General features: G+C 60.4%; 102 protein-coding genes, 1 tRNA gene and 1 pseudogene (1 of these 104 running past the window's edge). 60 read left to right on the top strand and 44 right to left on the bottom strand.

Annotated elements, in window-relative coordinates:
* From HNQ65_RS20465 to HNQ65_RS20365, 20 genes are all read left to right on the top strand, one after another.
* Positions 1-812: the 3' portion of an aspartyl protease family protein gene (locus tag HNQ65_RS20465; RefSeq protein WP_184342484.1), read on the top strand. Its footprint begins 106 nt before the window's first position; the window shows 812 of its 918 coding nt (coding positions 107-918); its start codon lies off the left edge, out of view; its stop codon occupies positions 810-812.
* 69 nt (positions 813-881) lie between these two features.
* Entirely contained in the window at positions 882-1,928 is a 1,047-nt protein-coding gene (locus HNQ65_RS20460) for a retropepsin-like aspartic protease (protein WP_221306232.1), read from the top strand.
* 326 nt (positions 1,929-2,254) lie between these two features.
* Entirely contained in the window at positions 2,255-3,061 is an 807-nt protein-coding gene (locus tag HNQ65_RS20455; protein WP_184342480.1) for a cytochrome c3 family protein, read from the top strand.
* 23 nt (positions 3,062-3,084) lie between these two features.
* A complete protein-coding gene (locus HNQ65_RS20450; RefSeq protein WP_184342479.1) occupies positions 3,085-6,360 on the top strand; it encodes a TAT-variant-translocated molybdopterin oxidoreductase in 3,276 nt (1,091 codons plus the stop codon).
* A gap of 9 nt (positions 6,361-6,369) precedes the next feature.
* The gene (gene nrfD / locus HNQ65_RS20445) at positions 6,370-7,833 is read left to right on the top strand and encodes an NrfD/PsrC family molybdoenzyme membrane anchor subunit (RefSeq protein ID WP_184342477.1); all 1,464 of its coding nucleotides are present in this window, start codon (positions 6,370-6,372) and stop codon (positions 7,831-7,833) included.
* Between the two features lie 21 nt (positions 7,834-7,854).
* Positions 7,855-8,454: a quinol:electron acceptor oxidoreductase subunit ActD gene (locus HNQ65_RS20440; RefSeq protein ID WP_184342475.1), complete on the top strand. Its 600-nt coding sequence runs from the start codon at positions 7,855-7,857 to the stop codon at positions 8,452-8,454.
* Between the two features lie 21 nt (positions 8,455-8,475).
* A complete protein-coding gene (locus HNQ65_RS20435; protein ID WP_184342473.1) occupies positions 8,476-9,159 on the top strand; it encodes a c-type cytochrome in 684 nt (227 codons plus the stop codon).
* 24 nt (positions 9,160-9,183) lie between these two features.
* Positions 9,184-10,497, top strand: coding sequence for a hypothetical protein (locus HNQ65_RS20430; RefSeq protein WP_184342471.1), 1,314 nt, complete (start codon positions 9,184-9,186; stop codon positions 10,495-10,497).
* 14 nt (positions 10,498-10,511) lie between these two features.
* Complete coding sequence (locus HNQ65_RS20425) at positions 10,512-10,886, top strand: hypothetical protein (RefSeq protein WP_184342469.1); 375 nt, start codon at positions 10,512-10,514, stop codon at positions 10,884-10,886.
* Between the two features lie 3 nt (positions 10,887-10,889).
* Positions 10,890-12,374: a cbb3-type cytochrome c oxidase subunit I gene (locus HNQ65_RS20420; RefSeq protein ID WP_184342467.1), complete on the top strand. Its 1,485-nt coding sequence runs from the start codon at positions 10,890-10,892 to the stop codon at positions 12,372-12,374.
* Complete coding sequence (locus tag HNQ65_RS20415) at positions 12,371-13,051, top strand: cbb3-type cytochrome c oxidase subunit II (protein WP_184342466.1); 681 nt, start codon at positions 12,371-12,373, stop codon at positions 13,049-13,051. Before HNQ65_RS20420 ends, HNQ65_RS20415 begins: the two co-directional genes overlap by 4 nt.
* A 24-nt stretch (positions 13,052-13,075) precedes the next feature.
* Positions 13,076-13,792 (top strand): c-type cytochrome, encoded by a 717-nt coding sequence (locus HNQ65_RS20410; protein ID WP_184342464.1) that lies wholly within the window; start codon positions 13,076-13,078, stop codon positions 13,790-13,792.
* 12 nt (positions 13,793-13,804) lie between these two features.
* Positions 13,805-14,608, top strand: coding sequence for a carboxypeptidase regulatory-like domain-containing protein (locus HNQ65_RS20405; protein ID WP_184342462.1), 804 nt, complete (start codon positions 13,805-13,807; stop codon positions 14,606-14,608).
* A 20-nt stretch (positions 14,609-14,628) separates the two neighbouring features.
* Entirely contained in the window at positions 14,629-16,581 is a 1,953-nt protein-coding gene (locus HNQ65_RS20400) for a cytochrome c oxidase subunit I (protein ID WP_184342460.1), read from the top strand.
* 36 nt (positions 16,582-16,617) lie between these two features.
* Positions 16,618-17,967, top strand: coding sequence for a cytochrome c oxidase subunit 3 (locus HNQ65_RS26730; RefSeq protein WP_246438488.1), 1,350 nt, complete (start codon positions 16,618-16,620; stop codon positions 17,965-17,967).
* 21 nt (positions 17,968-17,988) lie between these two features.
* Complete coding sequence (locus tag HNQ65_RS20385; protein ID WP_184342458.1) at positions 17,989-18,321, top strand: cytochrome C oxidase subunit IV family protein; 333 nt, start codon at positions 17,989-17,991, stop codon at positions 18,319-18,321.
* Between the two features lie 26 nt (positions 18,322-18,347).
* Complete coding sequence (locus tag HNQ65_RS20380; RefSeq protein ID WP_184342456.1) at positions 18,348-18,554, top strand: hypothetical protein; 207 nt, start codon at positions 18,348-18,350, stop codon at positions 18,552-18,554.
* A 3-nt stretch (positions 18,555-18,557) separates the two neighbouring features.
* The gene (locus tag HNQ65_RS20375) at positions 18,558-18,758 is read left to right on the top strand and encodes a hypothetical protein (RefSeq protein ID WP_184342454.1); all 201 of its coding nucleotides are present in this window, start codon (positions 18,558-18,560) and stop codon (positions 18,756-18,758) included.
* 27 nt (positions 18,759-18,785) lie between these two features.
* Entirely contained in the window at positions 18,786-19,598 is an 813-nt protein-coding gene (locus tag HNQ65_RS20370; protein WP_184342452.1) for a cytochrome c oxidase subunit II, read from the top strand.
* Between the two features lie 100 nt (positions 19,599-19,698).
* Complete coding sequence (locus tag HNQ65_RS20365; protein ID WP_184342450.1) at positions 19,699-20,772, top strand: COX15/CtaA family protein; 1,074 nt, start codon at positions 19,699-19,701, stop codon at positions 20,770-20,772.
* A gap of 12 nt (positions 20,773-20,784) precedes the next feature.
* Here the strand turns inward: HNQ65_RS20365 and HNQ65_RS20360 are convergent, their stop codons facing one another.
* Both HNQ65_RS20360 and HNQ65_RS20355 read right to left on the bottom strand, forming a co-directional pair.
* Positions 20,785-24,072, bottom strand: a complete 3,288-nt coding sequence (locus HNQ65_RS20360) for a serine/threonine-protein kinase (protein WP_184342448.1) — start codon at positions 24,070-24,072, stop codon at positions 20,785-20,787.
* Positions 24,073-24,169: 97 nt separating this feature from the next.
* A complete protein-coding gene (locus HNQ65_RS20355; RefSeq protein ID WP_184342446.1) occupies positions 24,170-25,456 on the bottom strand; it encodes an SGNH/GDSL hydrolase family protein in 1,287 nt (428 codons plus the stop codon).
* Between the two features lie 46 nt (positions 25,457-25,502).
* On the opposite strand from HNQ65_RS20355, the gene HNQ65_RS20350 reads away from it, so the two are divergent.
* The 7 genes from HNQ65_RS20350 to HNQ65_RS20320 all read left to right on the top strand — a co-directional run bounded on the left by HNQ65_RS20350 (position 25,503) and on the right by HNQ65_RS20320 (position 29,388).
* Positions 25,503-26,522 carry a dihydrodipicolinate synthase family protein gene (locus HNQ65_RS20350; protein WP_184342444.1) on the top strand — a complete coding sequence of 340 codons (1,020 nt, stop codon included), beginning with the start codon at positions 25,503-25,505 and terminating at the stop codon, positions 26,520-26,522.
* 73 nt (positions 26,523-26,595) lie between these two features.
* Positions 26,596-27,090 (top strand): hypothetical protein, encoded by a 495-nt coding sequence (locus HNQ65_RS20345; RefSeq protein ID WP_184342442.1) that lies wholly within the window; start codon positions 26,596-26,598, stop codon positions 27,088-27,090.
* Positions 27,091-27,093: 3 nt separating this feature from the next.
* Positions 27,094-27,777 carry a DUF6794 domain-containing protein gene (locus HNQ65_RS20340; RefSeq protein WP_184342440.1) on the top strand — a complete coding sequence of 228 codons (684 nt, stop codon included), beginning with the start codon at positions 27,094-27,096 and terminating at the stop codon, positions 27,775-27,777.
* Positions 27,778-27,863: 86 nt separating this feature from the next.
* Entirely contained in the window at positions 27,864-28,265 is a 402-nt protein-coding gene (locus tag HNQ65_RS20335; RefSeq protein ID WP_184342438.1) for a hypothetical protein, read from the top strand.
* 21 nt (positions 28,266-28,286) lie between these two features.
* Positions 28,287-28,544 (top strand): hypothetical protein, encoded by a 258-nt coding sequence (locus tag HNQ65_RS20330; RefSeq protein WP_184342436.1) that lies wholly within the window; start codon positions 28,287-28,289, stop codon positions 28,542-28,544.
* A 61-nt stretch (positions 28,545-28,605) separates the two neighbouring features.
* A complete protein-coding gene (locus HNQ65_RS20325; protein WP_184342434.1) occupies positions 28,606-28,947 on the top strand; it encodes a S24/S26 family peptidase in 342 nt (113 codons plus the stop codon).
* Between the two features lie 24 nt (positions 28,948-28,971).
* Positions 28,972-29,388 carry a hypothetical protein gene (locus HNQ65_RS20320; RefSeq protein WP_184342432.1) on the top strand — a complete coding sequence of 139 codons (417 nt, stop codon included), beginning with the start codon at positions 28,972-28,974 and terminating at the stop codon, positions 29,386-29,388.
* On the opposite strand, the gene HNQ65_RS20315 is transcribed toward HNQ65_RS20320, so the two are convergent.
* From HNQ65_RS20315 to HNQ65_RS20295, 5 genes are all read right to left on the bottom strand, one after another.
* Positions 29,379-30,665 (bottom strand): NlpC/P60 family protein, encoded by a 1,287-nt coding sequence (locus tag HNQ65_RS20315; RefSeq protein ID WP_184342430.1) that lies wholly within the window; start codon positions 30,663-30,665, stop codon positions 29,379-29,381. The genes HNQ65_RS20320 and HNQ65_RS20315 overlap by 10 nt on opposite strands.
* A 207-nt stretch (positions 30,666-30,872) precedes the next feature.
* Positions 30,873-31,775, bottom strand: a complete 903-nt coding sequence (locus HNQ65_RS20310) for an EamA family transporter (RefSeq protein ID WP_184342427.1) — start codon at positions 31,773-31,775, stop codon at positions 30,873-30,875.
* 8 nt (positions 31,776-31,783) lie between these two features.
* Entirely contained in the window at positions 31,784-32,731 is a 948-nt protein-coding gene (locus tag HNQ65_RS20305; RefSeq protein ID WP_184342425.1) for an AEC family transporter, read from the bottom strand.
* Between the two features lie 114 nt (positions 32,732-32,845).
* Complete coding sequence (locus tag HNQ65_RS20300; protein WP_184342423.1) at positions 32,846-33,523, bottom strand: tetratricopeptide repeat protein; 678 nt, start codon at positions 33,521-33,523, stop codon at positions 32,846-32,848.
* 71 nt (positions 33,524-33,594) lie between these two features.
* Positions 33,595-35,007: a sulfatase-like hydrolase/transferase gene (locus tag HNQ65_RS20295; protein WP_184342421.1), complete on the bottom strand. Its 1,413-nt coding sequence runs from the start codon at positions 35,005-35,007 to the stop codon at positions 33,595-33,597.
* A gap of 289 nt (positions 35,008-35,296) precedes the next feature.
* On the opposite strand from HNQ65_RS20295, the gene HNQ65_RS20290 reads away from it, so the two are divergent.
* Entirely contained in the window at positions 35,297-35,776 is a 480-nt protein-coding gene (locus HNQ65_RS20290) for a hypothetical protein (RefSeq protein WP_221306231.1), read from the top strand.
* 40 nt (positions 35,777-35,816) lie between these two features.
* Here HNQ65_RS20290 and HNQ65_RS20285 read toward each other — a convergent pair whose 3' ends face one another.
* The 7 genes from HNQ65_RS20285 to HNQ65_RS20255 form a co-directional block, all read right to left on the bottom strand.
* Complete coding sequence (locus HNQ65_RS20285) at positions 35,817-37,169, bottom strand: sulfatase-like hydrolase/transferase (RefSeq protein WP_184342417.1); 1,353 nt, start codon at positions 37,167-37,169, stop codon at positions 35,817-35,819.
* A 294-nt stretch (positions 37,170-37,463) separates the two neighbouring features.
* Complete coding sequence (locus HNQ65_RS20280; RefSeq protein ID WP_184342415.1) at positions 37,464-38,810, bottom strand: sulfatase family protein; 1,347 nt, start codon at positions 38,808-38,810, stop codon at positions 37,464-37,466.
* Positions 38,811-38,849: 39 nt separating this feature from the next.
* The gene (locus tag HNQ65_RS20275) at positions 38,850-39,452 is read right to left on the bottom strand and encodes a hypothetical protein (RefSeq protein WP_184342413.1); all 603 of its coding nucleotides are present in this window, start codon (positions 39,450-39,452) and stop codon (positions 38,850-38,852) included.
* Positions 39,453-39,455: 3 nt separating this feature from the next.
* Entirely contained in the window at positions 39,456-40,958 is a 1,503-nt protein-coding gene (locus HNQ65_RS20270; RefSeq protein WP_184342411.1) for a sulfatase-like hydrolase/transferase, read from the bottom strand.
* A gap of 11 nt (positions 40,959-40,969) precedes the next feature.
* Positions 40,970-42,442 (bottom strand): sulfatase family protein, encoded by a 1,473-nt coding sequence (locus tag HNQ65_RS20265; RefSeq protein ID WP_184342409.1) that lies wholly within the window; start codon positions 42,440-42,442, stop codon positions 40,970-40,972.
* A gap of 45 nt (positions 42,443-42,487) precedes the next feature.
* On the bottom strand, positions 42,488-43,957 hold the full coding sequence (locus HNQ65_RS20260; protein ID WP_184342408.1) for a sulfatase family protein: 1,470 nt from the start codon (positions 43,955-43,957) through the stop codon (positions 42,488-42,490).
* A gap of 48 nt (positions 43,958-44,005) precedes the next feature.
* On the bottom strand, positions 44,006-44,860 hold the full coding sequence (locus tag HNQ65_RS20255; protein WP_246438483.1) for an alpha/beta hydrolase: 855 nt from the start codon (positions 44,858-44,860) through the stop codon (positions 44,006-44,008).
* Between the two features lie 519 nt (positions 44,861-45,379).
* Between HNQ65_RS20255 and HNQ65_RS20250 the strand changes: the two genes are divergently transcribed.
* A complete protein-coding gene (locus tag HNQ65_RS20250; RefSeq protein WP_246438480.1) occupies positions 45,380-46,462 on the top strand; it encodes a DEAD/DEAH box helicase in 1,083 nt (360 codons plus the stop codon).
* Between the two features lie 2 nt (positions 46,463-46,464).
* Here the strand turns inward: HNQ65_RS20250 and HNQ65_RS20245 are convergent, their stop codons facing one another.
* From HNQ65_RS20245 to infA, 3 genes are read right to left on the bottom strand one after another with little or no spacing between them, the layout of a single operon-like run.
* Positions 46,465-46,869 carry a hypothetical protein gene (locus HNQ65_RS20245; protein WP_184342401.1) on the bottom strand — a complete coding sequence of 135 codons (405 nt, stop codon included), beginning with the start codon at positions 46,867-46,869 and terminating at the stop codon, positions 46,465-46,467.
* Positions 46,866-47,417, bottom strand: coding sequence for a ribonuclease H-like domain-containing protein (locus HNQ65_RS20240; protein ID WP_184342399.1), 552 nt, complete (start codon positions 47,415-47,417; stop codon positions 46,866-46,868). Before HNQ65_RS20240 ends, HNQ65_RS20245 begins: the two co-directional genes overlap by 4 nt.
* 26 nt (positions 47,418-47,443) lie before the next feature.
* A complete protein-coding gene (gene infA, locus HNQ65_RS27025) occupies positions 47,444-47,911 on the bottom strand; it encodes a translation initiation factor IF-1 (protein ID WP_343076576.1) in 468 nt (155 codons plus the stop codon).
* Between the two features lie 160 nt (positions 47,912-48,071).
* Here infA and HNQ65_RS20230 point away from each other — a divergent pair, with 160 nt between their 5' ends.
* The 4 genes from HNQ65_RS20230 (at position 48,072) to HNQ65_RS20215 (ending at position 52,407) form a co-directional block, all read left to right on the top strand.
* Positions 48,072-48,578, top strand: coding sequence for an RNA polymerase sigma factor (locus tag HNQ65_RS20230; protein ID WP_184342397.1), 507 nt, complete (start codon positions 48,072-48,074; stop codon positions 48,576-48,578).
* 9 nt (positions 48,579-48,587) lie between these two features.
* Positions 48,588-48,893 carry a hypothetical protein gene (locus HNQ65_RS20225; RefSeq protein ID WP_184342396.1) on the top strand — a complete coding sequence of 102 codons (306 nt, stop codon included), beginning with the start codon at positions 48,588-48,590 and terminating at the stop codon, positions 48,891-48,893.
* A gap of 30 nt (positions 48,894-48,923) precedes the next feature.
* On the top strand, positions 48,924-50,474 hold the full coding sequence (locus tag HNQ65_RS20220; protein WP_184342393.1) for a hypothetical protein: 1,551 nt from the start codon (positions 48,924-48,926) through the stop codon (positions 50,472-50,474).
* A 109-nt stretch (positions 50,475-50,583) separates the two neighbouring features.
* Entirely contained in the window at positions 50,584-52,407 is a 1,824-nt protein-coding gene (locus HNQ65_RS20215; RefSeq protein ID WP_184342391.1) for a sulfatase family protein, read from the top strand.
* A 166-nt stretch (positions 52,408-52,573) separates the two neighbouring features.
* Here HNQ65_RS20215 and HNQ65_RS20210 read toward each other — a convergent pair whose 3' ends face one another.
* On the bottom strand, positions 52,574-53,029 hold the full coding sequence (locus tag HNQ65_RS20210) for a transposase (protein ID WP_184342389.1): 456 nt from the start codon (positions 53,027-53,029) through the stop codon (positions 52,574-52,576).
* Positions 53,030-53,233: 204 nt separating this feature from the next.
* Here HNQ65_RS20210 and HNQ65_RS20205 point away from each other — a divergent pair, with 204 nt between their 5' ends.
* Positions 53,234-54,523 carry a right-handed parallel beta-helix repeat-containing protein gene (locus tag HNQ65_RS20205; protein WP_184342387.1) on the top strand — a complete coding sequence of 430 codons (1,290 nt, stop codon included), beginning with the start codon at positions 53,234-53,236 and terminating at the stop codon, positions 54,521-54,523.
* Between the two features lie 361 nt (positions 54,524-54,884).
* Here the strand turns inward: HNQ65_RS20205 and HNQ65_RS20200 are convergent, their stop codons facing one another.
* Positions 54,885-55,115, bottom strand: a complete 231-nt coding sequence (locus HNQ65_RS20200; RefSeq protein WP_184342385.1) for a hypothetical protein — start codon at positions 55,113-55,115, stop codon at positions 54,885-54,887.
* A 114-nt stretch (positions 55,116-55,229) separates the two neighbouring features.
* On the opposite strand from HNQ65_RS20200, the gene HNQ65_RS20195 reads away from it, so the two are divergent.
* From HNQ65_RS20195 to HNQ65_RS20175, 5 genes are all read left to right on the top strand, one after another.
* A complete protein-coding gene (locus HNQ65_RS20195) occupies positions 55,230-56,786 on the top strand; it encodes a sulfatase family protein (protein ID WP_184342384.1) in 1,557 nt (518 codons plus the stop codon).
* Between the two features lie 68 nt (positions 56,787-56,854).
* The gene (locus HNQ65_RS20190) at positions 56,855-57,238 is read left to right on the top strand and encodes a GxxExxY protein (protein WP_184342382.1); all 384 of its coding nucleotides are present in this window, start codon (positions 56,855-56,857) and stop codon (positions 57,236-57,238) included.
* Positions 57,239-57,301: 63 nt separating this feature from the next.
* Entirely contained in the window at positions 57,302-58,936 is a 1,635-nt protein-coding gene (locus HNQ65_RS20185; RefSeq protein ID WP_184342380.1) for a sulfatase-like hydrolase/transferase, read from the top strand.
* 4 nt (positions 58,937-58,940) lie between these two features.
* A complete protein-coding gene (locus HNQ65_RS20180; RefSeq protein WP_184342378.1) occupies positions 58,941-59,666 on the top strand; it encodes a family 16 glycoside hydrolase in 726 nt (241 codons plus the stop codon).
* Positions 59,667-59,682: 16 nt separating this feature from the next.
* A complete protein-coding gene (locus HNQ65_RS20175) occupies positions 59,683-60,648 on the top strand; it encodes a peptidyl-alpha-hydroxyglycine alpha-amidating lyase family protein (RefSeq protein ID WP_184342376.1) in 966 nt (321 codons plus the stop codon).
* A 312-nt stretch (positions 60,649-60,960) separates the two neighbouring features.
* Here the strand turns inward: HNQ65_RS20175 and HNQ65_RS20170 are convergent, their stop codons facing one another.
* Entirely contained in the window at positions 60,961-61,887 is a 927-nt protein-coding gene (locus HNQ65_RS20170; RefSeq protein ID WP_184342374.1) for a LysR family transcriptional regulator, read from the bottom strand.
* Positions 61,888-61,972: 85 nt separating this feature from the next.
* Here HNQ65_RS20170 and metE point away from each other — a divergent pair, with 85 nt between their 5' ends.
* Complete coding sequence (metE, locus tag HNQ65_RS20165) at positions 61,973-64,327, top strand: 5-methyltetrahydropteroyltriglutamate--homocysteine S-methyltransferase (protein ID WP_184342709.1); 2,355 nt, start codon at positions 61,973-61,975, stop codon at positions 64,325-64,327.
* A gap of 332 nt (positions 64,328-64,659) precedes the next feature.
* Positions 64,660-65,550: a methylenetetrahydrofolate reductase [NAD(P)H] gene (gene metF / locus HNQ65_RS20160; protein ID WP_184342371.1), complete on the top strand. Its 891-nt coding sequence runs from the start codon at positions 64,660-64,662 to the stop codon at positions 65,548-65,550.
* Between the two features lie 3 nt (positions 65,551-65,553).
* On the opposite strand, the gene zigA is transcribed toward metF, so the two are convergent.
* Positions 65,554-66,777, bottom strand: coding sequence for a zinc metallochaperone GTPase ZigA (gene zigA / locus HNQ65_RS20155; RefSeq protein WP_184342369.1), 1,224 nt, complete (start codon positions 66,775-66,777; stop codon positions 65,554-65,556).
* 236 nt (positions 66,778-67,013) lie between these two features.
* Here zigA and HNQ65_RS20150 point away from each other — a divergent pair, with 236 nt between their 5' ends.
* Complete coding sequence (locus HNQ65_RS20150; protein WP_184342367.1) at positions 67,014-67,163, top strand: helix-turn-helix transcriptional regulator; 150 nt, start codon at positions 67,014-67,016, stop codon at positions 67,161-67,163.
* Positions 67,164-67,752: 589 nt separating this feature from the next.
* Here the strand turns inward: HNQ65_RS20150 and HNQ65_RS20145 are convergent.
* From HNQ65_RS20145 to HNQ65_RS20125, 5 genes are all read right to left on the bottom strand, one after another.
* Positions 67,753-68,796 carry a fatty acid desaturase gene (locus tag HNQ65_RS20145; protein WP_184342365.1) on the bottom strand — a complete coding sequence of 348 codons (1,044 nt, stop codon included), beginning with the start codon at positions 68,794-68,796 and terminating at the stop codon, positions 67,753-67,755.
* A gap of 194 nt (positions 68,797-68,990) precedes the next feature.
* Positions 68,991-69,290, bottom strand: a complete 300-nt coding sequence (locus tag HNQ65_RS20140; protein ID WP_221306229.1) for a type II toxin-antitoxin system RelE/ParE family toxin — start codon at positions 69,288-69,290, stop codon at positions 68,991-68,993.
* Positions 69,287-69,520, bottom strand: a complete 234-nt coding sequence (locus tag HNQ65_RS20135; RefSeq protein ID WP_184342361.1) for an addiction module protein — start codon at positions 69,518-69,520, stop codon at positions 69,287-69,289. The genes HNQ65_RS20140 and HNQ65_RS20135 overlap by 4 nt, the downstream gene beginning before the upstream one ends.
* Positions 69,521-69,622: 102 nt before the next feature.
* Positions 69,623-71,041: a DUF1501 domain-containing protein gene (locus tag HNQ65_RS20130; RefSeq protein WP_184342359.1), complete on the bottom strand. Its 1,419-nt coding sequence runs from the start codon at positions 71,039-71,041 to the stop codon at positions 69,623-69,625.
* Between the two features lie 81 nt (positions 71,042-71,122).
* Positions 71,123-72,151, bottom strand: coding sequence for a hypothetical protein (locus tag HNQ65_RS20125; RefSeq protein ID WP_184342357.1), 1,029 nt, complete (start codon positions 72,149-72,151; stop codon positions 71,123-71,125).
* Between the two features lie 382 nt (positions 72,152-72,533).
* Between HNQ65_RS20125 and HNQ65_RS20120 the strand changes: the two genes are divergently transcribed.
* From HNQ65_RS20120 to HNQ65_RS20090, 7 genes are all read left to right on the top strand, one after another.
* On the top strand, positions 72,534-74,303 hold the full coding sequence (locus HNQ65_RS20120) for a dynamin family protein (RefSeq protein WP_184342355.1): 1,770 nt from the start codon (positions 72,534-72,536) through the stop codon (positions 74,301-74,303).
* Between the two features lie 671 nt (positions 74,304-74,974).
* A complete protein-coding gene (gene queG / locus HNQ65_RS20115) occupies positions 74,975-76,189 on the top strand; it encodes a tRNA epoxyqueuosine(34) reductase QueG (protein ID WP_246438471.1) in 1,215 nt (404 codons plus the stop codon).
* 278 nt (positions 76,190-76,467) lie between these two features.
* Positions 76,468-76,542 (top strand) — tRNA-Cys (locus HNQ65_RS20110).
* Between the two features lie 705 nt (positions 76,543-77,247).
* Positions 77,248-77,820, top strand: coding sequence for a hypothetical protein (locus tag HNQ65_RS20105; RefSeq protein ID WP_184342353.1), 573 nt, complete (start codon positions 77,248-77,250; stop codon positions 77,818-77,820).
* 256 nt (positions 77,821-78,076) lie between these two features.
* Positions 78,077-81,640, top strand: a complete 3,564-nt coding sequence (locus HNQ65_RS20100) for a hypothetical protein (RefSeq protein ID WP_184342351.1) — start codon at positions 78,077-78,079, stop codon at positions 81,638-81,640.
* The gene (locus tag HNQ65_RS20095; RefSeq protein ID WP_184342349.1) at positions 81,615-82,073 is read left to right on the top strand and encodes a response regulator; all 459 of its coding nucleotides are present in this window, start codon (positions 81,615-81,617) and stop codon (positions 82,071-82,073) included. The genes HNQ65_RS20100 and HNQ65_RS20095 overlap by 26 nt, the downstream gene beginning before the upstream one ends.
* Positions 82,070-83,290, top strand: coding sequence for a phosphorylase family protein (locus HNQ65_RS20090; RefSeq protein WP_184342348.1), 1,221 nt, complete (start codon positions 82,070-82,072; stop codon positions 83,288-83,290). Before HNQ65_RS20095 ends, HNQ65_RS20090 begins: the two co-directional genes overlap by 4 nt.
* A gap of 316 nt (positions 83,291-83,606) precedes the next feature.
* Here the strand turns inward: HNQ65_RS20090 and HNQ65_RS20085 are convergent, their stop codons facing one another.
* Together HNQ65_RS20085 and HNQ65_RS20080 are read right to left on the bottom strand one after the other, a co-directional pair.
* Positions 83,607-84,545, bottom strand: coding sequence for a cupin domain-containing protein (locus HNQ65_RS20085; RefSeq protein ID WP_184342346.1), 939 nt, complete (start codon positions 84,543-84,545; stop codon positions 83,607-83,609).
* A 560-nt stretch (positions 84,546-85,105) separates the two neighbouring features.
* On the bottom strand, positions 85,106-85,882 hold the full coding sequence (locus tag HNQ65_RS20080; protein WP_184342344.1) for a formylglycine-generating enzyme family protein: 777 nt from the start codon (positions 85,880-85,882) through the stop codon (positions 85,106-85,108).
* A 463-nt stretch (positions 85,883-86,345) separates the two neighbouring features.
* Here HNQ65_RS20080 and HNQ65_RS20075 point away from each other — a divergent pair, with 463 nt between their 5' ends.
* Genes HNQ65_RS20075 through HNQ65_RS20065 form a run of 3 tightly spaced genes read left to right on the top strand, consistent with a single transcriptional unit; the run spans position 86,346 to position 88,690 of the window.
* On the top strand, positions 86,346-87,635 hold the full coding sequence (locus HNQ65_RS20075; protein ID WP_184342342.1) for a putative DNA modification/repair radical SAM protein: 1,290 nt from the start codon (positions 86,346-86,348) through the stop codon (positions 87,633-87,635).
* Between the two features lie 9 nt (positions 87,636-87,644).
* Entirely contained in the window at positions 87,645-88,532 is an 888-nt protein-coding gene (locus tag HNQ65_RS20070; RefSeq protein WP_184342340.1) for a TIGR03915 family putative DNA repair protein, read from the top strand.
* Entirely contained in the window at positions 88,529-88,690 is a 162-nt protein-coding gene (locus tag HNQ65_RS20065) for a DUF2256 domain-containing protein (RefSeq protein ID WP_184342338.1), read from the top strand. Before HNQ65_RS20070 ends, HNQ65_RS20065 begins: the two co-directional genes overlap by 4 nt.
* A gap of 41 nt (positions 88,691-88,731) precedes the next feature.
* On the opposite strand, the gene HNQ65_RS20060 is transcribed toward HNQ65_RS20065, so the two are convergent.
* On the bottom strand, positions 88,732-88,929 hold the full coding sequence (locus tag HNQ65_RS20060) for a hypothetical protein (RefSeq protein ID WP_184342336.1): 198 nt from the start codon (positions 88,927-88,929) through the stop codon (positions 88,732-88,734).
* Between the two features lie 298 nt (positions 88,930-89,227).
* On the opposite strand from HNQ65_RS20060, the gene glmS reads away from it, so the two are divergent.
* The 3 genes from glmS to HNQ65_RS20045 are packed head-to-tail and all read left to right on the top strand — an operon-like array spanning position 89,228 to position 93,037.
* A complete protein-coding gene (glmS, locus tag HNQ65_RS20055; protein ID WP_184342334.1) occupies positions 89,228-91,081 on the top strand; it encodes a glutamine--fructose-6-phosphate transaminase (isomerizing) in 1,854 nt (617 codons plus the stop codon).
* 30 nt (positions 91,082-91,111) lie between these two features.
* Complete coding sequence (locus HNQ65_RS20050; protein WP_184342332.1) at positions 91,112-91,954, top strand: hypothetical protein; 843 nt, start codon at positions 91,112-91,114, stop codon at positions 91,952-91,954.
* 30 nt (positions 91,955-91,984) lie between these two features.
* Positions 91,985-93,037, top strand: a complete 1,053-nt coding sequence (locus HNQ65_RS20045) for an NAD(P)/FAD-dependent oxidoreductase (protein ID WP_184342330.1) — start codon at positions 91,985-91,987, stop codon at positions 93,035-93,037.
* 15 nt (positions 93,038-93,052) lie between these two features.
* On the opposite strand, the gene HNQ65_RS20040 is transcribed toward HNQ65_RS20045, so the two are convergent.
* Positions 93,053-94,591: a glycoside hydrolase family protein gene (locus tag HNQ65_RS20040; RefSeq protein ID WP_184342328.1), complete on the bottom strand. Its 1,539-nt coding sequence runs from the start codon at positions 94,589-94,591 to the stop codon at positions 93,053-93,055.
* A gap of 145 nt (positions 94,592-94,736) precedes the next feature.
* Between HNQ65_RS20040 and HNQ65_RS20035 the strand changes: the two genes are divergently transcribed.
* The 3 genes from HNQ65_RS20035 to HNQ65_RS20025 are packed head-to-tail and all read left to right on the top strand — an operon-like array spanning position 94,737 to position 98,600.
* Positions 94,737-96,164, top strand: a complete 1,428-nt coding sequence (locus HNQ65_RS20035) for a hypothetical protein (RefSeq protein WP_184342326.1) — start codon at positions 94,737-94,739, stop codon at positions 96,162-96,164.
* A complete protein-coding gene (locus HNQ65_RS20030) occupies positions 96,161-97,339 on the top strand; it encodes an enolase C-terminal domain-like protein (RefSeq protein WP_184342324.1) in 1,179 nt (392 codons plus the stop codon). Before HNQ65_RS20035 ends, HNQ65_RS20030 begins: the two co-directional genes overlap by 4 nt.
* A 10-nt stretch (positions 97,340-97,349) precedes the next feature.
* On the top strand, positions 97,350-98,600 hold the full coding sequence (locus tag HNQ65_RS20025; protein WP_184342322.1) for an MFS transporter: 1,251 nt from the start codon (positions 97,350-97,352) through the stop codon (positions 98,598-98,600).
* Here HNQ65_RS20025 and HNQ65_RS20020 read toward each other — a convergent pair.
* The 5 genes from HNQ65_RS20020 to nadC form a co-directional block, all read right to left on the bottom strand.
* On the bottom strand, positions 98,594-100,000 hold the full coding sequence (locus HNQ65_RS20020) for an outer membrane protein assembly factor BamB family protein (protein WP_184342320.1): 1,407 nt from the start codon (positions 99,998-100,000) through the stop codon (positions 98,594-98,596). The two genes, HNQ65_RS20025 and HNQ65_RS20020, sit on opposite strands and share 7 nt — an antisense overlap.
* 90 nt (positions 100,001-100,090) lie before the next feature.
* The gene (locus HNQ65_RS20015; protein WP_184342318.1) at positions 100,091-101,206 is read right to left on the bottom strand and encodes a sialate O-acetylesterase; all 1,116 of its coding nucleotides are present in this window, start codon (positions 101,204-101,206) and stop codon (positions 100,091-100,093) included.
* A 37-nt stretch (positions 101,207-101,243) separates the two neighbouring features.
* Entirely contained in the window at positions 101,244-102,413 is a 1,170-nt protein-coding gene (locus tag HNQ65_RS20010) for a sialidase family protein (protein WP_184342316.1), read from the bottom strand.
* A gap of 91 nt (positions 102,414-102,504) precedes the next feature.
* A complete protein-coding gene (locus tag HNQ65_RS20005; RefSeq protein WP_184342314.1) occupies positions 102,505-102,957 on the bottom strand; it encodes an EF-hand domain-containing protein in 453 nt (150 codons plus the stop codon).
* Positions 102,958-103,026: 69 nt separating this feature from the next.
* On the bottom strand, positions 103,027-103,869 hold the full coding sequence (gene nadC, locus HNQ65_RS20000) for a carboxylating nicotinate-nucleotide diphosphorylase (protein ID WP_184342312.1): 843 nt from the start codon (positions 103,867-103,869) through the stop codon (positions 103,027-103,029).
* 157 nt (positions 103,870-104,026) lie between these two features.
* Between nadC and rplS the strand changes: the two genes are divergently transcribed.
* Positions 104,027-104,386, top strand: a complete 360-nt coding sequence (rplS, locus tag HNQ65_RS19995) for a 50S ribosomal protein L19 (RefSeq protein ID WP_184342310.1) — start codon at positions 104,027-104,029, stop codon at positions 104,384-104,386.
* 422 nt (positions 104,387-104,808) lie between these two features.
* Here rplS and HNQ65_RS19990 read toward each other — a convergent pair whose 3' ends face one another.
* The 6 genes and pseudogenes from HNQ65_RS19990 to rpmH form a co-directional block, all read right to left on the bottom strand.
* A complete protein-coding gene (locus HNQ65_RS19990; RefSeq protein ID WP_184342308.1) occupies positions 104,809-106,347 on the bottom strand; it encodes a PTPDL family protein in 1,539 nt (512 codons plus the stop codon).
* Between the two features lie 151 nt (positions 106,348-106,498).
* Positions 106,499-106,954, bottom strand: a complete 456-nt coding sequence (locus HNQ65_RS19985) for a Jag family protein (RefSeq protein WP_184342306.1) — start codon at positions 106,952-106,954, stop codon at positions 106,499-106,501.
* A 202-nt stretch (positions 106,955-107,156) separates the two neighbouring features.
* Entirely contained in the window at positions 107,157-108,968 is a 1,812-nt protein-coding gene (locus tag HNQ65_RS19980) for a YidC/Oxa1 family insertase periplasmic-domain containing protein (RefSeq protein ID WP_184342304.1), read from the bottom strand.
* Between the two features lie 180 nt (positions 108,969-109,148).
* Entirely contained in the window at positions 109,149-109,385 is a 237-nt protein-coding gene (gene yidD, locus HNQ65_RS19975) for a membrane protein insertion efficiency factor YidD (RefSeq protein ID WP_184342302.1), read from the bottom strand.
* Positions 109,382-109,762, bottom strand: a complete 381-nt coding sequence (rnpA, locus tag HNQ65_RS19970) for a ribonuclease P protein component (protein WP_184342300.1) — start codon at positions 109,760-109,762, stop codon at positions 109,382-109,384. Before rnpA ends, yidD begins: the two co-directional genes overlap by 4 nt.
* A gap of 77 nt (positions 109,763-109,839) precedes the next feature.
* Positions 109,840-109,974, bottom strand: a pseudogene (gene rpmH / locus HNQ65_RS19965) (50S ribosomal protein L34); the annotation flags it as partial.
* 169 nt (positions 109,975-110,143) lie between these two features.
* On the opposite strand from rpmH, the gene HNQ65_RS19960 reads away from it, so the two are divergent.
* Positions 110,144-110,995, top strand: a complete 852-nt coding sequence (locus tag HNQ65_RS19960) for an alpha/beta hydrolase (protein ID WP_184342296.1) — start codon at positions 110,144-110,146, stop codon at positions 110,993-110,995.
* A 29-nt stretch (positions 110,996-111,024) separates the two neighbouring features.
* Here HNQ65_RS19960 and HNQ65_RS19955 read toward each other — a convergent pair whose 3' ends face one another.
* The 3 genes from HNQ65_RS19955 to HNQ65_RS19945 form a co-directional block, all read right to left on the bottom strand.
* Positions 111,025-114,522, bottom strand: coding sequence for a penicillin-binding transpeptidase domain-containing protein (locus HNQ65_RS19955; protein ID WP_184342294.1), 3,498 nt, complete (start codon positions 114,520-114,522; stop codon positions 111,025-111,027).
* Positions 114,523-114,528: 6 nt separating this feature from the next.
* Positions 114,529-114,915 (bottom strand): BlaI/MecI/CopY family transcriptional regulator, encoded by a 387-nt coding sequence (locus tag HNQ65_RS19950; RefSeq protein WP_184342292.1) that lies wholly within the window; start codon positions 114,913-114,915, stop codon positions 114,529-114,531.
* Between the two features lie 151 nt (positions 114,916-115,066).
* Positions 115,067-115,276, bottom strand: a complete 210-nt coding sequence (locus HNQ65_RS19945) for a hypothetical protein (protein WP_184342290.1) — start codon at positions 115,274-115,276, stop codon at positions 115,067-115,069.
* Between the last annotated feature and the right edge of the window lie 67 nt (positions 115,277-115,343).

Genomic DNA, 115,343 nt, shown 5'->3' with positions numbered 1-115,343 from the left:
TGGCGCAAGTGGTGGTGCCGATGCGGATGCTGGGAGATACGCCCCACGTCATGGCCAGCGTCAATGGCCGCAGGCCTCTGCCCCTGCTGCTGGATACCGGTGCCACGCTCAGCGTCGTGACACCAGACGTGGCCACTGGCCTGGACCTGCTGCCCACCGGCGGCAGGAGGGTCACCGTGCGCGGGGTGCATGGCAGCACAGCCGCCACTCAGGCAGTCATGAGCACCATGCAGGTGGGCGACTGGCGCGCCACCAATGTGGCATGCCTTGTTCGTGGCATGCCCGGCTCGCTCGCAGGCGGGCTGGGCAGTGCCATCCTCGGTATGAACCACATGCGCTACTACTGCAGCTTTTTGACGATCGACTACCGTCGTAACACGGTTGAGCTGGGTTTTTCGCGCTCCTACCGGCCTCTCGGTCCCATGGCCACCCGCACACCGCTGCGCTGGTCCAATGGGCTGCCCGTCATTAGGGTCAGCTCCGAAGGCGTCTCGTGGGACGCCATCGTGGACACCGGCTCCTGCTGGGGCATCGTCATTGATCAAAGCACCGCCGCACGTCTCGGCCACGCCTATGACGGCATGCGCATGGGGAGCAACCTCATTCTCAGCGGTGTGGGTGGCAGCGTGAGCGCAGCTCAGGTGGGAGCCCGCGAGATCCAACTCTCGTCCGCCTTCCTGTGCGGAGAGCCCCACAACGGCTCCGTTCCGGCCTTTGTCATGCCCGGGCCCAAGCGCGTGGGTTCACGTTTCTGGCAGGGGACGCGGCTGACGCTGGACTTCCGCAGCAATGTACTCTGGCTGGAACGTTGAGCACAACTATCGTCGGTCGAAGGGGTTGACAGAGGGGCGTATTGCTTACTCACTGACATCATATTCCTGATGAGGCTCCTGATCTCCACCATCGTTCCGCGAACTGCCTCGGCGCTCTTCGTGATAGCTGGACTCGTGGGGTGTGCGGAAAGTTTTGCCGTCAGAAAAGAGGCCGTGCCGCAGGAATTGCAGGAAAAGCTTAAAGCGCAGGCCATCCCGGCCACCGAGCTCAAAGTTTCAGCCAAGGGAGGTGTGGCCGTGCGCATCAACAGTGTTCCGCCGCCTGAGGGTGTGCTGAAAGTGCCCATGTACTACGAGCGTGGCCAGCCATGCCTCAAGGTCAGCATCAACGGCCAGAAACCGAGAAAAATCCTGCTCGATACCGGAGCCACCTACAGTGTTTTTGAGGCGGAGCAGGCGCTGGAGTTTGGACTGCGTACTGTGCCGCAGGTGCGTCCCAACATGGCTGGCGTCCTGGGCCGCGAGCCGGGCATGGCAGCCGTTATTCCCACGCTGCAGATCGGCACCTGGCGTGTGGAGAATCTGCCCAGCATTGTCCGCATGCAGCGCACCGCAGTGGGCAGCGGCATACTTAAGGAGCATCTGGGTATCGCGTTGCTGGGGGTGAACCTACTGTCCAAAACGTGCAAATACGCCACCCTCGATTTCCTCCGTGGAGAGTTCGAGTTTGGCTTCACCCGCAGCTTCCCAGGACCGGTGCGCAAGCATGTCCACAAGACCACGCTCAGCATGAAGCACGGCGTGCCCACCACGCTGCTCAAGTACGGCAAGATGTCCTGGGAGGCCGTGGTGGACTCCGGCTCTGTCTTCGGCGTGCAGCTGGACCGGCGCATTGCCGAAGTGCTCGGGTTCAAAAACGGAGGCTGGAGCGTGGGAGGAAACTACCTCATCACCGGCGTGGGTGGCGCGCAGACCCCGAGCGAGGCCAATGTGCGCATGCTGGAGTTCCAAGCACTCGGCCTGTTCGGCTCCTATTACCCTTTTGCGCAGGTGGATGTGATGCCCGGCCCCTCACGCCTTGGCACTTATCTGCTGGAGGACTACCGCGTGACGCTGGATTTCGAGCACGGCGCGCTCTGGGTGGAGTGGAAATGATCAGGAACGACTGCCTCGCAAGCCAATGAGGCCGATGCTCTGCGCACGTTGATAATAAATCAGGCCAAAACAAATCGCGCGGCCTGATTGACGCCTCTTCGCGGCTTGAAAAAATCAAGGTCGCGTTGTCGACCTCATGACTCGCATGCCAAAAAGGCACCAAAAAGCGCGCCAAAACGGGGATTTTTTGCGACAGATTCGCAATAGGACAAGTCTTGCGCATAAAAGTTCAAAAAAAACAAGATGACGGTTGCAAACGTGCTCACGCGTTCCATGCTGGGAAACCTTGTGAAATTTTTCACAAGCTCATCTGCCGACACATTTCTATGGGTAACTTTTTTCCGCGTTGGACCAACTGGCTGCCGCTCAAGCTCGCCATTGCCGTCGTGTTCATTGCCTTCGGCGTGAGTGTCGGCGTCGCCTACTACTTCACACCGAAATACACTCGCGTGGGTTATGAGCCGACACAGCCTGTGCCGTTCTCACACAAAATTCATGCGGGTCAGCTTGGCTTGGACTGCCGCTACTGCCACAGCTTCGGCGAGACCTCCAGCCACTCCAACGTCCCCACGAACCAGACCTGCTTCAACTGCCATGGTCCGGGCAAAGGCAACATCCGCAGCAATTCTCCGAAGCTCGAGATGGTCATCAAAGCCAACGAAACCGGCAAGTCCATCCCCTGGGTCAAGATCCACAAGGCTCCCGATTACGTTTACTTCAACCACAGCGCCCACCTGAACCGTGGTATCTCCTGCGTTTCCTGCCACGGCAAGATCAACGAAATGGAAGTGGTCCGCCACGACCAGCCGCAGTCCATGGGCTGGTGCCTTGACTGCCACCGCAATCCTGAGAACAACCTTCGCCCGCTCGAGTTCGTCACCAAGCTCGACTACAAGGCTTCCGATCTGAAGCGCGCTGACTTCTACAAAGGCCTGATCGACAAGAAGGTGCCTGTGGACGAGATCGCCACCGCTATCGGTGGAGAAGGCAGCAAGGCCGACAGCCTTGAGCAGATCGTCGCTCTCGCTGAGAAGACCTACGGAAAAGAAGTGACCCAGACCGAAGTGGGCACCCAGATCAAAAAGCACTGGCAGATCCAGCCGCCGGATTCTTGCACCGCCTGCCACCGCTAACCCCCGCGCCCCCTTTCTGACACATGAAACGTATTTGGAAGCATCCTGAGGAGCCGCAGAACGCCAAGCGCTACTGGCGCAGTGTCGCCGAACTGGATCGTCGCGAAGAATTTCTCAAAGATCTGGGCCGCGAGTTCCCTGCCGGGGACACCCTGACTGAAGACGAGCGTGAAAACAGCCGTCGTGAGTTCCTCAAGATCATGGGTGCCAGCGTGGGCATGATGGGTCTGGCCAGCTGCCGCCGTCCGCTCGTCAACATCCTCCCCTACACTCAGCATGTTGAGTGGATGATTCCTGGCAAGGCTCTGCTCTATGCCACCTCCATGCCTCAGGGCTGTAGCTCGGTGCCTCTCGTGGTCACCACGCATGAAGGCCGCCCGACCCACGTGTCCGGCAATCCCCTTCACCCCCTCGGTGGTGGCATCAGCTCCTTCGCACAGGCTTCCGTTCTGGACCTGTATGATCCTGAGCGCTCCCAGAAGCCGATGGGCAATGGCAAGGAACTCTCCTGGGCCAAGGCCAATGATCTCCTCGCAGCCGCTGCTGCTGAAGCCAAGAAATCCTCCGGTGCCGGCCTTGGCATTGTGGTGGGTTCCCTTTCCTCCCCCACTTACCAGCGTATCCTTGGCGAGGTAAAGACCGCCTTCCCGCAGGTCAAGTTTTTCGGTTATGAAGCCGTGGGTGGCGAAGGCCAGGCTGCTGCTTACAAAGCCATCTACGGAGCCGGCGTGAAGCCCTTCGTGAAGCTCGGCTCCGCCATGCGCATCCTTTCTCTGGACTGCGACTTCCTCGGCGTCGATCCCGTCTCTGGCGAACCCATCTCCGCCTTCACCAAGCACCGCGCCAAGGATGCCAAGACGGCGGACATGAACCGCCTCTATGTGCTGGAAAACCGCTACACGCTGACCGGCGGCATGGCCGATCACCGCAAGGCGCTCGCAGCCAGCCTCATCCCGGTGGCCGCAGCCCTCATCGCCGCTGAACTCGGAGACACCTCCGCCAAGGCTCTTGCCGACACCGCTCCCGAAGCGCTTAAGGCTTGGATTGCTCCTGCTGTCCGTGACCTGATCGACAACAAGGGCAAGGCCCTCGTGCTCGCAGGCTCCCGCTACGGCGCTGAAGTGCACGCTCTCGTGGCCTCCATCAACCAGGCTCTGGGCGCTTACGATTCTACCATCGAGCTTCTGCAGGCCCCTGCCGCTCCTGACACCGGCACCTTCGCCGATCTGCAGGCTGCTATCTCCGGCGGCCAGGTGAAGACCCTTCTCTCTCTGACTGGTTCCAACCTCTTCTACGACGCTCCAGACGCTGCTGGTCTGGCCAAGCTTGTCGGTGAGAAAGGCGTGAAGGTCATTCACGTGGGCAAGCTCAAGAATGCCACCGCTCGCGCTGCAGCCCTGCACATCCCGGGCGCTCACTACCTTGAGTCCTGGGGCGACGTCCGCTCCGCAGACGGTACCTATTCCATCGTTCAGCCGATGATCGCACCTCTGTATGATGGTGCCAGCCGCCTGGAAGTCCTGCTGGCCCTGCTTGGCCGCAAGAAGCTCGGCCCTGCTGCCGCAGCCGCTGCGCCAGCCGCCGCCGGTGCTGCTCCTGCAGCCCCTGCCGAAGACGCCGCCCACACCGCTGTGCGCGACACCTTCGCCGCCGTCGCTGGCAGCCTCGACGAAACGAAGTGGAATTTCACCCTGCGCGACGGTTTCCTCAAAGGCTCCGCCTTCACCAAGGCCTCCGCCGCTCCGAACATTGCTGCTGTCGCTGAATTTGTTTCCAAGGCCAAAGCCGCTGTTGCTCCGACCGATGATGCTCTCGAAGTGGTGCTCGTGGCCGACTCCAGCGTCTATGACGGTCGCTACATCAACAATGCCTGGCTGCAGGAAGCGCCGGATCCGGTGACCAAGCTGACCTGGGACAACGCCGCCCTGATCGGCTCCGTGACCTTCCGCCGTCTCGGCCTCAAGGAAGGACAGCACGTCAAGATCACCGTTGGAGATGCCTCCATCGAAATTCCGGCCATCGAAGCCCCCGGCCATGTGTCCAATTCCATCACCATCCCTCTCGGTTACGGCCAGAGCGGCGTGGGTGTGGTCGGCAGCGGCCGTGGCGTGAATGGTTACGCCCTGCGCAAGCAGCCCGGCAGCTTCGTCCTCAGCGGTGCCAAGGTCGAAGTGCTCGCCACAGTGGCGGAACTCGCCCTCACCCAGGACCAGAATACGATGGAAGGTCGTGCGGTGTATCGTGAAGGCACGCTTGAGACCTTCAACAAGGACGTGGCCTTCGCCCAGAAAACGGGCATGGACGGCCACATCCCGGAAAACATTTCCTTCTATAAAGGCCAGGTCGGCGTCAAGTCCGAGGAGAATCCTTCCGGATTCGACTACGAGAAGCAGCACCAGTGGGGCATGTCCATCGACCTCAGCAAGTGCATCGGTTGCACGGCTTGCATCGTCGCCTGCCAGAGCGAAAACAACATTCCTGTCGTCGGCAAGGATCAGGTCCGCAAAGGCCGTGTGATGCAGTGGATCCGTATGGACCGCTACTTTGCCGTCGCCAAATGGGGCAAAAACGAAGTCGCGCAGGAAAGCACCTGGGCCGAAGACAACGCTACTCCAGAGCAGCTGGAAAACGCCGAAATGGTGCACCAGCCCATGGCCTGCCAGCAGTGCGAAGCTGCTCCGTGCGAGACCGTCTGCCCCGTGAACGCCACCGTCCACACTCCGGACGGCCTCAACGCGATGGCCTACAACCGCTGCATCGGTACCCGCTATTGCGCCAACAACTGCCCCTACACCGCGCGCCGTTTCAACTGGTTCGACTATAACAAGCGCAACCCGCTCACCGAGACCACCGTGCTCGGCGTTGTGAAGGTGGGCAATCTCTACGCCGGCCCGCTCGGCGAGAAGAAAGAGGACGAAAGCCTCCGCCTGCAGCGCAATCCGAACGTCACCGTCCGTATGCGCGGTGTCATCGAGAAGTGCACCTACTGCGTGCAGCGCCTCGAATCCGCCAAGATCCTGCAGAAGCAGGTCCAGCGCGACTCCAAGAACTTCCGCGTGCCGACCGACACCGTCAAAACCGCCTGCCAGCAGTCCTGCCCAGCTGAGGCGATCGTCTTCGGCGACCTGGCTGATCCCAAATCCGCCATCGTCAAGGCCAAGGCCTCTCCGCGCGACTACCAGGTGCTCAAATACATCGGTACCCGCCCGCGCACGAGCTACCTCGCCCGCCTGCGCAATCCGAACAAGAACATGCCCGGCGCAGAAAACATCGCCGTCTGGAGCAACAACCAATTCTAAACCGGACACATGGACGCCTCCGCCCCCGCATCTAACACGCCGCGCATTCTCGACCGCGAGCCGCTGGTCCTGAACAACCGTTCCTATTCTTGGATCACAAACCGCATCTGCGGCATCGTGGAAAACAAGCAGCCCGCCCTCTGGTGGATCCTGTTCATTCCATCGATCCTCCTGACAGGTCTGATGGTCTTCTGCTTCACCTACCTCATCTCCACAGGTGTGGGTGTCTGGGGCCAGAAGCAGCCGGTCGCCTGGGCGTGGGACATCACCAACTTCGTGTTCTGGATCGGTATCGGCCACGCCGGCACCCTCATCTCCGCCATCTTGTTCCTGACCCGCCAGAAATGGCGTACGTCTGTGAACCGCGCTGCGGAAGCCATGACGATCTTCGCCGTGATGTGCGCCGGTCTCTTCCCGGCCTTCCACGTCGGTCGTGTGTGGATGGTCTGGTTCCTCGCCCCGATCCCGAACGCCAACGCCATCTGGCAGAACTTCAAGTCCCCCCTGCTCTGGGACGTGTTCGCGGTGTCCACCTACTTCAGCGTTTCCGCCGTGTTCTGGTTCCTGGGCCTCGTCCCTGACCTTGCCACCCTGCGCGACCGCTGCCGTCCGGGCCTCAAGAAGTTCCTCTACGGCCTGTTCGCCCTTGGCTGGCGCGGCGGCAACCGCCAGTGGAGCCACTATGAAACGGCCTACATGCTTCTGGCCGCTCTCTCCACGCCGCTGGTGCTTTCGGTGCACTCCGTCGTGTCCTTCGACTTCGCCACCTCCGTGGTTCCCGGCTGGCACACCACCATCTTCCCGCCCTACTTCGTGGCTGGCGCTATCTTCGGTGGCTTCGCCATGGTGCTGACTCTCATGCTTCCCGTGCGCCGCATCTACGGCCTAGACGATCTGATCACGCCGAAGCATGTGGACAACATGGCCAAGATCATCCTGCTGACAGGTACGATCGTCGGTTACGCCTACTGCATGGAGCTCTTCGTGGCCTACTACAGCGCCAACCCGTTTGAAGGCGCCGCTTTCACCCTGCGCGGCCTTACCGGCCCCTCCACCTGGGCTTACTACTGGATGTTCGGCTGCAACGTGTTTGCTCCCCAGCTCTTCTGGAGCCGCTGGTGCCGTCATAATGTCTGGGTCGTCATGACCGTCTGCATGTTTGTGAACGCCGGCATGTGGTTTGAGCGCTACGTCATCATCGCCACCACGCTGGAGCGCCTCATGATCCCGGGCTCCTGGCGCGTGTATGAAGCCAGCTGGGTGGATAAGTACACCTTCCTCGGAACTTTCGGCTTCTTCATGATGCTGTTCCTGCTGTTCCTGCGCTTCCTCCCCGTCATCGCCATCGGTGAAGTCAAAGGCGTCCTTCCGCAGTCCAATCCGCACCACGATGACCACGCTGAACAGGGCATCCAGGAGGAGGACCTCATGGACTATCCTGACCGCCACGTCGCCAAACCCGTTGCCGCCTAACTTTTTAACCGCACCCTGACTGTGAGCACCACCCTCAAACGAGTCCACGGCTACCTCGCTGAATTCGACAGCGTGAAGGACCTCTACCATGCCGCTGAGCACGTGCGTGACGCCGGCTATCAGCGCTGGGACGTTCATTCGCCGTTCCCGATTCACGGCATGGACGACGCCATGGGCAACCCCCGCTCCAAGCTGCCCTACCTTGTTTTCTGCGGCGGCATCACCGGCACCACGGTGGCCTTCACCCTCGAAACCATCACCCAGACCAATTTCTGGCAGAGCATCGGCCTCGGCTTCCTTCAGAAGATCGTCGAGACCTATCCGACCGTCGTTCAGGCCAAGCCTACCGACATCTGGACCCTCCCGGCCTTCTTCCCGGTGATGTTTGAGCTGACGATTCTCTTCAGCGCCTTCACCACCCTTTTCGGCCTGCTCGCCCTCATCGGCCTGCCGCGCTGGAACCACCCACTCTTCGTCTCCAAGAACTTCAGCAAGTTCTCCGACGACGGTTTCTTCGTCTGCATCGAAGCCCGCGATCCCAAATTCTCCCAGGAAGGCACCAAGAGCCTGCTCGAAAAACTCGGCGGCAAGAACATCGAACTCGTGGAGGACGAAATCTAAGCCTCGCTGACCGCACCCACCATGAAGTACTTCTTCCTCAGCTATATTTTCGTCGGCGCCATCATTGTGAGCGCATTCGGATTCCGTGGCAGCAAATCCGAGCTGCCTCCCATCGAAGTTTTCCCTGACATGGACCACCAGGCCAAGGTGAAATACCAGGCCTCCAGCGAATTCTTCGCTGACGGCCGCGGCGCCCGCCTCCCGGTCAAGGGCACCGTGCCCATGGGTTTCGAAATCCCCTCCAAGCCCGCCGTGGACGGTGCCAAGCCCGCTCGCGTGGCCTTCACCAGCGGTCTGGACTACTACAACACCGGCAAGATCGGCGACTTCTACGGCGACGGCCTGCCTTCCGAGATCACCGGTGACCCCACCGTTTTCAACGACGCCTTCCTCAAGCGCGGCGAGCAGCGCTTCAACATCCATTGCGCCATCTGCCATGGTGCTTCCGGCAACGGCAAGGGTGTCACATCCAAGTACGGTATCCTTACCGCCTTCAACTTCCAGCAGGCAGGCAACTTGGACCCTGCCAACGCCGCTGCCTACCGCGCCGATGGTGCCATCTTTGATGTCATCACCAATGGCAAAGGCCTCATGGGCAGCTACGGCGGCAACATCACCCTGCGCGACCGCTGGGCCATTGTGGCCTACATCCGCTCCCTGCAACTCGCCGCCAAAGAGTCAGGCGTCACCCTTCCCCTTCAGTAACGGCACGATCACGCGATACCCGGCATGAGTCACCACGTCACATTCAAAGATCTGCCCCAGGGCGGAGAGAAATTCGAAACAGCCAAGGGCGGCAAGCTCATCAATGCCTTCCTGGTGTTTGGCCTTCTCGGCCTCGCAGCATCGATTTACTACTTCGTTGCCAGCACAAACACCTTCGCCTACTCCTGGCTTTTTGCGGTGTTCTTCGCCTTCACCTTCGTGGTGGGTGGCTGCTTCTGGATCCTGCTCCACAGCGTGTCCAATTCCGGCTGGGGCGTCTCTGTGCGCCGCATTTGGGAAAACATGGCCAACATGATCATCCCGATGGCTCTTTTTGCCATCCCGCTGCTCTTCCCGGCTGTGCAGACCCACCTGTATGAGTGGATGAACCATCATCGCGAGGCTGCACACCACGCCTCAGAGCACGGCAGCACCGTCAAGGAAGCCCTTCATCACATGGCCGAAGCCAACCCGCACCTGCACGTGCTGGTCTCCAAGTTCGGCTACATGAACCTGAATCCTGCCGGATTCTCCTGGTACACTCGCTTCTTCGCCTACTTCCTCATCCTCTGGTTCATCGCCAGCACGCTGCGCGGTCGTTCTCTGAAGCAGGAGCAGGATGGTGATATCAAGCACACCATCTGGTCCCGCCAGTTCTCCTCCATCGTCCTTCTGCCTTTCGCCCTCACGGTCACCTTCGCAGCCTATGACTGGCTGGTGGGCCTCGACTACAACTGGTTCTCCACCATGTGGGGTGTTTACATCTTCGCTGGCTGCGCTTGGGCCTCCATGGCCGCCTCCATTCTGGTGATCACCTGGCTGCGCAGCCTTGGCTACCTGCAGAAGGTGGTGACCGAGGAACATTACCACCTGATGGGCAAGCTGCTCTTCGCCTTCACGGTGTTCTGGGCCTACATCGCCTTCAGCCAGTATTTCCTCATCTGGTACGCCAACGTGACCGAAGAAACCCGCTTCTACCTCACCCGTAACACGGAAGGCTGGCGCGCACTCTCGATCTTCATCGTCATCGGTCACTTCGTGGCTCCGTTCGTCTTCCTTCTCTCCCAGCCTCGCAAGAAGAACCCGGTCGTCATGAGCCTCGGTTGTATCTGGATTCTCTTCATGCACCTCGTGGACATGTACTGGAACGTCATCCCTGAGCGTGGCCCGTCCCTTGGTCAGGGTGTCTGGGTTGCCGGTGCCTGGGTGCAGGACCTCGCCGCCCTTTGCGCCGTCTTCGGTATCATGGGTTACCTTTACCTGCGTGGGCTGGCCAAATACAGCCTCTATCCGTGGCGTGACCCGCGCCTCATCGAGTCCGTGAACGTCATCAACTGATTCCCTGTCTTTCCATGTCGCAGCCCGAACCATCCAAAAAAGCCGGAGCCACTCTCGTGTGGGTGCTCGGAGCCTTTGCAGGCTTCGCCGTGCTCTTCACCGCCATCCAGGCCATCAATGATTCGAAGCAGGGCTTCGATCCGCGTGCTGATGAGCGTCTCAGCAACACCGCTGAGATCCTCAAAGGACAGAATGAGAACCTGGCCAAACTGGGCCTGAGCGACGCCGCCAAAAAGAAAGCCATCTTCGAAAAGACGCTGTCCACCCTCGGCTCCAAAAAACCCGGAGTGAGCACCCAGGTCGTCCCCGGATCTCCCACCCAGCTCAAGCAGGCTGCAGCTTCTGCCGCCCCAGCCCCCGCTCCTGCCGCACCCGCTTCGCCCAAGTAAGTCATGCAGACCACTCCCGCCACTCCTGACACAGACCTTCAGGCCGACAATCTTCGCCGTGCGGCGATCGACAAGTCGGTGAAAGGCCCTGTGCTCTTCCTTTTCACCAATGGTGCCTTCTGGCTCATGCTCTCCACGGTGCTCGGCGTTCTCGCCGCCATCAAGCTGGTGGAGCCCGGCTTCCTCGGAGACTGCCAGTTCATCAGCTACGGTCGCCTTCAGCCTGCGCACATCAACGCGCTCGTCTATGGCTGGGGCGTGCAGGCTGCTCTCGGCATCATGCTTTGGATCATGGCCCGCCGTTCCGGTCAGGAGCTCAAGGGCGGCAAGAGCCTGCTCATCACCGCAGGTGTCTTCTGGAACATCACGGTGACGCTCGGCATCCTTTCCATCCTTTGCGGCAAGAGCACCTCCATCGAGTGGCTTGAAATGCCCAAGTTTGTCTGGCCCGTCCTGCTGCTGGCCTTCCTCTGCTACGCCTGGCCTATCGCCCGCATGTTTGGCCGTGCCTTCCGCCCCGAGGGCTTCATGGTCAGCACCTGGTACATTCTCGGTGCCTGCTTCTGGTTCCCCTGGATCTTTGTTACTGCTAATGTGGCCCTTCACTGCCTGCCGAACCTCGGTGCCATCGGCGCTGGTATTGATGCCTGGTACATCCACGCGGTGATCCTTCTCTTCTTCGTCCCTGTGGGCGTTGGTGCTGCCTACTACTTCATTCCGAAGATCACCGGCCAGCCCATCGCTTCCGCTCAGCTTGCCTCCGCTGGTTTCTGGACTCTCGCCGTCCTCGGCGGTTGGACCGGCATGCAGAAATACATGGGTGGCCCCCTCCCGGCTTGGATGACCTCTGTCGGTGCCTGCGCTGGCGTGCTTCTTCTCATCCCTGTCGGTCTTGTCGGTCTGAACCACCACCTCACCACTCTTGGCAAGCACAGCGCCGTGGCCACCAGCCCGACTCTGCGTTTCATCTTCTTCGGAGCGCTGTTCTACCCGGTTTCCGGCCTCATCCTCGCCCTGAATTCTGCTTTCTGGACCGGCGCCAGCTTCCAGTTCACCCAGTCCTGGTATTCCTTCCAGGTCGTCAGCCTCTACGGTTTCTTCAGCATGTGCGCCTTCGGTGCCATCTACTACATCGTGCCGCGTCTCTCCGGCTGCGAGTGGCTGAGCGTTCGCCTGATTCGCAACCACTTCTGGTTCTCCGTCTATGGCGTCGGCACCATCGTCATCATGAGCCTCGTGGCTGGCTGGCAGCAGGGCAATGACCTGAACAATCCGGAGCACTGGGACCAGACCTTCATGAATCACGTGATCAATTCCCGCCCGTATGTGGTCTCCCGCGCCGTGGCCTGGGCCTTGATCAGCTTCTCGAACGTCATGTTCCTTCTTCACCTTCTGCTCATGGTTGCAGGCCTGGGCCGCCGCAGTTCGGCTCCCACCCTGCTTGAACACCACGACGATCACGCTCTTCCCAACGAAGCCCACGCATGATGAACTTCCGCACTTTCATTCTTGGTCTGGCCGCCTCTTTCGGCCTGCCTTGGCTCTGCCTCATCGTCCTCCCGGCGATGAAGTACGAAGCTCTCACCCCCGTCGCTTACGACAAGGACAAGGACGGCGTTGAAGGCTATTTCCCTCCTGCTCCAGTCAATGGTCAGGGCCAGCTTGTCTATGTCCGCGAGGGCTGCAACCAGTGCCACACCCAGATGATCCGCCCCATTCAGCTCGGTCTGGACGGCTGGTACAAAGGCTGGGGCCAGGATCAGGAAGGACGCCCTGCGGCTCCTGTCCGTTCCAATGTGCTTCGCGATTACCTCAGCGAAAAGTACGCCCTCCTCGGCATCCAGCGCGTTGGTCCGGACCTCGCCAACTACGGCTGGCGCGCTCCTGATGTGAATGCTCTTCACGTCCACCTGTATGCCCCTCGCTCGGTGCATGACTGGAGCACGATGCCGTCCTACAAGCAGCTCTACAAGCTGCAGAAGATCCAGGGTCCTGAGTCTGAACGCGCACTCAAGCTGCCAAAACACTTCGCCCCTCCTGCTGGCTACGAAGTCGTTCCGACTCCGGAAGCCGACCGCCTCGTCGAATACCTTCTCTCCTTGAAAAAGGATTACCCCGTCCCCGGACAGAGCGCAGCCGTCGCTGCCGCTCCCGCCAAAAAGTAGCCCCTCTCGCGAACCGCACGCCCCATGAGCGCACCCGCCCATCCCGACAGCACCGATCTCGACCGCCTTCACTCTGCCGTGAAGCGCGAGAAGGAAGATCTTGCTCCTCAAAACCAGCCCGCCCCTCTTTGGGCGATCTTCCTGCTCATGCTCGTCGCCATCATTGCCGGCGGCCAGCTTGGCCCCATCATGAACGGTGCAGGCGTGAGCTTTGAGTCCAGCAATCTCTTTGTCAGCTCTGGCAGCGGCGACCCCCGCCCCGGCGGTGCTGGTGCTGGTGCAGCTCTGGATCCTTTCGCTCTCGCCATGAAAAAAGGCGCCAGCGGCTACTCCGTCTGCGGCGGTTGCCATCAGGGCAACGGTGGCGGTATCCCCGGCCAGTTCCCTCCTCTGGCTGGCTCTGAGTACGTTCTGGGCGGCACTGAGCGCCTTGTCCGCATTGTGCAGCACGGTCTGACTGGCCCTGTGACTGTCAAAGGCCAGGCCTTCAACACCCCCGGCGGCATGCAGCCCTTCGGCGCTGCCATGTCCTCCCAAGACCTCGCCAACGTGCTGACCTACATCCGCAATACCTGGGGTAACGAAGCCACCATGATCACCAAGGAAATGGTGCAGAAAGTCCGTGACGAAGAGAAGCGCACCTCCCAGTGGACCGCTGCTGACCTGGAGCCCTTCGCCAAGAAGGACATCCCTGGCGACATTCCTGCCGGCCCAGGTGCAACTGCCGCCGCCGCCAAGTAACTTTAAACTGCGATGACCCGTGTGAAGCATACCGTCTCCCGCCAGGCAGCCAGCGCTGCCTTCGGAGTCGTCATGCTGATCGCGAATGTAAGCTGCGGCAAAGCGCCTGAGGCGGCTGCTCAGGCAGAGCTCTCCCCTGCTGTCGAGATCGCTGAAACCCCGAGCATCTCAGGGAAGGTGACCCTGAAGGGAGCCGATGCCGCCAAGCTTCAGAAGATCGTGGACGTCGGTGGCAATCCGTTTTGTACCGGCCATGGCGACATTGCCGATCCCACATGGAAGGTCTCTCCTGACGGAGCGCTTGCCGATGCCGTGATCACCGTGCGTGGCAGCCAGCGTGCCAGCAATGCCTCCGCAGCTCCGCTCATCGACCAGACCAAGTGCGAATTCGTCCCGCATACTGTGTCCATCCAGCCCGGCCAGACAGTACGCTTCCACAACAGCGATCTTACCTTCCACAACATCCGCGTGGCTCGCTATGAAGGGCGGGGAAAAACCGCCAATATCGACAATTTTGGCCAGCCTTCCCGTGGGGATGAAAACGTAAAAGCCTTCAACGCTCCTGGCATCTACCGCTTGGAGTGCGATGTGCACCGCTGGATGAACGCATGGGTGTTCGTTCACGAAGGTGCCCACAGCGCTGTCTCGTCCGCAGATGGCCGCTTCTCCATTTCCAGAGCCTTGGCCGACGGCGATTACGTTGTCGAAGCCTGGCACCCGCAGTTCCCGCAAACCATCACCCACACCGTCACAGTCCGTGATGGCAAAGCCACGGCTGATTTCGAATTCGACTTCGCCAAGGCCCACACCCTCTGATACCCTTTAGATTCTAAGCTATGAGCGCCGCCACTACACACGATCACGCCCACGGTCACTCGCATGACGATCACGGGCACCATGAACAAGGCTTCATCTCGAAGTACATTTTCTCCTGTGATCATAAGACCATCGGTCTTCAGTATGGCCTCTCGGGGTTGATCTTCCTGCTCTTCGGCTTCTTCCTCATGCTCCTCATGCGCTGGAGCATCGCCTATCCGGGCGTCCCGGTCCCCGGTGTGGACTTCATCCGCTCCCTGCCTGTCGCTAGCGGTATCTTTGAAGGCATGTTTGGCCGCTGGCTCAATGCAGACGGCTCCCTCAATGGCGAGCTCTACAACATGCTCGGCGCCATGCACGGCACCATCATGGTGTTCTTCGGCATTGTGCCCCTCGGCTTCGCCGCCTTCGGCAACTTTGTGATGCCGCTGCAGATCGGCACCATCGACATGGCCTTCCCCCGCCTGAACATGGCCAGCTACTGGCTGTTCTTCATCAGCGGCGTGCTCATGTTCTACAGCTTCTTCGTCGGCACCGGCCCGGTGCAGACCGGTTGGACAATGTATTCCCCCCTGGCCTCCACCGCCAACATCGGTGTGACCAGCATCTGGAATCACGGCCATACCTGGTGGCTGAGCGCGATGGTGTTCAACATCTCCGCCTCCCTCCTCGGCTCTGTCAATTTCATCGCCACCATCATCAACCTGCGCACCAAGGGCCTGGGTTGGATGAAGATGCCCTTCTTCTGCTGGGCCATGTTCGTCACCGCCTTCCTGCTCCTGCTGGCCTTCCCGCCTCTCGAAGTGGCGGCCATCCTGCAGCTTTCTGACCGCGTGTTCGGCTCCTCCTTCTACCTTCCCACCGGCCTGATGGAAGGTGGCAAGCATCTCGACATCTCTGGCGGTGGCAGCCCTCTCCTCTACCAGCACCTCTTTTGGTTCCTGGCCCATCCTGAGGTGTACGTTCTCATCCTTCCGGCCTTCGCCATCCTGACGGACGTCATTCCTTGCAATGCCCGCCGTCCTCTCTGGGGCTACAAGTCCATGGTGTACTCCGTGCTCACCCTCGGCTTCCTGAGCTTCCTGGTCTGGGCCCACCACATGTACCTCACCGGCATGGGCACCATGATGTCCACCTACTTCCAGATCACCACGGTCATGATCTCGGTGCCGTCTGTGATCCTTCTCACCTGCTTGATGATCTCCCTCTGGGGCGGCTCCATCCGCTTCAATACACAGATGCTCTTCGCCTCCGCCTTCCTGCCCATGTTCGGTATCGGTGGTCTGACAGGTCTGCCGCTGGCCTTCTCGTTCATCGACCTCGCCATGCATGACACCTATTACGTGATCGGTCACTTCCACTACGTGGTGGCTCCGGGCACGATCTTCGCCCTCTTCGCAGGTGTCTATCACTGGTTCCCGAAATTCACCGGCCGTTTCATGAACGACACCCTGGGCAAGCTGCACTTCTGGCCTTCCCTTCTCGGCATGAACCTCGTGTTCGCCCCCATGTTCATTCAGGGTATGGCCGGCTTCCACCGCCGCTGGTATGATGGCGGCAAGTACTTCGAAAACACCTCCGGCTTCAGCAACTGGTCCACCAAGCTGACGCACGAGATCGGTTCCGTCTTCGGTCTGAACATCCCGGACAACATGCTCTCCCTGAACATCGTCATGTCCGTTGGCGCCTTCATCCTCGCCCTCGGCCAGATCCCGTTCATCATCAACTTCTGGTTCAGCCTCAAAGGCGGCAAGAAGTCGACCAGCGACAATCCCTGGAACGCCACCACTCTGGAATGGGCTACCCCCACTCCTCCTCCGCACGGCAACTTCCTGTTCGACCCCGTCGCTCATCGTGGCCCGTATGAGTACAGCGTTCCCGGCCATCCTACGGACTTCTATCCTCAGTGGGAATCCGAGCCCGGCAAACCCGAGACCAAGCCTGCCGCCGACAAGGTGCTCGCTCATCACTAATCCGCGAACTACCAACCGCGCACCGCGACTACTTCAATGGACATCCCCTACACCGTTCACGCCCGTCCAGACACCGGTCTTTACAATGCCAAGATCGGCATCTGGCTCTTCCTGGCCTCGGAAGTCATGCTCTTCGGCGGCCTGTTCTCCGCGTACATCTTCCTCCGCGTCGGTGCCGACTATCCCTGGCCGGTTCACGATCTTGACGTGACCCTCGGTTTCGTCAACACCGTGGTGCTCATCGCCTCCTCCGTGACCGTCGTCATGGCTTGGGCCATGCTCAAGCTGCGCAAGTTCGGTCTCTACCGCCTCAACATGGCCATCACCGTGATCTGCGCGGCAGTGTTCATGTTCAACAAGAGCCTCGAGTACAAGGCCAAGTTTGCCCATTATGCCGTGAAGCTCACGGACGGCACTCTCCTCACCGGCCATCTTCCCCATGGTTATCAGGTGAAGTTTGAAGGCATCACCGAGCTGAACATCAGCATCCCTCTGAAGCAGAGCGCCGTGTCAGCCGACCCCGTTGGTTATGTGGTGCCCTTCATTGAAGGCGGAGCCGCGAAGTTCAAAACCGAAGACGGCAAGGAAATCTCCTTGGACGCTGCCTCCTTCGGTGCCCTCAAAGCAGAGGCTGTCAAAAAAGCTAATGCGGACAAGAAGAGCCAGGCCACCATCAAGCTGACCGCCACCTCTCCTTTCAAGGTTGCTGCCAAGCCCTCCGAGATCTTTGGTTACACCGACAGCACCATCACCTTCCGTGACGGCACCACCGCCACCGGCAAGCTGGCGGACGATAAGATGACCCTGGAAGTGGACGGTGTGGATGCCCGCGGCGTTGCCCAGTCTGAGAAATCACTCGCTTTCGATCACCGTTATCTTGGTGAGGCTTGGCAGAAGGCCTTCATCGCCAACCGCGACCACCACTTCGAAGAGTTCGCCAAGAATTACCCGACCCGCGACAAGAACCGCTCCGCCACCCTGCAGAAAGAAGCCCTCTTCTTCAAGCTGCACTCCGCCACTCCCCCGGCTGCTGGTGAAGGCCATGGCGACAAGCACGGCGCTGAAGCCCATGCTCCTGCCGAAGGTCACGGAGACGCACATGCCCACCACCCCACGGTGGTCCTTGAAAAGAAGGACATCACCTTCTTCTCCAACTTCACTCCAAAGCTGAACACCTACTACGCCATTTACTTCACCCTGACAGGCCTTCACGGCCTTCACGTGGTCGCTGGTGCTCTGGTCCTGCTCTACTTCCTGGTTTTTGATGGCAAGCGCCTGCGTCAGGACCCTGAGCACCTCGCCAATCGCGTTGAAGTCGGCGGCCTGTTCTGGCACTTCGTCGATCTCGTGTGGATCTTCCTCTTCCCGCTTCTGTATCTCCTGTAAAATCTCTACCTTCCATCTGCCATGGCCGACAACGTCGAAGAAATCCAGAAGTCGATCAAAAAGTACTTCATCATCGGGGGGCTTTTGATCGCCCTTTCAGCCGCTACGGTGGGGCTGTCCTACGTGGAGCTGCCCACACACGGTCAGAACATCCTGCTCGGCATGATCCTGGCCACCTTCAAGGCAGCTCTCGTGGCGCTGATCTTCATGCACCTTAATCACGAGCGCAGCATCATTTACAAGATCCTCGCCTTCACGGTGGTGTTTGCAGTCGTGCTCTTCGCCCTTTTCATCTTCTCCCACGAAGATCCTCTCACTTTCTCCGGCTTCTACACGCCGGCCGACCAGTTGTAATTCTGAGCCTGCACGCCCTCACGGCCATGTCCCTCAAGCACTTCCACATCGTCTTTCTCGTCTTCGCCATTCTGTGCGATGCCGCGTTCTGGATGTGGATGCATTTCATGCCTGAGGAAGCCGCCAATGCGGGCGCTGCAGGTTTGAAGAACTACGCCGGTCTGCTCTGCCTGGGCCTGATCGCCTACGGCGTGTGGTATCTGGTCAAAAAAATGCGCACCATCATTGTCTGAGCCATGATCATCGCGCCTTCATCCTCCATCCTCGCCTGCGCCACCTGCATGGCTGACAAAGGCAGCCTCATTGGCCAGGCCCAGGGCTTCGCCATTCTCTTCATGCTGATTGTGCTGGCCTTCATGTTCGCCTGCGCTGCCTGCATCGTGTACACCATGGTGCGCCGCCAGCGCACCCATTCGCAGCTCGAAGCCACCGCCTGATTTCCCCCCTCCCTCCTTTAGCTCCCTATGTCATTTTCACTCGATTCCATCAACACCCTGATCGGCCAGACTCCGAACGCCTCCGAACACGGCGGGCTCGTTGACCACATGCTGGGCTTTGTGCACTGGTTCATGCTCGTTCTGGGCGTCGGCTGGTCCATCTACCTCGCCATCACATTCTACCGTTTCCGTCAGAAGAAGACCGCCAAGGCCGACTATCAGGGTTTCCGTGGCCATGCCACCACCCATATCGAAATCGGTGTCATCATCGTGGAGGCCATCCTTCTGCTCGGTTTTGCCTTCCCCCTCTGGTCCCGCCAGGCCGATGAATATCCCACATCCCCCGACACGGTCCGCATGCGCGCCCTCGGCGAAAAGTTCCTTTGGAACTTCCAGTATCCTGGCAACGACTCCCTTCTGAGCACTTGGGACCTCCGCAATGTGGACGGCGCCACCAATACCATGGGCAAGGATCTCCATGATCCGAACGGCAAGGATGACTTCGTCAACCCCGGCACCATGAAGCTGCCTGTCGGCCGCCCGGTGATCGTCGATGTGGCCAGCAAGGACGTGATTCACAATCTCGCACTGGTCCCCATGCGCGCCGCGCAGGACGCCACTCCTGGCGTGAAGGCCCACATGTGGTTCAAGCCCGTCAAAGAAGGCAGCTGGGACATCATCTGCGGCCAGCTTTGCGGCCCAGGCCACGCCCAGATGAAAGCCATCCTGGAAGTGATTCCTTCCGCTGAATACGACGCATGGGCCAAGGAGCAGTCCGCTGGCGCACTCAAAAAGACCACGGAAGCTGAGGCAGCCGCTCCGAAAGCAGCCGCTCATTAATTTTCCATCCCTCCGGATGGCATAACCCAAGGGCAAAATAATGACCTCATTATTTTGCCCTTTTGCTTTTGCCACACGTTTCTGATTTGCCCTCCACACCATGCCCTCCCGCGCTTTTCACCGTTATGCCCTCTTCACGCTCGCTGTGGGAATAGTGTTGGTATGGTGGGGAGCTGCGGTGACTTCGAAAGATGTGGGCTTGGCTGTGCCTGACTGGCCGCTGTGCTATGGCAAGATCAACCCGGAAGGCTGGTACAAAGTGCCTGCCCTACTGCTTGAACACGGGCATCGCTGGATAGGCATGATCATTGGATGCCTGGCACTGGGCATGTACTTTTGGCAGTTTTTCAAATCCAAGCCTTCTCTTGTGGAGGCTGCGAGTATCATTCTCTGTGGCATCGGCTTTTTCATCCTGATCAAGCTGCGCGTTTATTCTGTCGCAGGAATGATCGTTTTTCTTGGCTTCACTTGGCTTGGACTGACTTGGTTTGGTAGAAAGTGGGTGCTTCTGCGCGGACTGACTACGCTTTGCCTTATGCTTGTAATGATACAGGCTGCACTTGGAGGAGCTAGAGTTCAGGAAATGTCCAATGCGTTTGGTATCGTGCACGGGACTCTTGGTCAGATATTCTATTGTACTCTCGTCTTCATCGCCTATGCCTCCTCACGCACTTGGACGGAGGGGCGGCTGGTCCTCACGGTCAAAGAGGCGGCGCAGGCGCGCTGGCTCTCGCTCCTGCTGTTTCTGGCGGTGTTTGGCCAGCTCGTTCTAGGGGCCAGCCTGCGCCACACCCAGCGCACCCATCTGGCCGCCAGCGACATCCTCACCACCAAAGGCCACTGGCTGCCCCCTTATGAGCCTGCGGATGTCTTTCTGCTCTTCGCTCACAAATACTGGGGCTTCACCGTCGCGCTCCTCATCCTCTTTGTGGCCTCGCGTGCACGGCGCTGGCTCGTCACCCTGCCGCAGATGCGCCCGGTGGCCACGCTGCTCCTTTTCATGCCCACCGTGCAGGTGGCGCTTGGTATTTTCGTCATCCTTACCGGCAAGAGTTTCTGGGTCACCAATTTCCATGTGCTCAATGGTCTCGCTCTCCTGGCCCTCACCAGTCTCCTCGTGGCCACCTTCTGGGGAGATCGCCTCAGCCGTAGCGCGATTGCGGAAGAAACCTGACGCTGCTCGAAATCACACCCCCTGCTGCTTCGCACTCATGCTCAGCTTGGGCGTGTTTGGCACATGAGCTGGTGGCTGGTCAAACTCGGTGAGCTTCTGACGCCACTCGGCGGCCTTGGCGGTGTTGCCTGTGACCTCGCTGAACTGGACCAGCCGCAGAATCGCAGCGCGCAGATGGTGCCGCTGCTCTTTCGGCAGGGTGCTCGTCTCGGCGCTGAGCCCATGGTAGCCCGAATGCAGCAGCGTTCCCGCTTCTGAAAAAGACTTTTGCTGCACCAACACTTCGCCCAGCAGGCTTTCGATGTTGTAGCGCATCCACGTTTCTGCCTGCGGTTTTTGCTCCAGGTACAGTTCCAGGCAGTGGCGCAGCAGGGGCTCTGCTTTCGCATGCTGGCTCATCTGTACCCAGAGTGCACTCAGATCCGCCGCTGCGGCCGCCACGGCGGCAGGGTCTTCAGGAGTGCGTTTGCGCTGCAGCTCCAGCACCTGCGTATAGAGAGCCTCCGCCTCCGTCAGTCGGCCCGCGTGTTGGAGGGTTGCCGCCAGGCCTGCCATGGTGGCTAGAGTCTCGGCATCACTCACACCCAGCACCCGCTGCTGGATCTGCAGCAGTTCGGAGTACATTTTTTCCGCCTGTGCATGGTCGCCATGGCGGTCGTGCACCGATGCCACGGCGCGCATCTGCGTCAGCGTGTCCGGATCTCCGGGCCCGTAGGCCGTTTTCATGATGTCCAGCATCTCCAGCTGCAGCACCATCGCGCGTGCATGCTGGCCGTCGGCATCCAGAGATGCTGCCAGTTGTTTCATCGTGCGCAGGGTCGTGGCATCCGTGGAGCCCAGACTGCGCAGCCGCATGCTCAGCGCCTCTTTCCTCAGTTTCACAGCTTCCCCGTGTCGGCCATGGTTGTCATAGACCTGGGAGACCGTGTCCATCTGCGCGAGGATCTCCGGGTGCTCCGGCGGAAAGGCCGTCTTCATGATCTCCAGCACTTGAGCCTGGGCACTCTCGCACTCCGCCTGCCGTCCCTGGGCTTCAAATTCGTCGGCCAGATATCGCATGGAAGACCAGGTTTGCGGATGCTTCAGCCCCAGCACGCGCCGCTTGGCGTCCAGTCCTTGGTGGTGCATTCTTAAAGCCTCCGCGTGTCGGCCGCGGCGCCCCAGCAGCAGAGCAGCCTGATCCATCTGCACCAGCGTGTCCGGGTGCTCGGCGCCTAGCGTTTGCTTCATGATGTCCAGTGCCTGGAAATACAGTTTCTCGGCATCGGAGGGCATGCCCCCTTTCTCGCTGGCCTGTGCGGTGATGTTCATCGTCACCAGCGTGCGAGGATCCGTTGGGCCCAGGACGCGACGGGTCCCCTCCAGCTGCTCCTCACGCTTCTTCAGGGCCTCGGCATGGCGGCCCTGCAATGTGTAGGACTGCGCCAGCTGGCCCAGCGTGGCAAAGGTGTCCAGGTGATCCGGCCCAAGCACACGCTTCTGCACTTGATACAGGCCCAGCAGCAGTGTTTCAGAATCCGCATGCTTGTCCTGGGCATCGCACACGGCCGCGAGAATGGTGATGGTCACAAACGTGTCTGGATGATCAGGGCCCAGGGCTTTTTGCTGGGCTGTCAGCGTCCTGCGCAGCAGTGTCTCTGCATCTGCATAGCGGCCCTCTGCCTGCATGGCCTCCGCCAGCTCGCGCATGGTGCGCAGGGTCTCGCGGTTACTGCCGCCGAGCGCCAGCAGGCGCTTCTCCAGCGCTCCCTCCAGCTGCTTCTGGGCATCCAGCGGCTGGGAGAGCGCCAGATAGGTCAGGCCGAGGGTTTCCTGCACTTTCGCCCCCGCCTCGGGATTGTCCGCCAGCGTGTCCAGACGATCCACGGCACTGTCCAGCATCTGCTTCACCAGTGTGGTATCTTTGCCCTTCACGTTTTCCTGGGTCAAAGAGCCAAACATCTCCTGCAGAAAGCGGGAGGTCATGGAGTGGGATTCACCTCGCTGCCGGGTCGCCACCGCCACCTTTTCCTTTTTTTGCTCGAGCAGCAGCCACCCTGCCAGCAGCGTGCCGGCTGTCAGCAGCAGCACCAGAACAGCCGCCAGGGCAAAGAGGCCGCGGTGCTCGCTGATGAAGCTGCCAAAAGCCGTGCCTTGGACGGTTGGCTGCTGCTCTTCCTTGGCCGCAGCGTCTTTCAGATAGGCCATGAAGTCATTCTCCAGCACCTCCAGTGAGGAGTAGCGGTTCTCAGGCCGCTTCTCCAGCGTGCGCATCACGATCCAGTCAAAGTGCTCCGCAAGCAGGTCGGGATAAGTGGCCGGGTCTGCCTTCCGGCCCAGCGCCACGCCCGCGATCTGCGCCCTGGGCAGCGCGCGCAGGCATTCCGAGGGCTTGAGGGGTGGGGTCTCGCAGACCAGGCGCTTCACCTCATCCACATGCTCGGCGGCATCTTTTGGCGTGGGAATGGGCAGGCGCCCAGTGATCAGCTCGTAAAGCAGCATGCCCAGGGCGTAGATGTCGCTCCGTGCATCCAGGTTGTGCTTTGTGACATGTTCAGGGCTGAGGTACGCGGCGGCTGTGCGCAGCTGCCCGTTGGGACAAAGCAGGGAGTAATCCATCGCCTTGGCGATCCCAAAATCCGCGACCTTGACCATTGGCTCGCCTTGGTCCCCCCACTTCACCAGCAGATTGGACGGCTTTAGGTCGCCATGTACCACGCCTCTCTGGTGGGCATTGTGCACCGCGTCGCATACCTGGATGAAAAGGCGTACACGCGCCAGCAGGGAGAGCTTCTGGTCATCGCAAAAGTGGGTGATCGGCGACCCATGCAGCAGCTCCGTCACCAGGTAGGGCCTGCCCCCCGGCGTCATGCCGCAGGCATGCGGGCGCGCGATTGCGGGATGGTCCAGCAGCGCCAGCGAGTGCTTCTGCGCCTCGTAGCGGATCAGGAAGTCATTCGCGGCGGCGGCGACGATCTTGATGGCCACAAACTCCGCCACCCGCTGGTTCCGCTCCGCCATCCAGAGGGTGCTGCACACATCCTCGTCGATGATCTGCAGCAGCCGGTAGGGTCCGATCATGTCGCCAGGCTTTTCCTCGACCATGCCTGGGCTGGGAGCCTTGGATATGCGGATGCCCCGTGTCCGGCGCTGCCGTCCCGGCAGGGAGCTCGTATGATTGCGCAGCCGGTCCCAGACCTCATTCCACAAAGCCGTGTCATTCCCACAGGCTCCTGTGAGGAAGATATGGCGTTCGATGTGGTTGGCACGCTGGAGAGCCTCATTAAGAAGCTGCTCGACGCGTGCAGGGTCTGAGTTCATAGGAAGCCGGGCATATTATGATTTTCATAATCTGCGCGCTGCCCTCCCTATGGGGTATTGAATGAGGCTTTAAACGCCTCTTAACCCTGCTTCACCGCTATTTCAGCATTTCGCCCACCAGCAGGATTGCCCCGGGGTAGAAGCAGGTGCCTGCAAACCGCTCTGGCTTGTCGATCTTGTTGCCGTTCTTCGCCAGGATGGCAGCCTTGTCCAGCTCCTTGGCGTCGATCACGATCTTCACCGTGTGCACCTTGTCTTCCAGATCCGTGCCCACCACCAGCGTGGCCAGCCGGTGATAGGTGCAGTAGGCATCGATGCGCGGCATAAAGCTCGCCGGCTTGTCATCCAGCGTCACGCTCACCTGACCGCAGTCCGGGCCTACGATGTCATAGATGGCGCAGCGGGTGCCCTTAAACTGGAAGGTGATCGTGTCTCCGGGCTGGCTGCCTTTGTGCAGCGCCGTCATGCGGTTGGCCCAGCGCTTGCCAAAGTCATCCGTCTTGGAATCCAGCAGCTTGAAGCCAGGAGACAGCGTAGCTGCGGTGATCGGCAGCAGCTTGGCCTGCTCGTAGTTCGTGGCGATGAAGGGCGCACCAAGCGCATGCGGGCCGGTCTTCTTCGACGCCGCAATGATGGACTGCTGGGAACGCACGATGGCCTCCAGATAAAGCTCATGCCCCGTCTCCACATGCGGGTGCACACTGTCCGGGGCGAAAACAAATTTCCCTTCCAGCGCCTTCTTCTCCTCGTCCGTCTTCGGCAGCTTGGCCTTCCACACCAGCTTGCCTTCCTTGGCTAGCTTGGCCACCTCCATGCCCATGTGGATGGTCGGGATGCCGTAGTGATCCGCGATCTTCTCCATCGCACTCGCGGAGCGCTGGAACTTGCCCTCCAGCATCGCAGGCACCAGCGCCTCGGTGATCGTATAGACAAAGCAGATGTCGCAGTCTGGCAGCGCCTTCCACGTCTGGCGCACGATGCCTTCCATGCAGCGGAAGATCTGTTCCGGCGCGGCCCCGCCGTCATTTACGGCAAACTCCACAAACAGAAGGTCCGGCTTCTGATCCAGCACATCCTGCTTCAGTCGGAACACCCCCAGGTCTGACCCCGTGCCACCGATCGCCGCATTGATCTCGCTGAACTTCGCCTGCGGATATGTCTTCTGGAAATACGCCAGCGTCTTCGGCCGCCACCCGTTCTGCGCGGTGATCGAGCCGCCGAGGTAGCCGATCTTCACCTCTGCACCCGCCTTGTTCGCCTTCGCAAAGAAGTTCGGCAGCCCTGCACGCGGGTGGCACTCCTGCGCAGGCACCAGCGGAAACTCATCCGCAGCATGAAGAGCAGTGGCGACGGCAAAAAGCGAAAACAGAAGATGGCGCAGCATGAGGAGAGATGAAAGGTTGAGCCGTCAGCATGCGAAGCAAAACAGCATGAACAACTTCGACTTTCGCCACACGCTCCAGCACGGCATCGCCATCCCCGCCCATCCGCTCGCGCTCACCACGCGGAGAAAGCTCGACGAGCGCCGTCAGCGCGCCTTGGCCCGCTACTATATCGCCGCCGGAGTCGGCGGCCTCGCCGTCGGCGTGCACACCACCCAGTTCGCCATCCGCGATCCCAAGTTCGGCCTCTTCAAACCCGTGCTCGAACTCGCCAAGGAAGAGATGGACCGCGCTCCCGGCCCCCTCGTGCGCATCGGCGGCATCTGCGGTGCCACACCGCAGGCCGTGGCGGAGGCCGAGCTGCTGCGCGGTCTCGGCTACCACGCCGGACTCCTCAGCCTCGGCGCGCTGCGCACCGCCACGGAAGATGAAATGATCGCCCACTGCCGCGCCGTCGCGCAGGTGCTGCCCGTCGTCGGCTTCTACCTCCAGCCCAGTGTCGGCGGTCGTGTGCTGCCCTACTCTTTCTGGCGACGCTTCGCCGAGATCGAAAACATCGTCGCCATCAAGATGGCCCCCTTCAATCGCTACCAGACCCTCGATGTCGTTCGCGCCGTCATCGAGTCCGGACGCGATGACATCGCCCTCTACACCGGCAACGACGACAACATCGTCGCCGACTTCCTCACGCCCTATCGTGTGGGCAGCAAAGAGCGCCGCATCGTCGGCGGTCTGCTTGGCCACTGGTCCGTCTGGACCCACCGCGCCGTGCAGCTTTTGGAACAGTGCCGCAACGCCGAAGCCACCTCCGCCCTCCTCCGCCTCGGCATCGAAGTCACCGACTCCAACGCCGCCTTCTTCGACTCTGCCAACGCCTTCCACGGCTGCATCGCCGGCCTCCACGAAGTCCTCCGCCGCCAGGGCCTCCTCGAAGGCCTCTGGTGCCTCGACGAACACGAATCCCTCAGCCCCGGCCAGATGGAAGAGATCGACCGCGTCTATGCCGCCTACCCACATCTGAACGACGATGCTTTCGTGGCTGAGCATCGGGATGAGTGGCTGAGGTGAGAACGTGATATATACGGGCATTCAAATCACGCGTTCTGTAAACTTTTTCGCACAGTCCAGTTCAATATCGTTCATGCACTCTTTGCCCGGCAGGGTCATCATGTTCTGCGGAACCCATCGAGGTGAAGCGTCAGATTGCGTCGAGTGGGCGTTGGAGGCTCTGTGCCAGGGCTACGATTCGCCGTCACTGCGGATTCTCGCGGGTCTTATCCCACCGTTCACTACCTTTGAGGTTCGTGATTATGCCATGAAGGCTCTACGAGAGTTGGATATATCCATTCCAGTCGGGGCTGCTGCCATTTCCGCCTATGCCAAAGACCTTGTCTTAGAGATTGTGGTTCAACCATCATTGATGCAGGAACCTCTTCGACTGTTATGTGATTTGTGCATAGCTGAAGATTATCAGCAAGACCTTTACGACTTCTATCTCCTCCGCTGGGCCTACGATGACTTGCAGCAGGAGCCTGTTCAGTGGTATTGGAATGGTGCTGATCGATCCAATATCCACCAGATCATTCTTGAAAGATGTCACGCTTGGTTAGTGGAGCACAATGCAAAGGCGACTTAGCTTATGAAGCGCATCACCACTCTCATTTTTCTACTGGTTGCCGGCAGCCAGTTGTTTGCCGATGAGAAGAAGGCAGCACCAGAAAAGCAGCCTGCTCAAGTGCAGGCAAAGAAGGCGGAGATGCCACCTCCAAAGACTCTGGTAGAAGCGCATCAGCAGTTGGAAAAATTGCTTCCAAAGGATGAGCTGGCGAAGATTGACGCCATGAAGGCTGAAGATGAAATGATCGAGTACCATTTCGGACTTGGCATGTGGATGCGGAACGAGTGGGGTCTTTGGGGAGGTGGGCCGTTGGCGCAGTACATGAACAAGCTCGGATTTCTTCATCCCGATGACATGTCCGGCGTCATTTTGGAGACCTTTTGGTGCCAGCGGCACAACAAGGATTTCCGCCTGAAAGAGCGGGCTGCTTATAATGAGGCCTACTGGAAGGCTGCAGCAAACCCTCCTGCAACAGCCAAAGATCCTAAAGACGGTTCGAAAGTGGAATGGAACATGTCATTTGGAGCCGGTGATGACAAAAGCCCTCGACAGATCCATGTCGGCAAAAGCAAGAAGACCGGACGTTGGCTGGCCTACGAGCACGACAAAGGTGTTTATGAACCGGACGCAGCTCTCTTGAAGCGCATCAAAGACAGCGAAAGTTCAAATCCTTTTGGCCCATATGAGAAGCCGATCAGTAAGTAGCCCAGGACGAAAGTGCCTCTCTCCATGAAGCTGTCGGTGAACAATGCGGCACACCGTCTAACCGAAACCCGTTCAACTACACTATTATGCCAGCCGGAATGGACCATCCAGAACTCGGGGCAATAGCCTTCGGCGTCACCAAGCTGGTGGGATACTGCGTTGCCGCCCACCTGATCTCAAAGTGTTACAAGAAGAATCCATCCCAGTGGTTCGTGATTGGGATGACTCGGACGATTATTGGAATCGCCTTTGGCTATCCGTACGTGCACATGATCACACCTGCACTGGGTAGTCCTCTTTTCCTGCTTGGACTGATACCGCTGCGCATGATCGAATGGCTCTTGCTCATCATGCTTTTCTACGACCGGCGATTGAACAACAGACGGCGTGCTTTGGCCGTGAGCATCACCTGGATGATCTGGTCCTTTGTGCTCGATATACCCGCAATCGCCGGTTGGTTTGTCATCGGTGGGTTCTGGATTTGTTGACGGCAGCAAACGATCTTTGGCATGAAGCGCATTTTCCAAGAAATCGATATTCATATCCTTTACATCCAATGCTTCCTTTTGCTTGGGGTGGCTGTTCTCCCGCATCGGACATGGGCCTTGCTCATTCTGGTCATTATTCCGCAGGGGCTAATTCTCACGCGGGCTTTCATCGACTACCCGGCTTTCAAACAGCCCGCCGCTGGGTACGTGATCGTAAACGAAGCCGTTGTTGTGGCTTCTGTGGCCACCTGTCTCATGCTCTGGCGGACGATTGGCTGAATTTGAACATGTGAAAGTTCATAAGGTGCCATAACCATCTCTCTCATACATCAAAGCACCTATGGGCTGGGTCAATGAAGCACTCGAACAACTGTCCGCCGGACAGGACGCGCACATTCGCCCTCAAGGCGGCTCCATGCGGGGCCGGATTGAGAGCGGAGATCTGGTCACGCTGTCTCCGGTGGATGCGCGTGAGGTGAAGGTCGATGACGTGGTGCTCGTGCAGTGGCAGCGCAGCTACCTGCTGCATCTGGTGCGGGAGATTCGCGGCGACGAGTTTCTGATCGGCAATAACCTGGGAAAGATCAACGGCTGGGTCAAAGCACAAGCTGTTCGCGGCCGTGTGGTCAGCGTGGTGCATGATGCTTCTGTCTCCCCTGACTCAGACTTTAGCACTGTTTGAAGCTTAGGCATCACCATCCATCTCGTGAACGAAAACCAACAACCTATTCCGCACGGACTCGATATGCTCTCTCGATTAGACGAGACGCGGGTGCACTTCCTCTGGCATTTCGACTGGTGGGATGGTCCATTGCATGGGTTGGCAGAGTATGATGGCCAAAAGGCATGGTTCGTATTCCACGACATGGATGAGCTTGGTCGTCACTACTATTATCGGCTTTACCTCCTCACTGATGCACAGGCTGCTGAAGCGGAGTTGTGGTACGCGACTCGGGGCACGTACGACGCCGCGACGCAGCGCTGGCTTGGCAGGGACGAAGTTCGTCATGATTCCTCATGGGTTGGTCCAGATGTTTCCGCTCGGCAGCCTATTGGCTGGTTTGCTGACGGCTCTAACTCGGACTTTTATGGCATCCAGGTTATTCGTAACTCTCACTGCTGAAAAAACCTTCTCACCGAACTCACCGCGCGGTCCACTCTCTGCTCAAAAGCACTCTTCGGCGGAGCCGCAGGTGTGCGACGGCGGGTGCTTGAGGACGCCACCGTGGTGCTGCGTTTCTTGGTTGTCGCAGCTTTGGGCTTGGAGGTGGTGGAGGTCTTGGGAGGGGCATCGGCCTTGGTCTCAACGACGGTGGCCTTCTTGGTCGCAGATTCCGTTGGTGTGTCGGTGGTGACGGCCACAGCCTTGCGGACTTCTTCCTTGGGCTCAGCCGGTTCTTTCGCCACAGCGACCTGCGAGTCTTTCGATGCAGACGTTTTCGGAGTCACAGATGAAACCGCTTTGGGCGACGGTGTTTCTTTGGCCACGGCAGTCTCTTTCACCACCGGTGTCTGCTTGGCCAAAGGCGCAGGCGCTGGTGGCTGTGTCACCGCCGCGATCACCGGCCGCTCAGGCTCGGCGGGCTTCGGCTCAGGCGGCAGCAGTCCCGGAGACGGGCCGTAGGCGTAGAAGTGCTTGGTGCTGCCGGGCTGGGGCAGGCTGAAGTCAAAGACGCTCACGCCGCTGCGGCGCTCGCCCATGTAGCTGCGGCCGTCACTGGAGCCGAAGACGATGCGCTTGCCGGTCTTCTTGAGCTTGCCCAGATACACCATCACGTGCGTCACGGGCAGCTTGCGCGTGGTCTCGGTGGGGCTGGTCCAGAAGAGCAGGTCGCCAGGCTTGAGCGCGGCGAACTCCTCGCTGTCAAAGCTGGTGGCCGTGGGCGTGAGGTGGAGCTGGGATTTTTTGTCCACCCAGTTGCACATCTCATCAGATTGGCGCGGCACATCCTTCAGGCCTTGGAAATGCAGCACGTGGTAGATGGTGCCGGAGCAGTCCATGCCGCCCTTGCTCGGTTCATGCGAGCCATAGAGATAGCCCAGCTCCAGATGCGTGAGAGCGAGGCAGCTTTGCACCAGGCTCTGGATCTGCTTGGGGTAATGCTCAAAGCCGCGGATGTCTTCGATGCTGAGCGTGGAGACCAGCGCATGCGTCGGCGTGGCGGCGGCTTCATCATCATCCGCCTGGGCTTTGGTGGCATCTTTGTCCTTGGCGTCGGTTTTCGCCGCTGTGGACTTCGCGGGAGCAGAATCGCTGTCCGTGTCAGACTTCTTCGCGGCGGTGCTGTGCCCGGCGGCGCTTTGTTTTTTCTTGGTGGTGGACGTGGTGGCCGCGAGCAGCGGAGCACCCGTCCAGACTGCCAGCCACACGACCAGCAGGAGGCGCAGTGACGTTTGCATGAGATTCGGGGATTTGAGGGTGAACGACGGCAGGTTAGACGCCTCAGGCGGCGAAAGTGATCAAATCATTTCCCGAGACTACGCCTGGCACGGGATAAAAGTAGCCCAGTTCCTGTGGAACTGGTATGCGCTCCGCAGCATTCACATCACACGGATTTTCAAAGCGTTGCTGTTTGGCAAGCCCTCACCAGTGGCGCAGCAGCATGGCTACTTGTGCATCCGCGAGATCACCGCACAGATCACCCCGGTCATCATCAGAAGTGCTGCCACGACACGGATGCCGTAGGCTTTGCCAGACTCATGCCGTTCGCGATTTCCCAGCAGAGGCCCCAGCACTGCCACCACCGCCAGGCTCCACATGCCGCGCGTGGCATACACCACGTTCACACCCACGGCGTCATTGAAATACGCCAGCGAGAGACCCAGGGTCATCGACTGCGCGGCGATGAGCGTGCTGCCGCCGAGCGACCACTGCGTGGCGCGGTTCCAGGGAATCGGCGGGCGTTTGGGCAGCAGTGTCATGGACAGCAGCGAGAGCACGCCGGTCGTGGCGGAGAGGATTGCCAGAAAGGTTTTCGGGCCAAAGGCGGGCGCCCATTTTTGCAGAAACACATCGGCAAAGGCAAAGAGCGCCGCGCTGATCAGCGCCATCACCACCGGCCCCGCGAGTCGCGCGCCCTTCGGGGTTTTGAAATCGGTGGCGCTCATGAGGAAGATGCCCCCCGTGGTGATGATGGCGGCCACCCACATCAGCGGCTTCATGCTGCCCGCGATGAAGAGGCTGGCCCCGAGCGCGACGAACACCACCTTGGACCCCAGCACTGGAGTCACCAGTGAGACATCCCCGCGCTGCATGGCGATGAAGGTGAACCATCCGCCGATGAAAAACAGCGCCCCCAGGACGACGGGCACATACCACAAATTCCAGGTGACAGGCTGCGTCTCCAGGAAGACGAGCGGGCAAAACGCCAGCGTGCTCGTCCAGTTGTTGATGTGAAAGCACGCCATCGGGTGCGCGCCCTCCACCAGCGCTTTTTTCAGCAGCAGAGAGGCGATGGCGTAGCCGATGGCCGCCACGAGAGGAAAGAGAAGATACCAGGGGAGAGTCATGGAATGATTCACGCTCCGACAAACCGCAGCCCCCACGCGATCACGAGCGGTGTGGTGACACAGCTGACGATGGTGGTGGCCATCACGACCTGCACGGCGGTAGGCGCATGACCTCCGTAAAGACGCGCGATCATGATGTTAAACACCGCCGAGGGCATGGCCCCCTGCACGACAATCACACGCTTTAGCTCCACGCTCACCGGCATGTACCGTGCCGCCAGCAGAAAGGCGATGGGGATGACGCCCAGGCGCAGGATAGGGCTCACGATAGCCACCTTCCACTGCATGGCTCCCTGGCCCCACAGGTCCGCGATGGACGCGCCGATGAGCAGCACGGCCAGCGGCACCGCGCAGGCGCCCAGCATCTCGAAGGTGTTATGTGCCACCAGTGGCACATGCGCATGCAGCCCCGTGAAGTTCAGCATCAGCGAGGTCAGGATGGTGATCACCGGCGCGTTCAGCGCCAACCGCCACGGCGCCTTGCCCAGGCCAGTAAGGAGCCCGACACCGACCGTCCAGCAGGCCAGTTCCACACCGAGCGTGAAGGTGAAAAGTACGCCGATCGTGCCTTGGTCCGGAAACAGCGCCTTGACGATGGGGATGGCCACAAAGCCGTAATTCTGCAGCCCGCAGGCCACGCTAAAGGTACGGCGGCCCTCTCCCTTCTTCAGCCCGATCAGCGGTGCCACGAGGTAGGTGAAAGCAATGCCCAGCGCCACCAGCGCATAGCCCAGCCCGGCGGCCAGCAGCACCGGCGTCAGGCGCATCACGGCGGGATTTCCCACCACGCGCTCGATGATGAGCGCCGGCGTCAGCATCATCACCGAGAGCTTCATCAGGCTCACATCCGCCTCTGGCTTTAGCAGTCCCGTGCGCCGCGCCAGCGCCCCGGCGCCCATCGTCAAATAGACGGGCACGGCCACAGAGAGGATGCTGAGGTAGTCGAGGTTGGCCATGGCGCGTTGCGGGGTGCCTTGAGCTAGGCGGTGTTCGGCCCCCGCGCAAGTCCCAGCGGGCCGCAGAGCGCCCCGGGCACACAATCGTATGTGTATTATTCTATTCCCGCGCCCTCACTCCCACCCACGGATCTTCACATGCACCTGCGCCACGCGGCCCATGTAGTGGTCCATGGCATAATCCTTCGCGGCCTTGAGCATGTGCTCCTTCGCCTTGTCGTTTTCGCCGATGGCCTCGTAGTAGAGGCCGAGATACAGATGGGCGTAGCAGCGGTGGTTGCGCAGGTTTTCGCCTTCGCCAGCCTCGGCGGCCTTCAGCACCGCCTCCTCGCTGCCCTTGCCCGCAAAGAGCTCGTGCACCTCCTTCATGGGGATGCGGCTGTCTCCCTCGATGGGGATGAAGACCTTTCTCGCAGCCTCCACGCCTTCACTGCGGGCGATGCACAGGAAATGCCACGCCGCATTTTCCACATCGTTCCCGTTCACCGTCTGGTGCACCTCAAACTGCTCGCGCCCGCCTTTGAAATCCCCCGCATAATACTGCGCCAGACCACGCTGCCAGAGCTGCGGCTTGGCCTCCGGCACCAGCGCGATCAGTTGGTCAAACGCCGCCACAGATTCCTTCGGCTTCGCCGCAAAGAAGAGATCCACCCCCTGGCGGAAGAGCTCATTCGGAGAAGCCGCCGCCTTTCCAGCCTCCTTCTCTGGCGCAGGCTGCTGCTGCGCATATGCGGCAGCGCTCAGACTTATCAGGAGAAACAAGGACAGCGGCAGGGAGCGGAGAGAATGCATGAGGTAGATGGGAAAGGATAAACGCAGTCAGGAGGGAAAATGTCGCTTCAGCACATCACAAAGGCTCTTGTTTACTCTCCAAATTCTTTCCGCAGATCCACCTTGTCTCCCAGCTCGTCGGAGAGCTTCACCACCCGCTCATACATCTCCTTTTTCTTCGCCGCATGCTCGGGCTTGCCTGCCAGGTCGTTCATCTCCAGCGGGTCTTCAGCGAGATGGTAAAGACGCAGCACCTTGGCCTTCGGATACGCGATCAGCTTCCACCCGTCGTGGGTGACGGCGCGTTGCAGATCCAGATACGCACCATACACCGACTCGTAGCTGGACTGCTTCTGCGTGCCCTTCAGCAGCGGCAGCAGGCTGTTGAAAAAGACATGCTGCGGCCTCTCGGCACCGGCCAGATCCAGCGCGGTGGCCATCACGTCCTGCAGGTAGATGGCGTTGTCATTCTTTGCACCCTTGTCCACACCGGGCCCGGCCACGATGAAGGGCACGCGCACGCTGTGGTCATACATGTTCTGTTTGCCGATCAGCCCATGGTGCCCCACGGCCAGCCCGTGATCAGCGGTGAAAAAGATCCACGTGTTCTCCGCCAGCCCGCTTTGCTCCAGCGCATCCAGAATCTTCCCGATCTGCAAATCGAGGTGCGTGATCAGCGCATAGTACTCGCTGCGGTGCGTCTTCACGGCCAGCTCCGTTCGTGGCATCGGCGCCAGGTTTTCATCGCGCAAACTATGCGGGCATCCCATCGCATCCTTGTAGGGGTACTCGGGAATGAAATTCTGCGGCATCTGCATGCGGCTCAGCGGATACATGTCCTGATATTCCTTCGGGGCCTGCCGCGGATCATGCGGCGCATTGAAGGCGGCGTAGATAAAGAAAGGCTTCTGCTGCTGCTTCGCATCCGCAAGAAACTCTGCCGTATGGTCCCGCACCACCTCGCTCCAGTGCTTCCCACCCTCCCAGTAGCCGCCGAGGGCTTTGTCATACGGGCTCCAGGCATCAGTCTGGTTTTCGATGGGACGGTTGTACGACGTGGGCACCGTCTTGGGCATGCCCTCGCGCACATCGGCGGCCACGTCAAAGCACTTGGCCGCGTTGGTCTTCAGGTGCCACTTGCCCGTGATGTAGGTCTTGTAGCCCGCCTTGCTCATCAGCTGCGGCCACAGCACACCGCTCTGGCGCTCCTTGTCCGTGGTGTTGTACACCGCATCCGCGCTCCACACACTGCGCCCGGTGTTCAGCATCGTGCGGCTCGCCACACAAACCGCACCGCTCCACGATCCCATGTTGTACGCCCGCGTGAAAGTGGTGCCGCGTGCGGTGAGCCGGTCCAGATTCGGCGTGTCGATGTCCGTATGCCCAAAAGCCCGCACGGCCTCGTAAGTAAAATCGTCGGCAAAGAGAAAGAGGATGTTCGGGCGCGTCTCTGCGCCGTGAAGGGTGGAACAGAGAAGGAAGATGATGGCGGAGAATCGAAACATGGCGTTTGAGCGTGGATTCAAAAACGCAGGGAGTCGGAAGAAAAATCTGCCAAAAGTGTCTCATATCATCGAGAGTGGAGGCAGACATGCATCTGTCCATCGAGCCGGTTCGGATGGCGCAGGAGTTTTTCCCAATGCTCTTCCCATGGGCGCGTGAGCCAACAAGAATATTGCATTGCAAACAAAGGGGCGGCTAAATTGACTGCATGAACTCCAAAGTCCGTCGTAGCACAGCCAGTCTTTCGGCGACAAAGAAGTTCATCAAACAATGTTTCTGTCGATAAATTAGATGTTCGGTAAAGAACTGATCCCAATGAAACACTCATTAGTAATCGTCGCTGCTGCCATTTCGATCGCTCAGGCAGAGCCCGTTATTTCGAATCTCGAATGGCGTCCTGCATGTGATGGCGCAATCATTGAAGTAATCTCGGATCGCGGCAAGATTTTGGGCATTCATGCGAGCGCCTTTCACTCAGCGGTGATCGCCGAGTGGTCGATTCATTATGCCGATGGGGTTCCGGTTTCAGCAGAGTATAGGGAATTGAAGCGCGGACGCATTCAGAAAGGTGACCGCGTCGGAGATTATTCGGGTGAAAATACCATGAAGGAGATTAGCACCTGGACCTGGAATGGGGATCATTTCCCCATCAAGGACAAGTCGCGAAGGGAGGAACTGGAGGATATCCTCAGGGCATCAAAAAAAGAAGCTGAACAAGTCGGCTCCAGACAACCCGCCACTCGTCCCGAGAAGAAGTCTGAAGGTAACTAAGATTTGAACTTCGACGACCTGACGACGCGGCCTGATTCAGTCACTCTTCCTTCTTTTTCTTCTTCCCCTTCTTCGCTGCCTTTTCCTTCCCTTTGCCGGAAGCCATGAACTCTTCATCGAGCTTTGCCGGCCGCGCGTCAGTATAGCGTTCCAGAGCCGCCTGCAGCTTCGCTTTCGCTGCTGCAGCTTCTCCGCTGAGCGTCGTGGTGGAGAGATCCTGCTTTTCCGCGGCATCGGCGCTCAGATCATAAAACTTCCCGCTGCGGTAGAGCTTGTAGCGCTGATCAAAGGCATACTCCTTCACCGTCATGTCCTGGCTCTGTCGCGGGGAATACCAGGAGTACAGCCACTCGCGCGGCGCGCCTGCTTCACCTTTCAGCTGCGGCAGGAAGCTCACGCCATCCACATTCTCGGGCACTTGGGCACCAGCGGCGGCGCAGATCGTCGGCAGGAAATCCGTGCTGCTGATGAGATCCGCGCTCACACGCCCTTGCTTCATCACCGCAGGCCAGCTGACAATCAGCGGCACATGCGTCCCATTTTCGGTGGTGCTGCCCTTGCCGCCTTTGTAGTCCGTGCCCTTGAAGCGGCTCGGAGTGCCCGCACCCGTGCCGTTGTCTCCCAGAAAGATCAGCAGCGTGTTCTCGCGGATGCCGAGTTCGTCCAGCTTGGCCACCAAGCGGCCCACCATCTTGTCCATGTACGCCACCATGTCGGCAAAGTGCTTCGGAGCCTGCTGCTTGTTCTCGCTGCTGATCGTGGGGTCCCAGTCCGGGCTGTCAGGCGTCGGCTGATAGGGGCTGTGCGTCAGCATCATCGGGTAATAGAGAAAGAAAGGCTTCTCCTTGTTCTTGGCGATGAAGCTCAGCGCAAAGTCGTTCACCAGCGTGGGGCCGTACTCGCCGTGGGTGAAGTCCTTCTCCACGCCGTTGTACTCGAGGCCCGGATTCGCATAGCGCGGCGGGCGTCGCGTCTGCTGCCACAGGCAGGACTCCTCAAAGCCAAAGTGCTGCGGCGAGTCCACCTCATGCCCTAGCTGCCACTTGCCGCAGATGCCGGTGGCGTACCCTGCGCTTTTGATGAGGCTGCCAAAAGTCGTCTCCGTCCGCAGCAGCGTGCCGAAGTTGATGTAATTCCGCACATTGTAGCGCCCCGTCATGAGTTGCACCCGCGTGGGCGTGCACAGCGGTTGCACATGGCAGTTTTCAAAGCGCACACCACTCGCGGCCAGCTTGTCCAGATTCGGCGTCTGGTACGATTCCCCGCCATTGGCCGTCACGCACTCGTAGCCGAAATCATCCGCCATGATGAGAATCAAATTCGGCCTGACCTGCGCCGAAAATGACGAAACCAAGACACCGAACGACGACAGGAGACCGAGAAAAAACTTCATGGAGCCTCGGGAACGAAGCGAGACGGCGTGATCTTCTGTGTGAGTTTACAGCAAATCACAAAACACATTTTCGTTGAGAGGGCCGTCTATGGTGAGAAAGCGCTGGGCTCCGATGGCGGCCTGCTAAGGACAACAAACCCTGCCCGCACACGGCTCGCGCATGCCCAGCGCTGGTAGGGAGGCTGGTCCTCCAGCCTCCGCCGAACGTCTCCGCGTTCTCTTTTCGGAAATCCGTTTTCGAATGTGCTGTATAGCGGCCCAGTGCCTGTGCAATTGGGCAACGCACACAACACACTACTCCGCCTCCGGCTTCTGCCACGGCGTCGCACCCCCAATCTGCACATGCATGCGCAGCGCGGTGGAGAGTTCCTTGAAAACCTTCGGCGCCTTGCCCATCAGGTTTGTCTTCTCCTGCGGATCGTTCTTCAGATTGTACAGCTCCAGCGGGGAGTACGGCGTGTTCTGCATCAGCTTCCACTCTCCCCGAATGATCGCCTCATAGCTCCTGCCGCCATAGGCAGGGCCGCCCTCGCGGCGAACGAAATAGAGATCACGCTGCGCTGCGTCGAGCTTGCCGCTATTGAGGATGGGCACAAGGCTCACCGCATCGAGCTTGGGCGAAGGCTTCAGGCCCGCGAGTTCCAGGAACGTGGGGAACAGATCAAAATTCAGGCCGGTATAGTCGCTGCGTGATCCCGCCTTGATATGCCCTGGCCAGCGCACGATGAAGGGCACGCGCAGGCCGCCGTCGTAGTGGCTCGTCTTGCCATCGCGCCAGGGATCGTTGTTCTGCGAATGCGGCAGTGATCCTCCGTTGTCAGAGCTGAAAGCCACTACAGTGTTTTGCTCCAGCCCCAGCTCTTTCAGCACCGCCAGCACCTGACCGACGCGGTTGTCCAGATGCTCCACCAGCGCGACATTGAGTGCGCGATGCTCATCCAGCTGCGGCGCACGCGCCTTCACCTTCGCCACCCATTCCTCCGGCGGCTCGATGGGGAAGTGTGGCGCATTGAAAGCCAGGTAGAGAAAGAAGGGCTTCTTCTCCTTCGCACGCTCGCGGAAGTAATCTTTGGCCCAGTCCGCGAAAATGTCCGTGGCATGGCCCTTCGGATCAATCTCCTCCGCATTCCGGCGCATGTAGTTGTGCCCCTGGCGCAGATGCGTGGTGTAGCTGTCCATCATGTCGCCGAGGAAGCCGTGGAAGAGATCAAAGCCGCGCTCATTCGGCGTGTTCGGAGACTCCAGCCCCAGATGCCATTTCCCGATCACCGCCGTGTGGTAGCCAGCCTTCTTCAGCTCATTGCCAATGGTCGGAATGCCGGGCGCGAGGTAGCCCCACGAGTCTTCCGGATTTGTGCGGATCACACCCGGCACACCCACGCGGTCCGGATACCGCCCCGTGAGCAGCGCCGCCCGTGAAGGCGAGCACACCGTGCAGTTCGCCCTCATGTTCGGAAACAGCATGCCCTCCGCCGCCAGCTTGTCGATGTTCGGCGTATGGCAGTCCGAGGCATGGTAGGTGGACACATCGCCGTAGCCGAGATCATCAGCATAGATGATGAGGAAATTGGGCTTCGCTTCGGCCGCAAATGCTGAAGCGAAAACGAGCAACGATGAAAGGATGAGCGCGAGGATTTTCATGGGTTGGAGGAGATTGCACAAAAGAATCTTGCGGTTGGATCAGTCAGCTATGGCGAACACGTGGGTGGGATGAAACCAAAGTTCGTCACCTTTATTGATGGCGCTGTGAAGGAGAGGTTGGTTTAGGAGGCGACCGCGATAGTCGCCATAGTCATTATTAACCTCAATTAACTCCACCCACATGTTTTCGGAGTCGTTGCCTCGACGTTCTGACCATTCGTCTGCGAAACGGAATATTAATTTTACTGATTGTCCTGCTTGAAGACTTTCACGATCCTTAGCATCCGGAATATTGCAGAACTTTGAATACGCAGTCGCGTCATCCAAATAAAAGCCATTCTCTTCGAACACAGGATAGGGGTGATGCCGTGATCTTGTCCACGGAGCATGCGGATTGCAGCGCTCGGCTTTCCAGCCATAGGGTAGATCGTGCAGTTCTCCGATGCTGGGATCGAGCTCATACACATGTTCGAGGCAAACAATCCTTATGTCGGGTTGTTCAGGATCCCGATCTGGATGAAACTGCCATGCGCCATCATCCCAATCGTGATACACACGACAGATCGGTTCGCCTTCCAAAACATATCGTGAGACGAAAGCTGCCGTGTTGGTCGCGTCTGTGAATGGCCAATCTTTGTTCATGACTCACTGTTTTCCTTTTTTCTTCTTACCCTTCGGCGCAGGCTCAGGCACCGGTGGCAGCCCATCATCTGGCTGATTCCAAAAGCGGTACGGATCATTCAGCCGCCGCATCTCTGCCAGCAGCAGTGCCTCCATCTCCGCCAGCTTGGCAGCATGCTTGGGATCTCCCGCCAGATTCGTCTTCATAGGATCGGCGTTCCCGTGCTCCTTGAGCAGCTCATCCGGATTCGCGGCCAGATTAAAAAGCTGTGTCTCATGCACCGCGCCGTTCATGACATCGTATTTGATCAGCTTCCAGTCTCCCTGCTTCACGCAGCGCATGCCAGGCTTGGTGCCGCCACAGTACACACCATACATCACATCGCGCATGGAGCTCGTCTTCCCTTCCAGCACCGGCTTGAAGCTGAGTCCCTCATTGCTCTCCGGTGCAGGAATTCCGGCCAGATCGCAGAGCGTCGCCACAATGTCCAAAAGATAAATGTTTCCCGGCACGCGGCTGCCGGGCTTGATGCCCGGACCTTTGACGATGAAGGGCACGCGCCACGTATGCTCATAAAGGTTCTGCTTTCCCTGCAGTCCATGCCGCCCGATGGCGATGCCGTGGTCCGCCGTGTAAATGATATACGTGTTGTCCAGCTCGCCCATGGCCTTCAGCTTTTCCAGCACGCGGCCGATCTGAATGTCGATGTTCTCGCTGCACGCGAACTCGCGGCCGATCTCATTTCGGATGGTGGCTTCATCACGATTGCGCCATACGCCGCTGACATCCACTTCATCGCGCACGTTGGCATCGCCGTTGTTAAACGGGTGCGCTTTCAGGTAATTCACGGGCAGGGGTGGTTGCTTGGCATTCAGCGCAGGCAGCGTATTCGGATCTTCGTGATTCGTCGCACCATACTTCGCCAGCAGCTCAGGCCGTCCATCACGCGTGTCATGCGGATGCGAGAAGCCGAAGTTGATGAGGAAAGGGTCCGTGTCCTTCTTCGCCTCGCGCTCGTTCAGGTAGTCCATCACTCGGTCCCCATGCCAGGTGCTGCCGCTTTCGTCGGTGCCGCCGCGCTTGGTGGCATCATGCCGCACGGTGAATTGCTTGTTGGCGCCTTCATACGAGTTGCCCTGCTTGCAGGTGCGCATGGTGTCATAACCGGCGCGATTGAACACAGCCGCCAGCGTGTTCAGCTCCAGGTTCGGCGGGCAGTGCTCCTTCGCCAGGGGGCCGATGGGCAGATGCCACACCGTGCGCCCGCTCATGATCATGTGCCGCGAGGGCGTGCACACCGCCCCCACAAACGCGCCCATGTGCCGCGCGGAATCAAACACCATGCCCTCCGCCGCCAGTCTGTCTATGTTCGGACTCTGCAGCACCGACTTCGGATTGTAAAACTTGAAGTCAAAGGGCGACTGGTCATCCACCACGATGAAAAGAAAATTCGGCCGCTTTGCAGGAGCAGCGAACGAAGAACTCAAAAAGCAAAGCGAGAGCAGCAGGAGGGGCAGAAGCTTCATGGCGTTGTTGATCAGTTGGCGGGTGCCGCCTTGGCTTTTTTGCCAGCGCCTTTCTTGGCTGGTGTGAACTTCTTCGCCCCACGCTTGTCCATCGGCAGCAGCGCGCCGCCGCGCGCGTTCATCTCGGCGTCGCACAGCGCACGCATCTCCTTCAGCGCCGCCGCATGCGCGGGATCGTTCGCGAAATTTTTCAGCTGATCGCGGTCAGACTCCAGATCGTGCAGAAACTCATAGGCAGGCTGCTGGTCAAAGTAGCGTGCATACACATAGCGCTGCCCACGGATGCCCTCCCACGTCAGCGTGGGCGCCAGGTCCAGGTGCTCGCAGAAGAAGTGATCCCGCCAGGGCTTGTCGCTCCCCTTGCCATCGATGAGCGTGGAGAGGCTGCGGCCTTCATACGCGTCAGGCCGTTTCACACCCGCCCAGTCGAGAAAGGTGGCGGGCAGGTCCACATTCAGCACCAGCTCATCCAGCACACGGCCGCGCTTCTCTTTGGGCACACGCGGGTCATAGACGATCATCGGCACGCGAAGGGACTCCTCATAGTGCGACCACTTGCCCTGAAAGCCACGGTCTCCCAGGTAGTAGCCGTTGTCTCCAGAATAAACGATGATGGTATTTTCTGCCAGCCCGGCCTCCTTCAGTGCGGCAAGCACACGCGCGATCGCCTTGTCGATGCCGCTGATCATGCGGTAATACGCGCGCACGTTGATCTCATACTTCTCCGGCGTGTCGTAGCCCCAATACCAGCGCTCGCGGTTGATCGAGTCTTTGAGAAACTGCGGATGCGCCTCGTAGATGGCCGGATCTCCCAGGCGCGCAGGTGGGATGGAGCGGTCCTCATACATGCCGTCGGTGGACTGCGGCCATGGGTACAGGCCGATGCCGGGCCGGTGGTCATTATCTTCAGCATGCGCCGCATTGAACCACAGGTTCAGCGCGAAGGGCTTGTCCTTCGGCTGCGATTTGATGAACTCGATCCCTTTGTCGCACACGATGTCCGTCTCGTGCCGCTTGCTGCCGTCGGGCATCGTCTTGATATACGGATTCCGCCCCACGGCCTCGTATTCGTCATACTGCGCCTCAGGCTTGAAGCCCTGCGGGGAGATCATGTGCCACTTGCCAAAGTGCCCGGTGCGGTAGCCTGCGTTGCGCAGCAGCACGGGGTACATCGTGGCCAGCGCCTCCGGCTTCACCGTGGGGATGGCATCACGCTGCGCATGGGTGCGGGCCCACTGTCCCGTCAGCACCACCGCACGGCTTACCCAGCACACCGCCGTGGTCACATGCGCATTGCTAAAGCGCACGCCCTGTGCCGCCAGAGAATCCACCGTGGGCGTCTGCACAATGGGGTGCCCCGCACAGCTCTGCGTGTCCCATCGCTGATCATCGGCAAAGAGAAAGAGGATGTTCGGGCGCGATTGGTCAGCAGCCATCGAAGATGCTGCGAAACCGAGAAAGAGCAGGGTGCTGACAAATTTCATGAACCTCTGCGAACGCTGCCACCATCGCCAATCTTCCGCCTGAGATCAGGGAATGCGTTGGTCTGAAGAAAGCCCGTAGCTCTTCTCCCACCAGGCCACGCGCTCGGCGTCGCTGGGCTGGCCTTTTTTCAGCCGTGTCTTCCACACACGTTCGTATTCCAGCCGCTTGTCTTTCTGGATCTGGTCCAGCGGCGGCTCAGTTTGGGGATCGCCCTGCGCGCCCTGATCGTGGCTGCTCTGAATCCACGCATCCATGGCCGCGTTCAGCTCCTTCACTTTCGCAGCCGCCTGCGGTTCTTTGGCCATGTTGTGCAGATCGGTCTTGAGGTCATAAAGCTCCAGCGCCTCGCGTTGTGGCGTCAGCCATGCGGCCTGCAGCTCATTGAGTTTCCCTTCCTGGTTCAGCACGCGCAGCAGCGGCATGCCCGGGTAGCTGTACTCCTTGTAGCCGGACCAGTTCAGGTGCGGGAGCTCGGGGTGGAAATTCCGCACAAAGATCGCATCCGCCTCGATCACCGCCCGGATGCGGTCCATTGCATCGCCACAGCGGTCACGTGCGGCAAAGAGCATGCTGCGCTGCGGGAACTCCCCTCCGAGAATCGCCTTCCCCTCCATCCATGGCGGGATCGGCAGCCCCGCCAGCCGGAGCATCGAGGGCGCGAGATCGATCAGGCTCACCAGCCGCTCCTCCACCGCACCCGCAGTCACTCCCGGCCCGCGCAGGATCAGCGGCACCTGCAGCCCTTCCGCATTCAGCCACTGCTTGCCCCAGGGCATGGGCCGTCCGTGATCTGCGAAAAACATGACGACGGTGTCCTCCAGCACTCCCTCCGCGCGCAGCTGGTCCAGGATCAATCCCACACGCTGGTCCACCATCTCCACGCTGCGCTGGTAGGCATACCAGTCCCGCCGCACCAGCGGATGCTCAGGGTAGTTCGGCGGGATCTGGATGGCCTTCAGCTTTGCCTCATCATACTGCTCAGGAATCGGAAATGGCCGGTGTGGCTCGGTGATCTGAAACTGCGCAAAAAACGGCTGTCCCGGCGCGCGCTTCCGCCAGTCGCTGCCATCGTACATTTTGGCCGGATCGTGCTCAAAATTGTAGTGCGTCTTCGCCTTGGTCACCGTGCGGCCGTTGCGCACCGTGCCGGGCGCCGCCGCATTCGTCACAAACCAGCCCGCCTCACGCAGCATGCCCGGCAGGTGCTGGTAGGGCGCTGGCAGCGGCTGTGGGTTCTCCGTGTCATGCGGATGCAGCCCCGTCGTCGTTTGATAGCACCCCAGGATAAAAGCTGAGCGCGAGGCGCTGCACACCGGCGCTGTCGAATACGCCCGCGCATAGCGCCGCCCCTCCGCCGCCAGCCGGTCCAGATGCGGCGTGCTCACGTCCTTCAGCCCATAGGCCCCCGTGTCCGGCGACATGTCATCCGCGATGATCCACACAAAATTCGGCCCCGCAGCGACAGCCGCAGTGTGGAGCGTCAGATAGAAAAGACTGGTCAGGACAAACTTCATGCGCAGGCATGAACGCAGTCTCCACCCGTTTGTGTCAGCGAGTTTGCCTCACCGCTCGGGAATCCATTTCTGCGCCTTCAGCCAATAAATCAGATCGCCAAACCACGGATGATTCGTGCCGATCAGCCCCGTCCCATGGTCGCCATGCTGGTACAGGTGCAGCTCATGCGGCACGCCATTTTGATGCAGCGCGGCGGCATACAGCTGTGCGTGCTGCACCGGCACCAGCTTGTCCTCAGCCGTGTGCCAGAGAAAGCACGGTGGCAGACCCGGGCGTACCTGCAGCTCACTGGAGGTCAGGCGCACCAGCTCTTCACTGGGTTTCTCGCCGATCAGCATTTTGCGCGAAGTCGCATGCGGATTGGTGATCATGCTGATCACCGGATAGCACAGGATCGCCAGATCAGGCCGCGCGCTCACGCTCGCAGTTTGTTCGCGTCCCTCGATCTCGCCGTCCTCAGGCCGGTTGATCAGCGTGGAGGTCAGATGCCCGCCAGCGGAGAATCCCATCACGCCGATTCGCTTGGCATCGATCTTCCACTTGTCGGCATTACCCCGGATCTGCCGCATGGCCTCCACTGCATCCTGCAGTTGCGCCGGGTAGCGGTAGCCCGCGCTGCCCAGCCGGTAGCGCAGCACAAAGGCCGTGATGCCCTGCTCATTCAGCCATAGCGCAAACGGCTCCGCCTGCCCCTCGTAGATCCCCGAGTAGCTGCCACCCGGGATCAGCAGCATCGCCGCGCCGCTGGCCTTGGCAGGCACATACGGCGTCAGCGTCGGAATGTCCTTGGCCGCCGTGCCCAGAGCCCCAGGCGCTCCGCCCGGCCATAGCACCAGCGGCTTCTCCGCCGCAGGCAAAGATGCATGGCTGAGGAGCAGTAGGATCCAAGTAAGATGTTTCATGACGGCCAGAGTCTTCATGCAGCGTGAGATTCTCTTTGAGTTTGTCCGTGTTTCACGATCAGGCGGCATGTCGGGATGGAGACAACCTCGAAGATCGTCAGCACGACCAGAAGTCTCCAAGCCACCTTGCGGGACGACTTCAGCAGGATGCAAAGAGTTGTACCTCCAAAGAGTGCTGCTACCACACTTAGCACGGCAGTGCCCGCCACAATTAATACTGGCTGCATGTTGCCATAAACTGCCTCTACGACTGCGACGCCCCAGCCGACTGCTACGACTGGAAAGCATAGACAAACGGCAACAACCCAGCAGTAGAGAGGCCAGTTGCGGCTCGGCTTGCGCGACGTGTTCGGTTCATGCAGTGCCATTGAGACCAGTGATACTCGATGACTTGAAGCATGGAAAGATTGAATCCTCACCGACAAGCATTCCGCTGGCAATTCACCTCATTGTGATGGACAGCACGGGATGTCAGAAACGCCGCCCCATCCTTTTGCCGCCCTCGGAGTCCCCACGGACATGCTTCGTGCTCTGGAGGAGCTGGGCATCGTCACCCCCACCGAGGTGCAGCAGAAGGCCATCCCCTTCCTCATGGAAAATGGCGGCGATCTCATCGCGCAGGCGCAGACCGGCACCGGCAAGACCGCCGCCTTCGGCCTGCCTCTGCTCACCAAGGTGAATCCGAAGTACCGCGACATCCAGGCCCTCGTGCTCGCGCCCACTCGCGAGCTCGCCAAGCAGATCGGCAAGCAGCTCTTCCGCTTCACCAAATACTTCCCGCAGAAAATCTTCGTCGAAGTCGTCAGCGGCGGCGACAAAATCGACCGCCAGGCCGAGGCCCTCCAGCGCCCCACCCACATCGTCGTCGCCACCCCGGGCCGTCTGCTCGACCTCCTGGAGCGCGATGCCCTCACACTCGAGTTTGTGCGCTACGTCGTGCTCGACGAGGCGGACGAGATGCTGAGCATGGGCTTCAAAAAGCAGCTCACCGAGATCCTCAAGATCGCCGCCATGCGCCGCAGCACCTGGCTTTTTTCCGCCACCTTCCCCGGCGGCATCCAGGAGCTCATCCGAGGCTACATGTCCGCCACCGCGCACCGCATCCAGATCGATGAAAGCAATGTGGTCAATCCCGACATCGACCACCGCTTTGTCGTCTGTCCGCGCGACAAAAAGACCGCCTACATCTCCGACTTCCTCCAGCGTCAGAAGGACCGCCGCGGCATCATCTTCTGCCGTACCAAAGCCGGCGCACGGGAGCTGCACGAGGAGCTCGTGGCTCTGGGGCTGCCCGTCGGTGTTCTGCAGGGGGATCTCATGCAAAAGGAGCGGGACAAAGTCATGCGTGCCTTCAAAAAGCAGCGCGTACAGTTCGTCATCGCCACAGACGTCGCCGCGCGCGGCATTGATGTGGCGGACCTCTCCTTCGTCATCCACCATCAGCTCCCTGAGCAGATGGAGTACTACACCCACCGCAGCGGCCGCACTGCCCGCGCGGGAAAGAAAGGCATGTCACTCGCGGTCGTGGACCCCAAGGAAAAATGGCAGCTCAAGCAGGTTGAGGATTCCCTCAAAGTCCGCTTCAGCGAGTATCGGAAGTAGCCTCACTTCCCACCGCGCAGCCAGCGCCCCAGCAGCAGGAGCATCAGCGTCGTCGTGGCACCCGTCGCATCGGCGATGAGATCACGCATCGTCTCACCGATGCTGTATTGAATGTGCGTGTGCAGGAAGATGTCCGAGGCAAACTCCCCAAACTCCCAGAACACACCCACTGTGCACGCCAGTGCAAAGGCGAAAAGATAGCGCGCAAACAGCGTCAGCTGCCCCAGCCAGTGCCCAAAGAAATCCAGCGCATGCCAGAGAAAATACGTGATCGCCAGCCCGCCGCTGTAATGCATCACAAAATCCAGCGGCTCGCGGAATGGCGTGTGTTGGATCAGGCGATGAAACACCAGCACCGCCAGCGGTGCCCACCCGGCATGAAGCAGCAGGCGGATCAGCGGTTTCATATCCGCGGCCAGTTCACCTTCGCGATCTGCTCGCGGCCGTTGCGGTCATGGTATTTCACGTGGCCGTTTTCCACGCCGTACTGGTGCACACACATGGTCACCTTCACGTCATAGCAGCAGTATTCGGCGATCTTGGCCACCTCTCCCTGCTGCCACCATTTCAGCGCATCCAGACCGTCGGCCGTCTTGCCTGCGCCGATGGTCGCCGAGGCCACGGCCTCCAGCTTGATGCGGTGGCCCAGCGTCTTTTCCAGATCGATCAGCAGATCCAGGCTGTGCGGCAGGTCCGCAGGGTCAAAGAGCAGGTCATGCCCCTTCAGCACCTCGTAGTCAAAGCCGATGTGGTTGTACCCCACCACCAGGTCCGCCTCCTTCAGCTGGCGGATCAGCGCAGGCGCCTCGTCCTGCGTGTAGATGGAGTATTCGTTCAGCCGCGTGCTGAAGGTGCACGCCACCGAGATGCCCATCATGTGCTTGTTCCCCCAGCCGCCCACGTCATTCGCGGTGCGGCGGGTTTCCAGGTCAAAGTAAACAATGTCTCCAGCCATGATGATCGCGGGCTCTGCGGGAGGGCTTAGCCGATGCGATACACGATGCGCGCCTTGTCCATGTCATACGGAGACATTTCGATCTTCACCGCATCGCCGATCACGAGACGGATGAATTTCTTGCGCATCTTGCCGGAGATGTGCGCCAGCACTTCATGGCCGTTGCGCAGCTTCACGCGGAACATCGTTCCAGCGAGCACGGCCGCGATGGTGCCTTCCAGCTCGATGGCTTCTTCCTTCTGCTTGGCCGGTTCCTCAGGTTCCGGCGGACGCGGCGGCGGGGAAAAGCGCTGTCCTCCGGCGGGACCGGGGCCACTCGGGCGGCGCGGCGGGCCACCACGATTGGGGCCTTGGCCGGGACCACGGCTTGGGCCGGCTGCCGGACCGCGGTTAGGACCGGCTCCTGGGCCACGATTTGGGCCGGGACCACGGTTGGGGCCGCCGCTGGAATTGCCTGGGCGTGAGGGGCCGCGATTGGGAGGAGGACGAGACATGCGTGAAAAAAAAGATGGGCGGGAGGATGCTGCCACCGCCGGGGATTACAAGGGTAATTTTGTGCCGCAGGCGGCAGGAAAGCCCATTGTGGAAATTCGGGCAGACAAAAAACTCGCCCGCCTGCGTCCTTGTCGCTGAAACTGCCTCCTTCCCCTGCGCATGTCCGTCGCACCCACACTGCCCGAACTCTACGATGCCCACGCGGCCGGGCTGTTTCATTACTTCGCCAGTTTCACAGGCACTGAGGCGGACGCCAGGGACCTGCTGCAGGACTTCTTTCTCAAGCTGGGTCGGCAGCAGATCCCGCCGGGCATCGCCAGCATGCGCGCCTGGCTCCTGCGGCTGGCTCACCACCACGCCATCGACTGGCTCCGCCGCCATCAGGTGCGGCGGCGTGCGGAGGAGGCCGCTCCTGTCGAGGTCTTTGCCACGCATGCAGATCCGGATCAAGCGGAGCTCGCACGGCAGCTCACGCGCGCCCTGGCTGCCCTCCCGCTTGAGCAGCGCAGCGTGGCCCAGCTCCGGCTCTGGGACGGACTCACCTTTGAAGAGATCGCAGACGTGCAGGGCATCCCGCTGAACACCGCCGCCAGCCGCTACCGCTACGCCTTGGAAAAACTCCGCACCCAGCTGCGCCCGCTCTACGACGAGCTCAAACCCTCATGAGACACCGCCATGAACCCGGAACCCGATCCCTTTGAAAACACTCTGCGCGCTCTGCAGCGTCGCCCCCTCCCGGCAGAATGGCGGCAGCAAATCCTGCAGGCTGCCTTTCTGGCCCCAGTACCGTCTCAGCCCGCCCGTACCCCGCGCTGGCTGCTTGCTGGCTGGGGCCTCGCCTGGGCCGCCACGCTCGTCCTCTACCTTGGCACCCCGGCGGAGCCGCAGCCTCTGTCCTCCAGCGCCCTGACCACCACACCGCCCGCCCGGCTGTTGCAGCAGCACAGCGCCGAGATCGAGGCCCTGCTCGCGGCCAACTGACACCCCTTTCACTTTCTACCACTTCATACCATGCTCCGCCGCCTTTTTTCCAAACGCACCGCCCGCGTCCTTCTCTGGCTCTTCATCTCTCTCCTAACCCTCGTGGTGCTGCTCCACGTGTGGACAAACTGGAGCGGAGCCCGCCGCTGGGCTGCCGCCCGCGTCCTCGTGGAGAACGAGGGGGAAACATTCGACTTCCACTCCCTGCTGCCGCAGACGCCTCCGGAGGCGCAAAACCTCCTCGCCATCGAGCCCCTGCGCGGCATCGCCGCCGTCGTGGAGGGAGACGCCTCCAAAGGCGAGCCCGGCACCAGGCGCAAAGCTCTTGAGGCGCTCAAATGGACCGGCACCGCCCCCGCCGCCCAGGGAGTCGCATCTGGCCAGGCCACCGACTTCCGTGACTGGGTCAAGTTTCTACGCGACTCCAAATACCTCGACCTGCCCGCCACCCCCGAGCCCACGGCCCGCGACGTGCTCGCTGCGCTGGATGCCAGGCACCCCCTGCTCAAACAAATCTCCGATGCCGTGCCCACCCGTCCCCTGGCCATGTTCACCCCCGGCCTGCACGAGCGTCCGCTGCCCGAGCTGCTGCTCAGCATGCCGCTGCCGCACTACACGGCTGTGCAGGGCCAGGGCCGTGCGCTGGGTCTTCGCGCCCGCGCCGCTCTTGCAGCCGGAGACAGCGCCGAGGCCACGCGCAGCATCCTGGCTGTGCACCTGATGGCTCAGGCCTGCGAGCAGGAGCCCCTGCTTATCAGTTTCCTCGTGGGTCATTCGTTGGAGACTCTCGCCTTGGAGCCTCTCTGGCAGGGGCTGAAAGACCGCTCCTTCACCCCGGAGGATCTCCAGCGCTTGCAGTCCGCCTTCTCCTCACCAGACCAGACCACCCGCGCCATGCTCCAGGCCATGCGCGGGGAGATGGCAGCAGGCTACAATGCCCTCGACCTCCTCCAGCAGACCGCCAGCGGACGTCGTGCCATGGACGAGATGCTTTCAGGCGCCCTCTCCGCCAGTGGGCGCAGCACCAGCCGTGCCCTCCTGCGCCTGGTCCCCGGCGGCCTCTTCGACCACTGGAAAAGCGTGCTCGTCGAGCTGGAAATGCAGCAGCTCATTCTCCCCCTCAAACAAGACGGCCTGCACGCCGCTCTCACCGCCAGCGAAAAGATGATGGAAGCTCTGAAGCAGCGCTCCAATGTGCTGCGCCATCCCGACTACCTCGTGGCCAGGCTCCTCCTCCCCTCCGTCACCCAGGTCAGTTGCAATGCCCTGCTCATCGACGCCCGCCGCAGGCAGGCGCTCACCGCCCTCGCGTTGGAGCGCTTCTTTGTCAAAAACGCCCGCTATCCCGCCGCGCTCGCAGAGCTGGCCCCGGACTACCTTCCCGCCATCCCCACAGATCCCTGCGACTCGCAGCCCCTCCGCTACCGCACCACTCCCGCAGGCCGCTACGCCCTGTGGTCCATCGCGTTCGATGGCAAAGACGACTCCGGCAAAGTCACCCCCGATTCCAAAACCAGCCCCAAGCTCTCCAAGCGCGAATACAAGGGCGACTGGACCTGGACCTACGATCCGGTCAAGTGATGCAGGTACTCCTGCCTGCAATGCGAGCTGCCCGGCACATCCTCACCGCCGCCCGCCCCGCCCCACATCGCTGAAAACACCCCGCCGTCTCCACGTTCTCAGCGCCATCATGCTCCGCGCCCTGCTCTGTTTCGTTGTCTCCTTCGCCCTGCTGCCCTCCGCCCTCGTCGCAAAGCCCAATCTCCTCGTCATCACCACCGACGATATGAGCTGCGACTCCGTCGGCGTTTACGGCTGCAAGCTCAAGGACACCACGCCCCACATGGACCGGCTCGCCGCTCAGAGCCTGCGCTTCAACTACGCCCACACCGTCGTCGGCAATTGCATGCCCTCGCGCAATGTCATGTGGTCCGGCAAGTATCCGCACAACAACCGCATCGAAGGCTTCCAGTCCATCACCAAAGAGTCCAAGAATTACCCCGTGCTCGGAGACCTCATGAAGGACGCCGGTTACTTCACTGGCATCCGTCACAAAGTCAGCCACTCCACCCCCTACTCTCCCTTTCCGTGGGATCTCGTGCTAGGAGATGAAAAGCACGACGACGCCAAAAACGCCGCCTCCTGGGGCAAGGCGGCCACCACTGGCATCGAGGCTGCAAAGAAAGCCGGAAAACCCTTCTGCCTCCTGCTCAACATCGCCGACCCCCACAAGCCCTTTTACGCCGAGGGCAAAAAGGGTGAGACCATTCCGGATAAAAACGTGCCCTCCAAAGTCTTCACTCCCGAGGAGGTGCCCGTCCCCGGCTTTCTGCCAGACGACCCCGTCGTGCGCAAGGAGCTCTCCCACTACTACTCCAGCGTGCGCCGTGCGGACGATGGCGTGGGCGCCATCCTCGCCGCGCTCAAGGACTCCGGTGAGGATGAAAACACCATCATCATCTTTCTCTCAGACCACGGCATGCCGCTGCCCTTTGCCAAAACCCAGCTCTACCACCACAGCACCCGCACCCCGCTCATGATCCGCTGGCCCGGCGTCACCCAGCCCGGCGGCGTCGATGATGAGCACCTCATCTCCACCGTCGATCTCCTGCCCACCATCCTCGACATGCTCGGCATCGCCTCCCCCGGAGGCTTCGACGGCAGCTCCTTTGCCGCCGTGCTCAAGGGCGAAAAGCAGCCGCAGCGCACCATGATCTTCAAGGAGCACAACGAAAACTCCGGCGGTCAAAACACCCCCATGCGCGCCGTGCAGACCAAGGACATGGTTTACATCTTCAGCCCCTGGTCCAACGGCACCCGCATCATGACCGGCGCCACCAATGGCACCGCCACCTGCCGCCAGATGCGCGTGCTCGCCAAGACCAACGAACAGATCGCCGCCCGCATCGACCTCTTTGACCACCGCGTGCCCGAGGAGGCCTACGACGTGTGCTACGACCCCGATGCTCTCACCAATCTCATCGCCAAACCCGAGCACGCCGCCCAGGTGGCCGTCCTGGAAAAAGCCATGGAGGACTGGATGGTCAAAACCAACGACCCGCTCCTCGAAGTCTTCCGCCATCGCGACGATCCCGCCGTGCGCGAAAAACTCATGCAGCAGCTCGAAGGAAAGCAGATGACCAAAAAGGAACGCATCGCCGCCAAGCAGGCCGCCAAAATGCAGAGCAGGCCCGCCACCAAACCCGACTCCTTCATAGCCCTCGTCGTGCCGGAATCCGTCACCCCCGGCCAGAAAGCCACCGTCAGGCTCACCCACCACTTCCCAGCCGCCCTCGGTGAAAAGCCCGTGCAGGTCACCCTCAAAGGCGGCGACAACAGCCGCATCCAGCGCAAGGAAGTCAAAGCCCGCGGAGACGGCATCATCGAAGTCACCTTCGACATCCCCGCCACCCTCCCCGAAGACAAAGCCATCTTCGCCGCCCTCGTCGGCACCACCATCAAGGACACCCTCCAGCATTTGCAGGCCAAGCCGGTTCCTGTGGTGGCGAAGTAGTGCTGTTGCCCACCGCTCGTTTCACTTAAAACAACGTCTGCTCTCACACATGAGAAGGCCAACGGCCTTCCGTATTTAAGCCCAGGGTTCGCAGAACCCTGGGATAAGAGCAAGCCACATCGTTTGTCATGGTGCAACCCCAGCGGGGTTGCGTCCATCGCCGCAATTACCCCCAAACATACGCCTCATCCCATCTCTGGTTATGGCGTCTGAGCAGTTCACGATACTCGTCTTGAAAGGTGATTTTCCGATGATGCTCCTCCTGTTTCTCGATGTATCGAACCACGGCAGCTGAACGGGATTCAGATACCGAAAAGCAGCCGTATCCAGCCTGCCAGTGGAACTGGCGGAACATGCCGCCGCGCTCCTGAATCCAATTGCAGAACACGCGTTTGATCTCCTTGACGAATTCCGCCATGGCAATGGTGCGCGATAACGTGGTCAGCAAGTGGATGTGATCCGCGACACCTCCGATCTGGATGGGAAGACAGTCCAATGCCTTGGCACATCCACCAAGATAAGAGTGTACCTCGGAACGAAAAGCCGCGTCGTGGAAAGCTGGCTCTCGGTCTTTGGTAGAAAAGACAGTGTGGATCAAAACGCGGGCAATCGACTGAGACATGACGAATTCTGGATCATGCGACGAGGGACGCAACCCCGTTGGGGTTGCGCTGAAAATGGCACGGTGTAGTGACTCACGCCCCCAGGGTTCTTGCGAACCCTGGGCTTAAATACGCATGCCCGTTGGGCATGAAGCCTTTGCCTGGCAGGTATGCGGTTCAGTTCTACGATAGGCTTCCTCAAGAGGCACGTTTGAAAATCATTCATGATCCGCCGTCTGTCTTTCCTCCTCTTTCTCTGCGCCACCGTCGTCACCGCCGCCGACCTCTCCGTCGCAAACTACTCCTCCATCCAGGCGGCGCTCGATGCGAACCCAAACCGCATGCTCTTCGTGCCGGCGGGCGACTACTCCATCACGCAAAAGATCCGCATCCGTGGCGATCGCAGCGGCCTCTTCGGCCCCGGCCGCATCATTCAGCAGAGCGCCGATCAGCCGATCATCGAGATCGAAAACGCCACCGGCGCGGAGATTCGTGATCTCACGCTCACCCGCGCCGAGGGCAAGATGGACTCCCGCAATGAGGCCATCCTCGCCATCAAATGCCGCGACCTCGTCATCGAAAACGTGCGCGCCATCGACAATCGCAGCCCTGCAGGCGCCATCTCTGTGCGGGAGAGCAAGGACACCCGCATCTCCCGCTGTCTCGTGCGCAACTACATGCGCGTCAGCATCGACGACCGCACCCAGAGCAAGGACTGGGGCTACGCCTTCAACTGCACCGACGGCACCGGCATCAGCGTCAGCTACAGCACCGGCATCCTCATTGAAGGAAACCGCGTCATCGAGGACAACTTCGTCCCCACTCCCGAAGTGAAGGCCCGGTACAAGCTCGGCGACTACGTGAAAAAGAATCCCGAAAAAGGCGCGCTCATGAACCAGCAGGCCTGGGACTCCAACTACACCGACGCCTGGCAGCAGGGCTCCGGCATCATCGTCACCGCCCCTGAAATCAGCGACCTCACCCGCATCATCGGCAACCACATCGAAAACGCCGCTCAGGGTCTCGACATCCATGCCGACCACGTCATCGTCTCGCAGAACATCATTACCAACGCCTTCATCGGCATGAAGGCCATGCACGGCTCACGTAATGTGCTCATCACTGGGAACCAGTTCGTGCGGAACTCCCTCTGGGCCATCGGCCTCATGCCCGGTGCCGCTGCCCATCCCGCCACCGACGACAAACCCGAAAACGCCGACGGCGGTTCCATCATCTCCAACAACCTCATCTCCGACTTCGGCTACGGAGACGCTCATTGGATCTGGGGAGACGAACGCTCCCCCTTCAAGTTCGACACCGGCCAGCAGCCCGACGACCCGCCGCTCACCGACGTCGTCATCACTGGCAATGTCATCCACGCTCTCGGCAAGCCCCGCTACAAATACGCCGTCATCATCCCCGGCGGCCCCAATGCCCCACGCGGCCTCCATTTCTCCAGCAACCTCTTCCACCACGGCACCCAAGGCATCTGCAACACCGATCTGCCCCAGTAAAAGGAGCGCGGACTTCAGTCCGCAGCACCCCGCCAAACCGAGGACTCATGTCTCGGATCTGCGAGTGATAGAAAATTATTCACAAGCTATATAATATTATATAATACCACGATCTATCAAAAACACGATCGTTTTCTGCTGGACACAACTGCCTCGCTACCGACCAGCCCCGAAGGGGCGGCCTATCGTAGCCCAGGGCAAGCGAGCCTAAGCGAGCGCCGCCCTGGGTTCTGCCAGCCAATCCGGAAAGCAAACCCAGCGCTTTCTTTATCACGCCGCGTCCTCCAGCAGCGTTCCCCCGTCCTCCCGCAACACCTCGCGTCCGCACCCACTCATTCCGTCAAACGAACCTCGAACGGTGTCACCCACCCGCCAGCCACTTCTGAAACGCCGTCTCCACGCGCTCCAGCATCTCCGTTCGACTGCGGCGCACATCCGTAAACTGGTTCCACTGCGCGATGTCCCCGCCCGCTCCTTCCACTTCGGCGATGAATTCCATCACCAGCCCCAGCTTGTCGCGGTGCTCTTCGCGCAGGTAGTCAGTGCAGGCGGCCGCGGTCTGCTGCAGCCGGTTTTTCGTTCCCAGTCCCATGTGCCATCCATCCGGCGTCTGCCCCGCGCAGGCAAGCAGGAATGAAAGCTTCGCCGCAGATCATCTTCCCGCGTCTTTGCCGAAGGAACACGCCCGCCGCTCCGTTCCCTCGCCATGCGTCAGCCTGCATTCCTTCTCTGCCTCCTTGTTCTCTCAGCACTCGGCATTCGTCCGTCATCATTCGCCACCGAGCCACCGCCCAACATCCTCTTCGCCATCGCCGACGACTGGGGCCCGCATGCCAGCGCCTACGGCACACCCTGGGTCAAGACCCCCAACTTCGACCGCGTCGCAAAAGAAGGCCTTCTGTTCCGCCAGGCCTACACACCCAATGCCAAGTGCGCCCCCTCACGCGCCTGCATCCTCACCGGTCGCAACTCCTGGCAGCTCAAAGAAGCCGCCAATCACATCTGCTACTTCCCGCCCGAGTTCAAAGGCTGGGGCGAGGCCCTCGCGGAGAAAGGTTGGAACGTCGGCTACACCACCAAAGGCTGGGGCCCCGGCGTGGCCAATGACGCCAATGGCAAGCCCCGCCAGATGACCGGCAAGCCCTATAACAAACGCCGCGCCGAAGCTCCCACCCCCGAAATTCTGAACTGCGACTACGCCGCCAATTTCAGCGACTTCCTCGATGCCGCCCCTGCTGGCAAACCCTGGTGCTTCTGGTATGGCAGCGTCGAGCCGCATCGTGGCTACGAGTTCGGCAGCGGCGTCGCCAAGGGGGGCAAAAAGCTCACGGACATCGACCACGTCCCCGCCTACTGGCCGGACAACGACGTCATCCGCAATGACATGCTCGACTACGCCTTCGAGGTCGAGCACTTCGACCGCCATCTCGGCCGCATGATCGCCGACCTCGAAAAGCGTGGCCTGCTGGACAACACCCTCATCATCGTCACCGCAGACCACGGCATGCCCTTCCCGCGCAGCAAGGGAAACGCCAACGTGCAGGCCAATCACGTGCCCCTCGCCATGATGTGGAAAAAAGGCATCCTCCAGCCCGGCCGTACGCTCAGCGATTTCGTCAGCTTCGTCGATCTCGCCCCCACGCTCATCGAGGTCGCGGGCATGAAGTGGTCAGACACTGGCATGGCCGAGTCTCCCGGCCGCAGCCTCACCGATCTCTTCGCCGCCAAGCCCGCCCATGTGCGCGATCACGTCCTGCTCGGCAAGGAGCGCACCGACGTCGGCCGCCCGCACGACTGGGGCTATCCCATCCGCGCCATCGTCACCAAGGACAGCGTCTTCATTGAAAACTTCGAGCCCACCCGCTGGCCCGGCGGCAATCCCGAGACCGGCTACATGGACTGCGACGCCGGCGCTACCAAGACCTTCATTATTGATGCGCACCGCAAAAACCCCGCCGACCCTTTCTGGCAGCTCTGCTTAGGCCTCCGTCCCGGCACCGAGTTCTACGATCTCAAAGCCGATCCCGATTTCGTCCATAACCTCCCTGCCGATCCCCGCGCCACCGCCTTGAAAACCCAGCTCCACGCCGAGCTCTCCCAGCAGGGGGATCCCCGCATGTCCGGCCAGGGAGATGTCTTCGACAAATACGAGCACGCCATGAAGGCCAATGTCGGCTTCTATGAGAAGTTCATGAGCGGCAAGCCCATGAAAGCCGGATGGATCAATCAAAGCGATATCGAACCCCGGCCCGTGCTCCCATGAGACTTTGGTTTTGAGGGTGGCCTACGGAAGGCACGGAACACACGGAAATAGGATTTTTATCGCGACCCATGAGCAGCAATTTGATTTTTCCTGATGAGAGCTTTCGGATTCGAGGTGCTTGTTTTGAAGTCTACAAGGAAAAAGGCGGTGGTTTTACAGAGCCTATTTATCAAGAGTGCTTGGAGGCTGAGCTCGAGTTGCAGGGCATTCCATTCGATGCGCAGCAGCAGTTTCCGCTTCTATACAAAGGCCGCAGGCTCCATCATACTTTCATCCCGGACCTCGTCTGCTTTGACAAGATCATCATCGAATTGAAAGCAGTCCCTCATCTCACTGACGAGCACCGGGCGCAGGTCATTAATTACCTCAAGGCCACGGACATGAAACTAGGTCTGTTCATCAACTTCGGCCACCACCCCAAGGTTCAAATCGAACGCTTCCTCAATCAATAATTCACCTCAGCCCCTCCGGTTTCCGTGTATTCCGTGCCTTCCGTAGGCCAACCTCAAAATATCATGCGCCCCGCCATCCTCCTTCTATCATTCTTCTGCATCCTGCAGTCGTCATTCGCGGCTCCGCCAAATATCCTCTTCGTCCTCTCAGACGACCACAGCTACCCCTTCATCCACTGCTATGGGCGCGAGGAGATGAAGACGCCAAACCTCGACCGCTTTGCCGCAGAGGGCATCATGTGCCGCCGCATGTTCACCGGCGCACCGCAGTGCGTCCCCTCGCGCGCCACCATCATGACCGGCCGCTCCGCAGTCGCCTGCCGCATGACGCGTTTCTCCTCGCCTCTTCCGCGAGATGAGATCACCTTTCCCGAGATCCTCAAAAAAGACGCGGGCTACTTCGTCGGCTGCTGCGGTCGCACCTATCACCTCGATGGCTCAGGTCGCAGCCCCGAGGCCTCGTCACAGGTCTTTGAGGAGCACCACCTCGTCACCTTCAAAGACCGCTTCGACTACGTGGACGCCAGCGGCCAGGAGAGCCTGCCCACCAAGATTAACGAGTTCTTTGATCAGAAGCCGAAAGATAAGCCCTATTTCCTCTGGGTCGGCTTCAGCGATCCCCACCACGCCTGGAATACCGGCAAAAATCCTCCCGATCCCGCCAAGCTCAAAGTCCCCGGCTTCCTTCCCGATCTCCCCGGCGTGCGCAATGATCTCTCCGCCTATGAAGGCGAGATAGAGCATTGCGACGGCGACTTCCAGCGCGTGCTCGACCTCGTCAAACAACGCGCCGGTTTGGAAAACACCCTCATCATTTTCATGGGAGACAACGGCATGGCCTTCCCCAGTGGCAAAGGCTCCTTGCACGATCCCGGCCTGAATGTCCCCCTCCTCGCCTGGTGGCCCGGCGTCATCAAGCCCGGCGGCGACTCCAGCGCGCTCATCTCCGGAGAAGACATCGCCCCCACCTGCCTCGAAGCCGCCGGTCTCCCTGTGCCAGAGCGCATGAGCGGCATCAGCTTCCTCCCGCTGCTCAAAGGCGCCAAGTTTGAAAAAGAGCGCCAGCACATCTTCGCCGAGCGCGGCCCCCACGGCAGCGCCACCTTCAATGAAGGCACCACCGCCAGTGGCGTGGACTACAGCCGCTGCGTGCGCAGCTCCCGCTACAAGCTCATCTACAACGTCACCCCCAACCTCCGCTACACCCCCGTGGACAGCGGCGGCGATCCCAGCTGGAAAGACATCACCAAGGCGCACGAGGACAAAACCCTGGCCACCGAGTTCGAGACCCTCTGGTTCACCAGCCCGCGCCCCGTCTATGAGCTCTACGACCTCCAGGAAGACCCCGCCGAGCTGCACAATCTCTACGGCCAGAAAGGCCTGGAGGCAGCCACCCTCGAGCTCAAGACCGCACTGCAAAAGAAAATGATCCTCGACTACGACTACCTGCCCCTTCCCATCGCCGGAGACGCCAAAGCCAAGGGCAAAGCCCAGTCCAAAAACAACCCCAACCGCGCCGAGCAGTTCAAACGCCTCGACACCGACCACGACGGCAAGCTCACCAAAGAAGAGTTCAGCGCCAAACGCGACCCCGCCGATGCCGCCGCCTGGTTCAAAGCCCGCGACGTGGACGCCAGCGGCACCATCGATCAAACCGAATACACCGCCGGCACCGTGCCCAATCCGCCCAAGAAATAATGTCATGAAACACTTCCTCCTCTTCCTCCTTCTCTCCCTCCCCCTCTCCCTCTCCCTCTCCCTCTCCCTCTCCCTCCGCGCCGACTTCATCACCCCGCTCTTCTCCGACGACTTCTCTCGTGACGAAGCCACCCCCGGCAAGGAAGACATCGGCAACGGCTGGACCAGCAACAGCGCCTGGCGCGCCAAAGGCCATCAGCAGGTCGATCTCATCGACGGCCACATGCACGTCACCAAGCACGCCGAGGCCGACCACGGCGTCGCCATCTTCCATGCGGCCGAGTTTCAAGACGGCATCGTCATGCTAAAGTTCCGCCTCGGCGAAGGCGACGACCTCGGCGTCGATTTCGTCGATCGCGAGCTCAAAACCGTGCACGCCGGACACCTCTGCATCGCCCGCGTCACCAACAAAGCCGTCACCATCACCGACTCCAAGACCGGCGGCATGGACAACGAAATCCGCGCCCGCCGCGAGAAGGGAGACAAGTCCCCCGAACTCGCCGCGCTCCTCAAATCCAAAACCAAATCCTTCAAGCTCGACCTTAAGCCCGGCGAGTGGCACACCCTGAACATCAAGATCGTCGCCGACCAGATGACCGTCCGCATCGACGACCTGGAAGCCGTCTCCTTCACCAGCCCCGGCATCGCCCATCCCACCAAGCGCATGATCACCCTCGCCGTGAACAAATCCGCCGACGTCGATGATGTGCAGGTTTCAAAGTTAAAGTGAGCCCCGCGCCCCCTCCATGCGCTTCGTTCTCCTGTTCAGCCTCATCGCCACCGCAACCCTCGCGCAGCCACAGCACACTGTCGTCCCCGACTGGCCGCAGTTGCCAGAGGGCCACACCCTCGGCCTTTGCGCCGGTGTGGGTGTCGATGCCCAAAACCGCGTGTTCGTTTTCCATCGCAGCGGCCGCGTCTGGACCAAGCCCTTTCCCAAAGAACCCATCGCAGCGCCCACCGTCAGCGTCCTCGACGGTGCCACAGGCCGCCTCCTCAGCACCTGGGGCGCTAGCCGCTTCATCATGCCGCATGGGCTCACGGTGGATCACACCGGCAATCTCTGGCTCACCGATGTCGGCCTGCATCAGGTCTTCAAATGCTCGCCCTCAGGCGAGGTGCTGCTCACACGGGGAGAGGCAGGCGTCCCCGGCGATGACACGACTCACTTCAATCTTCCCACCGATGTAGCCGTGCTGCCAGACGGTTCCTTCTATGTCAGCGATGGCTACCAAAACACACGCGTTCTGAAGTTCACTGCCACAGGCCGCTTCGAGTTTCAGTGGGGCACCAAAGGAAAAGGGCCGGGCCAGTTCCATCTGCCGCACGGAGTCACCCTGGACCATCAAGGCCGTGTCATCGTCTGCGACCGCGAAAACGAGCGCCTTCAGGTCTTCGACCCCAAAGGCGCCTTCCTGCACGAATGGAAAGGCCCGCAGATCGGCAAGCCCTACGGCATCGCCACCAGCCCTGCCGGTCACCTCTTCATCATCGACGGCGGCTCTCCGTCATTGAAACGCGAACAGCGCGGCAAGGCAGTGGAAGTCGATCCCACAGGCCAGATCCTCGACACCTTCGGCAGCTACGGCAAAGCCCCCGGTCAGTTCCAGCTCGGTCACGACATCGCCGTCGGTCCAGACGGCTCCATCTATGTCGCCGAAGCCACCGGCGCACGCGTGCAGAAATTCACACGCAAAAAGGCAGCCGAGTAAGAGCCCGCGACTCTCGCGCTAAGCCTGCCAAATCCACCAGACGGACGAGGCCGCATCGCTAGGCGTCAGCCCCAAAGGGGCTGCGTAATTGAGCCCAGGGGTGTCGAGCTTTAGCGAGTGCTCCCCTGGGTACATGCAGCCAATCCGGTGAAGCAAATCCAGCGCACCTCAAAACCGCGCCGGGCACCAGCAGCGTCTGCAACATGTTCCGCCGCACGCAGCTCCGCTCGTATCTACGGGCACCATCATGCGATTGGCTGCCTCGAGAACCATGCCACGCCTCCGGATGGACACCCAATGACTCCGCACCCATCACCTCCCTTCCTCAGCCACCGCCGTGATTCCCTTCAGGCTGTCAAAGCTCACCCTCTTCATCGTGGCGATAAATTCCCGCATGTACGCCGTCCCGGCCAGCCTGCGTGTCGTCGCGGCATTCAGCTGCGAATACAGCCCGCTCTTCCGCACAGGCCGGTGCGCCACATAGTTCCGCTCCAGGTAGGGCTGCACCGCCCAGCCCGGCATGGCCGCGACTCCGCGCTGGCTCGCCACCAGCTGCAGGATCGCCACCGTCAGCATCGCCGTCCGCCGCACCGGGTTCACCCCCAGCGGCGCCAGCACCTCCCGCACCAGGTCGATCCGGTCGTCCGGGATCGGATACGTGATGAGCGTCTCCTTGGCAAAGTCCTGCGCAGTCAGGTGGCTCTTCCGTGTGAGCGGGTGCTGATGTGCCAGCAGAGCCAGCACCTCGTAGCGAAACAGCGGATGATATACGATGTCCTCACGCGGCGGCGCTTTGGACACGATCACCAGATCCGCCTGGTTCTCGATCAGCAGCCCGGTGGGGTCGGGCTGAAAGCCGGACACCAGATCCATCTCCACCTCCGGCCACGCCACTCGAAACTCATCCATCGCCGGCATCAGCCAGTCAAAGCACGAGTGGCACTCCACCGCGATGCGCAACTGCCCGGCCTTCCCCTCCGCGATGCGCGCCACATCGCGCTCGCACTGCCGCATCTGCTTCACGATCTCATGCGCCGTGCCCAGCAGCCTCTCCCCCGCAGGGCTCAGCCGCAGCGGGCTGCTCTTCCGCTCAAACAACGGCACCCCGAGATGCGTCTCGATGCTCTTCACCTGATGCGAAAGCGCAGGCTGGGAAAGGTGCAGGCGGCGGCCCGCTTTGGAAAGATTGCCCGTTTCAGCCAGGGCGATGAGGGCGTGCAGATGGCGGATTTCGATCATGACCCCATCATAAACCATTTCGATGATCATCCACAAAACTCTCTGGATTGTGAATGCTGATTCCGGCGATAGTTATCCCGTCGCTATGAGCGACAACATCATCCACACCCACAATCTCGGTTACCCCCGCATCGGCGAGCAGCGCGAACTCAAAAAAGCCACCGAAGCCTTCTGGCATGGCAAAATCTCCCCGCAGGAGTTGGAAGCCACCGGCCGCAGGCTGCGCCGGGACCACTGGGCCAAGCAGAGCGCCGCAGGCATCGACCTCATCCCCTGCAACGACTTCTCCTTCTACGATCAGATGCTCGATTTCTCCTGCCTCATCGGCAACGTCCCGCCGCGCTTTGGCTGGTCCGGCGACAGCATCGATCTCGATACCCTCTTCCTCATGGCTCGCGGCTCCCGTGGTGAAGGGCATGAAAGCTGCACCCAAGGCTGCACTGGCGGGCACGGGGCGGCCTTTGCCTGCGAGATGACCAAGTGGTTCGACACCAATTACCACTACATCGTTCCCGAGTTCCGCGCAGACACACAGTTCCGTCTCTTGGGCAGCAAAGTCTTCCATGAGTTTGAAGAAGCCAAAGCCCTCGGCCTGCGCGCCAAGCCCGTGCTCCCCGGCCCCGTGACCTACCTCTCGCTCGGCAAAGTGCAGGATTCGCAGCATCCGGACTTTGATCGCTGGTCCCTGCTCGATGGGCTGGTGTCCGTCTATGAGCAGATCCTGCGCCGCCTCGCCGCACAAGGCGCGGAATGGGTGCAGATCGACGAACCCGTCTTCGCGCTCGATCTCTCCCCACATCAGCGCGATGCCGTGGTGGATGCCTGGCGCAGGCTCGCTGCTGCCGCGCCCGGTTTAAAAATCATCGTAGCCAGCTACTTCGGCCCCCTGCGGGAAAATCTGCCGCTCTTCCTCTCGCTGCCTGCACAGGCCTTCCACTGCGACTTCGTGCGTGCTCCAGAGGAGCTGGACGCAGTGCTCGATCATCTGCCGCAAGACAAGATCCTCTCCCTCGGCGTGGTGGATGGCCGCAATATCTGGAAAAACGACTTCGCCAAATCCCTCACGCTGCTCACCGCAGCCAGGGCAAAGCTGGACGCACGTCGCCTCTGGGTCGCTCCCTCATGCTCTCTGCTGCATGTGCCCGTCACCCTGGCTTCCGAGCCCGCACTGGATGCACAGATCGAAAACTGGCTGGCCTTCGCCGATGAAAAGCTCAAGGAGGTCGTCACCCTCAGCGCGCTGCTTCGTGGTACCGCGCGCAGCGGTGTGCTGGAGGAAAATCAGGACGCCATCCACAGCCGCGCCACCAGTCGCCGCACGCACAATCCGGAAGTGCGCGCACGTCTCGCGCTGGTGACGGATGGCGATGCCCGCCGCCGCTCACCCTTCGCGCAGCGTCAGCTTTTGCAGCAGTCCCGGCTCGGTCTGCCGGAGTTTCCCACCACCACCATCGGCTCCTTTCCTCAGACCGCCGAGGTGCGTTCCATGCGCGCCCGCTGGAAGAAAGGCGAGCTCACCACCGCCGAATACGAGGTCTATCTGGAAAACGAAACCCGAGCCTGCGTCGCCTTTCAGGACGAGATCGGTCTCGACATGCCCGTGCACGGCGAGTTCGAGCGCAATGACATGGTCGAGTACTTCGGCGAGCAGCTCGACGGCTTCCTCTTCACTGCCAACGGCTGGGTGCAGAGCTACGGCACCCGCTGCGTCAAGCCGCCCGTGATTTATGGAGACGTAAGCCGCCCCGCACCCATGACCGTGCGCTGGGCCCAGTTCGCGCAGTCTCTCACGCCACGCCCCATGAAGGGCATGCTCACCGGCCCCGTCACCATCCTGCAGTGGAGCTTTGTGCGCGATGACCAGCCCCGCTCTGAGACCACACGCCAGATCGCCCTCGCCATCCGCGACGAAGTCGTGGACCTCGAGGCCGCAGGCATTGCCGCCATTCAGATCGACGAGCCCGCCATCCGTGAGGGCCTGCCTCTGCGCCGTGCCGACTGGGCCCAATACCTCGACTGGGCCGTCACCGCTTTCCGCCTCAGTGCCAGCGGTGTGCGGGACGATACCCAGATCCACACGCACATGTGCTACTCCGAGTTCAATGACATCATCGCCGCCATCGCAGACATGGACGCCGATGTCATCACCATCGAAACCTCCCGGTCAAACATGGAGCTGCTCGGCGCCTTCGTGGACTTCCGCTACCCCAACGAGATCGGCCCCGGCGTCTATGACATCCACTCCCCGCGTGTGCCCTCTGTCAGCGAAATGGAAAACCTCATGCGCAAAGCCGAGGCCGTCATCCCGCGCCGCAATCTCTGGGTCAACCCCGATTGCGGCCTCAAGACACGCGGCTGGCCCGAAGTGAAGACCTCCCTCATCCACATGGTGCAGACCGCCAAAAAACTGCGCGCCACACAGCCGCAACATGCTGTGTAATACCACGATCTATTGAAAGCAGGTCTCTCATTTTACCTCGAGCTTCCTTCTTCGCAGCAACCCCAAAGGAGTTGCGGAGTTGAGCCCAGGGTCAGCCGAGCCTCAGCGAGGCGACCCTGGGTATGTCAGGCAGTCCGGTCAGCAAACCCGGCGCTCCTCACCTCCACGCCGGGTTCCAGCAGCGTCTGCAACGCGCCCCGCCGCAGGCCTCTCATGCGGGCATCCTTTAGCACCATCCTTCGATTAGGCGCCTCTGAAAACCACGGCAACCGCCCTCTACAAATAGCCATTCATTCAGGCCCGTTTTCAATGCCCCCTGGATCTAACCCGCAATGCACATCCACGACATCCTCTCCGCCACTCGTGGCACCACCGCGTTCTCCTTCGAGTTCTTTCCACCGCGTACCCCTGCCGCGGTGAAGACCCTGCAGACCACGCTCGACCACCTCGCGCCTCTGCGCCCCGCCTTTGCCAGCGTGACGTATGGCGCGGGCGGCAGCACCCGCGAGCTCACCCAGAGCCTCGTCACCGAGCTGCGGCAGAGCGATGTCTTTGACCCCATCCCCCACCTCACCTGCGTCGGCCACAGCGAGTCAGACATCATGGCCCTGCTCACCCGCTACGCCGCCGCCGGAGTCAGCAATATCCTGGCTCTGCGCGGCGACCCGCCTTCAGGCGGCACCGGCAGCGGCGACTTTGCACACGCAGCGGATCTCGTGTGCTTCATCCGCCAGTTCAATGAACGCGGCCTGCACCCTGACCCGCGCGGTTTCGGCATCGGCGTCGCCTGCTTCCCCGAGGGCCATCCCGCCACCCCCAATCGCATGACCGAGATGGACCACCTCAAGGCCAAGGTGGATGCCGGAGCCGACTGGCTCTGCACCCAGGCCTTCTTTGACAATCACGACTTCCACGACTTCCGCGCCCGCTGCGCACTGGCCGGCATCCACACGCCCATCCTCGCCGGCATTCTCCCGCTCACCACCGCCAGCGGCATGCAGCGCATGGCCGCACTCGCCGGCGGCATGCGCTACCCCGCCCGACTCATCCGTGCCCTCAATCGCGCAAAAGATGACCCCGAAGCCTTCCGCCGCATCGCCCTCCATCACGCCGCCGAGCAATGCACCGACCTCCTCGACCATCAGGCCGACGGCATCCACCTCTACACCCTCAATCAAGCCCAGCCCGTGCTGGAAATCCATGCACGCTTGGGCCTTCGCTGAGCCTCATACACTTTCCTCCGCCTCATTCGTCGGCACCCACGCAGGGAAGGGATCTGGCAGCGCCCGCCATTCATGGTGCCCGGCTTTCATCTCATCGTCATTCAGCAGGCATTCATCCAGCCGCGCCGTCAGCGCGGCACGGTCCATCCTCCGCCCAATGAAGACGATTTCGCTGCGGCGGTCGCCATAAGGTTCCTGCAAGTTCGCTTCGATCTCCGCCAGCGCGTCAGCATCCGTCGGCCATTCATCGCGACTCACAGCCGACCAAAACAGGCCCATCGCCCGCGTTTCGCGCAGCACCCCCGCTTGGGAGAGATAGCCCGCCAGCTCCATGCGCGTGGCCAGCCAGAACATGCCCTTGGCGCGGATCACTCCCTCCCACGCGGCGCGCATGAAGACATCAAACCGCTGCGGATGAAACGGCCGCCGTGCGCGGTAAATGAAGCTGCTGATGCCATACTCCTCGGTCTCGGGCGTGTGTCCGTTCAGAGAATCCAGCCAGCCCTCCGCCTGCTCGGCCTTGGCCAGCTCATACAGTCCGGTGTCCAGCACCGCCTCCAGCGGCACCTCCGAGCGCCGTGTCTCATGCACCCTGGCCTCCGGGTTCAGCGCACGGACCACGCCGCGTATGTCCTCCAGTTCCTCCGCGCTGACCTCATCGATCTTGTTGATCAGGATGACATTCGCAAACTCGATCTGGTCCGTCAGCAGATGCACGATCGTGCGCCCGTCTTCCGCAGACACCGCCTGTCCGCGCTGCTGCAGGTCATCCGTGCTGTAGTAGTCGTTTAGAAAATTCCGCGCATCCACCACGGTCACCAGCGTGTCGAGCTGCGCCAGATCATTCAGACTGCGCCCCTGCTCATCCTTGAAGGTGAAAGTCTCCGCCACCGGCATCGGCTCGGACACACCGGTGGACTCGATCAGTAGCGCATCAAACCTCCCCTCCTCCGCCAGCCGGGCCACCTCGAGCATCAGATCCTCCCGCAGCGTGCAGCAGATGCAGCCATTGCTCATCTCCACCATTTTCTCCTCCGTCCGCGAGAGCCGCGCATCCCCCGCTTTCACCAGTTGTGCGTCCACATTCACCTCACTCATGTCATTCACAATGACCGCCACCTTCCGCCCCTCCCGGTTGCGCAGGATATGGTTGAGCAGCGTGGTTTTCCCCGCGCCAAGAAAGCCGGAGAGAACCGTGACAGGGAGTTTGGAAGCGTGAGCAGGCATGCAGAGGGCGGTTTAAATAACGCAACAAAGTTGCAGTATTGAACATCAAACGCAACAAAATTGCAATAACAACTTCAGTGACGCACGCCTTGCCACTATGAGGCCTCATTATGCCCCCAGTTACGCCAACGCCATGCTTCGTTGCCGCGCAATTTGAGGGCCTTTTGAGGATAGGTCTAAAACAGCCTGAAACCAGTCAATGAACGCCGAGGGCAGGGCTGCTGTCTGCATCCTGTATGAGCAACAAACCCACCCTCACTCCCAAAGAAAAAGAAATCCAGAGCCTCTTCGTCCGTGGCAAATCCCCCGAAACCATCGCCGTCCGCATGGGCATGAAACTCTCCAAAGTAATGATGGTCATCGCCATGCTGCCCAAGCTCCTTTGAGCCAGCGGCATCCATGCGCGGCTGCTTATACGATGCACAGCTGAAAACGGGGCTCATGGGTCGAATCCAGCATCCATGCGGCCAGCCCGCACTCTGGCGGAGAGGGATCGTCCCGATCCCTCACGCTCTCGCAACGCCCAGCATTTTCGCGTCTCCACAAAGCCGGACCTGCCGCATCATCCAGCGCCATCGCACATCCGCGAACACGCAGCAGGTGGGGGTTAAGATGCTCCCCCTCCATCGGCTCGCGACTCCACCTTCAGACCGTTTTCAACTCATCAAGATAGGATACCCTGAATACTGGAATGCGCGTCTGAAGAGACGGTTCGTCCGTGAGTAAGCATGGATTCCGCAAGGCACTGCGTCGCGGGCCAAAGGCCCGCAGGAGTCAAGCCCAGGGCGCAAGCCCTGGGTGTTGGGTCAGCAGCATTCTCTCTCAAGGCCGCGCTCTGAAGGAGCGCAGGAGCGACTGCGAGATCATCTGCAACGCGCAAGCTACCCTGAAGATATCTACGAGCCTGTTCACAACCGTTCTCAGCACATGGTGATGCTAGTACCCTGAGAGATCACTCCCCACGGCACTCACCAATCACTTTCCTTCTTCGGCCTTCTTCTTCTGCTCCCGCCGCACCTCGCGCATGCGCCGCCAGCCCACCAGCTTCTTGTGCTGCTCGTCCCACAGGCGGTAGGCCAGGGACTTGAAGCTCATGCGGATCGTGATGGGCTTCACCTGCTGAAACACCGGGTGCGAGTAATGGCAGCGCTCCAGGTAATAATTCGGAATGCGCGAGCTCAGGTGGTGGATGTGGTGAAAGCCGATGTTTCCCGAGAGCCACTGCAGCACGCGCGGCAGCTTGTAGTACGAGCTGCCCTGCAGCGCCGCCGCCGTAAAGTCCCACGTCTCATGCTCCTCCCAGTAGGCATCTTCAAACTGGTGCTGGATGTAGAAGAGCCACACCCCGCACGCGCCGGACACCCCCGTGGTGATCGCTTGCAGGATGAGATAGTTCAGCGGCCCGTAGATCCATGACATTATCGCTACCATTACCAGCAGCGCCACATTCATGTGCCACACCGAGTTCCGCTCTCGTGTGTCCCCATTGCTGCGCGGCACGCGCTGTAGAATGACAAACAGCACAAACGGCGCGATGAAAAACAGCACAAACGGATTCCGCGCCAGCTTGTAGGCAAAGCGCTTCCAGCGCGAGGCCTCCAGATACTCCTGCACCGTCATCGTCCACACATCGCCAACCCCGCGCTTGTCCAGATTTCCCGTCGTGGCGTGGTGCAGCGAGTGCTCCCATCGCCACTGGTAGTACGGCGTGAAGGTCAGCATGCCGGTGAAAAAGCCCGTGATGTCATTGGCCCGGCGGCTTTTGAAAAACGAGCCATGCCCGCAGTCATGAAAAATGATGAACACCCGCACCAGCAGCGTGCCCGCCAGCACGGCCAGCGGCGCCGCCAGCCACCAGGACACACGCAGCGCGAAATAAATGCCCACCCACAGCGCCACATACGGCACCAGCGTGTCCACCAGCTGCACCACCGCCCGCCAGAGCGATGGCTTTTGAAACCTTGCCACGATCGCCTTCCACTCTGCCACTGTCGGAAACCTCGGCTGTAGCGCCGGCATGGCAGCATCACTCATATTCATAGGGCTCCCCTTTCGGTTGTTGGCTCAGCATAGCTCATTCCGGCCTCGATTCAAGCATGCTCGGGCGCGCGCAAAAGAGGCTCATGTAATGACAAACACCGCCTCACCCCAAAATCCCCGGCTTGATTCCGCTGCCTGCTGAAAGCACCCGCGCAGAGGGCCTTGCAGCCAGCTTAGCCAATGCGGCCACGCCAGTAGTCAGGCTCACGGTTGAGATGCATCACAGCCACTACTTCAATGCAGTCAGCTTCGGGCTGATGATAAATCACCCCATAGGGGAACTGCTTCAAGAGCTTGCGACGGTACTTCTCGTCTAGGCGGCGCCAGGTTTCAGGATTGCGTCTGATTGCCTCCAAAGCGGCAACAAGCCGTTGCTTGAACTCCTGAGCCAGCTCCTTGCTGATGCGGCGATAGTAGGCCCCGGCCTCGTTAAGTTCGAGCCTCGCTTCAGAAGTGTAAATCACGCGTATCACGCGATGATGGCGTCGAGTTCTGCCATGACTTCTTCATGAGAATAGGAACGTGTTTCACCACGTTCACGGCGCTGCACCCGCGCATCCATTTCTTCCCGCCACTGCGCCGGCATCTCGTCGTCATCTTCCAAGCTCACCAGCAGGCGCTCAGCGATGTAGGAACGCTCAGGGCGCGGCATGGAAAGTACGCTTTGGAGGACGCTGTTAATGTCGAGGGCGTCGGCAGGCATGGAGGTATTGTATCAGCCGCCAGCCAGTATTTCAACCTGGGATGCGGCCCTGAAAAACGCATGAATGGCATGGTCAAAACCGGTCAAAACAGCCCATCCCCCTCACCCCAAAATCCCCGGCACCAGCTCCCCATGCACATCCGTCAGCCGGAAATCACGCCCCTGATACCGGAAGGTCAGCCGCTCATGATCCAGCCCCAGCAGGTTCAGCACCGTGGCATTCAGGTCATGCGTATGCACCGGGTTCTCGGCGATGTTAAAGCCAAAGTCATCCGTCTTGCCATACACCGTCCCCGGCTTGATCCCGCCGCCCGCCATCCACATCGTGTAGGCATCCTTGTGGTGATCACGCCCCGGCGAGGTCTTGGTCCCATCCTGGTTCGCCCCCTGCCTCAGCGGCGTCCGTCCAAACTCCCCGCCCCAGATCACCAGCGTCTCATCCAGCAGCCCGCGCTGCTTCAGGTCCCGCACCAGCGCAGCCATCGGCTGGTCCACATCCTTCGCCTTCGCCGTCAGTCGTTGCTTCAGGCCGCCGTGGTGATCCCAGTCTGAATCAAACAGCTGCACCATCCGCACTCCGCGCTCGATCAGCCGTCGCGCCAGCAGGCAGTTGTTCGCAAAGGACGCCTTGCCCGGCTGCGCCCCATACATCTCCAGCGTCGCCCGGTTCTCCCGCGTGATGTCCATCAGCTCCGGCACGCTCGTCTGCATCCGGTACGCCATCTCATACTGGCTGATCCTCGTCGCGATCTCCGGATCTCCCATCACCCCCAGCTGCTGCTCATTCAGCGCCTTCACCGCATCCAGCACATGGCGCCGGTCCTTCGCACTCTGCCCCGCCGGATTCCCCAGAAACAGCACCGGTTCCCCGCTGCCGCGAAACTGGATGCCCTGATAGACACTCGGCAGAAATCCCGTGCTCCACAGCGTCGATCCCGCCCCGCCTGCCGGGCCTGACAGCAGCACCACATACGCAGGCAGGTCACGGTTCTCCGTCCCCAGCCCGTACGTCACCCACGCCCCCAGGCTCGGCCTTCCACCCTGGCCAAAGCCCGTGTGCAGAAACATCTGCGCCGGCGCGTGATTGATCTCATTCGTGTGCAGAGACTTCACCACGCAGAGGTCATCCGCCACCGTGCCCAGGTGCGGCAGCAGCTCGCTCAGCTCCAGCCCGCTCTGCCCGTGCCGTTTGAATTGAAACTCCGTCCCCGCCAGCTTCATCTCCCCGCCGATGAACGCAAAGCGCTTCCCCTTCGTCAGCTCCTCCGGGCAGTTCTGCCCGTCCATCTTCTGCAGCAGCGGCTTGTAGTCATACAGATCCAGCTGCGAAGGCGCCCCGATCATGTGCAGGTAGATGATGTGCTTCGCCTTCGGCGCAAAGTGCGGCCTCGGCACCACCGGCGCACCCGCCGCAGGCAGATCCCGCGCCAGCAGAGATCCCAGCGCCACCCCACCCAGCCCCAGACCAGACTGCCGGAAAAACTGGCGGCGGGAGACATCGAGAAAAGCGGGCGTGTTCATGGCAGGCAGGCGCAAACAGAGAGCGTGTGTTCCCGATCAAAACGTCAGCACCCACCCCGAGATTGCGCCGTGTTCACCGGCTTACAGCCACACCAGCGGCAGCGGCAGGATCAGCGCCAGATCAGCCAGCACCCGGTAAGCCTCCGAAGACACGCGCCTGCGGCCCGCATGCACCACGCCCAGCAGCAGCAGCCCTCCCAGTGCCGCACGGCCGGGAAAGAGCATCGCATGCCCCAGCACCCCGGCGCGCGTGCTCTCCAGCACAGCTGAGATGAACAGCAGCGTGCCGAGCATCAGCATCGGACTCTTGGGGTCATCCTTCAGCCCCGCCTCATGGCGTGAGATCATCTGCAGATTGCACGCAAACAGCAGCGCCAGCAGCACACACTCCAGCACCGGCTCGGCCAGCGTCTCCGGCATCGAAAGAAACCTCGTGCTCGTCGTGCACCCCATCGCAAACAGCAGCGCCGCCGCCAGCTCCTTCGGCAGCAGCAGCCCCATGCGCACATCCAGCTGCCGCAAAAAGCTCACCACCATCGCCCCTAGCACAAACAGGCTCAGCACAAACCGGTGCCCGCTCTCAAGCGGCAGCCGCGAGATCAGCAGCAGCCCCCCCAGCCCCGCGCACGACACAAACACATCCCGCATCATCCGGCTGTTCTCCGCAGACCACCCCGCCAGATACAGCGCCACCAGCAGCGCCAGCCCCACAGCCTGCCACAGCACACCCTCCGGGATCACCCCAAACGCCATCCACCCCAGCACCACCATCGCCAGCGGCACCACCCCCAGCAGCAGCACATGCCGGTGCCGGTGGTAAAAGACATGCCGCACATCCAGCTTCGCCGCATCCTTCACACCCAGCGTGTCCAGCGTCCGGTCCAGCACATAGATCACCCAGCACGCCAGCGCCAGGCCCGCATTCAGCATTGGCGTCAGCCGGATCCCATGCGCATGCGCCAGCGCCATCTGCCACAGCACCGCCACCACCGGCGCCTCCAGGCTCAGCACATGCGGCCACAGCCACCACGGCGTCCGCCGCGTGTGCGCAGCATCATCAGCCACCGCATTTGCAGGCGTGCTGTCACTGGCTGTCAGGGGTGCGGTCACAGGCCCCCTTCTTTAAATCCCCACCACACAAAAGCGAACACCTTCGCCCACGATTTTCACCCCCTCATCAGCCCATCACCCTCTCACTCTCCCATCACCCCCCTCTCCCCAATCGTTCTCGTCCTCGTCCTCCTACTCGAACTCGTCCTCGCCCCACCCGCTCCGCAAAAACCCACCAGCTTCGCATCCACGCATCGCGAGTTCGTAGTTCGGGCTTCAGCCCGTTCCGGAAATCCTCCTCTTCCTCCTGCTCCTACTCCTACTCCTACTCCTACTCCTACTCCTCCTCGCTCCATCCCCTCCGCCAACACCTCCCCACAAATCCCGCGCTGCACAGTTGCGGCCCCTATCCCCACGCGGCACCTTCCCTCTACCCCCATTCATGATAGGCGACGACTACTTCGAACTTCGCTCCCGCATCGGCACAGACCTCCTCGCTCTCGCCACCATCGTGCGCGAGTCCGGCGGCGACCCCGAGTCCGCCGCCATTCTGGACAACCTCATCGCCTCCCTCAAAGAGCCCTTCGTCTTCGTCGTCGTCGGCGAGGTCAATGTCGGCAAATCCACCTTCCTCAATGCCCTCTTCGGCCAGGACTTCTCCTCCACCGGCGTCGTCCCCACCACCGGCAAGATCCTCTTCTTCCGCCACGGCGAAGAGCACGCCATCGTCCCCATCACCCCCACCCTCGACGAAGTCCACGCACCTGTCGATTTCCTCCGCGACTTCCACATCGTCGACACTCCTGGTACCAACTCCGTCGAAAACGAGCACCAGCTCATCACCGAGCGCTTCGTCCCCATCGCAGACCTCGTCATCTTCGTCTTCTCCGCCATGAACCCCTGGGGCGCCTCCGCCTGGGAGTTCCTCCAGAAAGTCCACCGCGAGTGGATGCGCCACGTCATCTTCGTCCTCCAGCAGTGCGACCTCCGCTCCCCCGAAGAGATCCAGGTCATCACCGACTACATGGGCCAGCTCACCCGCCAGCGCTTCGGGCGTGATTTCCCCCTCTTCCCCGTCTCCGCCAAAAAGGCCTTCCTCGCACGCGGCGCCGGCATCGAGCGCGACCGCCTCCTCCAGGAAAGCGGCTACACCGCCCTCGAATCCCACATCTCCTCCATCGTCCGGCACAACTCCGCACGCCTCCACAAGCTCGCCAGCACCATGACCCTCGCTCGGCAGATCCTTGAGAGAATGCGGGAGCGCTACATCGCCGCCATGCAGCAGGCCCGCCGCAAGGCCGCCGTCCTCCAGGAGCTCCAGACCGAGCGCGAGCTCCAGGTCGACCGCACCCTCAAAAAAATCCTCCCCGCCCTCGACGCCACCGAGCGCGACTACCACGAGTCCGTCCTCCGCGTCGCCGGCCTCGCCAGCGATGCCCTCGCCACCCGCAAAGCCTTCCAGCGCAAAGACGCCGACGAAACCGCCCCCGACTCCCCCGAAGCCACCCGCCCCCAGAGCCTCGACCACCGTCTCTTCCAGGAGCTCCAGCACCGCACCGGCGACCGCTGGCGCCAGGTCGGCCTCGTCCTTGAGGAGGACGTCCATCAGTTCGAGCGCTACCTCTACGCCCAGGGCCGCGGCATCCTCTTCCCCACAGACGTCTCCCTCCCCGCCCACGACTACGGCGAAGACGAAAGCGAGCTCCGCCGCCGCTTCGGCACCCACATCGACTCCTCCCTCCGCCGCTTCGTCATCGGCCTCCAGCTCGATGAAGGCATCGAGCCCGGCCTCGAAAACGCCCGCGTCACTGCCCGCTGGTTCACACGCCTCATCGCCCCCGTCATCCTCGCCCCCGCCATCACCGCCTGGCTCGATGGCCCCGTCGGCGCCGCCATCGCTCTCGGTGCCGGCCTCCTCCTCCTCGCCGTCGTTTACCTCCTCACCCAGGTCCGTCTCAGCCAGTCGCGCAATGCCATCCTCGACAAGCTTGAGGAATCCTCCGTCACCCTCCGCGCCCTCCTCCACAAGCAGGTCACCGACGACGTCACCGCCTCCTTCACCCGCTTCCTCGATACCCTCACCCCAGCCCAGGCAGACGCCGCCCGTGTCGAGCAGGAGCAGTCCACCCAGGTCGAGCGCCTCCGCCTCCTCGGCGACTCCTTCACCGCCCTCGAGCACCAAATCCAGACCCTCACCCCCGTCGGCAGATAGGTCGGGACGCTGGTCCCCCGCCGCCGCCGAGCGTCCTCCAACATCGCCCCCCTCTCCGTGCTGGGAGCGCCGGTATTCTACCGGCTCCGGAGGCTCCGCCACACCCATTTCCCCGTGCCCGCCCGCACCTCCCCCTCCGACAACTTACAATTTTCAGTTCCCAATTCTCAGTTTTCAGTCCCTTCCCACCCACCCGCTTCCTTCAGAAATCTTTTACCATCCATTTTTTACCAGCCACCACGCCCCTCCGGCCAACTTAAAGTCCCCCCAGTTTTCAGTCTCACCGCCCGCACCTCCCCCTCCGACAATCGACAATTTTCAGTTCTCAATTCTCAGTTTTCAGTCCCTTCCCACCCACCCGCTTCCTTCAGAAATCTTTTACCATCCATTTTTTACCAGCCACCACGCCCCCCCGGCCAATTTAAAGTCCCCCAGTTTTCAGTCTCCCACACCCCCGCTCCACCCCAAACCCCTCCGACAACCTTAAACCTGAGCCGAGTCTGCGAGACAGGCGAAGCCAAACTTTAAACTCAACCCTCACCTCCCAAAACCACTGCCAGCCACGGTAAACTCCTCTCTCTGGCCAGCCACTGCAAACCACCGCCAACAACCGCAAACCACTGCAAACTCCCCACCAGCTCAAGTCCGCCCTCATCGCCCAGGCCCGCGCCTTGGGCTTTGACGACTGCCGCATCGCCCCCGCCCAGCCCGCCGCCCACCGCGCCCTTTTTGAGCAGTGGATCGCCGACGGCAAACACGGCGACATGGCCTGGCTAGCCCGCACCCCCGAGCGCCGCACCGACCCCACCCTCGTCCTCCCCGGCGCCAAATCCGTCATCCTCCTCGCCCTCAACTACTACCAAGGCGGCACCCCCTACCCCCAGGACCAATCTTCCCCCGAGCACAGCGAGTCCCCCCCATCGTCCTCGTCCTCCTACTCGAACTCGTCCTCGATCCCGCCACTCCGCCATCCCCCTTCGCCCCGCGCCCCTCAGCCATCTTCCTCCGACTCCTCCTCCCCCGAGCGCAGCGAGTCCTCCGAAGCTCAAAGAGCGAAGGACGGACAACAACCATTGCAAACCACTGCAAACCACTGCAAACCACCGCCAACTTCTTATCGAGTCGCCCGCTACGCCTGGAACAACGACTACCACGACCTCATCGAGTCAAAGCTCCGCACCCTCACCGACTTCCTCACCACCCACGGCGGCACCCAGCGCCCCTACGTCGACACCGGCCCCGTCCTTGAGCGCGACTTCGCCAGCCTCGCCGGCCTCGGCTGGGGGGGGAAAAGCACCATGCAGATCCACCGCCACCTCGGCACCTGGTTCTTCCTGGCCGACATCCTCACCACCCTCGAGCTTCCCCCCGACTCCCCCGGCCCCGACCGCTGCGGCACCTGCACCCGCTGCATCACCGCCTGTCCCACCCAGGCCATCACCGCCCCCCGCAGCCTCGATGCCCGCCGCTGCATCTCCTACCTCACCATCGAGAGCAAAGGCCCCATCCCCCTCCAATTCCGCCGCGCCATCGGCGACCGCATCTATGGGTGCGACTCCTGCCTCGACGCCTGCCCTTGGAACCGCCACGCCCAGGTCTCCCACGAGGCCACCTTCCAGGCCCGCACCACCATCTTCCAGCACACCCTGCGCGACTTCCTCCTCCTCACCGACGACACCTTCCGCGCCCTCTTCGCCAAATCCCCCATCAAGCGCATCAAGCGCCCCGCCTTCCTCCGCAACGTCTGCGTCGCCCTCGGCAATGTCGGCACCCCCGCCGACCTCCCCGCCTTACAAGCCGCCGCCCAGGACGAGCACCCCCTCATCGCCGAACACGCCCAATGGGCCATCGAAGAGATCAAGACCCGCCAGCAGGCCCCCCAGTAATCGGGGCATTCCTGCCCCGCCTCCGTACTGGGAGCGCCGATGTCCACATCGGCTCCGGCCCCTCCGCCACACCCCACACCTCCGCATCACCCCCAGCCTCCTTCTCCCCATCGTCCTCGTCCTCCCACCCGCCTCACCCCTCCCAGCCGCGCCAGCGGCTCTCAAAAACAACCGTCAACAATCGTTCAGCTATCGTAAACGGCTCGTCAGCGCCCCAACGCCCCGTCCTTGACAGCCCTCCCACCCCTGCTAAGGTCCACGGCTCTCAATTCGAGAACGGCGAGGTAGCAAAGTGGTAATGCACTGGTCTGCAAAACCGGTATGCGCGGGTTCAATTCCCGCCCTCGCCTCCACTCCACCCCCACAAGGGTTTCAGCGCAGAAAGCCCTCGAAGGGAGCGCGGACACTCCTGTCCGCTTCTGATCTCCGCAGCTCTGCTGCCTCTTAACCACTCACTCGGTCGCTGACCGGTCCTTGATTGAAACTTGCGCGATAGACCGACACCCTCGTCTTGAAGGCCAACGGCCTTCCCCGTATTTCAGCCCAGGAATGCCGCGTGTCCTCCGAAGCTCGTAGAGCGAAGGAGGAAGCTTTAGCGAGTGCTCCCCTGGGTTCCAGCATCCAATCCGGGAAGCAAACCCAGCGCCCCTCCACACGCCGCCGGGTCCCAGCATGCCTGCCCTTCGTAGCTTGAGGGAAGCACTGAACAAATGATCACGGAGCAGTTTGGAAACCGCAGAGCATTGACTTTCAGGCCTCATCTCTGCGGTCTTCTAATCTCTGCGTTGTTAAATCAGTGTTTCCTTATCAAAGAACGGGCGTCTCCTCCGCCCTTGCGCCGCAGGCCGCCCCACACTGCGTCCCGCTCTCAAGGCATGGCACCGCCACTCACCCTCCATCTCCCCACTCACAGCCACATTGGGGTTGCCCCACCACCGCACCCTGCGCGGCAAACCACGCCCTCTCCCACGTCCCAGGCTCCTTCCTCAGCCCAAAGCATCACGAAGCTCTGGCAAAAGCGCCAACCATGATCTAACTCTCCCACCTCACTGGGTGATATGAGCAATGCCTACACCGTGCTTTGGAACAGCGACCGCATCAGGATCGCCCGCAAGCACGACCTCATCGGCAGGAGCATCGACTTCCTCTTTGGCGGCCCTCACACCACCCAGCCCAGTTTCATCCGCGCCGGCGTCAAGGCCGGAGAGATCATCTATCCCGTGGCAGTTCGGGATGGCGCCCTCCACATCCTCTCCCAGATACGCGTCCGGGCCATCCTCACGGTCGATGACTTCATCGCCGAGCACCCCGATCTCTACCCTCCCGCAGAACGTCAGGGGCGGCGCGCCTTCGAGATCCTCGACCTCGGCGTCCAGCTCCACCCCTGGCTGCGCGCCTTCAACTGGACCGGTTCAGATCACGTCCTGCTCGCACAGAGCTCCACCCCCTTCAGCCTCGAAACCGTCCTCCCCTCCGAGATGCTCACGCGCATGACCCTCCGTTTCAACAAAATCGAAAGGCCCGTCAGCGGCGTCGCGGACGGCCGCCTCACCACCACCGTCGGCCTTCAGGGCATCCATCGGTTGTCATTCTCTTCTGCATGGGAGTTTGCCAGTCTGTTTCAGGCATGAGCCCAGACAGGGAAAGAGTAACGGGAAAAAGAGCGCAAACACGGGAGAGTGAAGCACCGAAAGCACGCGAAGGGAGCGCGGAGATTCGCTTCGCGGCTGCGAAGCCCCTCCGCTTCGGCTACCATTCAAGAACGGCTAGCTAGCAAAGGGGTAAGGCAAGGGCCCGCAAAACCAGTGGGCGCGGGTTCAATGCCCGCCCTCGCCTCCACTTTGACATAACAAGCTGCTTGCGAAAGAGCACACGTTTTCCTCTACCTTGACAGGAGGATCCAGAAATGAGACAACGGAAAATCTTGTTGACTACAAAGAAAATCTGAAGGGATTTATACAGATGGCCGAGAAAATTGACCGCAGATGGATTAGAATAAAAACCCAGATCCAACACTCCCGTGATCTCCCCTTAACATTAAGTGCGCTGAAGACTCTCGATAACCCGGCTTTGATTCGTAGCTGGATGCCTAACCTGATCTCAATAGAGAGGGCGAAAGCCATCATAGCACCTGCACCAAAGCCCCAAGCATTCAGTGAAATCAAGTCAGAAATCGAGTTAGTAGACACCGATTGGTGGAGAGAAGCTATATGGGTCGGAAGTATACTAGTAACGCAAAGAACTTTGCTACGTGCTTGGTATCTGGCCAGTGAAAAAATAGAAATTCATACCTTAAAAAGAGAATTTAAAGAGGCACTCACGGAGCTAGACTATCTTGAAAGACAAGTTGGAGTCTCGCTATGGTCACTAAATTGTAGGTTAGCGTTGCTCGCGCAGTCCGATGGGGTGGAGGCACAAAAAAACTTTGCCAAACAAATCTGGAACACTGAGGGGATTCACCCAATAGTGCAAATGCTTGCATACTATTCGAGTATTCGAAATGAACCCCGCGTATCGTGTTGGAGGTTTGACGGGCATACCAAAGATGCATGCGAATCCGTAGAAAGTGACGAAGATCTAGCTATTGAACAATTCATCTTCTTTTTTATCAACTTTTATGGTCCCATGGAATTTAAAAATCCTTCCAGCATTCTCTGGCGACATGGAACGTTACCAGCAATCGATTTATATTTAGCGCTAATCAAATGCGCTGCAATAGCTATAGCATCAGAAAAAGAGACGAATAACATTCCTCAAGAATGGATTTTTATAGCTAAAGCCTTGTATAAAGCGATACCAGACAATCGCCTTAACAATTTGATTTTGTGTTGGACGGGCAATATTAAAATTGACGACGGTCAAAATGACGATGAGCTCCTTGAGTGTTTTGATCATTACACACAAGGTAATTATCACGTGAGTGCAGAACTCGCTTTCAAAGCTATAAACAAAAGGCCAAATGAATTTTCATTTGTTGAGCTTGCAGCTAAATCGTGTGCTAGGATGCAAATGAGCATTACAGCAGACAAAGTGCAGCCAGCTGAAATAAGAGAGATCTTGAACGAGATGCTTCATGTATTGCTGAAAACGTTCGAAGCCGAGAAGTCCGCAAACTCCTTACGGAAGAGATGTTACATAGATTCTGACTCTGCGTTTTATGCGCAACTTTTCGGTTTCTGTCAGAGAGAATTTATGTCAGACGGTTTCGCGGTGACGCGCTATGCGCCTTCATACTCATATCTGACATCAAATCATTTTAATCCGAGGCTTGCTCTTGCTATAGAAAAAAAAGAATACCGCACTGCATATTTAACAGAACTGTTATCACGGAATCCAAATTCCCCGACTTTGCGATTGTATCTCGCAATGTTCGATGGTTCGGCGCTCACAGACGAACTTTACCTGTGCCGATCACGGTTGCAACTTTTTGAAGCACGCCGCTTAATTATGACGGGGAATGCGGAAAGTGCGATTACAGTACTTCGAAGTATTGATGCAGACGGCGACCCTCTAGCAGAACAAGATAAAATGTTAGCTCTTGTTAGGGCTGCTATAAGTGCCGGAAACTGGAGTCTCTCAATAAGGACAATGGTCTCTGCTTACGTTAAGAACCCGAACATTCTCACAAGGCTGCCCCTGCAGGAAGTGTTTCAGCATGTGCAGCGACTGGATGTATCTTCTGAATGCTATTCAGATATTGCGTTTCCGATAGCTTCACACATATGTACTCAATACTTCGGATCGGAATTCGAATTTATTAGAGACAGCGCATACGAAGAATTTCTCCATTTTTGCGGAGTAACACGTCCCTCCCAGCTTGCGGACTCAATCGCCTCTTATGACTCCGATGAATTAGTTTATTTTCTCAAAAATGTTAGCATAGAATCAGCGTTAGATAACTTGATAACTTTTACAAGCACAGAAGATATTCAGCATGAAAGAATTGCGATCCTACGTTTGATAATGAGTATCAGGCCAGAAGAAAGCCACTATTGTTCCGAACAAATCAAGGAAATAACCAAAGTTTTGGTAGTAAGACGTGCACTTCGTCAGGTAGAGCAGAGCGGCATACACGTAGAAGTTAACGGAATTAAACGCGTCATTGAAAAATCTTTGCGCGAGAGTTACACTAGGTATCAGGATCTTTGTGCGAGCGATAATATAGGTGTTAATACGGATTTCCTAATTCGCTTGGGTTTGGCTTTGAGAGTAGACGGGTCTGACTTCCAGCTTTTGTTACCTGGAGATGAAAGGCGTAGCCTACTGACCGAGATGTTTTGTGAAGTTCGCGATCACTTTGTATCAAATAACGAATTCGGCTTAGATGGATATTTGAGTACCGGAATGCGCCACGGTACGCTGGCCGGCCAACTCAGAGCGCCTTTTGAGAGAGAGAATCTTATCACTCAGCGGGATGACAATACAAATATATATCGTGACCCTCAGGTTTGGTTAGAGCACTATTCAGGTTTTCCTACAGAGAAAAAGGAAAGCCTTGCAGAAAGTATTCGAAGGTTTTCTATGGACATAGACGCGCTAATTGAGCGCACACGTGTCCAGTGGATACAAATTCGCACTGAACGTTCGACAGGAGAGGGAATGTTTGATTTTCGTGTGCCGTCGTATGTTATAACAGCGCTTCAACAGGTTATCGAATCAACAACGTCCTACGAAAACTTTATCGATCTTTTATTCGATAGTCTATGGCAAATAACAGATGAGTGCCTACAACTTGTACGCGAAGAAATAACAGTAACTTTAAAAAATGACATTTCTAAAAGAGTTAGCTCGCTGGAAAATGAGATCAGGTCTTTAATGGCGGATCAAGCCAATGCTGAGATACTTGCCGCAATAACACGATCAGGGACAGAGTCACAATATGCAGTTGATAAAATCGCTAATTGGTTCAGACGAGCACCCATTCCGGAAATGGAACCTTACTCGATGGACTTGCCAATTAGTATCGCCAAAGAGTTCATGTTGAACCTGTTTCCTAACTGTAAACTCGATATAAAAGTATATATACACTCGGAGTTGCAACTTCACGGAGCCTCGCTGAAAAGTGTCGTTCAAATTTTGTTCATTTTGCTAGATAATATTAAAAATCATAGCGGATTGTTGAGCGTGGAAATTCCTGTCGATGTCATAGTCAAAAACGACGAAAATTTGTTAACCCTGGAGGTAATAAATGATCTTGCGAGTGTGCCTAACATTGAGACCAGAAGAGAACACCTCCGCTCTGTTCTTCTGGATGTCGGGCAAGGAAACCGTTTTAGTTCCGTTCCCATCGAGGGGGGTAGTGGCCTGCAGAAGATTGAACGCATAAGTAGGGTTGACTTACAATGTGACCCCAAACTTATTTTTGACTTTGTGGAAGGAAATCGTTTTTTCGCCCAGGTCTCGCTGCCGTATAAAAATCTTATTTATGAAAATACTGATAGTAGAAGATGACCAGAATAAGCTGGCCCAACTGAGGTCGTTCATACTACAGCATACGCCCTCGATTTTTATAGAGTCTTGCTGCTCATATAGAAGTGCTTTGGCACGCCTCTTAGAGGAAGAGCCTTTTGACTTAATATTATTAGATATGTCAATGCCTACATTCGATAAATCTCCCTCGGAAAGTGGAGGTCGGAACAGGCCCTTCGGAGGGAAAGATATTTTAAGAAAGCTTAAGCACAAGGGTGTCAAAACGCCGGTTGTTGTTGTCACACAATTTACCCATTTTGGTGAGGGAAAAAGTTGCATTTCCCTCGATGTCTTAAAGCAGCAATTGGCGGAAGAAGGCTTCGAGAATTATCAGACTACTATATTTTACAATGCGCAGGGGACAACATGGGAGGTTGAACTTAAACATTGGCTTTCACATGGAGGTCTAAAATGATCAAAATATTAATTGTAGACGACAGCCCGGAGAAGAGAGCTTCAATTCTTGACGCTATTAGAAGTGTGCCAAAAGCGCATGAGCTCGACATTAAAGAAGCTACTTGCATTATTAGTGCCAAAGAAAAAATGTTGTCTGAAACATTTGACTTGTGTATTCTCGACATTCATCTGCCCCAGCGAAATGACGATACACCGAGGCCCCGCGGAGGAGTCGATTTAATCACAGCAGTGTGCAGTAGTCCACGCTATCAACGACCCCGTTCCATTATTGCTCTAACGGCATATCAGGAAATAAAAGACGAGACTTCCGCTGCCTTTGCTAACAATAACGTTGTTGTGTTGCACTACGATCGCTCAGTGTATGGGTGGCAATCCACAATTTCAATTGAAGTAGAGCGGCTTCTCGTAGACCATGATCGGCAGAATAGTGACTTTGGCTTCGATGTATGTATTCTTACTGCCCTCCACGATCCTGAATTGAAAGCGGTCCTCCAGTTGGACTACTCATGGAGCGTTGCTCACTGCTCATCTGATTCAAGACAGTATTATAAAGGAACTCTGGTTTCCGGTGATAAGTCTCTTCGCATAGCAGCAATGGCCGCTCAACAGATGGGAATGCCCGCTGCAGCAGTACTCGCTTCAAGGATGATTCATGAGTTCAAACCCAAATATTTAGTAATGGCCGGTATTGCTGCAGGTGTGAAAGGAGAAGTTGAGTACGGGGACGTTTTAGTTGCAGATCCTTCCTTTGATTATCTTAGTGGTAAACTGAAGGCCGGTGAGAATTCAAATACGTTCTTACCTGATCCACTACCATTTAGGTTGGACTCTTTCATATCTGACATTGTTCGATCAGTTGCGGCTGACGAAAATGCTTTAACTGCAATTCGCTCCAAATGGAGAGGTCATAAACCAAATCACAACTTAGCGATTAGAATTGGTCCCCTAGCCACCGGATCCACGGTTTTAGCGTTTGATGGCTCTTTGGAGGAAACACGCACTAACTGGAGAAAACTGATTGGATTTGATTTGGAAACATATGGCGTTTTTTGCGCCGCTAACCACTTTGGTGTACCTAGGCCATTCGTTCTTTCCGCCAAAGCGGTCACAGACTTTGCTGATGGAGTTAAAGATGACAAGTGGCGGGAATATGCGGCTTACACAAGTGCGGGTGTTATAGACTTGGTTCTCCAGCAACTTATTAAGGTTGTCTAACAGGCTGCCACCGAATGACGGCAGTGAAAATTTCCGCCTCAGTCAAAAAATCAGCGCCCCCTTTCCAAAGGGCAACCGTCATTACCTCTCGTTCCAAAATCTAGCCTCCTTGAGTTCTGACGTTCAGCTCAGGGCCTTGTATGTTCCACCACGGGCGCTCCCTAGCCTGGTTCACCCGTCTTGAAAATTATCACCAGCGCCGTCGTCACAACACCGTCCGTACATCCCGGAACCAAGGCCAACCCGGAATCTTCGACGCCCCAGCCGCTAGGCCTCTTTGGTGCGCCACCCGGCATAGCCTTCACAACGCCCCGCCTCAATACCCACGCGCAAACTGGATGTCGAGTGTCTGCATGTAGGTGTGCAGACCCGCATCCTGCACCGGCAGCACGATGGCGTCCTCGTCGCTTTCGTTGTGGTGGGAGTGCCACCAGCCGGGCGGCGTCACAAACGCGCCACCGGCCACCCAGTTGGCGCGCACCGGGTCAATGATGTTGCCATCGGCATCCAGATCGCGGCCGATCATGGTGTAAACGCCCTCCGTGGCCTTCACCGCGAAATCCAGCGCGATGGAGTTGTGCCGGTGCGCCTTCTGTTTGCTCTTCGCAGGCAGCAGATTGTACAGCGACCACATCGAGTGCGTCAGCGTTTTCGTCTGCGGGCAGTCAGGATTCGCCAGCAGGATGCCGTTGCGGTTCTTGTCCTTGCCCTCGTTCTCCTTTCGCACCTTCTCCAGCTCGCTCGTCAGCAGCTCACGGGAGAAATACAGCGGCCGGAACCTCGGGCTGGTCGGCTTCGCACCCAGGAAATCCATCAGCGGCTGGTCGTTCACCCAGTAAAAGGCGCTGTCCTCACTCGCGCAGTGCCGGATCTCCCCGGTCACAGGCAGCGCAAACAAATCGCCCGTTTTCCAGCTCAGCCTCTTGCCATCGATCACGCTGAAACCCGCACCGCGAATCACATAAAAGACCTGGCTGCTGGCATGGCAGCAGGTGGCCAGCTCCTCACCTGGGGCGATATGCACAAAATGGGCCAGAAGATTCGGCCCCGTGGCCGGGTGGCTCGTTTGCAGCTTCTGCGACAGCTCCAGCGGAATGATCTTGCTCTCCGCCACGTGATGCATCGACGGCGGAAACACATCAATGCCGATCTTCGGCATGCGCGGATTCGCCGCGCTGCCATACTCAAAGAACAAGCCGTGCTTCTCCCATTCGTCGTTGCAGGTCGGGGCGGAATCTGAAGAGGTGGCAGTCATGGCGTTGGGCTGAGTGTCCGCCCAAGAATAGGCATCAGGGAAGCCGCAAGGGAAGCAATTTCGTCAGTCACAGCCCCTCCCCCGTCCCAGGCGCCCAGCCACGCTCCGGCGGAGAGGAATCGTCCCGATCCCTCACGCTCCCACATCGCCCAGCATTCCCGCGCCTCCACCTTCAGCCCCGTTTTCAACCCATCAGGCACTCCGTTCTAAAAACCTCTTTATCCAACCCCTGCTTGTCCTCCGGAGCTTTAGCGAAGGGGGACGGTGCAAATCTCCGGCCCCATTCCCCAGTCCATTTTTCTTCTTCTTTCCTCTCTTTCGGCCCATCCCCTCCGGCCAACCACCGCCCCGCATTCCCGCGCCACCACAAAGCCAAGCCTCCCGCACCTCATCCAATTTCCGAACCCTCTTCAATCTCTGCCACCTCTGCTCCTTGGCCCCTCTGCGGCAAACCGAACGTCCCCAAGCCCCGCCCCCGGAAATGAGCTCCGCGAACCGTCGGCCAACCACCGCAAACAACGGCCAACCATCGCAAACCACCGCCAACTCCCCCCTCTCCCTCAACGCCCCACCAGCACACACCGGAACCCCCGGTACATATCCCGCGTGGTCGGCGCGTGATGCAGCCGGTCGGACGACAGCAGACTCAGCGGATCATAACACCACGATCCACCGCGCAGCACTCTCTCCTTGCGCTCTTGGTTATACCAGTCCTCACACCATTCCCACACGTTGCCGCTCAGATCATAGAAACCCAGCTTGTTAGGCCTGAAACTCATCACCGGCGCCGTCGTCACAAAGCCGTCCGTGTATGCCGGAACCACGACCATGCCCGGAATCCTCGATGCCCCGGCCGTGTCGGCCAGATTCGCCACACCCGCCGGCGGCGGCCACGTTTTCCCCCACGGATAAATCTCCTTCAGCTTCGCATCCAGCTTCTCCGGCGTCAGCCCTCTTTCCTCCTTCGTCGCGATGCCCGCCGCATAACTCCACTCCCGGTCCGTCGGCAGCCGATACACCCGGCCCTCCTTTTGGCTCAGCCACTCACAAAACGCCACTGCATCCTCCCAGTTCACATTCACCACCGGGTGGTCATCCCCCTCGCTCACCGGCACCCCATAGGCCTCGATCTTCTTCCAAGTCATGTCGATCTTCGGATTCGCCTTCGCATACGCCGCATAATCGCTCTTCCGCGTTTCATGGATGCACATCAAAACCTTCGTGCCAGGCACCGTCACAAACTTCATCCCCAAAGAATTCACCACCGCATCTCCTCCCCAGGCGCAATCCGCGCCCACGCCCAAACCCACCAGCAGCATCAATAAAGCCAATTTCATTCTCTAGAAGAATCACCCATCAGCCAGCTTGTCACGCTTAAACCGCTAGAAAAAATTGCCAGCCCAGAATGGCGATTGATTAAGCCTCCTGCCGATGCCCATCACTCCGAGGAACTTCCCAGAACTCATGGCACGGCTGCCTTAGCAAGCCGAGGCGGTTTGCAGCTACCTCCCCCCCTCGCCAACTCCCCCCCTGTCCCCCTCCGGCAACTTCAAACCTCAAACTTGAAACCTGAAACCCCCCAGTCAGCCAACCGCAACAACCTTGCCGTATTGCCGAATCCGACACAAAACCCCGCCTTTTCCCCACCCGAAATCGCCTCACCCGCGACGCCCAACTTGAAACTTAAAACTTGAAACTTTTAACTCCAACCGTCCCTTGAATATGTTCTAAAGAACAGCATAGAATCGCGCGGCACGAAACCGCTCCGAAACGTAAAACCCGGAGTCTCCCGGCAGAAACATGGACGTCACGCGCAAACTCGAAATCCTCGCCGATGCGGCGAAATACGACGCATCCTGCGCCAGCAGCGGTGCAGCGCGGAAAGACTCCCGTGGCAGCCAGGGCGTCGGCTCCACCGGCGGCATGGGCATCTGCCACTCCTACACCCCCGACGGGCGTTGCGTCTCCCTCATGAAGGTGCTCCTCACCAACGCCTGCCTCTACGACTGCCACTACTGCATCAACCGCAGGTCCAGCAACGTCACGCGTGCCAGGTTCACTCCAGACGAGGTGGTGCAGCTCACCCTCGACTTCTACAAGCGCAACTACATCGAAGGCCTCTTCCTCAGCAGCGGCATCATCCGCAGCGCCGACCACACCATGGAGCTCGTCATCGAAGTCGCCCGCAAGCTCCGCGAGGTCCACCACTTCCGCGGCTACATCCACCTCAAGACCATCCCCGAAGCCTCCCAGGACCTCATCGCCCTCGCAGGCCGCTACGCCGACCGCATCAGCATCAATGTCGAGCTCCCTAGTCAGCACAGCCTCAATACCTTAGCCCCGGAAAAAAACCTCGCCCGCACCCAGCAGGCCATGGGTCACATCCGTGGAAAAATCGACGAACGCCACGCCGAAAAGCGCAAACCCAACACCCCCAAACCACCCCCCTTCGCCACCGGCCAGAGCACCCAGATGCTCGTCGGTGCCGATGCCTCCACAGACGCCACCATACTCGGCTGTGCAGACCAGCTCTACTCCGCGCATCGCCTCCGCCGCGTCTATTACTCCGCCTTCAGCCCCATCCCCGAGCCCTCCGCCATCCTCCCCCTCAAGGCCCCGCCCCTCATCCGCGAGCACCGCCTCTACCAGGCCGACTGGCTCCTCCGCTTCTACGACTTCAAGGTCGAAGAAATCGCCTCCCCCTCCTCCCCCAACCTCGACCTCGCCCTCGACCCCAAGCTCTCCTGGGCCCTCCAAAACCGCGCCACCTTCCCCGTGGATGTCAACCGCGCCCCCCGCGAGCTCCTTCTCCGCGTCCCCGGCCTCGGCGTCCGCAATGTCGAGCGCCTCCTTGCAGCTCGGCGCTACACCCGGCTGCGTCTTGCAGACCTCATCCGCCTGCGCCTGCAGATGAAAAAGATCCTCCCCTTCATCTCCACCGCCGACCACCACCCCGCCCGCCTCGGCCTCGACAGCGACTCCCTCCGCGCCCGCTTCCTCCCCCCGCCCGAGCAGCTCGAAATCAACTTCGGCGCCCCACCCGCCCCCACCCCCGCCGACTTCATCTCCGCGCGCTCTGGCGAGCTTTAGTGCCACTCCATGCGCACCGTTGTCATCCAGCCCGAATACGAAGCCTGGCGCAGCGCCGCCCGCCAGCTCCTCGCCCAGCGCGTGCCGCCAGAGGACGTTCTGTGGGCCGATGACGCTCAGGAATCCCCCCTCTTCATGCAGGAAGAGCCCGCCCAGATGGCCGCGCCTGCAGCACCGCCCGTCAAAGTCCCCCCCGCCTTCCTCGATCTCGCCCGCAGCGCCGCCGCGCACACCGATGCACGCCGTTGGGCCATGCTGTATCGCGTCCTCTGGCGGCTCACCCTCGGTGCCGAGCGCCACCTTCTCTCCATGCCCACCGACCCCGACATCCGCCAGCTCCAGGACTGGTGCAAAGCCGTCGGCCGCGACATCCACAAAATGCACGCCTTTGTGCGTTTCCGCCTCGTCAGCACCCATCCTGCCACCGGGCGTGAGCAATTTGTCGCCTGGTTCGAGCCCGAGCACCGCATCGTCCGTCTTGCCACCCCCTTCTTTGAAAAGCGCTTCGCCGGCATGGACTGGTCCATCCTCACCCCCTACGAATGCGCGCACTGGGATGGCACCCGGCTGCATTTCACCGCAGGAGTGCCCCGTAGCAGCGCTCCAGACGAAGACGCCCAGGACGAGCTCTGGCGCACCTACTACCGCAGCATCTTCAATCCCGCCCGCGTCAAGATCAGCGCCATGCAGTCCGAGATGCCCAAGAAATACTGGAAAAATCTCCCCGAAGCCTCCCTCATCGCCGATCTCATCGCAGGAAGCAGCAGGCGCGTGCAGGGCATGCTGGAAACCGAGGAGCGCAGCGTCAAACCCGCCCCCAACAACGCCTACCTCCAATCCCTCCACGCCCTCAACCAGCAGCAGAAATCTGTCACCCCAGACCCCGGCCTGCCATGAAAGGCGTCAAAAAGCAGCATCTGCCCAGCAAGCCCTGCCTCACCTGCGGCCGCCCCTTCACCTGGCGCAAAAAGTGGGAAAAAGTCTGGGATGACGTCAAATACTGCAGCGACCGCTGCCGCCGCTCCCGGCCTGGCTCAGCCAGCACCTCAAGCTAGAGCCGCAGCGCCGCGCATTAATCATGCAGCACGGCACAGCCTTACCGCCCGCTGAACCCGCCAAAGCTGCCGCCGAATCCACCTCCCGCACCGCCTCCCCGGTAGCCGCCCAAATTGCTGGCACAGCCGGGGCCACGACGGTAGCCAGGGTAGCCGTTGCCGTAATAGGGGCCCTCGCATGAACTGAGCGCCCCCAGGGCGAGAATTCCGGTCAGAAGGAGAAGAAGCTTCGTTTTCATGACTGTCAGGTCTGACGCTCCTTCTGCGGCTCTATTCATCCAAAGCCACATAAAACGGTGCACCAGACGATAATGCGATACGGAGACGGCCAATCCGGTGATGCACGTGCTTTTCCTGATTTTTCCCGTAACGGACTTCCTTTCAATAAACAAAAATGCAGGGCCATGAACTGCTGGCGTGGGTTCTGCGTGGGGTTATGGTACCAGCTCTGCCCTCCGGCGCGCTCTGGAGGCGGGTTCTGGCTTCGTTTTCCCTCCCTTTCTCTCATCTTCACTTACTTCCCCACTCTTCTCTCTCATGTGCGGCATCGTTGGTTATGTAGGCAATCGTCAGGCAAGTTCCATCCTCCTGGACGGGCTGCGTCGTCTGGAATATCGCGGCTATGACTCCGCAGGCATGGCCCTCAATGGCGGCGGCGAGAGCCTGCGGATCGTGAAGCGTGCGGGCCGCATCGACAACCTGCGCCAGGCTGTGGCCGAGGTGAAACCTCTGGGCACCATGGGCATCTCCCACACCCGCTGGGCCACCCACGGCCCCGCCACGGACGTCAACGCCCACCCCCACCCCGACCAGTCCGGCAAGCTGGTGCTGGTGCACAACGGCGTGATCGAAAACTACCAGACCCTGCGCGACCAGCTCACCGCCAAGGGCCATACCTTTCAGTCTCAGACAGATACAGAGGTGCTCTCCCACCTCGTCGGCACCTACTTTGACGAATCCACCGAGAAAGACGGCACCCTGCGCCTCGTCAATGCGGTGAAGGCCGCCCTCGCCCGAGTGAAGGGTACCTACGGCATCGCCGTCATGCATGGGGACCTGCCCGGCGTCATCGTCGGCGCACGCCTCGGCAGCCCGCTCATCGTCGGTCTCGGCAAGCAGGAGCACTTCCTGGCCAGCGACGTCTCCGCCGTGGTGAATCACACCCGCGACGTCGTGTACCTCAATGACTACGACATCGTCACCATCACCCAGGACCGCTACGATGTGCAGTCCCACCAGGGAGAGCCGGCGGAGGTGAAGGTCAGCCGCGTGGAATTCAGCGCGGACGATGCAGAGAAAGGTGATTTCCCCCACTACATGCTCAAGGAGATCTACGAGCAGCCCACCTCCCTGCGCAATGCCATGCGCGGCCGCCTATCGCGCGATGAGTGCACCGCCATCATGGGCGGGCTGAACATGAGCCCGAAGGAACTGGTGCAGATTGACCGCATCATCCTCGCCGGATGCGGCACCGCCTACCACGCCGCCATGGTGGGCGAGTACCTCATCGAATCTCTCGCCCGCGTGCCCACGGAAGTGGAAATTGCTTCCGAATTCCGCTACCGCAACGTACCTGCCAACAAAAACACGCTCCAGTTTGTCATGAGCCAGAGCGGCGAGACCATCGACACCTTGGCCGCCATGCGCGAGGGCCAGCGCAAAGGCATCCGCTGCCTCGGCATCGTCAATACCGTGGGCAGCACCATCGCCCGTGAGAGCGACGGCGGCGTGTACATCCACGCCGGGCCGGAGATCGGCGTGGCCGCTACGAAGACCTTCACCTCGCAGGTCACCATTCTCACCCTGCTCAGCCTGCTGCTCGGCCGAATCCACCACCTGTCCAGCGTGGACGGGCTGGAGATGATCGACGAACTGGAGGCCCTGCCGGACAAAATCGTGCAGATCCTCAAACAGGCGGACAAAATCAAGGCTATTGCTGAAAAGCACTGCAATGCCGACGGCATGCTCTTCATGGGCCGCCAGATGAACTACCCCGTGGCGCTGGAAGGCGCGCTGAAGATGAAGGAGATCAGCTACATCTACGCCAGCGGCCACCCCAGCGCCGAGCTGAAGCACGGCGTCATCGCTCTGGTCAAGCCGGACATGCCCTCCGTCTTCATCGCCCCGGACGACGCCGTCTTTGATAAAAACGTGAGCAACATCGAGGAAGTGCGTGCGCGCAAAGGCCCGGTGATCGCCGTCACCACTGAAGGCCGCACCGAGCTGGAGCGCATCACCGACGACGTCATTTACGTGCCGGACTGCCCGTCCTACCTGACGCCCATCCTCAATGTGGTGCCGCTGCAGCTTCTCTCCTACTACACCGCCGTCGCGCGCGGTTGTGATGTGGATAAACCAAGAAATCTGGCAAAAAGCGTCACGGTGGAGTAGAGTCTGCTCAGAGACTCCCAACTCCCCCACATGCCTGCAGCTCCGTACCGCACCCGCCACCCGCTCACTATTTGTGCCGCTGTGGTGGGTTTGTGCCTGGGCTGGCAGGTGCTGGCAAGCAGGGCGCTCGCTTCGGGAGACGACCCCGCCCCGCCGGAGGCCGCCACCCCGGCCGCACCCGCAGAGCAGACTCCGGCGGACTTTCTCGACCATCTAGGACAGCGGGTAAAAGCGCGCTGGCGTCTGCAGTTCCGCCCGCCACCGCCCACCCCACCTGCTGATCGCGGACGTGCCGCACTCATCCTCGGCAGTCTCATGGCAGACAGTTTCCTCGTCTGGCAGGCCAGTGACTCCCAGCAGTTCCGCAACAACAACCAGGAAGTCCTCAGCTACTGCCGCATGCTCGGCCTGGGGGAAAAGCTCAGCCCCCGCCTCATGGCGCAGGGAAAGATGGCCGAGAGCAACGAATGGAAGGAACTGCGCAGCGAGATCGTGGATGACCACCAGGAAATGCTGCGTCTGCTGCGGGAGCAGCGGGACGACGACCTGGCCGTGATGATCGACCTCGGCCTGTGGCTGCGGCTTTTGGAGATTTCCACCAATCTCGTGGTGGAAAACGCCGCCGAGGAGGTGCGCCCGCTTTGTATCGGCTCCCCTGCCGTGCTGCAGTCGATCCGTGACGACTTCAACCGCATCAGCCTCCCCCGGCATGACGAGACCATGATCAAGCAGATCGGCGCCCACTTGGAGGCCATCAGCACCCTCTGGCGCGTCCCCCAGCCCGCCACTCCCACTCAGGAGCAGGTCTCGCAGACCCAGGAAAAGCTCCACGCCATCATGCACGCCATGGTGGAAAAGCCCCAGCAGCCGTGAGGCGGGGGCTGCGGAACGAGCGTCTATTCCATGCCCTCCCCACGCATTCTCATCATTGGCCAGGGGCTCGCCGGTACGGCGCTGGCGTGGCGGCTGTGGGAGCGTGGAGTGCCGTTTCTGATCGTTGATCGGGCGGAGGCGCTGACGTGCTCCAAGGTGGCCGCGGGGCTCATGACGCCGATCACCGGCATGCGGCTGACGGTGAGCTGGCGCTATGCGCAGTTTTACCGCGAGGCGCTGCCTTTTTACCGCCGCTGCGGGCGGCTGCTGCATCAGCGTTTCTGCTTCCCGCGTGGGTATGTGCGCCTGCTGAAGAGCGAGGCCGAGATCGCCAAATGGCACAAGCGCCGACAAGACGCGGACATGCAGCCCTTTCTGCATCCGCAGCGGCCCGTGCTGGATGCCGACGTCATTCACGCGCCGGAGAACGGCTTTCAGCAGCGCCATGCCGCCTGGCTGGACACACCTGCATATCTGGAGGCCAGCCGCGGCTTTTTCGAGCAGCAGGGTGCGTGGATGCAGGCTCATGTGAAGCCGGAGGATGTGCATGACGATGCCGCAGGTGTGGAGTGGCGCGGGGAGCTCTTTTCCCATGTCATCTGGGCGCAGGGCTGGAACGCGCAGCAGCATCCGCTTTTCCACTGGGTGCCCTTCCAATCCGCGCGCGGCACGATTTTGACCGTGCAGGCGGACCTGCGAGGGGAGCGCCGCATTCTCAACCGCTCATGCTGGCTGCTGCTGCGGCCGGATGGCAGCCTGCGCGCAGGCTCCACCTATGAGTGGCAGTTTGATAATCCCCACACGCCCGCGCCAGATCAGCTCCAGCAGTTGGAGCAAAACCTGGCCAGCCTGCTCAAGGTCCCGGCGCAGATCACGGCGGCGCAGACTGCTGTGCGTCCCATTATCAAAAACCACCAGGCGCTGATGGGAACGCATCCCTCGCATCCACGCGTGGCCTTTCTCAACGGACTCGGCTCCAAGGGCTCTCTGCGAGCCCCTTGGCTGGCACGCCACCTTGTCGAGCACCTGCTGGACGGTGCTGCGCTCGATCCCGCTTTTGATCTCCAGCACAATGGAGTGTGAGCTGACCAAGGGGCATTATTCAAACTTGAGCGAGTACAAATCCGCATCATCCAACACGAAGCGCAGGCGCACGGGTTTGCCGGAGAGGGGGCTCACATCGGGACCTGTTTTCCAGGTGACAGTACGGTCGAGAGAATCGCCAAAGACGGGCTGTGAATCGGCGAGCGTGTAGCCGGGGAGCGGCTTGCCGTCTGCATCCTGGATCTCCACCTGGATGCCACCCGCAGCGGAGCTGGCGAAGTTCAGGGTGAGCGCCTTGCCGGTGAAGGTGAGCGGCTTGGTGATGAGTTCGCCGCCGCTTCTGGGGGCATGGATGGAGACAAAGCCGTCGAGCCGCAGGGTGTAGCGGCGGAGGGCGCTGCTCCTGCCGGTCCAGTAGCTCTCGGTGGCGTAGAGGCTGAGCTCATTGGGGGCACCTTCCAGCGCAGATTTGGTCTCCACCGGATGCCAGGCGATGTATTGGTGGCCGTAGTTCCAGGTGCCGGGTCGCTCGATGCCGGGCGGCAGGAAAGCTTCATTCCAGCGCTTGAACTTCACGCCGTCGCGGCTGGCCATGAAGAGCCCCTCGGTGATGGCCATGCCGTAGCGGTCGCTAGACTTGGAGCGCCATTCGCGGTGCTCGCGCTCCGGCAGCGCGCGCATGCTGTCTGCCCAGCCGCGCTCAGTGTAGCGCGTGGGAAAGCCGAGCAGCAGATGCGGGGCGCGGTGGTAGGGCTTGACCTGATTGGTGTAGAGCTGCTCAGGCGGGGAATCCACATAGGTGAGATCGTGCTGGTTTTCCCAGTGGATGAAGTCCTTCGAGGTCGCCGTGCGGATGGCGCGGTCGCCTGAGGGCTTCCAGTTTTTTTCATCGGTGGTGCCGCCGGTGAAGTAGCGCCAGTAGGCGCGATACTGGCCGCTGTGGGCATCCCAGAACGCGAGGTTCTGCGAATCAAACGCGCCATCGGTGATGACGGGCGCATCGGCCATGGGGGACCAGCGCAGGCCATCGGGTGACTTGAGCGCGAGCAGTCCCTTGGGTGAATTGGAGCGCACGATGGCCTTGTATTTTGCGTCCGCAGGCGCGGCGGGATTTTCATCTTTGAAGACGGCGGGATGGCCGCCATCGGGGTTCACCTTTCCCATCATGCCGTGGGGGATGACGATGTTGTTGGCCTTGGAGCCTTTGAACTCATGCAAGCCCAGCTCGGGCTTGCGCCAGTGGATGCCGTCATCGCTCTCCGCGTAGCAGGTGAAGAGCGGGTGCTCGCCAGTATTGACCTTGCCCGGTGCTGTGACGGTGAGCTGCCAGCTCTTGTAGTACATGCGGTACTTGTCCCCGTCTTTGAAGACACTGTGATAGCCGCTGCCGCTGCCCTCCCAGGGCGCGTCATGCAGCAGCGCGATCTCCTGGATCTGCGGATGATGCAGTTGCTGTTTGGCCTTGCCGGTGAGCTTGTCGATGAGGAAATCATCCACAAACAGCTCGCGGCGGGAGCCGATGTCGATGGTGCTGTCGGCAGCCAATGCAGAGAAGGACCCAAGAACCAGGCAGGAGGAGAGAATCAGCTTCATGGCAGAACTACGCAGCCAGAGAGGCAAATAATCTCTGGTGCGACAAACAGACCAGTAGGGGAGGTAAAATAATGGCGGGTAAAATGATGTTTTGAAGGATTCGTGCCTTTTCATCATTTTACCCCTCATCATTCTTCCAAATTTCATGCGTCAGCCTTCCCGCACCGAAGATCCCACGCCGCAGAGCCGCTGCCGTTTTGCGCTTTCCTGGTGTGACATCACACCTCCTGCGGACATCTACCACCGCATGTGGGGTGCGGCGAAGCATGAACGCGCGACCGGTGTGCACCGGCCGCTGCGCGCCACGGTGGCGGTGTTTGCGGACATGGAAGGAATGGGGCGGCAGATTCTCCTGGCATTGGATCATTGCGTGATGGGTGCCACGGAGCATGCGCAGCTCGTGGCGCGGGCGGCGGAGATTGGTGGTGTGGCGAAGGAGGAGGTGCTCGTGGTTTTTTCCCACACGCATGGCGCGGGGCTCATGGGGCTGGACCGGGCCGCTCTGCCCGGCGGTGATCTCATTCCTCTCTATCTCGATGGTTTGGGCGAGAAAGCAGGTCGGCTCATGCGGCAATGCATCGCGTCATTGCAACCTGCCGGCATCGTGTATGGCCGTGGCCGCTGCAGTCTGGCCACGCAGCGCGATTTCTGGGACGGCAGCCAATACATCTGCGGGCACAATCCCGGCGTGCCTGCTGATGACAGCGTGATCGTGGCGCGTGTGACGGCGGATGACGGGCGAGTGCTCGCCAGCATCGTGAACTATGCATGCCATCCCACCACGCTGGCATGGGAGAACACGCTGATCAGCCCCGACTACATCGGCGCGATGCGCGAGCTGGTGGAGCGCGAGACCTCCGCGCCCTGCCTGTTTTTGCAGGGTGCCAGCGGCGAGCTGGGACCGCGCGAGGGCTTCGTCGGTGACATAGCCGTGGCGGATCGCAATGGGCGCGAGCTGGGCTACGCCGCGCTCTCGGCCCTCACCGCGCTGCCAGCGGCGGGCACGACGTTTGTTTATCAAGGTGCTGTCGTTTCCGGTGCGACACTCGGCGCGTGGAAGCACGAGAAGATCAACCTGGACACCAAAGCCGGGTGGAAGTTGCAGCGCTGGCAGGAGCCTCTGCACTATCGACCCGGCCAGCCGACGGTGGCGCAGGTGCAGGCGGAGCTGGATCACTATCAGGCTGCCGAGGCCACTGCGCGTGCTGCAGGCGATGAGGCCCATGCCGCCGACTGCCGTGCGATGAGCGAGCGCAAAACGCGACTGCTGCACAAGCTCCACCAGCTGCCGCCGGGAGATCGCTTTCCGCTGCAAGTCGTCGTCTGGCACATGGGCGATGCGGTGTGGGTGGGTGTGCAGGGAGAGAGCTACAGCGTGCTGCAAACCGAGCTGCGCCGCCGCTTTCCGGATAAAGTCATCCTCGTGGCCACCATTGCCGCCGACTGGGGGGCATCCTACCTGCCACCTCGCGAGCTTTACGACACTGGGATCTACCAGGAGAGCATCGCCGTTGTCGCGGCGGGCAGCTTGGAGCAGCTGATCGAATCCCTTTCCAACCACATCGCCTCATGAAAATCACCGCCATCGAAACACTCGTCTGCCACGCGCGGATGAGAAACTGGGTCTTCGTCAAAGTCGTCACCGACCAGCCCGGGCTCATCGGCTGGGGAGAGGCGACGCTGGAGTGGCACACGCGCAGCATCGTGGGTGCGATCGAGGACATGTCGCACCTGCTCATTGGCGAAGATCCCACGCGGGTGGAGTACCTGTGGCAGATGATGTACCGGCAGCACTTCTGGCATGGGCACGGCATCGTGCGTGCCACGGCCATCGCGGGCATCGACCTCGCGCTGTGGGACATCGTGGGCAAGGTGGCGAACATGCCGCTCTCCAAGGTCTTTGGCGGACCGGTGCGTGATTTTGTGCGCACCTACTGCCATCTCGGCGGCGGCAAGATGGAGGACTTTTACCAAACTCCGGCGGACAATGCGAAACGCTTTGCCGAGCTGGCGCAAGCCGCCGTGGCGGACGGCTACACCGCCTTTAAAAGCATGGCGGTGCCCAGCACGATGCCCATCGAGGGCCAGAAGCCCGTGCGCGCCGCAGCCGCAGCCGTGGCCGCCATGCGGGAGGCCGTGGGGCCGGACATCGACATCATGGTGGACTGCCATGCGCGGCCCTCCCCCGCGATGGGGCTGAAGTTTGGCAAAGCCCTGGATGACTTCGGCCTCTACTTCTTTGAAGAACCATGCTGGCCCGAATGCGTGGACGGACTGGCCCGCATCAATGCCGCACTCACCACACCCGTGGCCAGTGGCGAACGCGTGACGCATCTGGAGGCCTTCAAGGACCTGTTTGAGAAACGCGCGGTGGAGATCTGCCAGCTGGACATCACCCACTGTGGCGGGCTGAGCGCCGCCAAACGCATCGCCGCACTGGCGGAGGCGCATCGAATCTCTCTCGCGCCGCACAATCCGCAGGGACCTGTGAGCACTGCTGCCTCGCTAGAATTTGGCTTCTCACAGCCGAGCTACATCATCTGCGAAACCGTGCACAACGATGTGCCATGGCGGCAGGACGTGGTGGAGGAGGGCTTCACTGTGGAGAAAAAAGGCCGCATCGTCCGCCCAAATACGAAGCCCGGGCTCGGCATCACCATCAACGAAGCGGAGGTGAAGAAGCATCCCTTCCAGCAGGAGATCGTGCTGCGCGAATTCGGTTCAGACGGTGGCGTGACGGACTGGTGATCTTCCGGCCATGAAACCCACCCGCACCCGCTTCATCGTGCTCGCAGGCATCTGCGCGGGGGCGGCGCTGGCGTATTTCACGCGGAATGGGGTGGCACCGGCGGAGAGCACGATCCGTACGGAGCTGGGCATCACCAAGGAGCAGTCGGGCATGCTCATGAGCTCGTTCTTCTGGCCGTATGCGCTGTGCCAGATCCCTGCGGCGATGCTGGCGCAGCGGCTGGGAGCGCGCTGGTCATTATCTTTGCATGGCGTGCTGTGGTCCGTGGCCACCGCCTTCCTGGCATGGGGAAATCTGGCGGTGATGACAGGAGCGCGCGCCTTCATGGGCATGGCGCAGGCGGGGCTGGTGCCGCTGGGGACCACGGTGATGGCGCGGTGGTTTCCACGCACGGCCCAGGCCTCGGCCTCGGGTGCCTTCAGCGGCTTCATGTCGGTGGGCAGCATCATCGCTGCACCGCTGACAGCGTGGCTGGTTGTGAGCATCGGCTGGCGCTGGATGTTCGTGTGGTATGCGGTGCCCGGGGTGCTGTGGGCTGCATGGTTTGCGGTCTGGTACCGCAACCGGCCGACCGAACACCCAGGAGTGAATGCGGCCGAGCGCGCGCAGATCGAGCAAGACGCGCCGCAAGGAGCTGCGGTGGAAGCTCCGCGCGTGCCGTGGGGGTTGCTGCTGCGGAGTACGGCACTGTGGTGCCTGTGCCTGCAGCAGTTTTGCCGTGCGGCGGGGTACATCTTTTTTGCCAGCTGGTTTGCCACTTATCTGCAGGAGGCGCGCGGGGTGACCATCCTTGGCTCCGGCTGGCTGACCACACTGCCGCTGCTGGCTGATGTGACAGGCTGCATGGCCGGAGGCGTGCTGTCAGATGTGCTGCTGCGCCGCACGGGCAGCCAGCGCCTCGCGCGGCAGGGCCTGACCGCCACGGCGCTGCTGCTGTGTGCAGGATTGATTTTCTGCGCCTGGTTTGTCGCGAATCCCGTGATCGCAGTGCTGGTGATCAGCGCGGGCATGTTCTGCGCTGCCACGGCCAATCCCTGCCTCGGTGCCACAGTGATGAATCTCGGCGGCCCGCATGTGGCCACGCTCAGCGCGACGACCAACATGTGCGGCAATCTGGGTGCTGCAGCGTTTCCGGTCGTGGTTCCCTGGCTGCTGGTGCACGCCGGCGGCTGGGATGCGGTGCTGGGCGGCTTTGGCGCGCTCTACATTGTTGCCGCCGTGTTCTGGCTGCTGCTGCGGAATGAGCGCATCGGTCAATGACCAAACGCGCAGAGCTGCTTGTTGGTGCGCACATAGATCACACCATCCACGATTGCAGGCGAGGCAAAGACGGGGGCTCTCATGTCATTTCTGGCCAGCACCTTCAGCGTGTCGCTTGCGGCATCCAGCACGGAGATGACGCCGCGCTGGGAGGTCACGTACACATGGCCGTCGGCGGTCACGGCTGAGGCGTAGTATTCGCCAGAGGCATCGAGGCGCTCGCCTTGGAAAAGGGGGCTGCCGCTTTTGGCATCATAGGCTGAGGCGAGGCCGCCGCCCTTGACGGTGAAGAGGCGGCCGTTGGCCACTACGGGAGAGAACACATAGGGCAGGTGCTTTGTCTGCCGCCAGATCACGTGGGTCTCGGTGATGTCGCCGCTGCCGCCGGCCTTGATGGCAAAGAGCTGGTTGGCCGCCTGGGCAAAGATGGCGCGCATGGCGTCATACTCCGCCTGCGTGACTTTGCCGTCCTTGTCGGCGTCGATGATGGTGAAGCGGTCGCGCAGCGGGCCTGCGGGAAATTCCATCTCGCTGAGCGTGCCGTTTTTGTCTGCGTCATTGGCAGCCATGAAGGAATCAAAGGCTTCCATCTCCACACGGTCATCGGGATCTCCGCCCATGTTCCAGCCGCAGACGAGGAGCACGTCTCCCAAGGCAGTGGGGCTGGTGTTGGAGACACGCGCCATGCCGCCGGCGGACCAGCGCTGTTTGCCATCTTTGAGATCGTAGCTGCGCGTCCAGAGAGAGCCGCTCACCACCAGCTCCTCGATGCCATCATGCCGCCAGATGAAGGGCGTGGAAAAACTGCGGCGGAATTCGCTGCGGTCCACGCGCCACACCTGTGCTCCTGTCTTCACATCCAGCGCGATCATGTAGCTGCCTACATCCTGATCCGCCACAATGATGACTTTGCCATCCGCGATGATCGGCGAGGCGCTGGTGCCAAACTCCACGATGGGTGGTGGCAGGGGCTTCTGCCACAGCACCTTTCCATTCCAGTCATAGCCCAGCACGCCGTAGGAGCCAAAGTAAGCGATGAGGTGGGTGCCATCCGTGCAGCACGTCGGCGTGGCCGGGCTGCCGATGCGGTGCGCCCCTTCGACCTTCTCCGCCGGGGCTGCAGCGCGCCACAGCTCGTGCCCGTCCGTGCGGCTGAGGCAGAGAGTGATCAGCTTGCCGGCATCGAGACCTGTGAGCGCGATCTTGTCCTGCCAGATGCAGGGAGATGAATGGCCGAAAGGCACCTCCACCTGCCACTTCACATTTTTCTGCGCATTGAATTCCACCGGCGGCTTACCCGTGCCGATGCCCAGCCCGCCTTCGCCGCGAAACTGAGGCCAGTTGGATTCCGCCAAGGCGGTGGAAGTGACGATTAAAAGGAAGAGGCGCAGATGCTTCATGAAAGCAGAACGTGACGTCCGGCTGGGATGATGCAACGCTTGTTCCGCTCGCTCCTTCTTCATCAGGCCCTGCACGCAGCCACTTGTGAATCATTTGAGCTGCTTCTCCAGCCAGGGGATGATCTGAGCGGCCCAGCGTGCGCCATGCTCGCGCAGGCCTGCGCCGCTGAAGTGCACGCCCTGGCCATTGCGCTCGCGGAGATCGCCTTTGAGCGCGTCGCTGTCCGGACCTTGCAACGCGACATCATCCTGCCACAACGACGCCTGCGCTGCGCGGATGTCCGGAGATGCTTCGTCTCCCGGCACATGATAGCTGACCTGTGCGACGAACCATGGCGCCTCCCAGCCAATCTCCTGGCGTGAGGTGCGAATGATTTTCTCCAGAGACTCGCGATACAGCTTTCCAGGCAGCGTGCGTGTCGGGTCCTTCTGATTGGCATCGCTCTCGCCCTGATGCCAGAGCACAGCGCGGAAGCCGTGGGGACCGGCTGACTTCATGCGCTGCACCAGCGTGTCGTAGGCCTGCCCCTTGCTCTCCCATTCTCCATTGGGGAGCTTTTGCACGCGCGATTCGATGGTGGGCGGATTTGGAAACGTGGCACCTTTGGGCAGCCACTCGCGCACACTGGTAGCTCCGATGCCACAGGGGATGAAACCCACAGGCACGCCCAGCTTCGCGGCCAGGGCATTGCCCAGCGGCGGCATGAAACTGCCGCCATTTCCGCTGCCACCGGGCTGCGGGTCATCCGTGACATGCCAGCTTCGGCCATCGAAGGATGCGAAGGAACCTTGGTTGTGCTGCTTTTCGGCTCCGTGATTCGCCGAGTTTGACTGACCGGCGACGACAAACACCTCGCCAATGCCGATGTGTTCGACGGTGGCTGCAGCAAGCACAGCGCCAGCTTCTGATGCGCGCACTTCAAGCTGGAACCAGCCGCCGGCGGGTGCTTCCAAAACGGCGGTGAAATGACCGGCTTCGAACTTTGCATCGAGCCGCTGCCAAGCGCCGCCAGAGCCGATGCGTGCCTCGATGACGGAGGCAGCAGCGCTGCCGGCTATTTGGATGCTGCCCTTGTCCTTGCTGCTGCGCTGAAAAACCTGATGCTCAAGCGGCACGGTGAGTTTGAGCTGTGCATGCGTCTGGGTCTGCGCTTGCAGCGGATACCGCAAGACAAGCAGGCTGGACAGAAGCAGAGCAAATTTCATGGCAGGATCAGACTTGGCAGGAAGAGAGCATCAATCCTCACTCGATGCGCCAGGTGGCCTGACGGAGGACGGCGAGCTTGGGGTCTTTCATGGTTTCGTACCAGACGGAGAGCAGTGTGCCGTCTGCCAGCTCCACCGTGCTGGGGTAGCCGAGGTCGCCGCCGATGCCGTCTCCGGAGAGGATCATGGGCTCGCTCCAGGTCTGGCCGTTGTCTGTGCTGACGCGAGCCTGATTGCCGAAGGGCTTGCGGCGGTGGCCGTAGGTCATGAGCAGGCGGCCATCGCGCAGACGGAGCAGATGGGAGGGCAGGCCCCAGACGCCGATGCTGTGGGGCTCGCTCCAGGTCTTGCCGCCGTCCTTGGATTCTGTTTGCAGGGTCTCGCCTTTGTTGGCGGTGTTGTGATTGCGGATCTGAGCGATGAGGGTGCCGTCTGCGGCCTCCACAGCGTGGAGTTCGTGATAGGAATTCGAGGCGGTATCGCCTTTGCGGGTGGGGATTTCCGCGAGCCATTGCCAGGTCTGGCCGTCGTCTTTGGACTCGGCGACGCCGATCTTCTTGTCCTGGGTCCAGAGCTGCTTGCCCGCGTAGAGCAGGCGGCCGTCTTTGAGCTGGATGGGGCCGTGCGGACTGTTCACGATGGTGGGGATGCGGGTGGACCAGGATTTGCCGCCGTCGGTGGAGCGGATCACCCATTCGCCGAGCTCGGCTTTGCGTTCTTCATCACTGAGGCGCTCGTGCGCGGCCTTCCATTTGGCATAGCGCTCCGCAGGCATGGCCTTGGAGACCCAGCCCTTGTCTGTGAGCTCCGCCATGGCGGCGGCTTTTTTAAAGGAGTCCTCATAGGCCAGCGAGGTGAAGGTGGTGACGATGAGGGAGCCTTTGGAGGTTTCGAGCACGCCGGAGTCGCGGTCATCGGTGGCGGTGTCCAGCAGCACGCGCGGCCAGGTCCAGGTGGTGCCGTTGTCTTTGGAGGTCATGGCATGCACCTGGCCAAAGGGGCACACATGAGACTCACGGCCGCCGGACCATGAGAGCCACAGCTCGCCATTCTGCCGGCGCGCCACGGTGGGCCAGCCGTGGTAAAACTCCGGCTGCTGGGAGATGACCTTCGTTTCGAGGATCTTTGCCACAGGTGCGGAAGCACCGCGTGCGATGAAAGGAACGGCGAGGGCGGCGGTGGTGAGGAAGTGGCGGCGGCTGGTCATAGTGCCGGAGAGTACGGGAGGCGCGGTTTGCTTTCGCGCCAAACCCGCTGGTCCGAATAGTGAACCAGATGCGATGTGTACGCTTGTTTCTTTACTTTGTGACCATTTTCACGGGCAGGTCGGCCAGTTCTGAGAGCGTGAGGCTGGCGTTTTTGTCGGCGTCCAGCCGGGTGAAGATGCTGTCTGTGAGAGCGTCGTATTCCTTGCGGCTCACGGCTTTGTCGCCGTCTTGATCGAGAGACATCAGCACCTGCTTGATCAGCGCCACGATGATCGTGCCGCCGAGGTTTCCGGCTTCCTCAGCCAGATCTCCCTGCAGCGCGTCCACCTCCTCCGCCTTGATGGAGCTGTCGAGGTTTTTATCCAGGCGGTCAAAGCTGCGGGCAATGCCGCCCTGCCACTCGCCCTGGTCGAGGGTTTCGTCTGAGTTGGTGTCAAACTCGCGGGTGATGAGCCTGGCCAGTGATTCAGCCCCCGGCAAGGCTGCGTGGAGCAGTCCAGCACCTGCAAGGAGGGAGAAGGCGGAAAGCAAAAGCGTCTTCATGCATGCGAGTGTATCACGGCACCGCCGGGGGCAAAGCCGGGATTTCCGCTCCTCGGCCCCAAGCAGGTGCTAGGAGCCGTAAAGATCCAATCCTAGGTCCAGCGCACGGCTGGAGTGCGTGAGCGCGCCCACGGAGATGGCGTTTACTCCGGTGGCAGCCACGTCCTTGATCGTTTCCAGGGTGATGCCGCCGCTGGCCTCCAGCCAGAGCTTTCCGCCCACCATCTGCACGGCTTCGCGCAGTTTTTCGGGGCCCATATTGTCCAGCAGCAGCATGTCCACACCTTCCAGCGTGAGGAAGCCGGCTACTTGGTCCAGGGTGTCGGCTTCCAGCTGGACACGCACGCCGGGGCGTTCGGAGCGCAGTTTATGGATGGCGGCCTGGAGCGAAGGGAGATCGCTGTTGGCGGCGAGGTGATTGTCCTTGACCATGACATGGTCGTAAAGGCCCATGCGGTGATTGGTGCCGCCGCCGTGGCGCACGGCAGTCTTTTCCAGCAGGCGCCAGCCGGGGGTGGTCTTGCGGGTGTCCCAGATCTGCACGGGGTGCGGTTTTACCGCTTCTACATAACGCCTTGCCTGGGCGGCTACGCCGCAGAGGCGCTGCAGGAAATTCAGTGCGGTGCGCTCTGCCGTGAGGAGGGAGCGGGTGCTGCCTGCGATCTTCATGAGCACGCCGCCGCGCTCAAAGGAGCTGCCGTCAGGCAGGCAGACCTCCACCTCCAGGGTGGGGTCGATCGTGAGAAAGACGGTGCGGGCCACCTCCGCCCCTGAGACGACGCCGGGCTCACGGGCCACGATTTCAGCCCTGGAACGGGAGTTTTCCGGGGTGAAATACAGGGAGGTGAGGTCTCCAGAGCCGACATCTTCGGTGATGGCGGCATGGATCAGGGCTAAAGTGGTGGATTCCATGGTAAAGAGGGGGTGATTTCTATAGGCGCGGAACGGCGTGGTTTCCAGTGCAGGGAAAAACCGGTTGCCAAATGCCAGGAACTCGCCAACTTCACCGCCCCTCGCCCCCGGCCGGACTGTTTGAAGGCCTTGCGCAGCGCAGGTTTAGGAGTGTGTCATGAGCAACATCATCGAAAAGATCAATCAAGAACAGCTGAAGAAGGAAGTCGCCGCTTTCAACGTGGGCGACACCGTCAAGGTTCACACCCGAGTCGTGGAAGGTGACAAGGAACGTATCCAGATCTTCGCAGGCATCGTCATCGCCCGCAAAGGCCATGGCATCAACGAGGCGTTCACCGTCCGCAAGATTTCCTACGGCGAAGGCGTGGAGCGCGTGTTCCCCCTGCACAGCCCCAAGGTGGCCAAGGTGGAAGTGACGAAGTCCGGCCGTGTGCGCCGCGCCCGTCTGCACTACCTCCGCCAGCGCCAGGGCAAGGACGCCATGTCCGTCAAGGACCAGGTCCAGAGCGAAAGCTAATTGCTTCTTTCAAGGAAGCTTTTTCATCGTGTTTAAGAGGGAGGGCTTACGGCCCTCCCTTTTTGTGTTTGCATGCCGAGGATTGGGGCGGTGCAGTGTGCCTCTCAGCCAGCACCCAGAGCTAATACCACGCGCAGCTGAAAACGGGTCATACGGGTGTTTCATATCGGCCAGCCAGCGTTCTGGAAAAGGAGTGTGATTGTGCCGATCCCATACTCTCCTGCAGTGACATGCGCCTTCGCAGATCCACGAACACGCTGCAGGCGGGGGTCCCCCCTCCGTCGGCTCGTGCCTCCGCCTTCAGACCCGGTTTCTGCTATCCACGCATCTGCGGTGCGATGGAGAGTTTCAGCGGGCCAGAACGGCAAAAAAAGGTGCAGCGCTAGTGACAAGCGCTGCACCCAAGGGAGATAGGAGGGGGCTTACTTCTTCTTCTTTTTCAGAAGGACGGCACCCAGAACCACCAGTGCCACGACGGCTACGACGATGTAGATCATGGTCATGAGGCCCATGCCTTCCTCTTCGGCGGCAGCAGCGGGTGCGGCGGCCTGAGGCTGGGTGTAGCCTTGAGGATAGCCGGCCTGCTGCTGCGGATAACCTGCCTGTTGCTGCGGGTAGCCAGCCTGCTGAGGATAAGCGCCAGGCTGTGCCGCTGGCATGGCAGCAGGAGCTGCAGCACCGGGTTGTGCGGCGGGAGCAGCGGCAGGCTGTGCCGGTGCAGTAGCAGCGGCCAAGGCGGCGGCCACTTTGTCATCCGTCGTCGGAGTGGCTGTTCCTGCGATGGCGGAGGAGCCACCAGCGGAGCCGGCTGCGGCAGGCTGCATTTGTCCAGAGGCGGCACCGACCGTCTGAGAGAAGTAGGTGTAGCGCTCGCGGTAGCTGCCAAAGAAGGCGCGATAGAATTCTCTGCTGCTGGGATTGACGGTGGCCGCGGCCGTCTCTCCTGCCACGATGGCTTCCGCCATTTTGGGGAGTGCTGCTCTGTCAGTCGCTGCTTTGGCATCTGCGCGCATGACTTCGGCAAGGGCTGCATTTACGCGGGTGATGCTGGGAAGATCGATGGCTTTGAGGCGGTCAATCTCATCGGTAATGGTCTTGGCGAGCACCTTGAGACTTTCCAGGTCGTACTTGTAGGGTGTGAACCAGCGGGTGACCTTGCGTTCCTCTTCGAAGGTGTTCTTCCAGTTTTCTTTTTCGCGTTTGATGGCGTCATTCAGGCGTGAAAGGTCGGGCTCGATCAGCTTCTTGGTGCTGTCTTCGCGCATTTTCTGCAGCGTCGGCTGATTGCTGATCATCTGGTTGACCTGGCCCTCATAAGACTTCAGCACGCCAAGAATCTCCTCCACGGTCTTGGGGTAGTAGATGGAGGCAGGAAGTCCGGTGCGGGGGTCGGTGAGCTTGTCGAACTCCTTGAGCGCGCCGGAGTAGTCTTTGGCTTCGGCCTTCTCATGGAGTGCGGCGGCAATTCCGAAGGCCTTGATGTTCAGGGCCTCGGCCTTGGCCTCTTCACGGGAGAGCCATTTGCCTTCGAGCTTGGCGCCGCCGGCCACCACTTTTTCCTTCTCCTCCTGTGCCACTTTGATCATTTCTTCCACCTCGGCGGCTTCCTTGGTGCCGGGGTAGCGGTTCACAAACGGACGCAGGCGGTCCTGGATGAGCTGCTCGTACTTTTCAGCCGTCATCAGGTCCGGGGTGGGGCTGAACTTGCGGAGCTCGAGGATTTCCACCTCTTCGGGCTTCTGCTTGAGGATGCCGCCTTCGGCGATCTCGCTGCGCTGAAACTCGCGCTCATCCCAGATCTTGGGTGTGAGGCGGTACTTCATGCGGATGGAGGTGGGCGTCTCGGAAAGGATGTTGCCTTCGAGCTTTTTGCCGTCCTTGAGGGTCACGACGTCGGCGTGCAAAAATCCGGCACTGCAGGCAAGGGCAATGACGGCAGATGGGTAACGACTCAATTTCATGGGAGCTGCGAGGGTGTTGGGAGGGAAGATGTTGACGAGTGCGCGGCAATTTTGCGCGGGTTAGAAAAAATAACTCAGAATCGCGTCGCGAGTAAAGAACGAAGCTTGTTTTCCTTCGTTCGCGGGGGGGACGAAATGCGTTCGGAGGCCGCTAGCTGTCGCGTTTTTTGAGCACGATGCGTTTGAAACGCGCCGCGCCGTCCAAGCTCACGCTCATGACCTCGGGGTCGTTTACAAACACGTTGTGGATCAGCCGCCGGTAGTAGCTGTTCATGGGCGGCAAGTCGGCGCTCTGGCCGGTGGCGCGCACGCGTTCTCCCAGCTCCTTGGCGCGCGCGATCATCTTGTCCTCCCGCATGGAGCGGTAAAACTCCACGTCCACGCGGATACGCGGTGCGTCCTTGATGTGGCGCTGGAGCACGCGGTTCACGAGGTACTGGATGTCCTCCAGTGTCTCTCCGCGGCGGCCGATGAGGGCGTCGGAGTCGTCTGTGAGCACCTGCAGCGTGGGGCCGTCCGGGCCGTTGTCATCCTCGATCTGGACCACAAAGCCCAGGTAGCCGAGCATGGTGTCGAGAATGTGGTGGGCGTGTTCGAGGGGAGTCATGACGCGCAGGGACTATGACGTTTTAGCCGGTAAGGGGGGAAATGACGAACGAATAAATTCGATGGATGAAACAATCGCCATGATAACGCCCGTCAGAAGGCAAAGCGGCGGTCTGCCAGAGGCGTCATCCGACCTTCGGATGGACGCCGTTGTTCGTCACGAGACAGCACTCTTCCTGCCCAGATGGCAGGGATTTGGTCTTCTAGCCTCCGAGGCGCGGGGGCTTGTTGCCTCCCTTTTTCTTCTCCTTCTGCGGCGCACCGCCGGGGTTGAAGAAGGGATTGTTGCCGTTGGCTGCAGCGGGCTTGGCTGCGGGTTTTGCGGCCACTTTTTCCAGTTTGGGCTCGGGCATGTAGAGCTTCATGACGCGGGTCTGGAAGATGCTGAAGATGTTCTGCGTGGACCAGTAGAGGGCCAGCGCGGCGGCGAAGTCATAGCTGATCCACAGGAAGAACAGCGGCATGAACATGAAGATGCGCTGCTGGGTCTTGTCCACCGTGGCAGGCTGCGGGGTCAGCTTCATCTGCGCCACCATGGTCAGACCCATGATGAGCGGGAGGGGGTTGATGTTGAAGCCGAGGAGCTGGCCCTGGGTGTCTGCGGCCGCGAGGTCGCGAACCCACCAGAAGGACTGGCCGCGCAGCTCGGCGGCCACTTCCAGCACGCTGTAAAGACCGATGAAGATGGGGAACTGCAGGAAGAGCGGCAGGCAGCCTCCGAGCGGGTTCACGCCGTAGTCCTTGTAGAGCTTCATCACCTCCATCTGCTGCTGCTGGGGATTGTCCTTGTACTTCTCCTGCAGCTCTTTCATTTTTGGCCCCAGCAGACCCATGCGCTTCATGGTCATGGTGGACTTGGCGTGGATGGGCCAGAGGCAGAGACGGACGAAGATGGTGAGCAGGATGACGGCCAGACCCCAGCTGCCGCTGATGTCGTGCATCCAGCGCATGACCTTTGAGAGCGCGATGCTCACAATCTTGAAGTAGCCGTAGAACATCGCGTAGCTGCGCTGGTGGCCGATGCGGGCGAGGCGGTCGTACTCCTTCGGGCCAAGGTAAATCTGGTAGCTCTCGGTGACGGAGGCTCCCGGGGCCAGATCCACCACCGGCAGGCCCATGGCGGCATCGTAGGCGTAGTCCTCGATGTCAGTGCGCGTGGCGTGGGCGGTGTCGATGGGCTGGGCCAGCTTGCGACGGGAGGACCAGAATTTGGCGGAGGCATCCTTCTCTGCGATGCGGGTGAGGATGTGCGTGTAGAAGCGCGTCATCACGCCCGTGTAGCGCAGGGCGCTGTAGGAGTTTTTAAACTCCGTGGGGGCGTCGCTGAAGAAGCCCTTGGCATAGTAGTTGGAGAGATGCTTGTCGGTGTCTCCAGCGTTGTTCCAGAAGAAGCCGTCATAGCGAGCGTCGTCGTGCTTGATGGCGCTGGCGGCACCAGCATAGAGGTAGTACTCCTCGGAACGGTGCTGGGTGGTACCCGTATTTTTCAGCGTGACCTTGAGGTCCACCAAGTGCTCATCCCCCTCGGCACCTTCGGTCAGCGTGTAGGTCTTGGTGACGAGGATGCCTTCCTTGCTGGTGCCTTCAAAGGTAGCGCTCTTGTCGCTCTTGGCGGTCAGCTTGTAGGCGATGGTGTCGAGTCCGGCGGCCTCGCGGCGCAGGGCACCGATGGGCTCCAGGCCGTTTACGTTGAGCGTCACCTTATCGGTGCCAGCCAGTACAGCGCGGGATATGCCGCCGCCTTTGGAGCTGAGCTCAAACGTGACGGTGCCCACCTTGAGGGAGTGCTTTTCTTCTGGAAGCTCGGCGGCTGCGGGAGCGGCTGTGGTAGTGGCACTTGCGGCGGGTGATGTGGCCTTGGCCTCTGCGGCCTGGGCCGCTTTTTTGGCCACTTCTTCCTGTTTTTTACGTGCGGCCTCGGCCTGCTGAAGCTTCTGGTTTTCCTGCATGTAGTGCCAGTTCACCCCCATGAGGATGACACACAGCGTCACGACGATCCAACTTTTACGGTCCATGAAATTTAGCTAAGGGTGGGGGGAAGAGAATTAGTGAAAGACGGCATGTGCAGCCGGATTGGCCTGCCGTCGAGCGAACAATGAGAGGGGGCGGGAGAATGACGGGCGCACCCATGCCTGGGGAAAGCCCGGCTGCCATTACACTGTTGAAGAAAAATCGTCATTCCTCGTCTGGGAGAGTCATTTCCTGGCAGGTACCGGGTCATGCCCGTGGCCACCCCAGGGGTTGCAGCGGCAAATGCGGCAGATGCCCAACCAACTGCCGCGGAGCACCCCGTGGGTCTCCACCGCCTCCAGGAAATACCGGGAGCAGGAGGGGGTGTACCGGCATCCGGAGCCGGGACCGCCAATGGCGTGAATGACGGGGGAGAGAAACACCTGGTAGCCGCGGATAAGGATGCGGATGAGCCACTTCATGGTGCAGGTGAACGCGGCGGGGCCGAGGTCTTGGGTTTTAGCAGGCTCATGCGCCGTGCCAGCCGCAGCCAGTCGTTTTCCAGTTCTTGCAGTGTGGCCTGGGGTGCACGCCAGCGGGCGATGATGACCATCTGCCACCCGGGGAGAACCTCTGCACGGTGTGCACGAATGATCTCACGCAGCAGGCGGCGGATGCGGTTTCTCACCACGGCATTGCCCAGCCGACCCCCAGTGATGAGGCCAAACTGAAACTCTTCGAGCGCCTCCACACGCAATGCTCCGAGCACCAGATATTTTCCAGCCTGGCTGGCTCCCTGCGTTTTCACACACGCGAAATCACGCGCGAGCTTCATCCGCAGGTTTGAGGGAAGGCGCATGGGGAGGGGCGCGCCGCAGCAGACTACGCGTGCTGCTGGGTGTGACGCTTGAAGTGAACCTCGACGCCCTTGGGCAGGAGACGCTTGCGTCCGGCGCGGCGGCGGCGGCGAAGGATGTCACGGCCGTTCGCGGTCTTCGTGCGGGCGCGGAAACCAAACTGCTGCTTGCGCGTGCGCTTGGAAGGCTGGTAGGTCCTGAATGTCTTTGGCATGGGCTTGTGGGGTGGTGAAAGTGGGAAGCAGTGGATTCAGACCGGACAAGTCACGGCCTCCCTCGAAAAGAGGGGGCGCGACACTAGCGGTACTCTTTGATTTGTCAATCATGCGATGATTTCTGGCAAACTTCGGCTTTCTCAGCGTTACATTTCACCCAGCTTTGCCATGAACCGCACCCTTCTCGCCAGCCTCCTGCTCCTGCCCGCCGCGCTCTGCTCTGCCGCAGACACCCATGCTGCCCTGCCCCTCTGGCCCAAAGGAGCCCCTGGCTCCGAGGCCCGCGCCGCTGAGCCGGAAACCACTGAGGGCAGCAACGTGTGCAATGTGCACAATCCCTCGATCACCCCCTTTGTGCCTGCGGCTGACAAAGCCACCGGTACCGCCGTCATCATCTGCCCCGGTGGCGGCCATTCCAAGCTCTGTCTGGGCCACGAAGGCTATGCACTCGGAGAGTGGTTCCGTGAGCACGGCATCGCCGCCTTTGTGCTTAAATACCGCCTGGCCCGCGAAAAAGGCAGCACCTATACCATTCAGGACCACGCCATGGCCGACGCCCGCCGCGCCATCCGAACCGTGCGCGCCCGTGCCGCCGAGTGGCACATCCAGCCGGATCGCATCGGCATCCTGGGCTTCTCCGCTGGTGGCGAGCTGGCCGCTTTTGCCGCCATGACCAATGATCCTGGAAACAAAGAATCCGCCGACATCATCGAGCAGCAGAGCAGCCGCCCGGATTTCCAGGCCCTGATCTACCCCGGCACCTCCGGCCTCTTTGATGCCAAAAAGGGCATGCCCCCGCTCTTCATCGCCGCTGGTTACAGTGACCGCCAGGACATCTCCGAAGGCATGGCCACCCTCTATCTCAAATACAAGGCTGCTGGGGTGAAGGCCGAGCTGCACATTTTTGCGAATGCCGGCCACGGCTTTGGCTACAAGCACGACGCGAAACCCACCGCCGCCTCCCGCTGGCCCACGCGTTTCACGGAGTGGCTCACGGACAGCGGGCTGCTGATGCAGTGAAGCGGCACCGCTTCTCCTGTTTTCATTTCCTAGGCCTTCGGCGGCTTGACGATTAAAGCCTGCTGCATGCGGCTGCTGATGAGTAAGCTGTGCATCTGAGTTAATCGATAGCTACGCGTAATTGCTTTTTGAGACTCTTCGCTGAGTTCTCCTTTGAAACGATCCACGGGATGAGGAAGTTGGGGCAATGAAACGGAAAGTGGTTCAGCCACTCGCAGTCTGTGCTGGCCCGGTTCCGGCCGAAAGGTCGGCAGCGGCACCTCCTGCGGAGAGATCTCGGGGCGCAGCGTTGGCAAGGCCACTTCCAATGTGGGCATGGCTTCAGCCTGAGTGAAACCCTTTCCATGGTACTCAGGAGCCAGTCTGCCTGCAGGCAGTGGCTCCTGCGATTCATCTGGCGCAATCAAGATGGGGCGAAACGGGCGTGGTTTCTGAAACGGTCGGTTCTTTCCGGGTTCATCTGGTGGGATCGAACGTTGAAATACCACCACTTGCACGGTTTCTCCATTCACACCCGAAACGATGACGGTGCAGTTGTTCGCTGCCGTGAAAGTGCCATTCAACGACGCTGGCAAACGGGGCCAGCGCAAAAGCTTTTCGCGCTGGCCTTCGACAAATATGGAATCTTCCAGCCAGCGACGGGCCGCTTCTTGGGGAAGGGAGAAGCGGAAGAGCCTGTGTGTGCCTGGAAGATACTGCTCCAGGCGCTCGGTATTACCATCGAGCACAATCGCCTCGGCTGGCAGATCGGCCAGCCAGCCCTTTCTTTTCAGTCTTTTCCAGAGGTCCGCCACTTGTGGGTCCATGACGATGCTGCGGTCTGCGTCGCTTGTGGTGGTCTTCGTCTTTGATGGAGCTGCATTTTCCACGCTTCCTTTGCAGACCCCCTCGGCCATGAACTTCACGCGTTTCCCATCCTCCAGAGGCTGGGGAACAGGAAAGCTCCATTCCATCTCCCATTTTTTTGCGATCTGTGGAAGCGCATCCTTGAATCCCAGCGCCGCAGCCATCTCCACGGCCTCTCCAAAAATGGTCACCCGTCCGTGCCGGACATCGATCTGTTTCAACGTACATGTGCCGCTGCGCTCTTTAAACAGCAGCTGAAACTCGCGCCTGATTTCTTCAGCGTGGGAATCAAACTCAATCTGGGCCTGCTTTAGCGGAGTCACCTCATCTTCCACCGGTTTCACTTCACCGGAACCATCCGCCGGGAGCGCCAGCGTCTCCTCCACGATGCGTTTAATGACCGGCCCGCAGAGGGCTCCACCACTGACGGCTTCGCCTGAGCGGCCTTCATAGATCACCGCAAACGCGATCTGCGGCTGGTCATACGGAGCAAAGCCGATCATCAATCCCAGCTTTTGATCCGAGGATAATTTCCACTGCGCGGTGCCTGTTTTGGCGGCAATCACGACCTTGTCGCTCTTCGCAGACTTCCCAGTCCCGGCGGGGTCATTGACCACCGCTCGCATGCCCTGCCGAAGCAATTCCATGCTGTCCGCAGTGACACCTTGATCAGCAAGTTCGACATGCCAGGGCATGGTGGCCTGCCTTTTCATCAGGCTGGGCTGCGGCACCTTGCCGCCATTGGCCACTGTGGCGGCCAGAATACCAAGGTGGACCGGGGAAAGCAGCGTGAGCCCTTGGCCGATGGCCAGGTTTGCCATATTCACCTGTCCCTGAGAAGGACTGCCTTTTTTCAGTTGGGCTTCGCTCGGCAGGATTGCTGTCGACTCATGCGACACAAGGCCGTAGTTTTGATTGAAACCGAGGGCGTCAAACAGCTTTTCAAAAGCACCCACACGGGTCGCATTGCCAAACTGATACCAATAGCAGTTGCAAGAGTCGCGCACGGCCCCTTTCAGATCCAGAGTTCCATGACCGGTCTCATCACGGACTCCCTTCCAGCACTGGAGTACGCGGGTGCCGTAGGTGACCGAACCAGTGCATTGATAATGCTCATTCCTCAACCCGGTGGAAAACCCAGCCATGGCAGTCAACAGAGTGAAGGTGGATGCGGGAGGGTAAAGTCCTCTGAAGCAACGATTGAACAGTGGGATGTCCTGATCCTTGAGGTAACGATCCCAGTTTTCGTGACTGATGGAAGGAATGAAATCGTTCGGGTCAAAACTTGGCAGTGAGACAGAGGCCAGAATTTCACCTGTGCGAGGATCGAGCATCACGGTCGCGCCGCGCTCAACACCGCCGTCCTTCATCGCCTGCATCGTGAGGGCCTGAATGCGCGCATCAAGCGTCAGAGCCACATCCCTGCCCGCAGCCAGCGCGGCATCCTGCTTCACTTCCAAACCTGCCCCGCCATAGATCTGCGCATGCTTCTGATCAGGTGTGCGGACGTAGCCAACCATGTGCGCCGCCAGCGTCTTGAGCGGATACACCCGCACTTTCTCCTTCGTGCTTTCCGCCAGCACCACGCCGTTGCGATCCAGGATGCGGCCGCGAAGGACGGGGCCTTCGATGGCTTGGAGCATGGCCACGGGCAGGGCGAAAAGCAGGGCGCAGCCGGCAATCCCGGCTAGCCAGCGCAGGGTGGGACCTTCGCGCCGACGAACGGGGTCCAGGATGGCTTTCACACGCCCCTCCACCGGAGCGCAGCGCGTGATCGTCAATGCGCAGAGCGAGAGCCCCGGTGCGATGCGGTTGTGGCGGCTGAGATCCAGCAACGACTGTGCGTAGTCGCTGGCACGCACGCCCTGGCGCATAACGGCATCGTCGCACGCGCGCTCCTGGTCGGCACGCAGCTGGCGCAGGGTCAGCCAGGCCAGAGGATTGAACCAGTGCAGCGCCTTGACCCACTGTGCCAGCCAGAGCGCGAGAGGATCTCCGCGCTTCAAATGCGCGAGTTCGTGCAGCAGCACGCCGCGCTGCTTTTCATGAGGCCAGCTTTCAAAGCCCTGTGGCAGCAGCAGCCGTGGCCTGAAGACACCCCAGACCATGGGCACGGAATCGGCGGGGCCGATGAGCAGAAGCGGACTGCGCCGCAGCCCCAGCTCACGCGCCGCCTGCTCCAGCATGGGGCAGGCACCTGGGTGCAGAGAAGACTCCAGATGCCGCAGCCGCCACGCACTGAGCGCGAGGCGCAGCAGCAACCCGCATGCGACAAGCATCCAGGCCAGGGGAATGTTTTCTACCACATCCTGCCATGAAATATTCCAGGAAAAGGCGGTCTGGGCCGGCGCCTGCACAGGCAAGGCTGCGCCGGCGGCAGGCTGGATGGCTCTGCTGCTTCCCGCAGTCAAAGCCGGCTCGGCATTGATGCTGAACTGCGGCGTCTCCATCACCGGCCATTCCATTTCTCCGGAAGCCTTCGGCAGCACATGCCACGCAGGCAGCAGCCCCATGGCCAGAGGCAGCAGGGCCAGCGTGGCCATGGTGGTGATCCACAGGGCGTAGCGGCGTGCAGCGGCCATGCGGTGCAGGGCCAGGCCGAGCAGAAGCGCCACGACAAGCACCGCCGTGCCCTTCAGCGCAGTGTGGAAAAGCAGGTCACGGAAAGGAGCAGCGTTCATAAGAGGTCAGCGGCCTTCGCGTTTGGCTTCGTCGATGAGCTTCTGGATGCGCTGTGCCTGCTCGTCTGTGAGGGCGGCGTCTTTGCGGGTGAGGTGCGCGGCCAGCGCCTCGTCCACCGCGCCGCCAAAGAAGGTGTCCAGCACCTGCTTCAGCGCGTTCATGCCGGCGCGTGCCTTCGACTGCGCGGGGGCGTAGATGACCTCCCGCCCCTCCTTGCGCAGGCGCTTCACGTGGCCCTTTTCCTCCAGGATGTGCATGAGGCGGCGCACGGCCATGTCCGTGGGCGGGTCCGGGAGCTGCGCCTGCACCGCGGCCACCGTGGCGCTGCCCTCGGCATGGAGGACGTTCATGATCTGGCGCTCACGCCGTGAAAGCTGGGATGGATCGGACATTTCGTTATATTTTTAACGAATACAATCTGGAATGGCAAGATGAAACGTGAAAAATTTAGCGTATGATGTGAGCCAATGAGGCAAACTCCCGGGGTGGCGCGGGCAATCCTGCCCGAGAAGTCGGTGCTCGTTTCGGGCAAGATTGCCCGAGCTACTTTTGCTTCTTCTTCCGCTTCACCCTCTTCTTTTCCTTGCGGCTCTCCTCGCCGTTCCAGCGCTGGTCTTCCCAGCGTGGGGGCTGCATGGTGGCGTTCCATTGGTCGAAGAGTTTTTGCAGGGCCTGGGCTTTTTCGGGTTCCTTGGCGCTGAGGTCGGTCTGCTCGCCGGGGTCGGTGGCTAGGCCGTGTTTGAAAACCCTCAAGAGCCATATCTGAGCCAGTCGATGACGGAGGCAAACTGAATGAGGGAGAGGAAGTGGCGAGCAAGCT

This window comes from Prosthecobacter vanneervenii (assembly GCF_014203095.1).
Taxonomy (GTDB): domain Bacteria; phylum Verrucomicrobiota; class Verrucomicrobiia; order Verrucomicrobiales; family Verrucomicrobiaceae; genus Prosthecobacter; species Prosthecobacter vanneervenii.
The sequence above is the reverse complement of the archived record's forward strand: the minus strand, read 5'-3'. Positions and strand labels throughout refer to the sequence as shown.

Bases quoted from the DNA above. Each gene is read 5' to 3' on its own strand.
- HNQ65_RS20460 (WP_221306232.1), top strand. From the start codon at position 882: ATGAGGCTCCTGATCTCCACCATCGTTCCGCGAACTGCCTCGGCGCTC.
- HNQ65_RS20455 (WP_184342480.1), top strand. From the start codon at position 2,255: ATGGGTAACTTTTTTCCGCGTTGGACCAACTGGCTGCCGCTCAAGCTC.
- HNQ65_RS20450 (WP_184342479.1), top strand. From the start codon at position 3,085: ATGAAACGTATTTGGAAGCATCCTGAGGAGCCGCAGAACGCCAAGCGC.
- nrfD (WP_184342477.1), top strand. From the start codon at position 6,370: ATGGACGCCTCCGCCCCCGCATCTAACACGCCGCGCATTCTCGACCGC.
- HNQ65_RS20435 (WP_184342473.1), top strand. From the start codon at position 8,476: ATGAAGTACTTCTTCCTCAGCTATATTTTCGTCGGCGCCATCATTGTG.
- HNQ65_RS20430 (WP_184342471.1), top strand. From the start codon at position 9,184: ATGAGTCACCACGTCACATTCAAAGATCTGCCCCAGGGCGGAGAGAAA.
- HNQ65_RS20425 (WP_184342469.1), top strand. From the start codon at position 10,512: ATGTCGCAGCCCGAACCATCCAAAAAAGCCGGAGCCACTCTCGTGTGG.
- HNQ65_RS20420 (WP_184342467.1), top strand. From the start codon at position 10,890: ATGCAGACCACTCCCGCCACTCCTGACACAGACCTTCAGGCCGACAAT.
- HNQ65_RS20415 (WP_184342466.1), top strand. From the start codon at position 12,371: ATGATGAACTTCCGCACTTTCATTCTTGGTCTGGCCGCCTCTTTCGGC.
- HNQ65_RS20410 (WP_184342464.1), top strand. From the start codon at position 13,076: ATGAGCGCACCCGCCCATCCCGACAGCACCGATCTCGACCGCCTTCAC.
- HNQ65_RS20405 (WP_184342462.1), top strand. From the start codon at position 13,805: ATGACCCGTGTGAAGCATACCGTCTCCCGCCAGGCAGCCAGCGCTGCC.
- HNQ65_RS20400 (WP_184342460.1), top strand. From the start codon at position 14,629: ATGAGCGCCGCCACTACACACGATCACGCCCACGGTCACTCGCATGAC.
- HNQ65_RS26730 (WP_246438488.1), top strand. From the start codon at position 16,618: ATGGACATCCCCTACACCGTTCACGCCCGTCCAGACACCGGTCTTTAC.
- HNQ65_RS20385 (WP_184342458.1), top strand. From the start codon at position 17,989: ATGGCCGACAACGTCGAAGAAATCCAGAAGTCGATCAAAAAGTACTTC.
- HNQ65_RS20380 (WP_184342456.1), top strand. From the start codon at position 18,348: ATGTCCCTCAAGCACTTCCACATCGTCTTTCTCGTCTTCGCCATTCTG.
- HNQ65_RS20375 (WP_184342454.1), top strand. From the start codon at position 18,558: ATGATCATCGCGCCTTCATCCTCCATCCTCGCCTGCGCCACCTGCATG.
- HNQ65_RS20370 (WP_184342452.1), top strand. From the start codon at position 18,786: ATGTCATTTTCACTCGATTCCATCAACACCCTGATCGGCCAGACTCCG.
- HNQ65_RS20365 (WP_184342450.1), top strand. From the start codon at position 19,699: ATGCCCTCCCGCGCTTTTCACCGTTATGCCCTCTTCACGCTCGCTGTG.
- HNQ65_RS20360 (WP_184342448.1), bottom strand. From the start codon at position 24,072: ATGAACTCAGACCCTGCACGCGTCGAGCAGCTTCTTAATGAGGCTCTC.
- HNQ65_RS20355 (WP_184342446.1), bottom strand. From the start codon at position 25,456: ATGCTGCGCCATCTTCTGTTTTCGCTTTTTGCCGTCGCCACTGCTCTT.
- HNQ65_RS20350 (WP_184342444.1), top strand. From the start codon at position 25,503: ATGAACAACTTCGACTTTCGCCACACGCTCCAGCACGGCATCGCCATC.
- HNQ65_RS20345 (WP_184342442.1), top strand. From the start codon at position 26,596: ATGCACTCTTTGCCCGGCAGGGTCATCATGTTCTGCGGAACCCATCGA.
- HNQ65_RS20340 (WP_184342440.1), top strand. From the start codon at position 27,094: ATGAAGCGCATCACCACTCTCATTTTTCTACTGGTTGCCGGCAGCCAG.
- HNQ65_RS20335 (WP_184342438.1), top strand. From the start codon at position 27,864: ATGCCAGCCGGAATGGACCATCCAGAACTCGGGGCAATAGCCTTCGGC.
- HNQ65_RS20330 (WP_184342436.1), top strand. From the start codon at position 28,287: ATGAAGCGCATTTTCCAAGAAATCGATATTCATATCCTTTACATCCAA.
- HNQ65_RS20325 (WP_184342434.1), top strand. From the start codon at position 28,606: ATGGGCTGGGTCAATGAAGCACTCGAACAACTGTCCGCCGGACAGGAC.
- HNQ65_RS20315 (WP_184342430.1), bottom strand. From the start codon at position 30,665: ATGCAAACGTCACTGCGCCTCCTGCTGGTCGTGTGGCTGGCAGTCTGG.
- HNQ65_RS20310 (WP_184342427.1), bottom strand. From the start codon at position 31,775: ATGACTCTCCCCTGGTATCTTCTCTTTCCTCTCGTGGCGGCCATCGGC.
- HNQ65_RS20305 (WP_184342425.1), bottom strand. From the start codon at position 32,731: ATGGCCAACCTCGACTACCTCAGCATCCTCTCTGTGGCCGTGCCCGTC.
- HNQ65_RS20300 (WP_184342423.1), bottom strand. From the start codon at position 33,523: ATGCATTCTCTCCGCTCCCTGCCGCTGTCCTTGTTTCTCCTGATAAGT.
- HNQ65_RS20295 (WP_184342421.1), bottom strand. From the start codon at position 35,007: ATGTTTCGATTCTCCGCCATCATCTTCCTTCTCTGTTCCACCCTTCAC.
- HNQ65_RS20290 (WP_221306231.1), top strand. From the start codon at position 35,297: ATGTTCGGTAAAGAACTGATCCCAATGAAACACTCATTAGTAATCGTC.
- HNQ65_RS20285 (WP_184342417.1), bottom strand. From the start codon at position 37,169: ATGAAGTTTTTTCTCGGTCTCCTGTCGTCGTTCGGTGTCTTGGTTTCG.
- HNQ65_RS20280 (WP_184342415.1), bottom strand. From the start codon at position 38,810: ATGAAAATCCTCGCGCTCATCCTTTCATCGTTGCTCGTTTTCGCTTCA.
- HNQ65_RS20275 (WP_184342413.1), bottom strand. From the start codon at position 39,452: ATGAACAAAGATTGGCCATTCACAGACGCGACCAACACGGCAGCTTTC.
- HNQ65_RS20270 (WP_184342411.1), bottom strand. From the start codon at position 40,958: ATGAAGCTTCTGCCCCTCCTGCTGCTCTCGCTTTGCTTTTTGAGTTCT.
- HNQ65_RS20265 (WP_184342409.1), bottom strand. From the start codon at position 42,442: ATGAAATTTGTCAGCACCCTGCTCTTTCTCGGTTTCGCAGCATCTTCG.
- HNQ65_RS20260 (WP_184342408.1), bottom strand. From the start codon at position 43,957: ATGAAGTTTGTCCTGACCAGTCTTTTCTATCTGACGCTCCACACTGCG.
- HNQ65_RS20255 (WP_246438483.1), bottom strand. From the start codon at position 44,860: ATGAAACATCTTACTTGGATCCTACTGCTCCTCAGCCATGCATCTTTG.
- HNQ65_RS20250 (WP_246438480.1), top strand. From the start codon at position 45,380: ATGCTTCGTGCTCTGGAGGAGCTGGGCATCGTCACCCCCACCGAGGTG.
- HNQ65_RS20245 (WP_184342401.1), bottom strand. From the start codon at position 46,869: ATGAAACCGCTGATCCGCCTGCTGCTTCATGCCGGGTGGGCACCGCTG.
- HNQ65_RS20240 (WP_184342399.1), bottom strand. From the start codon at position 47,417: ATGGCTGGAGACATTGTTTACTTTGACCTGGAAACCCGCCGCACCGCG.
- infA (WP_343076576.1), bottom strand. From the start codon at position 47,911: ATGTCTCGTCCTCCTCCCAATCGCGGCCCCTCACGCCCAGGCAATTCC.
- HNQ65_RS20230 (WP_184342397.1), top strand. From the start codon at position 48,072: ATGTCCGTCGCACCCACACTGCCCGAACTCTACGATGCCCACGCGGCC.
- HNQ65_RS20225 (WP_184342396.1), top strand. From the start codon at position 48,588: ATGAACCCGGAACCCGATCCCTTTGAAAACACTCTGCGCGCTCTGCAG.
- HNQ65_RS20220 (WP_184342393.1), top strand. From the start codon at position 48,924: ATGCTCCGCCGCCTTTTTTCCAAACGCACCGCCCGCGTCCTTCTCTGG.
- HNQ65_RS20215 (WP_184342391.1), top strand. From the start codon at position 50,584: ATGCTCCGCGCCCTGCTCTGTTTCGTTGTCTCCTTCGCCCTGCTGCCC.
- HNQ65_RS20210 (WP_184342389.1), bottom strand. From the start codon at position 53,029: ATGTCTCAGTCGATTGCCCGCGTTTTGATCCACACTGTCTTTTCTACC.
- HNQ65_RS20205 (WP_184342387.1), top strand. From the start codon at position 53,234: ATGATCCGCCGTCTGTCTTTCCTCCTCTTTCTCTGCGCCACCGTCGTC.
- HNQ65_RS20200 (WP_184342385.1), bottom strand. From the start codon at position 55,115: ATGGGACTGGGAACGAAAAACCGGCTGCAGCAGACCGCGGCCGCCTGC.
- HNQ65_RS20195 (WP_184342384.1), top strand. From the start codon at position 55,230: ATGCGTCAGCCTGCATTCCTTCTCTGCCTCCTTGTTCTCTCAGCACTC.
- HNQ65_RS20190 (WP_184342382.1), top strand. From the start codon at position 56,855: ATGAGCAGCAATTTGATTTTTCCTGATGAGAGCTTTCGGATTCGAGGT.
- HNQ65_RS20185 (WP_184342380.1), top strand. From the start codon at position 57,302: ATGCGCCCCGCCATCCTCCTTCTATCATTCTTCTGCATCCTGCAGTCG.
- HNQ65_RS20180 (WP_184342378.1), top strand. From the start codon at position 58,941: ATGAAACACTTCCTCCTCTTCCTCCTTCTCTCCCTCCCCCTCTCCCTC.
- HNQ65_RS20175 (WP_184342376.1), top strand. From the start codon at position 59,683: ATGCGCTTCGTTCTCCTGTTCAGCCTCATCGCCACCGCAACCCTCGCG.
- HNQ65_RS20170 (WP_184342374.1), bottom strand. From the start codon at position 61,887: ATGATCGAAATCCGCCATCTGCACGCCCTCATCGCCCTGGCTGAAACG.
- metE (WP_184342709.1), top strand. From the start codon at position 61,973: ATGAGCGACAACATCATCCACACCCACAATCTCGGTTACCCCCGCATC.
- metF (WP_184342371.1), top strand. From the start codon at position 64,660: ATGCACATCCACGACATCCTCTCCGCCACTCGTGGCACCACCGCGTTC.
- zigA (WP_184342369.1), bottom strand. From the start codon at position 66,777: ATGCCTGCTCACGCTTCCAAACTCCCTGTCACGGTTCTCTCCGGCTTT.
- HNQ65_RS20150 (WP_184342367.1), top strand. From the start codon at position 67,014: ATGAGCAACAAACCCACCCTCACTCCCAAAGAAAAAGAAATCCAGAGC.
- HNQ65_RS20145 (WP_184342365.1), bottom strand. From the start codon at position 68,796: ATGCCGGCGCTACAGCCGAGGTTTCCGACAGTGGCAGAGTGGAAGGCG.
- HNQ65_RS20135 (WP_184342361.1), bottom strand. From the start codon at position 69,520: ATGCCTGCCGACGCCCTCGACATTAACAGCGTCCTCCAAAGCGTACTT.
- HNQ65_RS20130 (WP_184342359.1), bottom strand. From the start codon at position 71,041: ATGAACACGCCCGCTTTTCTCGATGTCTCCCGCCGCCAGTTTTTCCGG.
- HNQ65_RS20120 (WP_184342355.1), top strand. From the start codon at position 72,534: ATGATAGGCGACGACTACTTCGAACTTCGCTCCCGCATCGGCACAGAC.
- HNQ65_RS20105 (WP_184342353.1), top strand. From the start codon at position 77,248: ATGAGCAATGCCTACACCGTGCTTTGGAACAGCGACCGCATCAGGATC.
- HNQ65_RS20095 (WP_184342349.1), top strand. From the start codon at position 81,615: ATGAAAATACTGATAGTAGAAGATGACCAGAATAAGCTGGCCCAACTG.
- HNQ65_RS20090 (WP_184342348.1), top strand. From the start codon at position 82,070: ATGATCAAAATATTAATTGTAGACGACAGCCCGGAGAAGAGAGCTTCA.
- HNQ65_RS20085 (WP_184342346.1), bottom strand. From the start codon at position 84,545: ATGACTGCCACCTCTTCAGATTCCGCCCCGACCTGCAACGACGAATGG.
- HNQ65_RS20080 (WP_184342344.1), bottom strand. From the start codon at position 85,882: ATGAAATTGGCTTTATTGATGCTGCTGGTGGGTTTGGGCGTGGGCGCG.
- HNQ65_RS20075 (WP_184342342.1), top strand. From the start codon at position 86,346: ATGGACGTCACGCGCAAACTCGAAATCCTCGCCGATGCGGCGAAATAC.
- HNQ65_RS20070 (WP_184342340.1), top strand. From the start codon at position 87,645: ATGCGCACCGTTGTCATCCAGCCCGAATACGAAGCCTGGCGCAGCGCC.
- HNQ65_RS20065 (WP_184342338.1), top strand. From the start codon at position 88,529: ATGAAAGGCGTCAAAAAGCAGCATCTGCCCAGCAAGCCCTGCCTCACC.
- HNQ65_RS20060 (WP_184342336.1), bottom strand. From the start codon at position 88,929: ATGAAAACGAAGCTTCTTCTCCTTCTGACCGGAATTCTCGCCCTGGGG.
- glmS (WP_184342334.1), top strand. From the start codon at position 89,228: ATGTGCGGCATCGTTGGTTATGTAGGCAATCGTCAGGCAAGTTCCATC.
- HNQ65_RS20050 (WP_184342332.1), top strand. From the start codon at position 91,112: ATGCCTGCAGCTCCGTACCGCACCCGCCACCCGCTCACTATTTGTGCC.
- HNQ65_RS20045 (WP_184342330.1), top strand. From the start codon at position 91,985: ATGCCCTCCCCACGCATTCTCATCATTGGCCAGGGGCTCGCCGGTACG.
- HNQ65_RS20040 (WP_184342328.1), bottom strand. From the start codon at position 94,591: ATGAAGCTGATTCTCTCCTCCTGCCTGGTTCTTGGGTCCTTCTCTGCA.
- HNQ65_RS20035 (WP_184342326.1), top strand. From the start codon at position 94,737: ATGCGTCAGCCTTCCCGCACCGAAGATCCCACGCCGCAGAGCCGCTGC.
- HNQ65_RS20030 (WP_184342324.1), top strand. From the start codon at position 96,161: ATGAAAATCACCGCCATCGAAACACTCGTCTGCCACGCGCGGATGAGA.
- HNQ65_RS20025 (WP_184342322.1), top strand. From the start codon at position 97,350: ATGAAACCCACCCGCACCCGCTTCATCGTGCTCGCAGGCATCTGCGCG.
- HNQ65_RS20020 (WP_184342320.1), bottom strand. From the start codon at position 100,000: ATGAAGCATCTGCGCCTCTTCCTTTTAATCGTCACTTCCACCGCCTTG.
- HNQ65_RS20015 (WP_184342318.1), bottom strand. From the start codon at position 101,206: ATGAAATTTGCTCTGCTTCTGTCCAGCCTGCTTGTCTTGCGGTATCCG.
- HNQ65_RS20010 (WP_184342316.1), bottom strand. From the start codon at position 102,413: ATGACCAGCCGCCGCCACTTCCTCACCACCGCCGCCCTCGCCGTTCCT.
- HNQ65_RS20005 (WP_184342314.1), bottom strand. From the start codon at position 102,957: ATGAAGACGCTTTTGCTTTCCGCCTTCTCCCTCCTTGCAGGTGCTGGA.
- nadC (WP_184342312.1), bottom strand. From the start codon at position 103,869: ATGGAATCCACCACTTTAGCCCTGATCCATGCCGCCATCACCGAAGAT.
- rplS (WP_184342310.1), top strand. From the start codon at position 104,027: ATGAGCAACATCATCGAAAAGATCAATCAAGAACAGCTGAAGAAGGAA.
- HNQ65_RS19990 (WP_184342308.1), bottom strand. From the start codon at position 106,347: ATGAAATTGAGTCGTTACCCATCTGCCGTCATTGCCCTTGCCTGCAGT.
- HNQ65_RS19985 (WP_184342306.1), bottom strand. From the start codon at position 106,954: ATGACTCCCCTCGAACACGCCCACCACATTCTCGACACCATGCTCGGC.
- HNQ65_RS19980 (WP_184342304.1), bottom strand. From the start codon at position 108,968: ATGGACCGTAAAAGTTGGATCGTCGTGACGCTGTGTGTCATCCTCATG.
- yidD (WP_184342302.1), bottom strand. From the start codon at position 109,385: ATGAAGTGGCTCATCCGCATCCTTATCCGCGGCTACCAGGTGTTTCTC.
- rnpA (WP_184342300.1), bottom strand. From the start codon at position 109,762: ATGCGCCTTCCCTCAAACCTGCGGATGAAGCTCGCGCGTGATTTCGCG.
- HNQ65_RS19960 (WP_184342296.1), top strand. From the start codon at position 110,144: ATGAACCGCACCCTTCTCGCCAGCCTCCTGCTCCTGCCCGCCGCGCTC.
- HNQ65_RS19955 (WP_184342294.1), bottom strand. From the start codon at position 114,522: ATGAACGCTGCTCCTTTCCGTGACCTGCTTTTCCACACTGCGCTGAAG.
- HNQ65_RS19950 (WP_184342292.1), bottom strand. From the start codon at position 114,915: ATGTCCGATCCATCCCAGCTTTCACGGCGTGAGCGCCAGATCATGAAC.